Genomic DNA, 114,283 nt, shown 5'->3' with positions numbered 1-114,283 from the left:
CAGGCGGAAATCATCCGAGCCGCCGCCTTCGACCATGTAGCAGGCCAGGGTCCAGGGGCTGCCGGAGAAGCCGATCAGGGGCACGCGGCCATCGAGTTCGCGGCGGATCTGGGTGACGGCCTTGAAGACGTAGTCCAGCTTGCCCAGATCGGGGGCCTGCAGGGCCTGGATGGCCGCCTCGTCGCGCAAGGGGCGCTCGAACTTGGGACCTTCGCCATCCGCGAAATACAGGTCCAGGCCCATGGCGTCCGGCACGGTGAGGATGTCCGAAAAGAGAATGGCGGCGTCCAGCGGATAGCGTTCCAGCGGCTGCAGGGTGACTTCAGTGGCGTAGTCGGGATTGGTGGCCAGCCCCATGAAGGAACCGGCACGGGCGCGCGTGGCGCGGTATTCCGGCAGGTAGCGGCCGGCCTGGCGCATCAGCCACAGCGGCGTGTAGTCGGTGGGCTGGCGCAGCAGCGCACGCAGGAAGGTATCGTTTTTGAGCGGAGCGAAGGTGGACATGGAAGAAGAGGAGGACATGGTCGGCCTGCAATGCGGTCTGACGACAATCCGGCATTATCTCATCCTCCGCGCATGGCTTCCGGCTAATTGTCGCTATCAGCGTGCGCTGATATTGATGCAGGTCGTGGCGCGCGGTTTTGCTATGATCCGATGGCTGTCGCCAGCCGGTCCTTCCAATGAACAAGAAGCGGACCGAATTCAATGCCAACGTTCCTGTCCATCATCATCCACGAGGAGCTTCCATGAAGTCCATCATCCGCACCGCCCTGCTCGCAGGCCTGGCCACCCTGTCGCTTTGCCTGACGCTGTCGGCGGCCCGTGCCGACGACGCCCTCCCTGCCTCACGCCTGGACCAGGTCATCAAGGCCGGCAAGCTGCGCATCTGCATGACCGGGGACTACAAGCCCTTCACCTACTATCGCCCCGACCAGACCTTCGAAGGCATGGACGTGGAACTCGGCCAAGCGCTGGCCAAGTCGCTGGGCGTGGAGGCGCAGTTCGTCAAGACCACCTGGAGCACCTTGATGAATGACTTCATCGCCCAGTGCGACGTGGCCATGGGCGGTGTCTCGATCACCCTCGATCGCGCCCGCCGGGCGGCCTTCTCCGAGGCTGTCATGGTGGATGGAAAAGCGCCCATCATCCGCTGTGCCGACAAGGACAAGTTCCGCAACTTCGACATGATCGACCAGCCCGGCACGCGCGCCATCGTCAACCCGGGCGGCACCAACGAGCGCTTTGCCAAGGCCCGCTACAAGAATGCGACCCTGCTCCAGCATCCGGACAACGTCACCATCTTCCAGCAGATCATCGATGGCAAGGCCGACGTCATGGTCACCGATGCCAGCGAGACCCTGTGGCAATCCAAGCTGCATCCGGAACTGTGCCCGGTGCAGCCTGACCAGCCGCTGCAGTTCGCCGAGAAGGCTTACCTGCTGCCGCGCGGCGATGTCGCCTTCAAGGCCTATGTCGATACCTGGTTGCACCTGGCCAAGGCGACCGGCGAATACCAGCGCATCTTCGACAAGTGGCTGAAGTGATCAAGTAAGCGCCGGTTGACTCGTGCCCGGCCTCAGTCGAACTTGAGATCCTTGAGTTCGGGCTTGGGGTCGGGGAAGCGCAGCTTGAGCTTCTGCAGCGTCTCCAGGACCACATTGGCCACCAGCAGGTTGCGGTGGGTCTTGGAGTCGGCCGGCACCACATACCAGGGCGCATGCAGGGTGCTGGTCTGGCGCAGCACCTCCTGGTAGCGCTGCTGGTAGGCATCCCAGAACTTGCGTTCGGCCAGGTCTTGCGGATCGAATTTCCAGTGCTTGTTGGGATCATCGATGCGCGATTGCAGGCGTGATTTCTGCTCGGCCTTGGAAATGTGCAGGAAGAATTTCAACACCACCGTTCCGGTTTCCCACAGCATGCGTTCGAAGTCGTTGATCTGGCGATAGCGGCGCTTGCACTCCTTGTCGTCGATCCAGTCGTGCACGCGGGTGATGAGCACATCCTCGTAATGGCTGCGGTTGAAGACGGCAATCTCCCCCGCCACCGGTACCTGCGCATGCACGCGCCAAAGGTAGTCGTGCGCCAGTTCGATGGCCGTAGGCCCCTTGAAGTTGGCGATGCGGATGCCTTGCGGATTGACGGCCGCAAAGACGTCATTGACGGTGCCATCCTTGCCGCTGGTATCCATGCCCTGCAGGATCACCAGCACCTTGTGCTTGTGGCCGGCGTAGAGCATCTGCTGCTGCAGGCCGATCTCGGCTGCCAGGCGCTGCACGGTGGCGCGGTCGGTTTCCTTGTCGCCGCTGGAGAGCGGCTTGGTGGAGGCTTCACTTTCCTTCAGGACGAACTTGGGATGGACAATGAATTGCGGGCCGATTTTCTTTGCCATGCTGTCTCGCTTTTTTCGTTATAAATCATTTCAGGTTGGGACCGGTGACGTCTTACAACACGCCGTGGGATTGGCCCATGGCGTGCTCGATCTTGATGCACTTGTCCATGACTACCTTCAGCCCGGCGGCACGGGCGCGCGCCGCCGCTTCTTCGTGGACGATGTCGAGTTGCATCCAGACGCATTCCGCGCCGATCGCAATGGCCTCCTCCACCACCGGCGGGATGTCGGCCGACTTGCGGAAGCAATCGACGATGGAGATGCGCAAGCCATCACTGGCCAGGGCCGCGCTGGCGTCCTGCAGGCTGGCGTGGCAGTACTCACCGAGAATGGTCTGGCCAGCGTACATGGGATTGACGGCCACGATGCGATAGCCCGCGGACTGCATGTAGGCCGCCACGTCGAAACTGGCGCGCTCGGGGCGATTGGAGAGACCGACCACGGCAATGATGGGCTTGCCGTGCTGGTGCGGGCTGGCCGTGGAAGGGGATGCGGAAGATGCGGGTGCAGCTGGCGACATGAGGGCTCCTGTCCGGCTGGATTGAAAGGGGCGAATGGTATAAATGATTTGGATGGACGCAAATGGTTCTGTCCTTCACCATCCGGGCACTTTACCCGAGGATGGCAATGCCCGCAGTGCCATTGGACGCGGCATTGGGGAAGGTTTGAAGCAGATTGTTCCTAAGTGCCCGAAACCGGCAGGCTTGGTCAGCTCAGCAATGACTGTGAGCTCGTGAGGAGGGGACAAAGGAAAGCGGAAAGCGAAAAGCAGGTCTGAGCGTACCGAGCGCGCATGAAAAAAGGCAGCCGAAGCTGCCTTTTCACGTACTGAATTACTGCGGTAAACCTGTGCTGCTGTGCTGCCGGGCCGGGCGTGCTTCGCAAGGAAGAACGCCGCTGCCGATCAGCGCTTCTGACGCAACTTCTGGATCGCGGCCAGCTGTGCCACGGCGGCGGCCAGTTCGGCCTGGGCTGCGGCGTGGTCGATCTTGGAGTCACGGTTGACCAGCGCTTCCTCGGCCAGACGCTTGGCTTCGGCGGCCTTGGCTTCGTCCAGGTCGGCACCACGGATGGCGGTGTCGGCCAGCACGGTCACGGCGTCGGGCTGCACTTCCAGCAGACCGCCGGCCACGAACACGAATTCCTCGTGTGCCTGGCCCGCGACCTTGATACGGACAGCACCTGGCTTGATGCGCGTGATCAGCGGGGTGTGACGGGGATAGATACCCAGTTCACCCGCTTCGCCCGGCAACGCGACGAATTCTGCCTCGCCGGAGAAGATTTCCTCTTCCGCCGAGACCACGTCCACGTGAATAGTATGTGCCATGTCGTTTCCTAGTCGATGGACCGCTCCTGCGAACAGGAGCGGCGCCAATGAATCAATGTGTACTTACCTGCCGCCACCGGCCCGGGTTACGCACCCGCTGCCTGCGACGGCATGGCCAGTCTTAGTTGATCTTCTTGGCCTTTTCGATTGCTTCGTCGATGGTACCGACCATGTAGAACGCTTGTTCCGGCAGGTGGTCCAGTTCGCCGCTGGCGATCATCTTGAAGCCCTTGATCGTGTCCTTCAGCGAAACGTACTTGCCCGGGGAACCGGTGAACACTTCGGCGACGTGGAAGGGCTGCGACAGGAAACGTTGCATCTTGCGAGCACGGGCGACGATCAGCTTGTCTTCCGGTGCCAGTTCGTCCATGCCCAGAATCGCGATGATGTCGCGCAGTTCCTTGTAGCGCTGCAGGGTACCCTGGACCGCACGGGCGGTCTCGTAGTGTTCCTGGCCGACCACTTGCGGGTCCAGCTGGCGCGAGGTCGAGTCCAGCGGATCGACGGCGGGGTAGATACCCAGCGAGGCGATGTCACGCGACAGAACGACGGTCGAGTCCAAGTGGGCGAAGGTGGTTGCCGGCGACGGGTCGGTCAAGTCATCCGCAGGGACGTACACGGCCTGGATCGAGGTGATCGAGCCAGTCTTGGTCGAGGTGATACGCTCTTGCAGGCGGCCCATTTCTTCGGCCAGCGTCGGCTGGTAGCCCACGGCCGAAGGCATACGGCCCAGCAGCGCGGACACTTCGGTACCGGCCAGGGTGTAACGGTAGATGTTGTCGACGAAGAACAGCACGTCCTTGCCTTCATCACGGAAACCTTCCGCGATGGTCAGGCCGGTCAGCGCCACGCGCAGACGGTTGCCCGGCGGTTCGTTCATCTGGCCGTAGACCATGGCGACCTTGGAGTTGGTCGGGTTTTCCAGGTCCACCACCTTGGCTTCTGCCATTTCGTGGTAGAAGTCGTTACCTTCACGGGTACGCTCACCAACACCGGCGAACACGGACAGACCGCTGTGCGCCTTGGCGATGTTGTTGATCAGTTCCATCATGTTCACGGTCTTGCCCACACCGGCGCCACCGAACAGACCAACCTTGCCACCCTTGGCGAACGGGCAAACCAGGTCAATAACCTTGATGCCGGTTTCCAGCAGCTCTTGCGAGGGCGACAGTTCGTCGTACGCGGGAGCCTTGCGGTGGATCGAAGCGGTTTGCTCGTGCGAGACCGGACCGCATTCGTCGATCGGGTTCCCCAGCACGTCCATGATGCGACCCAGGGTCGCGGTACCGACGGGCACGGTGATCGGCTTGCCGGTGTTCGAGATGGTCAGGCCGCGGCGCAGACCGTCCGACGAACCGAGCGCAATGGTACGAACCACGCCGTCGCCCAGCTGCTGCTGGACTTCCAGGGTCAGATCCGAACCTTCCAATTTCAAGGCATCGTAAACCTTGGGCATCGCATCGCGCGGAAACTCCACGTCCACCACAGCGCCGATACACTGAACGATTTTGCCATCAGCCATTTTCGTTCCTTCAATAGATAAAATTTAAATTCTGTTTCGCTACGCTACGCCAGCTGATCAGCCGACCGCAGCCGCACCGGCGACGATTTCCGACAGCTCTTTGGTAATGGCGGCCTGGCGAGTCTTGTTGTAGACCAACTTCAACTCACCGATCACGCTACCTGCGTTGTCGCTGGCGGCCTTCATCGCGACCATGCGCGCCGATTGCTCGGAGGCCATGTTCTCGGCGACGGCTTGATAGATCAGCGCTTCGACGTAACGCACCAGCAGTTCGTCCACCACGGATTGCACATCGGGCTCATAGATGTAGTCCCAGGAGTGCGCACCCTCGTCAGCCTTGAGCTTGTCGCTGGTCAGCGGCAGCAGCTGCTGCAGGGTGGCTTCCTGCTTCATCGTGTTGATGAACTTGGTGTACACCAGGTACACCGCGTCCAGCTTGCCTTCCTGGTAAGCGTCGAGCAGCACCTTGACGGGGCCGATCAGCTTTTCCAGGTGCGGCGTATCACCCAGTTGCGTCACGTTGGCGGCCACACGGGCGCCGATGCGATTCAGAAAACCCAAACCCTTGTTGCCAATGGCGACGGTTTCGATGGCCTTGCCCTGGCCTTCCAGTTCACGGAACTTGTTGGTCAACAGACGCAGCGAGTTGGTGTTCATGCCGCCGCACAGACCCTTGTCGGTCGTGACGACGATGAAACCAACGCGCTTGGCCGTATCCTGCTGGACCATGAACGGGTGCACGTACTCCGGATTGGCCTGCGACAGGTTGGCCGCAATGTTGCGGATCTTGTCGCTGTACGGGCGGGCTGCGTGCATCCGGTCCTGCGCCTTGCGCATTTTGGATGCCGCGACCATTTCCATCGCCTTGGTGATCTTCTTCGTATTTTCTACGCTCTTGATCTTGCCACGTATCTCTTTACCTGTAGCCATGAGTAAGACTCCTTATAGCTTCAGTAAGAATTAGTACGCGCCGGATTTCTTGAAGTCAGCGATGGCGGCTGCCAGGGCTGCCTCAGCATCCTTATCCAGTTGCTTGGTGTCTTCGATCTTCTTCAGCAGGTCAGCGTGGCTGGTCTTCATGAAGTTGTGCAGACCCGACTCGAAGGCCAGGATCTTCTTCACTTCGACGTCGTCCATGTAGCCCTTGTTGACGGCGAACAGGGTGACAGCCATGATCGAGATCGATTGCGGGGTGTACTGAGCCTGCTTCAGCAGTTCGGTCACGCGCGCACCGCGGTCCAGCTGCTTGCGGGTGGCTTCGTCCAGGTCGGAAGCGAACTGCGCAAAGGCAGCCAGTTCACGGTACTGTGCCAGGTCGGTACGGATACCGCCGGACAGGCCCTTGATGACCTTGGTCTGGGCAGCGCCACCGACGCGCGACACCGAGATACCGGCGTTGATCGCAGGACGGATACCGGCGTTGAACAGCGAAGTTTCCAGGAAGATCTGGCCGTCGGTGATCGAGATCACGTTGGTCGGAACGAAGGCGGAAACGTCACCAGCCTGGGTTTCGATGATCGGCAGTGCGGTCAGGGAACCGGTCTGGCCCTTGACTTCGCCGTTGGTGAACTTCTCGACGTAGTCGGCGTTCACGCGGGCAGCACGTTCCAGCAGGCGGCTGTGCAGGTAGAACACGTCGCCAGGGTAAGCTTCACGGCCCGGCGGACGGCGCAGCAGCAGCGAGACCTGACGGTAAGCCACGGCTTGCTTGGACAGATCGTCATACACGATCAGGGCGTCCTGGCCGCGGTCGCGGAAGTATTCGCCCATGGCGCAACCCGAGTAGGCCGACACGTATTGCATCGCTGCCGATTCGGAGGCGGTTGCTGCCACGACGATGGTGTATTCCATCGCGCCGTGGGCTTCCAGTGCGCGCACCACGTTCTTGACCGACGAAGCCTTCTGGCCGATCGCAACGTAGATGCAGGTCATGTTCTGACCCTTTTGATTGATGATGGCGTCGATCGCAACAGCGGTCTTGCCGGTCTGGCGGTCACCAATGATCAGCTCGCGCTGGCCACGGCCGACAGGCACCATGGAGTCGATCGACTTCAGGCCGGTCTGCATCGGCTGCGACACGGACTGACGCGCGATCACGCCCGGGGCGATCTTTTCGATCGGGGCGGTCAGCTTGGCGTTGATCGGACCCTTGCCGTCGATCGGCTGGCCCAGTGCGTTGACCACACGGCCCTTCAGTTCAGGACCGATCGGCACTTCCAGGATGCGGCCGGTGCACTTGACCAGGTCGCCTTCAGAGATGTGTTCGTATTCGCCCAGGATAACGGCGCCCACCGAGTCACGCTCCAGGTTCAGCGCCAGGCCGAAGGTGTTGCCCGGGAATTCCAGCATCTCACCTTGCATCACGTCGGACAGACCATGGATACGGCAGATACCGTCGGACACGGAAATGACCGTGCCCTGATTGCGAATCTCAGCGGTATCGCCAAGGCCTTGGATCCGGCTCTTGATCAGCTCGCTGATTTCAGATGCGTTGAGTTGCATACTAACTCCTAAAAATTGTTCTTTCGCTTAGCCAGCCAGAGGCACTTACGCGGCCAGAGCAGCTTGCAGCTGCTGCAGCTTCGCGCGCACGGAGGTATCGAACACTTCGTCGCCGACCACGACGCGCACACCGCCAATCAGGCTGCTGTCGACCGTCACGGAGGGGTTCAGCTTGCGGCCGAACTTCTTCTCCAGTGCCGAGACCACATCCTTGACCTGGGCATCGCTGAGCTCAAAGGCGCTCACGATGTTGGCATCGGCCGAACCTTCCGCCGTGTTCTTGAGCACGTGGAATTGTTCGGCGATCTGCGGCAGCAGGACCAGGCGGCCGTTGTCGACCAGCGTCTTGACGAAATTCTGCGCCTCGACGGACAGCGGGGTCTTCAGGGCAGCGGCAAACACTTCTGCCAGCTTGTCATGCGATACGGAAGGGTTCTGCGCCAGGGCCTGCACCTCGGGATGCGCCGCCACCTGGGCCATCTCGTCGACGAGATCGGACCAGGCTGCCAGGCTGCCTGCCTTGGCCACACGGAACAAGGCTTCGGCGTAAGGACGAGCGATCGTTGCGAGTTCGGCCATATTACAGCTCTGTCTTCAGTTGATTCAGCAAGTCGGCGTGAGCAGCCGCATTCACTTCGCGCTTGAGGATCTGTTCCGCGCCCTTGACGGCGAGCGTTGCGACCTGGCCGCGCAGTTCTTCACGTGCCTGGTTCACTTGCTGTTGAGCGTCGGCACGGGCAGCGGCGATGATGCGGGCAGCTTCTTCAGCGGCCGTCTTCTTGGCTTCTTCAATGATCAGCTGAGCGCGCTTTTCGGCTTCGCCGATGCGCTTCTGGCTTTCATCACGTGCCGATGCCAGTTCGCCCTGGATACGCTTTTCGGCGGCGGCCAGATCGGCCTTACCGCGGTCAGCGGCTGCCAGCCCGTCCGCAATCTTCTTGGCGCGTTCATCGAGCGCCTTAATCAACGGCGGCCACACGAATTTCATCGTGAAGCCGGCGAGGATGAAGAAGACCACGAACTGTGCAATCAATGTTGCATTTAAGTTCACGGTAATTTCCTTCTCAGAATAACGAGTGCCGGAACCAATCGTCCGGCAGATGAGAATCGGCTATGAAGCGCGAATTACTTGGCGATGAACGGATTTGCGAATGCGAACAGCATGGCGATACCAACGCCGATCAGGAAGGCCGCGTCGATCAGGCCAGCCAGCAGGAACATCTTGGTTTGCAGGGTGTTCATCAGTTCAGGCTGACGTGCGGATGCTTCGAGGTACTTACCGCCCATGATCGCGATACCGATACAAGCGCCGATAGCACCCAGGCCAATGATCAAACCGCAAGCCAGAGCAACGAAAGAGACATCAGTCATGACAATTCCTTAAGAAAAGTTAAATTAAATACAAAACCAAAAAACAAACTGAAAAACAGGTACTGCAAGCCTTGTGTTAGTGCGCTTCGTGCGCCTGGCCCAGGTAAACCAGTGTCAACATCATGAAGATGAATGCTTGGAGCAACACGATCAGGATGTGGAAAATTGCCCAGATAGAACCGGCGATCACATGGCCGATGAAGCCGAATGCGGTCGCGGTCGATCCCAGCAATGCGATCAGCAGGAACAACAGTTCGCCTGCATACATGTTGCCGAACAGTCGCATGCCCAGGGACACGGTCTTGGCGGCGAATTCGATGATGTTCAGCAGCAGGTTGAACGGAGCCAGCCAGATGCCGAAGGGTGCTGCAAACAGTTCGTGGATGAAGCCGCCTGCGCCCTTGATCTTGACGCTGTAATACAGCATCAGCGCCAGCACGCCCAGGGCGATGCCCAGGGTGCCGTTGAGGTCGGCGGTCGGAACGATGCGGTGATGCATTTCACCCAGGCCGAACAGGCCCAGGATGCCGGAAGCCAGGTCCACCGGCAGGAAGTCCAGCGAGTTCATCAGGGCCACCCAGACGAACACGGTCAGCGCCACCGGGGCGATGAAGGTGCGGTCGCCGTGGACGATGGCCTTGGACTGGTCTTCCACCATTTCGACGACCATCTCGACGAAGGCCTGGAAGCGGCCCGGCACGCCCGAGGTTGCCTTGCGGGCAGCCAGGAACATGAAGAAGCAGGCGATCACGCCGCAGAACACGGACCAGAAGATGGTATCCACGTTCAGGATGGAGAAATCGACGATCTTGGTCTGGTGATGCGTGGAGAGGTGTCCGAGGTGGTGGACGATATATTCAGAGGCTGTCGGCGCGTGCTCTGCGGCTTCTACGGTCATGGTCGGTGTCTAAACAGTAAAATGAAATAACTCTTAAGCACCACGATGAAGCTCAGCAAAAATGCGAGCCAGTGAACACCGTGGTACAACCAAACGATCGCGCCCATGAGCGCAAAAGTCGTAGCAATCTTGATAAATTCCCCGAAGAAAAACGTCATCGGGTTGGTACCACCGGGTTTCTGCGCACTGACATGAAGTCGCAGTGCAAACAGGGCATTGGGAACGACACAGCAGACGCCTCCCAACAATGCGGACCAAAGCGCCGGAAGTCCGCCCAGCATCCCCGCCACCAGGGCAGCGATGACCGTGGTGAGGAGCTGCAATAGAATGATGCGCAGCATATCTATCCAATATCGTGCATGCGCCGCACCCTTTACGAGCAGACGGCAGCTTAAAAGCCCGGCGATTATAAAGGTTCGTTTTCCGGTAAGTCAAACCTTTTGCAGCCAGATCAAGGGCTTATCTGGGGCACTTCGCAGCGAGTTGTGGCAAATAGGCAGCCACTTCGATTTTTTGCAGTGCAACACAAAAACGCCATTGCGCGTATTTTGTCCACTGCCCGCTATTTGCTCCCGAGAGATCTCCCCTTCTTGTCCCTTTGTTCAGATTTGTGCATCTCGCAGTGAATTTGCGGAAATGCATGCACAAAAGCCGGAAAAACGCGCCGGTTTTTGAAACAGCGCTCAATTTAATCAAAAAAGCCCGTCGACGCCAGAGAAATATCCCGCAAATTCAATGATTTACGGAAATTTTGCGGGCGCTCGCAAACGTTTACGCAAGGCGCTGACATTTTGTCAGGAAATTGGAAGAGGTCGGACGACCGGGCTCGCTTTCAGGGTGGCATGTTGCAGCACAGCGTGAGCCCGGAAAAAAAGTGAGCCCGCTCACCAGACCGGTGCAGTGGTCGGACCGTTGATGCCGTAGAAATACGGCATTGGATGAAGATCAGATCAAACCCAGGTGCAAGCCCTTGAGGGTGGCGGCCGCCCGCGTGGAGCACTGCAGTTTGCGGAAGATGCTCTCGACGTGGGTGCGTACGGTGGAGGGACTGATCTGCATGGTACGGGCGGCTTCCTTGTTGCTCTCGCCCAGGCTGATGCGGCGCAGCACCTCGACCTCGCGCTCGGAGAGCAAGCCCTTGCGGACCGGGAGCGGAACACCCTCTCCTGCCGCTGCGGCCAGCACCCAGCGCACCGCCTCCGGATCAACGCGGCCAAGACGGGCCTGCTCCTGCAGCACCTCCCCGGCGGCCTGCGGCGCATACGCCTCGCGCCAGGGACGGCGGGCGCACAGCGCGGCCTGGACCGACGCGGCCGCCAGGAGTCGGGCTGGCAATCCCAGCATGTCGGCGTCCAGCCCCCGGAAATAACCGCTGCCATCCAGACGTTCATATAGTTGCGAGGCCAGCGCGGCCTCATGACGCAGGTCGGGGATCAGCGCGCCGGCACGGGCGGTCCAGTAGGGTGCGAGGCGAATGCGCTCCCAGTCAGCCTGACCCGGACGGCCCTCGCGCTCCCAGATCGTATTGGAAACCGAAGCACGCCCGATGCCATGGATCAAGGCGGCCCGTGCCAGCCGTTCCTGTTGCTCCACAGGCAGGCCCGCCAGCACGGCTGCCCGCTGCACCAGTTCGCTGACGCGCCTGGAGTAGCCGGTCAACCACGGCAGCTTCAGTTCGATCAGGTCGGCCACGATGCTCAGGGGAACGGCGTGCATGGGCAGGTCCACCGGTATCGCTGCCGCATCGGCCTCCTCGTCCAGCGCCGCCAGCCAGTCTGCCGCCTGCGGCAGGACGCGGCTGACCAGCTCGGCCGGATACTTGATGCCGCCGTTGCGCTGCACCGCCTCCAGGGCGAACGGGATATCGTGCGACCGTGCATGAATCTCCAGATCCCCTGCCAGGCTGGTGTAATAGACCACGGCGGGCACGGCCGCTCCCTGCAGCCGCTGCGGCACGCCGTTGCCATCGTAGTGTTCCCAGACATGGCGCAGTCCGGTCTCGACCCCGCCCGGCAAACCCAGCATGCCGGCCACGTCGCCCGCCACCTCACAGTGGATGCGGGCCAGCGGCTCGACCGTCGCAAAGTTCAGGGGATGCCCCTCGGGCAAGGCTTGCCTCAGCATGGCCTCGCGTCCGCCCACATCGTCACCCAGCAGGCTGGCAAAGCCCGCCGCATTGGCAGTGCAGCCGGACCAGCGCAGCCAGGCCACCAGCTGCGCCTGCTGGATCAGGTCGGCCGAGGCACCGTCCAGCGCGGCAATGCGGGCGGCCAGGACAGCGCACCGGCGGGACTGGTGCGGCGGCTGGCCCATGCTGAGGTCGCCGACCAGTGCCAGAACCTGCACGGCAGTGCCGGCGGCGACCAGGTGGGCGGCGGGTAGCGCGGACGTGCCGGCGTCGGGAAGGGGGGAAGCGTCGGGAGACATCCCGACACTGTAGAGGCAAGCATCCACCGGCCGCAATCAACTCTTCGGTTAATGGGCAGGCCGGTGGCAACCGGCCACAATCGCAGCGCCTTGCCGCACGCTGGCCGGGGTCGGTCAATTGACCGATACCGGCAGCGCAGCGGCATTTCTATACTGGCCTCACTGCAACACACCCCTAGCCCACGCACTCTTTGAACAGGAGAACACCATGAAATCCGCTTTCCCCCGCTTCAGCTTCAAGACCACTCTCGGCATGCTGGCTCTCGCCGCCGCCTTCACCGGCAGCAGCGCGATCGCCGCCGATGCCTCGGACAAGCCGTCGGTCGTGATCGTCCACGGTGCCTTTGCCGATGGCTCCGACTGGGCCAAGGTCATCCCGCTGCTGCAAGCCAAGGGCATCAAGGTCACCGCGGTGCAGAATCCGCTGACCTCGCTGGCCGACGACGTCGCCGCCGCCAAGCGCGCCATCGACAACCAGCCGGGCAAGGTGGTGCTGGTCGGCCACTCCTGGGGTGGCACCGTGATCACCGAGGCCGGCAATCATGAGAAGGTCGCCAGCCTGGTCTATGTCGCGGCCTTCGCACCGGACGCCGGCCAGGCCACGGGCGACCTCGGCAAGGACCTGCCGGTACCGCCGGGCATCGCCAAGCTGTCGGTGGACAAAGCCGGTTTCGCCAGCCTGCCGCCGGCCGCGCTGGCCGCTGATTTCGCCCAGGACGTGCCGGCCAGGCAGGCCGCCGTGATGGCCGCAACCCAAGGTCCGATCGCCATGAAGGCCTTCGGCGACAAGGTCGAGACCGCCGCCTGGAAGACTCGTCCCAGCTGGTACATCGTCAGCACCAAGGACCGCATGATCCAGCCCGCACTGGAGCGCAGCTTTGCCAAGCAGATCAACGCAAAGACGACCGAGCTGGCCGCCAGCCACGTGCCGCAGCAATCGCGTCCGGCCGAGGTGGCCAAGGTGATTCTGGAAGCTGTGGCAGCGACCCGGTAAGCCTCCCTCCTCAGCAAAGTTCGCCGCCGGCCCGCGCCGGCGGCGCATCTCTCATTCCCTTTCCTCCTCTTCCGCCGCTGCGCAACGGCGGGAATGAAAGAAGAAAGCCTGCCTGCTTCACCCTTGCCCGGCCGCCACGCCATGGTCTAATAGGAGCCTCGTCGACACCAACGCTGCTGCGCACATGCATTCGTCCGGGTGATCTCGGCGATATTCCTCTCCCGCATTCGAGGCTGCATGATGTCGAACTTCTGGCGTGACAAACGTGTTTTCATTACCGGGCACACCGGATTCAAGGGCGGTTGGCTCAGCCTGTGGCTGCACATGATGGGCGCGAAGGTCAGCGGCTATTCGTTGCCTGCACCGACCCATCCCAGCCTGTTTGAACTGGCCCGGCTGCACGACTGCGTGCAGACCACCACCGGCGATGTGCGCGACCCGGTGCACCTGGCGCAGACCATGGCAGCCGTGCAGCCTGACGTGGTGTTTCATCTTGCGGCCCAGGCGCTGGTGCGGGACTCCTATGCCAACCCGGTGGACAACTACGCGACCAATGTCATGGGCACCGTGCACGTGCTGGAAGCCGTACGGCACACCCCCAGCGTGCGATCCGTGGTGGTGGTCACCAGCGACAAATGCTATGAGAACCGTGAATGGCTGTGGGGCTACCGCGAAGACGATCCCATGGGCGGGCATGATCCCTACAGCAGCAGCAAGGGCATCGCCGAACTGGTGACCTCGGCCTATCGCCGCTCCTTCTTTGGCGAGCGCGATGCGGGCCGCGCCGCACTCGCCAGCGTGCGGGCCGGCAATGTGATCGGCGGCGGCGACTTCGCCGCAGATCGCCTGATCCCCGATGTCATCCGCGCCCTGCAAGCGCAGACGCCGCTGAACATTCGCCACCCTGGCGCAATCCGTCCCTGGCAATTCGTGCTGGAACCGCTGTCGGGCTATCTGCAGATTGCCAGGCTTCTTTACGAAGAAGGCCCGCGCCATGCGGAAGCCTGGAATTTCGGCCCGGCCGATGCCGATCCCCGCAACGTCGGCCAGCTCTGCGAGAGCTTCAACAAGGCGCTTCGGCAACACGACATCGCGCCGCTGGACATCCGTGTTGAATCCCAAGCCCATGCCCCGCATGAAGCCCATCTGCTGCGGCTGGATATCTCCAAGGCGCGCCAGCGCCTGAACTGGACGCCCAAACTGGAATTGACCGTCGCGCTGCAGATGACCGCGCGCTGGTACGCCGCCTACCTGAACAACGATGAGCTGCGCACCCTGACCGAAGAACAGATTGCGTTTTACCAGACTCTGACATAATCACGCTGTTGCCAACTTACCAAGAGAAGCTCACATGAACATCCTCGTCACCGGCGGTGCCGGCTACATTGGTTCCCATACCTGCGTGGAATTGCTCAAGGCAGGCCACGAAGTGATCGTCTTCGACAATTTCTGCAACAGCAGCCCGGAGTCGGTGGCGAGAGTGCAGCAGATCACCGGCCGTTCACTGGCGCTGGTCAAGGGGGACATTCGCAACCGCGATCAGCTGGAAAGCGTGCTGCGCGAGTTCAAATGCGACGCAGTCATCCATTTCGCCGGCCTGAAAGCCGTGGGCGAGTCGGTGGAAAAGCCGCTCATGTACTACGACAACAACGTGGTCGGCACCGTGCGCCTGCTGGAAGCCATGGAAGCCACGGGCGTGAAGACCATCGTCTTCTCCTCCTCGGCGACGGTCTACGGCGACCCGCAATACCTGCCGCTGACGGAATCCCATCCGCTGTCGGCCAGCAATCCGTATGGCCGCAGCAAGATCGTCATCGAAGACATGCTGCGCGATTACCATCGCGCCCATCCGGACTGGAAGATCGCCCTGCTGCGCTACTTCAACCCGGTCGGCGCGCATGAAAGCGGCATGATCGGCGAAGATCCGGGTGGCATCCCCAACAACCTGATGCCCTATGTCGCCCAGGTCGCCGTGGGCCGCCGTGAAAAACTGAGCATCTGGGGCGGCGATTATCCGACCCCGGATGGCACCGGCGTGCGCGACTTCATTCACGTGGTCGACCTGGCGACCGGCCACCTGGCCGCCCTGCAGGCACTGACCGAACCACAATGCTTCGCGGTCAATCTCGGCACCGGCAATGGCTACAGCGTGCTGGATGTGGTCAAGGCCTATGAAAAGGCCGCCGGCAAACCCATCCCCTACACCATCGCCGCGCGGCGTCCGGGCGATATCGCCTCCTGTTATGCCGATCCGGCGGAAGCGCGCCGCAAGCTGGGCTGGGAAGCCAAGCTGGGACTGGACGCCATGTGCGCCGACTCGTGGCGCTGGCAGCAGAACAATCCGAACGGCTTCAAGCCCTGAGCCATGAAATCCATGCGCATCCTGCTTACCGGCAGCAGCGGCCAGGTCGGCAGTGAATTCCTGCGCCGCCTGCGTGCGATGCCGGCCGGCCTTGATGTGATCGCGCCCGTGCGCGGGCAACTCGACCTCACCGACGCGGATGCGCTGCGCACGGCGGTACGCGAGGCCCGGCCCGATCTGATCATCCACCCGGCCGCCTATACGGCGGTGGTCAAGGCCGAGTCCGAACCGGAGCTGGCGCGTCGCATCAACACCGACGCGCCCGCCCTCCTGGCGCAGGAGGCCGCGCGGCTGGGGGCTGCCCTGATCCACTTCTCCACCGATTACGTGTTCGACGGACAGCACTCCGGTGCCTATACGGAAGACATGCCGACCCATCCGCTGAATGTCTACGGTGCCAGCAAGCGTGACGGCGAACTGGCCATCGCCGCCAGCGGCGCAGCCCACTGGATCTTGCGGACCAGCTGGGTCTACAACCGCACGGGCAACAATTTCATGAAGACGGCCATTCGCCTGGCCCAGCAGAAGGAAAGCTATACCATCGTGGGCGACCAGTTCGGGGCACCGACCTGGGCCTCCACCATTGCGGCGGTCTGCTGCCGCATGCTGGCCGGGACCGACGGCGGGCGCGAGAAAGTTGCGGCCACCAGCGGCACCTATCACCTCACCGCGCAGGGAGCCACGTCGTGGCATCGCTATGCGCAACTGGTGGCGCGCGAGCTGATGGCGCGTGGCGTCCCGGTCAGGCTCAAGGGACTGGACCAGATCACCCCGGTACCGACCTCTTCCTACCCCACGCCGCCCGAGCGTCCGCTCAATTCACGGCTGGATTGCAGCAAGCTGAAACAGCGCTTCGGCATCACCCTGCCCGCATGGGATGAGGACGCCACGGCCTGCCTGCAGCAGATCATCGACCACTACCAGCTCGATCAGGGCAAGCTGCTCCCTGACTGAAGACGCAGGCGGTATCGGCGGCCGGGCCGTGATGAACCTGGTCAGTGGCTGGGGACGTATTTGGTCTGGTCACCACGGGTGATGAGATTGAGCTGTCCAAAGAAACGCATGTAGCCCGGATCACCGTAGCGTGCGCGCAGTTCGCGCAGGAGCAGGTAGCTGCCCAGGCGTTCAGCGCAGAAGGCCCACGCGCGGGATTGATAGCCTTCGCGGCGGGTGTCGTAGTGCTGGACGCAATACCAAGTCACGGCTTCGATCTGCTCCACGGTGCGCAGCCAGAAATCGGCGGGAAACACGCCCATCTCGATGCCGCCCATGAAGAAGGTCTTCTCGTTGAAGAACAGCTCGGCTTCGCTGCGTGCGAAGACCCCCAGCTCGGTTGCGGCAGCCGCATAGCGCAACAGATCCTCGGCGTGATGCGAGACCGCGTAATGCGACAGATAGCCGGCATCCCGGCCGCTCACCTTGAACCCGCAGGTCTTGCCAACCAGGAATTCCTGCTCGCCCGGCTCCATCATCTGCTCCAGCGACAGCCGTGCGAATTCCTTGTCGGAGACCACGTCCATCATCCAGTTGTCTTCAGCAGGCACGCCGCTGATGCGCTCGCGCGAAATGAACTTGCGGTACAGGCAAACGCCCACGCGCTTGACGTGGGGATAGTCGCGCAGGATCAGGTTGCGCAAGGCAAAGTTGCCGAGCATGCCGGCCACGATGGGGTGATAAGGGACCCATTGGGGTGCCAGGTCGCGCAGGTTGAGCGCGCCCTCATGCTGGGCCTCGCCGAGGTAGATCGGCAGCACATGATCGGGGAATTTCACCGGCAACGGTACGTGGGTCATGCAGCCAAACACCAGCTCGCCACGCGCGGCCTGGGCCGCCGCGTTATCGGGCTGCGCCAGCGTGCGCGGTGCCAGCGTCAGCGATGGCGATGGAGATGACGCAGCGGCGAGCGGTGCCGACAGCGGCGCAGGCGGCCGGGCCGGCGCGCCACGCAACTGTCCGCTGCGCAAGCTGAAACGCTGCAGATCAGCGGCGTCACCGCTGGCCGCATAGGCGTTGCGCAAGGCTTCCAGTTCCGCCAGGTCGGCAGCTGCCACGGGCAGGGCAGCCGGCATCAGCGCCGGCGGGCAATGCCATACGCGCAGTTGCTGGTCCAGTCCCAGCACCAGGGAGCCCAGGCGTGCCGCCAGCAGCGACCGTCCGGACTCGCCGGATACTGCCTGGCGCTGCAGTGCCGCGCGCAACTCACCCGGCTCCTGCTCGGCCATCTGGAACAGGCGCTCGGCCAGATCAAACCAGGTTTGCCAGAACGCCGGCTTGGCCGCGATGAAACCGTGCGGCACATTGTTCTGCCACTGCGGCACGAAATGCAGCGGGTCCAGCTGCAAGCCCAGCGCCTGCAGGAAACGCTTGGCCAGCGCGGTGAAACCCTCCAGGTGCTGCTCCGCCTGCAGCAGCAGGTTGAGCTGGCCACAGGCCTCCAGCGGATGCGGCATGAAGGTCCAGGCGGCGGCTTGCGGATTCGCCTCGATCAGACTGCGCACGCCAGCCGCATCCAGACCGGTCTGGCCGAGAAATGCCGACGTGACGAAGGCATAGCAAGCCTCGCCATCGATAGCCTGTTCATGAAAAAAGCGGCGCATGGCCAACAGACCGCCCCAAGCGTCAGGCGCAGGGGTGAGCACGTGCTGGAAGCCTGGCGCTACCGGGACGGTCGACGGAGCGAGCTGCAACAGATGAATATGCATGTTGGCCTCCCTCACCACACCTGAAGCTGCGGCACCGCGATGGCGAAGCGGCCGCCCCACGCACGGATCTCGGCCAGCTGCTGCGCGACCTCGTCCTTGATGTTCCAGGGCAAGATCAGCACCACGTCCGGTTTTTCGTCGAGCAGGCGCTGCGGGGAAACGATGGGAATATGACTGCCTGGCATGTACTTGTCCTGCTTGGAAGGTGCAGCATCGGCGACCATGGCCAGCAGATCGGGATGCACGCCGGAATAATTGAGCAGCGTGTTGCCTTTGGCAGCGGCGCCATAGGCCAGCACCTTCTTGCCGGCGCGCTTCTGCTCCAGCAGGAAGGACAGCAACTGCAACTTGATCTCTTCGGCACGCGCCTGGAACCCTGCATAGCCCTCGATGCGCTCCAGCCCGGCCTCCCGCTCACGTGCCAGCATGGCCTGCACGGCCGGAGTGGCGGCGATAGCGGCATCGGCATGGCAGGCATAGATGCGCAGGCTGCCACCGTGGGTCGGCAGCTCCTCGACGTCGTAGACGCGCAGCCCCTGCGATTGCATCACGCGCTGTACCGCCACCAGCGAGAGATAGGAGAAATGCTCGTGGTAGACGGTATCGAACTGTGCCTGAGCGATCAGGTTCAACAGGTGGGGACACTCGACCGTCACCGTCCCTTGCGGTGCCAGCAGGGCACGCATGCCGCCAACGAAATCATTGATGTCCGGGACATGCGCCAGCACGTTGTTGGCGGCGATCAGGTCTGCCGCACCATGGCTCTCGCGCAGCCGCTGGCCAAGTGCCACGCCGAAAAATTCCTCGACGATCGCAATGCCCCTGGCACGCGCGGCGTCAGCCGTGCTGGTGGTGGGCTCCACGCCCAGGCAGGGGATGCCCTTCTGCTGCACGTACTGCAGGAGATACCCATCATTGGCGGCCAGCTCGACCACCAGAGATTGCGCGTTCAGGTTCAGGCGTGCCGCAATCATGTCCACATAGCGCGCGGCATGTACCAGCCAGGTGCTCGAGGTGGATGAGAAGTAGGCGTAATCGGTGGCAAAGAGCTGGTCGTAGTGCGTGTAATCCTCGGTCTGGACCAGCCAGCACTGGCGGCACACCATCACCTTGAGCGGATAGGTCGTTTCAGGACGACGCAGATCCTCGGCCCTCAGATAAGCGTTGGAGGGCGGTGAGAAACCCAGGTCGATGAACGTGTCATGCAGTTCGGTCTGGCAGTGGCGGCATTTCATAGCGGTATTCCATCGAAATCGGGAGCCAGCAGCGGATGCTGGAGGTCGCGTGGCGACAGGTTCTGCGGCGGCAGCGGCCAGGCAATGGCCACGCGTGGATCATCATGGCGCACACCGCCTTCGGCATGCGGGACATAGGGAGCAGTATGCAGGTAGAGCAGCGAGCTGCCCGCTTCCAGGACCTGGAAACCGTGCGCACAGCCTTCCGGCACCAGCAGCGCGCGGTCGTCACCGGCCGCCAGCTCGACGCCGCGCCACTGCAGGAAGGTGGGCGAGCCCTTGCGCAAGTCCAGCACCACATCGAAGACGCGGCCTGCCAGGCAGCGAATCAGTTTCTTTTCCGCGTGGGGCGCATGCTGGAAGTGCATGCCGCGTACGCTGCCGGGCTCGGCCGTGAACGAATTGTTGACCTGCACGATGCGGCTGCCCTGCAATACCGGTGCCAGTTCCTCGTCGCAGAACCAGCGCGCGAAGCTGCCGCGCGCGTCACCGCGCCGCACACTGGACACCACCGCCGCCCCCGCGATTCCGGTGGGCGTGATCTGCAGGTTCATGCGCACTCCCCGCGCCCGCAGGACGGGCTCAGCTCCAAGTCTTCCATCGTGCCTGGTCCTGGTCCCACATCTGGTTGAGCTGGATCTTGTCGCGCAGGGTGTCCATGCATTTCCAGAATCCGTGGTGCGGCCAGTTCAGCAGCCTTCCATCCCCTGCGATCTGCTCCAGCGGGGCGCGTTCGAAGATGGTGCCCTCGCCTTCCTTGAGGTAATCGAACACGCCCTGGCGACATACCATGAAGCCGCCGTTGATCCAGCCCAGGTCTCCCGGCGGCTTCTCGCGGAAATCGCGGATGAAGCCGGCCTCATCGGTCTGCACCATGCCGAAACGCGCCTCGGGCTGCACCGTGGTCATGGTCACCAGTGCCTGGGGATTGGCCTGGTGATGCGCCACCAGGGCGCTCACGTCGACATCGGAAACGCCATCGCCATAGGTGAGCATGAAATCGCCCTCCTTGAGATAGTCGCGGGCGGCCAGCAAACGGCCACCCGTCTGGGTCGACAGGCCGGTTTCCACCAGCGTCACTTTCCACGGCTCGGATTTGTTGCGATGGACTTCCACCCGGTTGTCGGCCAGATCGATGGTGACATCGCCCTGATGCAGAAAGTAGTTGGCGAAAAATTCCTTGATCAGGTAACCCTTGTAGCCCAGCAGGATCACGAACTCATTGAAGCCGTGCTGCGAATAACCCTTCATGATGTGCCACAGGATGGGCTTGCCACCGATCTCCACCATCGGTTTCGGACGCACATCGGTTTCTTCCCCAAGCCGCGTACCCAGACCGCCGGCGAGAATGACGACTTTCAATTTGTACCCCTAGATGAGTGATGATCCGTCAGCCATGAAAGTATTGCATCCAAAGCAACACTCTCACCAAAGATGCCTATGTTACCGGCTTTGCCAGCAGGAACAACCGTGGGTCTGGGCGGTTTATCGAGGCCAATTTGGCTTTTTGCAGTCCGCCGCAGCAGCCGGCCATGCGAGGATTTGTCGCCCTCTTTGCCGCCAATTCAGGCCATTCCCCGCAAAAGTGCACTGCTATACTGCGCCGATTGCATGAGGTCTGCCCTGCAGGGGGCGCAGCGCCTGGATGCCGCCGCCGGGGGCAGGAAGCCGGGGCGCTGTCCGTTGCGCAGATCATCGAGCCACCCAGAGACAGACCACCGAGTAGCATATGAGACCAGATTTGTTCGCCCGGCTGCACTCCCCCTACTACATCTTTGCGCCCGCCTTCGCCACCCAATCGGAAGAAGCCCTGCTGCTGCATCGCCTCTGCCACGCGCTGAATCTGTGGGGCGAAGAGGCCTATGTCACCGAAGAAGGCAGTACCTCCCTGCGCACGCCGCGGCTGACGCAGGAGCTGATCAACGCCCACCTGGCGGCCGGACGCAATCCCATCGTGATCTACGCCGGCAGCGTGGCCGGCAATCCCCTGTCCGCAGTGAACGTGGTGCGTTTCCTGCTCAAGCCTGGACAGGCCGCGCTGGCCGGCGAATTGCCATTGGCCTGGCAGCCCGGACTCGGTGGCGGCGTGCAACTGCTGGAATTGCCGCTGCTACCAGCGGCGGACCAGACAGCCCGCCGCGACCTGGTGGCGGGGCAGTTGGACGACTTCATCCTGGCCAGCCAGCGGCGCTTCAACGCGCCTCCTGCAGCGCCGGCCTTTGCGCCCGCACCGGCCCCGACGCGCCGCAAGAAACGGCTGGTGGTGTATTCGGTGGAATCGACCTGGAGCCCTTGCCCGCAGATCCGCCTGATCCGTCCCTTCGCCCATCTGCAGGACGAGTGGGAACTGGTCTGGGGTATCCAGAATGGCCAGCTGCAGAGCAATTACCTGGCCGATGCCGACCTGATACTGCTGCATCGCTACACCCCCGGCCTGATGTCGCTGGACGTGCTGCGCACCATCTTCAGTTCCAAGGTTCCCATCATCTACGAGTCCGACGACCTGCTCAACGAGATTCCGGCCGACCATCCTGAAGCCCAGCAAGGCGCGGCCTGGAAGACCGGCATCGAGTTCGCGGTGCGGCATGCGAAGGCCGTCGTGGTCTCCACCGAATTCCTCGCCGCCAAGTACCGCGAGCTCAATGCGGCGGTCCACGTCCTGCCCAACTACATCGATTTCGATCTGTTCTACCGTCCGGTTCCCCAGTCCACCGACCTCGATGGACGCATCAACATCGGGCTGCTGGGCTCTTCCATCCAGCCCTCCAATTTCGCGCTGGTCGACCAGGCCTTGCGCGCCCTGGTTGAGCGCTACGGTACGCGTCTGCACATCGACTTCGTCGGCTGGGAGTGCCCGCAGGGCTGGGCCGGCCATCCGCTGACGACCTTCCATACCTTCGTGCACCAGTACGTGGACTATGCGGCGCAATTGCGCCAGTGGAACTGGGATATCGCGCTGATCCCGCTGGCCAGCGACGAATACAATCAATGCAAGAGCTACATCAAGTGGCTCGATTACTCGGCGGCCGGTATCGCCTCCGTCTTCAGCGACGTCTCGGTGTACAGCCAGGTCGTCACGCATGAGGTCACCGGCCTGTTGATGCCCAATTCAAGCCAGGCATGGCTGGACGCCATCACGCAACTGATCGAATCGCCCGGGAAGCGCCACGCCCTGGCCGCGGCGGGGCAGAAGGAAGTGCGTGAGGGCTTCGACCTGGCTGCCAAGGCCGCCCACTATCACGATGTCTACAGCCGTTGCCTGGCCCCCTGATGACCATGAACAAGCACATCCTGCAGATCCACTACGACGAAGCCAGCCGCCGCATGCTGGATCCCGGCTTCACGCCGCTTGAGATCGTCGGCAATCCCCGGCCTGACTGGCGCGAGTACTGGGGCATCCGCAATTATTTCCTGAACACGGCGCTCAATGAGGACGATTACTACGGTTTCCTCTCTCCGCTGTTCTTCGACAAGACGCGCATGAACGCGCAGCAGGTGCACGCCTTCATGGACAGCCGCCCTGGCGCGGATGTGTACACGTTCTCGCCGTCGATGTCGGATGCCTCGGCCTACCTGAGCGTCTTCGAACAGGGCGCGCGGCGCCATCCCGGCATCGTTCCGGTCGCGCAGGCGCTGATGGCCGATATCGGGCTGGACGTGAACCTGCAATCGCTGATCAACAATTTCCGCTCCACCGCGTACTGCAATTACATCATTGCCAAGCCCGTGTTCTGGGACAAGTGGTTCGCCATCAACGAGCACATGTTCGCCCTGGCGGAGGCCAATGCCACGCCACTGGCGCGCAAGCTCAACGAAGTCACCGACTATGGCAAGAGTACGGTGCAGATGAAGGTTTTCATCATGGAGCGCATCGGTTCGCTGGTGATGGCGCTCATGCCCGAGCTGCAGGTGACGAATCTGAACATTGCCGCCATGCGCTTCGGTGACCCGCTGTTCTATCCCTGCCGCGACGAGATGGTGATGCTGGACGCGCTCAAGACTGCCTACCTGCATTCGGCCGACCAGGCTTACCTCGATCGTTTCCACGCCCTGCGCCACGACCTGCTGCGGCGCTGCGATCCCGAGTACCGGCAGGATCGCCCGGCCAGCTTCTTCTGACCCGGCACCGGACGCCGCCCCGGCGCGGCGTCCCTCTGCGGCCATCCGGCCATTCAAGTTTTACCCTTTCCTTCCGTAGATGAACGCATCGGTGCGGGCTTGCCTACCTGCGCGCGGGCGTTCCTGCAATGACGTCCATGCGATAAATAGGGGGCAAGTTTCCTCGCTTATGTGGCCGTCGCCCGCCTGCCCAAGCTGTCAAGATGCAAGCATGGGCAAGACTCTCTGTGATATTTCTCCAGGGAAATTTCCTGCATTGCAAGCGCACGGTACGGCCTCGGCCGAGGTACCCGCAGCCGCCGGCCTGATCCGCTTTGGCCAGCCATGGCGCGATCACCACTGACAGTTTTTACATTAGGGAATCACGCGTAGATATGAATATTCTGGTCACCGGCGGCTGCGGCTACAAAGGCAGCGTTCTCGTCCCCAAACTGCTGGCGCGCGGCTACAAGGTGCATGTGCTGGACATCATGTGGTTCGGCAATTATCTGGCCCCCCACCCCAACCTGACCGTGACCGAAGGTGACGTGCGCAACATCGACCAGATCAATCTGGACGGTGTGGACACGATCATTCACCTGTCGTCGGTCGCCAACGATCCCTGCGGTGATCTCGATCCCAAGCTGACCTGGGAGGTCAGCGCACTGGCCACCATGCAACTGGCCGACAAGGCCGTGCGCAAGGGTGTCAAACAATTCATTTACGCTTCTTCCGGCAGCGTCTACGGCGTCAAGGAAGAGCTGCAGGTCACCGAAGACCTCGAACTGAAGCCGATCTCCGAATACAACAAGACCAAGATGGTCTCCGAGCCGGTGCTGCTGAGCTACAAGGACCGCATGATCGTCCAGATCGTGCGTCCGGCCACCGTGTGCGGCTACTCGCCGCGCATGCGCCTGGACGTGTCGGTGAACCTGCTGACGATGCAGGCGCTGGCCAAGGGCAAGATCACCGTGTTCGGCGGCACCCAGGTGCGTCCGAACATCCATATCGATGACATCACCGATGTCTACCTGCACCTGATCGATCATCCGGAAATCACCGGCGTCTACAACGCCGGCTTCGAGAACATCTCCATCCTGGACATCGCGCGCATGGTGGCCAAGCACATCCCGGTGGACATCGTGGTGACCGAATCGAACGATCCGCGCTCTTACCGCGTGAATTCGGACAAGCTGCTGGCCACCGGCTTCAAGCCGTCCAAGTCGGTCGAGACCGCCATCACCGAGATCATCGAGAAGTACCGCAGCGGCGTGCTCAAGGATGAGGACCGCTATTACAACCTGAAGTGGATGGAGCAGACCGTACTGTCTCCCAAGGCGGCATGAGCCCGGCACCGGTTTCTCTGACGGCGTTCCAGGATTACGCCACCCGCCTGCAGGCGGTGCTGGCAGGTTCGGACTGGAATGGCGTGGGCCGCCTGGCGCAGGCCATGCAGGAATGCTGGCTCAAGGGCCGCCAGGTCTTCCTGTGCGGCAATGGCGGCAGCGCCGGCAATGCCATCCACCTGGCCAATGATTTCCTGTACGGCATCGCCAAGCGCACAGGCGGTGGCATGCGGGTCTCGGCGCTGTCGGCCAATGCCGCCGTGCTGACCTGCCTGGCCAACGACATCGGCTACGACCACATCTACTCCGAGCAGCTGGCCGTGCAGGCGCAACCGGGCGATCTGCTGATCGTGCTGTCGGGCAGCGGCAATTCGGGCAACATCCTGCGTGCGCTGGAACAGGCCAGGAAGATGGACGTGCTCTCCTGCGCCATCCTCGGCTACAGCGGCGGCAAGGCCAAGGACCTGTGCGACATCCCGGTCCACTTTGCGGTGGATGACATGCAGATCGCCGAGGACATGCAGGTGATCGTGGGACATATGGTCATGCAGTGGCTGTACGAAAACAAACCCGCAGTGGAATGAACATGTCGGCAAAATATCTCATCATCGGCAGCAACTCGTTTTCCGGTGCCAGCTTCGTGGATTACCTGCTGCGCAATGGCAACGACGTCATCGGCGTGAGCCGTTCACAGGAGCCGCATCGCGCGTTCCTGCCTTATCGCTGGTCCGAGCATCAGGCCGCATTCACGTTCTACCCGTATGACCTCAACAAGGACCTGGCCGCGCTGACCGAATTGATTCAGCGCGAGAAGCCCGCCATCGTGGTCAACTTCGCCGCGCAAAGCATGGTCGCCGAAAGCTGGAAGAATCCGGAACACTGGTTCGAGACCAACGTCATGGCGACCATCCGCCTGCACGAAGTGCTGCGCCAGTGCGACTTCCTGGACAAGTACGTGCACATCACCACACCCGAGGTGTATGGCAGTACCGATGGCTTCATCAAGGAAGACACGCCGTTCAACCCGAGCACGCCCTATGCGGTGTCCCGCGCGGCGGCCGACATGAGCCTGAAGACCTACTTCGATGCCTACGGTTTCCCGGTAGTGTTCACCCGCGCCGCCAACGTCTACGGTCCGGGCCAGCAGTTGTATCGCATCATTCCGCGCACCATCCTCTCGGTGCTGACCGGTAAGAAACTGCAGCTGCATGGCGGTGGACTCTCGCGCCGCTCCTTCATCCACATGCGCGACGTATCGAGCGCCACCCATGCCATCGCCACGCGCGGTATCAATGGCCAGACCTACCACATCTCCACCGACGAGATCGTCAGCGTGCGCGAACTGGTCGAGCGCATCTGCGCCAAGCTGGACGTGGATTTCGCGGCCAACGTCGAGATCGTCGGCGAGCGCCTGGGCAAGGATGCCGCCTACATGTTGGATAGCAGCAAGCTGCGCCAGAGCCTGGACTGGAACGTGAAAGTCTCGCTCGACGAAGGACTGGATGAATGCGTCAGCTGGGTCCGGCAGAACCTGGACGCCATGCAGACCATGGAATGGAACTACGTCCACAAGCCCTGAGCCGCACTGATGTGCAGCCTCGGCGAATGCCGCATCGTTTTGCTGCCCGTTTGAAAGAACGGGCATTGCTTTTGGATAGATCGTTATGGCCCAAGACATTACCGCGCTGAAGAAAACAGCCAGCCAGCTGCGTGGCCGCATCATCGAGAATGCGCACCGCACCCAGACACCGCACCTGGGCTCCTGCCTTTCCTGCGTGGACATCCTCACGGCGGCCTATTTCGGTACGCTGCGCATTGATCCTTCCAAGCCGGCCGACCCGCTGCGGGACCGCTTCATCCTCAGCAAGGGGCACGGCGCTGCCGCACTGTTCCAGGTGCTGGCCTTGCGCGGCTTCTACCCGATCTCGATGCTGGACGACTATGGCAAGGACGGCGGCATCTTCGCCGAACACCCCCCGACGCCTGATCACCTGCCCGGTATCGAGGCCGCCACCGGCTCGCTCGGCCATGGTCTGCCGATCGGCCTGGGCATGGCCCTGGCTGGTCGCATCCAGCAACAGCGCTATGACGTCACGGTGCTGCTGGGTGACGGCGAATGCAATGAAGGTTCGGTCTGGGAAGCCGCCATGATGGCCGCGGCCCAGCGTACCGGCAACCTGATGGTGCTGGTCGACTTCAACAAGTGGCAGGCCACCGGCCGCAGCGAGGAAGTGCTGGCCTTGAATCCGCTGGTGGACAAGTGGCGCGCCTTCGGCTGGGACGCGATGGAAATCGATGGCCACGACATGGCGACCCTGGTCGAGATCATGGGACGCCCGCGCGCACCCGAAGGAAAACCCATTGCCGTGGTGGCACACACCGTCAAGGGCAAAGGTGTCTCCTTCATGGAAGACGACAACAACTGGCACTACCGGATTCCCAATGCCGACGAAGTGGCCGCTGCCTATCAGGAACTGGGAGTACAGGCATGAGAAACGCGTTTGCAGACGAGATCACCAAACTGGGTAGCAGTGATCCGCGCGTGGTGCTGCTCTCGGGCGACATCGGCAACAAGCTGTTCGACAAGTTCAAGGCCGCCAACGGCACGCGCTTCCTCAACTGCGGCATCGCCGAAGCCAACATGATGGGCGTGGCCGCCGGCATGGCGCTGTCCGGCTTGCGGCCGGTGATCTACACCATCACGCCGTTCACCACCACGCGCTGCTTCGAGCAGATCCGCGTGGATGCCTGCTATCACAACGTCCCGGTGATCATCGTGGGGACCGGCTCCGGACTGTCCTATGCCGAACTGGGGCCGACCCATCATTCCTGCGAAGACCTGGCGATCATGCGGGTACTGCCCAACATGACGGTGCTCGCGCCGGCCGACGAAGTCGAGCTGCGCCAGTGCCTGCGTGCTGCGCTCAAGCTCGACGGCCCGGTCTACATTCGCATCGGAAAGAAAGGCGAGCAGATCGTTCCCAAGCAGGACGAGCACTTCGAGATCGGCCGCGCCATCAATGTGCGCAGCGGCAGCGATGTCTGCCTGATCGGTGCCGGTACCTTGCTGCCCACCGTGATGGCGGCAGCCGATTTGCTGCAGGCACGCGGCATCTCGGCGCGCGTGGAGAGCTTCCACACCATCAAGCCGCTCGATGAAGCCAGCCTGGAGCAGGCGTTCGCGGGATACGCCGTGGTAGGCGTGGTGGAAGAACACAGCCGCATCGGCGGCCTGGGCGGTGCCATTGCAGAATGGCTGGCGCGGCAGGAGCCCATGAAGGGGCGTCTGCTTGGCTTCGGCGTGGACGACAGCTTCATGCACGAGATCGGCTCGCAAGAATATGCCCGCGCCAAGTACGGACTGACCGCCGACAACATCGCCGCCAAGGTGGAGGCTGCGTTCCGGAAGACGGCGGGCTGAGATGCGCATCGGACTGGATTTCGACAACACCATCGTCACCTACGACTCGCTGTTCCACAAGGTGGCGACCGAGCAGGGACTGGTCCCGGCGAGCTTGCCGGTCTCCAAACTCGCCGTGCGCGACTACCTGCGCGAGGCAGGCCAGGATGCCGTCTTCACCGAACTGCAGGGCGATGTCTACGGCGCCCGCATGGGCGAGGCCGAAGCCTTTGCGGGCGTGTTCGACTTCATCCGTCAGGCTTCTGTGCGGGGTGCCGAACTGCTGATCATCAGCCACAAGACCCGCTATCCCTTCAAAGGTCCGCAACACGATCTGCATGCGGCGGCCACCGGCTGGATTGACGGCACGCTGCGCGCAGCCACCGGGAAGGACGCCGTGCAGGCCGTGTATTTCGAGCCGACCAAGGAGGCCAAGATCGCGCGCATCGCCGACTGCGGCTGCGATTACTTCATCGACGATCTGCCCGAGATCCTGCGCATGCCGGGGTTCCCGCCGCAGACGGTGCGCCTGCTGTTCGATCCCGAGGGCAATCATGCGGCCACATCGGAATTCACGCGACTCAGTGGATGGCCGGGGATCCGGGCCTTCTTCGAGGAACGATGGTGAACACCGGGCTGCAAGCCACCATCACGGCCTTGCTGACACAGTCGGGACTGGATGCTGGCGACCTGCGCCTCACTGCGCTCGACGGCGGCGGCAACAACCGCGTCTATGCCGTCGACACGGCAGGTGGCCGCTATCTGGCCAAGGCCTATTTCAGCGATGCTGCCGATACCCGCGACCGCCTGGGAGCGGAGTACCGTTTCCTGCGCTACGCCGGCAAGCTCGGCTTGCGCTGCGTTCCGCGCGCGCTCGCCTGCGACCTCCAACAGCGGGTCGGCCTTTACGAATACGTCCATGGCGAGAAGATCGCCGCAGCACGACTGACATCGGCCCATGTCATGGCCGCCGCACAATTTCTGCACGTCCTCAATGCGGCGCGGCACGACGGTCACGATCTGCCGCCGGCCTCCGAAGCCTGTTTCGATCTGACGCAACACCTGACCACCGTCGACCGCCGCATCGCGCGCCTGCAGGCCATGATCCCCGGCGATGCGCTGGACGCACAAGCGCAGGCACTGATCAGCGAGATGGCGGCAGTCTGGCAGCGCCACCGTGCACGGCTGCTTGCCGAGGGTCTACCAGTGCTGTTGGAGGCGGACCGTTGCATATCGCCTTCCGACTTCGGCTTTCACAACGTCCTGCTGCGACCTGATGGCCAGTTGTGCTTCATCGATTTTGAATACGCCGGGTGGGATGATCCGGCCAAGATGATCGGTGACTTCTTTTGCCAGCCCGCCGTCCCGGTACCCGTTGGCGACTTCGAGGATTTTGCCGGCCAGGCACTGGCCTGGTCCGAGCGGGCCAGCTGCCTGCGTGAGCGCTCCCGGCAGCTGCTGCCGGTGATGCAAGCCAAATGGTGCTGCATCATGCTCAACGAATTCCTGCCCGAAGCCGCGCGGCGACGGCAGTTTGCCGATGCCTCGATTTCAGTGGAGCAGCGCAAGCGCACCCAGCTCGACAAGGCGCGACAATTTTTCCAATCCAGACTGGTATAAGACATGGCCTACATCGATTTCCTCAGCTCCGTTCACAAAAGCACCCAGCGCGATTATCTGGCGCGCGTGAACGACCCTGAATTCCCCAAGCCCAAGGCGGCCGAGCTGGCCAAGCAATGGGGATTCGACTACTGGGACGGCGATCGCCGCATCTGCTACGGCGGCTATCGCTACATGCCGGGCCGCTGGGCACCGGTGGCGCAGGCGATGATCGACCACTATGGCCTGAAGGCGGGCGACAAGGTGCTCGACGTGGGATGCGGCAAGGGATTTCTGCTGTACGAGATGTCGCTGCTGGTCCCCGGCCTGGAAATCCATGGCCTCGACATTTCTCCGTATGCGCTGGAGCATGCCAAGGAAGAGATCCGCGATCGCCTGCTGTTGGGCAATGCCACCAGCCTGCCCTTCCCTGACCAATATTTCGATTTCGTCTTTTCCATCACCACGCTGCACAACCTGCACAACTACGATCTGGACAAGGCCTTGCGGGAGATGGAGCGGGTCGGCAAGCAGAAGTATGTTTGCGTAGAGTCATATCGCAACGAAACCGAAAAGGCTAACCTGCTGTATTGGCAGGTCACCTGCGAAGCCTTCTGCACCCCCGAAGAATGGGACTGGTGGTTCCGCCAGACTGGCTATACCGGCGACCATTCCCTCATCTATTTCGAGTGAACACCATGAGCATTCCCAAGACCATGCGTGCGGCCATCCTGGCCGAACTGCAACAGCCGCTGATCATCGATGAGGTCGAACTGCCGCCGCAGCTCGAGGTCGGACAAGTGCTCGTGAAGATCGGCGTCAGCGGCGTATGCGGCTCCCAGCTCGGTGAAATCGACGGCGCCAAGGGCGAGGACAAGTACCTGCCGCACCTGCTCGGCCACGAGGCCTCGGGCATCGTGGAGGAAGTCGGTCCGGGCGTGCGTTTCGTCAAGCCGGGCGATCGTGTGGTATTGCACTGGCGCAAGAGCCAGGGTATCGAATCGCTTCCGCCCAAGTACACCTGGCGCGGCAAGCCGCTCAACGCCGGCCTGATTGCGACCTTCAACGAATACGCCATCGTTTCGGAGAATCGTGTCACGCGTATCGATCCCTCCAGCGACATGGATGTTGCGGCACTGTTCGGGTGTGCGGTCACCACGGGCTTCGGTGTGGCCGAGAACAATGCGGACATCCGTTTGGGGGAATCGGTGGTGGTCTTCGGTGCCGGCGGCGTCGGCCTGAACATCATCCAGGCAGCCTCGCTGCGCTCGGCCTATCCCATCATTGCGGTCGATCTGCACGAAGGCCGGCTGGCGCTGGCCAAACAGGTCGGTGCCACGCACCTGATCAATGCCAGCCAGGTCGATGCCCGCACAGCGCTGCTGGAGCTGACGGGCAAGCAGGGCATCGACGTCTTCATCGACAACACCGGACAGCCGTCCATCATCGAGATGGGCTATGAGCTGACCAAGGCGCAGGGACGCGTGGTTCTGGTGGGGGTGCCGCGTGCCGGCCGCAACATCAGCATCTACTCGCTGCCGCTGCACTTCGAGAAGACCATCAGTGGCTCGCATGGCGGCGAGGCCGTGCCACATGTCGACATTCCCCGCTATACCAGGCTGCTTGATGCCGGCCTCATCCAGCTCAAGCCGCTCATCACCGAGCACTTCAAGCTGGACGACATCAACGTCGCCATCCAGCGCATGCGCAGCGGTGCCATGTCGGGCCGCTGCCTGATCCGCATGCACGACTGACCCAGCGCGAGCACGCCATGACTGCACTGAACCTGAAGCACAAGATTTTCGACACGCCCGGCTACTCCAGCGATCTCCGGCTCACGCCTGAGGAGCTGGAGGTGTTTCGCGCGGCCATCACCGAGCAGTGGCTCGACGTGATCGGTAGGGCGCATCCTGAACTGGCGGCGCAATTCGGGGAAGTGGGCATTGCGCGTTACCACGAGCTGTCCCATCTGCTGCAGCACGAATCACTCTGGCCCAAGCAGCATCGCTGCCTGCCGCTGCACAGCTGCCAGCAGATTCGCGGACTGCCGTTCCTGCAGACCATCCGTGCGGAGATGGGCGAGTTTGCCATCTCCGATGTCTTCTATGGGGATACCCACGAGGCCGGACGCGAAGAGATCTACTGGAGACTGGTACGCCCGAATGCGCCACGCGACATCGGCGGCATGCACGCCGACAAGTGGTTTCACGATGTCATGGGCATGGACGACCGCGCCTTCGCGGCACAGGCGGAGACCGTCAAGATCTGGATTCCGATCTATTCACAGCCAGGGCGCAACGGGCTCATGATCGTGCCCGATTCGCATCGCCGCCAGTATCGCTACCACGGCGAACCCGGTGCCGGCGGCATGAAGCCCATCATCGATGAAGATCCTGCGACACTGGGTGCGCAGCTGATGCTCACGGAGCCCGGCAACATGCTCATCTTCAACGAAGGCATTCTGCATGGGGGGGCGGTCAATCTGGGGGACCAGACCCGCGTGAGCGTCGAAATCACCATGGTGTTTCCGCCTTTGCGGCAAGAGCGCCGCTGAAGGCCATTCTGATCACCTTTCAAAATGGAATCTGATGCATGAAAACTCCCGTTCAAACCAAGGAACCTCAATACGCTGAAATTTTCGACATTGTTGAAAAGCATGGCGTGAGCCAGTTCGGCCTAATGGCTAACGCTTCGTGGAATGAAGATCCAAAGCGAACCCTCTTCACACTAGCTCGGTACAAATTCGTTGCCAAGATGCTGGCCGGCCGTCAGCAGGTTCTCGAAATAGGTTGCGCTGATGCTTTCGGGACGCGACTGGTGCAGCAAGAAGTGAGGCACGTCACGGCCGTCGATTTTGATCCGCTCTTCATCGAAGATGTGAAAGCAAGGATGAACCCGGCATGGCCGATGTCGAGCTTCGTCCATGACATGCTGGACGGCCCGGTACCCGGCCAGTTCGATGCGGTCTTCAGCCTGGATGTCCTGGAACACATCGAGCCGGAGAAAGAAGTTATTTTCCTCTCGAATGCAATGCAGTCCTTGACCGAACAGGGGGTGATGATCGTTGGCATGCCCTCACTCGAGTCGCAGGCATATGCCTCACCGCAAAGCAAAGCGGGACACGTCAATTGCAAGAGCGGAAAGGATCTCAAGGCATTGATGCAAAATCATTTCCACAATGTGTTTCTGTTCTCCATGAACGATGAAACAGTCCACACCGGGTTCTATCCCATGGCGCACTATCTGATCGCAGTGTGTTGCGGCAAAAAGGACGCCGCGTGACGGCAACTCCCCGCACGCTGCTGCTGGCCGCGGGATTTGGAACTAGGTTGCAGCCACTCACTTCGTTTCTTCCTAAGTGCCTGGTTCCGATCAATGGACGTCCACTGCTTGATTATTGGATACAGAGCCTGCTAGACCAGGGAGTGACCGATGTTCTCATCAATACGCATTACCTCGCCCCTCTGGTGGAGAGCTACATTGAGCACAGCAGCTGGTTTGGCCGGGTCAATTTGAGCCACGAACATGCGCTGCTGGGCACGGGAGGGACAGTGCTGGCGAATCGATCATTCTTCGGCAACGAACCGCTGCTCATTGCGCATGCTGATAACCTGACGCGCTTCGACTGCAGCGCATTCTTTGAAGCGCATCGGCGACGTCCGCACGGAGCGGCGATGACCATGATGCTGTTCGAGGCGGAGGAGCCGCGTTCCTGCGGGATCGTCGAGATCGATGGCCGCGGCATGGTTCAGGCATTCCATGAAAAGGTCGAGCATCCCCCGGGCAACCTTGCCAATGCCGCCGTCTATGTGATGGAGCCGGAGGTAGTGTCATTCATCGCATCATTGGGAATGCAAGAGGTCGATTTGAGTACACAGGTCATTCCGCATTTCGTGGGACGCATATTTACCTTCTTGAATAGCGATTATCATCGCGACATCGGCACAATCAGCAGCTGGCAGCTGGCTCAGAAAGACTTTGGCATGCCCTCAGCCAGGCCGGAGAACGCCGCAGCCTGGCATCAGCTGCTGGATGCCCTTGGGCCGGATGTCTCGCGTACTCTGGCCGATCTTGATCCTGGCTGATGGGAGTCGCATCGAAATGCCCGAGCGCACTCCGATGACTGCGTTGAGCAAATTCAGTGTTTGAAATCCCTTTGCAAGCTTGTTTTACGGATGGTCCGCGAGGGCAAGCGGGTATTCTCTGCAGGCATGGGGCATCCGGATGGCCTTGCGGATTCAATGCAACCTTCCTGGTGGATCACCGCACGCTTCTCAACAACACACGGTAATGGAGACGAGATTGGATAGTTCATCGCACCCTGACATGGCCGCACTTCAGGAGATCAAGGCTCGGGCTGGAGATGATGCGCGGATCGTTTTCGTCTCCGGCAACTTCAATACGGTCCATCCTGGCCACTTGCGCTTGCTGAAATTCGCCTCCGAATGCGGTGATTTTCTGGTGGTCGGCCTGGCTGGTGATCATGTGGTAGGAGCTGTCCTCCCGGCTCAGTTACGCTTCGAGGGCGTGACCGCAATCAGCTTCGTTGACTATGCCTTCGTCATGGAGTCCTCGCCTGAAGAAATCGTCAAGTTGCTCCAGCCTGCTGTCGTGGTCAAGGGAGGCGAATACGAATCCCGCTTTAACATCGAGCAGTCTGCTGTGGACGAATATGGCGGCAAGTTGATGTTCAGTTCAGGTGAAATGCGTTTTTCATCCATCGAGTTGCTCAAGCGCGAGTTTCTCGAGCCCAATATGTCTTCGATCGTTCGGCCGCTGGACTTTCCGATGCGTCATGGCTTCACGATGAAAGATCTGCGCGCAGTCTTGAACAAGTTTCGGGGTCTGCGGGTTGCTGTCATCGGCGATCTGATCGTGGACGAGTACGTCAGTTGCGATGCACTCGGGATGTCCCAGGAAGATCCCACCTTGGTCGTCACCCCGATCTTGCAGGAACGCTTCATCGGGGGAGCAGGAATTGTCGCTTCGCATGCGTGCAGGTTGGGGGCCGAGGTCAGCTATTTTTCCGTTTCTGGAATCGATGCAGCAGCCGACTTCGCGCGCGAGAAACTGCAGGAATACAAGGTCAATGCCACCATTTTTGAAGACGACAGTCGCCCCACTACGCTGAAGCAACGCTTTCGCGCTGCGGGAAAGACCTTGTTGCGCGTCAGTCATCTGCGCCAGCATGATATCGACTTGAAACTGGGACAGCGTTTTGTCGAGAAGGTCAAGAGCGTCCTGAACAATTGTGATCTGGTCATATTCTCTGACTTCAACTATGGGTGCCTGCCCCAGGTGGTGGTGGACCAGCTCGTGGAGGCCTGCACCAAGCGCAACATCCCTTTCGTCGCTGATAGCCAGTCTTCCTCGCAGATCGGCGACGTCTCAAGATTCAAGGGAGCTATCCTCCTCACTCCTACCGAACGCGAAGCGCGGCTTGCCGTGCGTGACAACAGTGCCGGCCTTGTCATGTTGTCGGAAAAACTGCGTCAGCGGTCGCAGTCATCCAATATCTTGCTCACGCTCGGGGCAGAGGGCATTCTGGCGCATGCTCAATCCGACGGCGAATTCGAGTGGCTGACCGATCGCCTCCCGGCGTTCAATACTACGCCCAAGGATACGGCAGGAGCAGGTGACAGTCTACTGACCTGCTCCTCGATGGCGATGACGGTCGGGGCTGACATCTGGCAGAGCATGTATCTGGGGTCGATTGCCGCAGCCTGCCAGGTCAGCCGCGTGGGGAACATTCCGCTCTCGGCCTCCGACCTGATGCAGGAGCTCCACGATATCGAATAAATGAAGGAAGGCCGCTTTACAGGATGGATGCCGGAATCCACTGCAGATAATGCTTCTGAGGAAAGACAAAAAACGCATCCAGAGGCGTCTTTGCGATGAGCCTGTAACCCAAGGAAGTCAGATACCGTACCACCTCGTTTGACGTGGTGTCGTACAGGGACATGTTCTTGGTTTCGATCACGATCACGCCCGGCTGCCATTGATCCAATCTGGCTCCCACCAGACAATTCAGATCTTCGCCTTCGATATCGACCGACAGCAGATGAATCTCGTCGTCCGGCAGGTAGGTCTTTTTCAGGTCGAACAAGGTCGTTGTGGTCCGTTTCTCCACGATGACGTCCTCCGGGCGATAGCGTGATGAGTAGCGTGCGATCGCTGCCGCATCCATGCTGGAGATGGTCTTTTCCGGATAGATCGCGAACTCAACGTCCTTGATCGCATCCGATATCAGCCCGGTGACAAAGATATCGTCAGCGCGAATTTGTCCCCAGAGCGCGCCGAACTCATCGTTGCCGTCGACCGCAAGACCACGCCAGCCGGATCGGTAGAAGTGGTAGGTATTGTTCTGAACGACCGGATGATTCGCGCCGATATCGATATAACACCCTTGCGAGACGTTTCTGAGGAGCGATCCGACGATCAGATCTGATCCTTCGAAGCTGTAGCTGGCCTTGGCCGATGCGTAGTCGGGTAAATGGGTCATCAGTGAGTTGTATTGTATATGCTGGATGGAGGGATCGGTTTCCGCGGAAATCAGCGCGAGCGCCGAGGGCTTGTCCTTGAAGATCTGGCGGGCAAACTGGGTGAACGAAAGTTCTTCCCTCCCGCCAAGCTGATGGATGCCACCGGCCCGCTGATGCATGAGTAGCGTGATCGCCTCGGCAACCTCGCTGACGGAGATCGGTGAGATGAGCTTGTTGGTAAAGGTTCTGATTTTCTCGCCGTTTCCAACTTTTGTGCGCCACTCGGACAGCAACGGCATATCGTCGGAAATGACCTTGGTCAGTCGTAACACGCAGGCCTGCCGGGGGAAATGGGAGATGATGTGCTGCTCCACTTCCTGCTTGAACCGACCGTAAAGGGTGGTGGGACAGGGTATATCGGCAGGTGTGCGAAACGGCAGACTTCCGTCAAACACGGCATTGGACGACAAGTACACCACAAAGCACTCCTGCCCGACCAGAAAGTCAATCAGCCTGAGCGTGTTGATAACGTTGATTTTCCTGCTTCTTACGGGATCTTGATCGCATTGCGCGATATTGGTCATGGCGGCACAAATGATTGCACAGTCAAAACCTTGCCCTAGCTGGTCCATCTGCAGGTCTTCCAGATCCAGATACCGCGTCGATTGGTCCACGTTCGTCAGCTTGCGGGTGGTTCCGATAACGCTCGCGCCCGACTGTTGCAAGCGGGTTTTCAGGACGCTTCCGATCTGGCTGTCGCTGCCGACAACGAGGGCGTTGAGTTGATCGCTCTGGTTCATGTTCCCTGATTGATGTACCGGTTTCCTCAGGATTTTAACGGGCAACAGGCTGGCCTGTGGCAGGAATTGGATAGCGAAACAAGCCGTAATCTGCCCTGATCACCCTCGCCCGGAGCAGTAAAATGGCTGTCGGAAAAATCCATAGGCATGCTCCAGGCTCGAAGGATTTATAAAAGGCGCGCTATGTTCTACGATGTAAGCTGAATCCCGGATAGACAAGTTTGTTTCGTTGAACCGATAAATCATCTCCCTTTATGCTGACCCTTCTTATCCCTACCAAGAATCACGGAATCTATCTGGACAACGTGCTGAACAATGTCGTGTTTGCGCCAGCCTCTCCAGTTACTCAGCTGTTCATTTTCAATGATGGATCAACGGACAATACTGCCGAAATCCTGGCACGGCATGCAGGGGATAAACGCATCCGCTTCTTTGAAAAATCGTCCAGCGTTGGCGTCATGCGAGCCTATCAGGAAATGTATCCGCAGATAGAGACACCTTACATGACCATGCTGGCCACGGACGACCTTTTCTTTCCCGAACAGATGGCAAGGTTGTTCGAGGAAACAGCACGCCGCAATGCGGATTTGGGATTTGGCAAGTACAAGATCCTGGAAAACGGCCAATACAGTGACCTGCAACATCCAGGTTGGCAAGGACGCCGTTTCAAAGCCGGTTGCGATTTTGAGGCGATGATGGGATTTGACCACTACGTGTTCCTGGGGATCTACAAGACGGCCTCACTTCCCAAGCACGGTGCGGACGAATTCTTTCTCGATCTTTCGCTCAACAAACTGGCCGCGGCGGATGGATTGGGTGAATTTCGTGGACAGGATTGGAACCTGGCCCTCGAAATGGCCCTGGCTCATCCCGATGGGATCTACTTCCTTGATGAGTATGTGGGGGCCTTCCGCAAGGTCGCCAACCAACTGTCATCGGACGTTACCTACGTCCACACCGGCAGGGCGGTCTACGAAATGGGCATATTGATTCTGAAATACTTCAGCGATTACGGCTTGCGACAGAAGATCAAGCATGAACCCTATTTCCACCAAGCTGTGAAGAACCTGTTCTACGCCAAATTCGGCGGCGTCACTGAACAGGCCAAGCAATCAAGCAATTTTCAGGAAATCTACAAGCCGATCATCCTGGCGGCGGACACCATTCTCAACAATATGTAAAAGTGCCGTTCGATTCACGGTGACACCGCGCGTGGGTTGGGGCGTGAAGTTGTCTGGGGCATCAAAATTGCCCGCCCGGCTGGAACGCTTCTCTCAAGGCACTCGGGCGTAGATAGAACAATACGGACATCTGGTCCAATTGATATTGCGCAAAGCACATCAACTGAAAGATCAGCATAATATTTCCCAGCGGAATACGTTGCAATTTAGATAATTGCGTTGGATTTCTGGTGTATGGGCGGGATTGGTGATGTGGTCGCCACGGCTCAGTTAAGGTGGAAGCATCGTTTGCCATTTAAAAGCAATGGCTTCTAAACGGCAAACTTATGATTCCCTTCTCAGTGTGAGGAAGGCGGAAAAGAAATGGCGCGGCTGGCGGGGATCGAACCCACGACCCTTGGCTTCGGAGGCCAATACTCTATCCACTGAGCTACAGCCGCGCTGAATCGGGGCGAACCCCGGAAAGGCCTGAAGGATACCGTCTTTCCGGCTGGACGTCCATGGCGCTGGCGGTTTTTCCGTGTCAAACGGAAAGCATTGTGACTATAATCAAGAGTTCGGCGAGAGAGCGCAATGAAAGCCCTGCCTGATCCCAGTTCCACGCAATGCCAGGCGATAAGGCAATACAAAGGGAACCGACGTTTTCCGCCCCAATTTCGAGGAAACATTACGGAGGGACGCCCATGAGCTCAGCTCAGCAGGAACACGAGTCGGCAATCAAGACTCCCAAGCAATTGATCGCAGCCGTCGTCGCAGGTTTTATGGTCCCCATCGTGTGCATCGTGCTGCTCGTGCAGTACGTCACCAATGGCCAGAAAACCGGTGCCGGCTCCGACAGCCAGACGCCCGAGATGATCGCGGCACGCATCAAACCCGTCTCCGACGATGGCTTCACCTTCCGTGATGCCAACGGCCCCAAGCAACTGCTCTCCGGTGAAGAAGTCTACAAGACCACCTGCGCCGCCTGCCACAGCGCCGGCGTAGCCGGTGCTCCCAAGGTCGGTGACGCTGCCTCCTGGCAGGCCCGCATCGCCGCAGGCTATGACACCCTGGTCTCGCACGCCATCAATGGCCTGCGCGCCATGCCCGCCAAGGGCGGGAACTCTGATCTGGACGACGTCGAAATCCAGCGCACCGTGGTCTACATGGCCAACCAGTCCGGCGCCAAGTTCAAGGAACCCGAAGTGAAGGCCCCGGCCGCCGCCGAAGGTGCCGCACCGGCTGCCGACGCACCCGCCAAGTAATCCTCGCAGTGGCCAGCGACCCGCTCGCTGGCCTCGCCTAAAAAAAATCCCCGAAGCGAAATTCGGGGATTTTTCAATTTCATTCACGTACAAGCGGAGCCAAAAGCCCCTGCGCCCTATTCCAGCCCCTCCGGATGCGCCCTCATGCCGGGCGCATCGGAGAAAGCTTCATATCGCCTCAATACCGCTGGGGTGGAGGCGGCGGCGGGTAGTTGCCCGGTGCATAACCCGCCGGTGCCTGCTGCTGTGCCGGTGCTGCAGCCTGCTGCTCGGCCACGAAGATTTCCACGCGGCGGTTCTTGGCGCGGTTGGCATCGCTGGTGTTGGGGACCAGCGGCTCATGCGAACCACGGCCCGAGATGTTGAAGCGGTTGGCGGCCACGCCGCGCGTCGTCAGGTAATCGCGGGTGCGCGCCGCGCGCTGCTGCGACAGCGGGTCGTTGATGGCATCGCTGCCGGTGTTGTCGGTGTGGCCGACGATGGTCACGGTGGTGGCCGGGTTCTCCACCAGGGTGGCGGCGAAACGATCCAGCACCGGGCGCATCTCCGGCTTGATGTCGGCACGGCCGGTATCGAAGGAGATGTCGCTGGGGATTTCCAGTTTCAGACGGTTGTCGGCAGTCTGCGTGACCTGCACGCCGGTGCCCTGGGTAGCCTGTTCCATGGCGCGCTTCTGGTTTTCCATGCGGTTGGACCAGATGTTGCCGGCCACCGCACCAATGGCGCCGCCGATGGCCGCACCACCCAGCGCACGTCCGCCACCGCCACCGCCGGTAGCTGCACCGATGATGCCGCCCAGGCCGGCACCGATACCCGCACCGGTGGCCGTGCCACGCTGGGTCGGGCTCATGTCGGCACAGCCGGAGAGCGCCAGCACGCCGGCGATCGCTGCGATTGAAATTTTCTTCATGTCATGTCCTTTCTTGCCTTGTCAGTCTTGTTGTCCAGGCCATGGGCCGGTGTCCTTCAGAGCGTATCGGGGCGGATATGTTCCTGCCGCGCTTGCCAAAACGCTATCCATGAATGACAAAGGCACCCGGAAAACCGGATGCCTTTGCAGGAACATCATGGATCACCCCGAAGCCCTCAATCCGGCTCCGGTGGCCCTTGCAATGCAGCCGTATCGGACGCATCCGATGGGTCCCGGCTGCCGCCGCGCTGGCTGAAGTAATACGCCAGCCCGCCCACGGCTGCAATCACGCCGCCCATCATCAGCGGCTTGCGCAGCCAGCGGCGTGACAGCAGCGAGGCACCGGTCATCAGCAGCGGCGTCACCGTCTGCAGATTCAGGTTGCCCAGTCCGCCGCTGAGCGACTTCAGGGATTTGATCGATTGCACCGTCCTGCCGCCGCCGAACAGCGAGGCGGCAAAATGGCCCACGCGGCTCAAGGCACCCTTGGCCAGCGACTCGGCGCTGAGATTCTCGCGCACGACTTCACGCGCTTCCATCACGCCCAGCCGGTACAACGCGCCTTGCGCCAGCACCTTGCGCTTGCGTTCCTCATGGGTCATGCCCTGGTCCTGATCGCTCATGCAGTCCTCATTGAACTAGGAAAATTGCCGCAGACTTCACGTGCAGACAGTCTCATCACAACAGCGCATCGCGGTCCTTGCGCAGCTCGGACATGGTCTGCGGCAGCGACAGCTTGCCCTGCATCAGCACCGACCTGGCGTAATACACCAGACCCACGGTTGCCACGCTGAACACGAAACCCAGCAGGGCCAGGATCTTCCAGCCCCAGGTATCCCAGGCCAGCATGACCACCAGCACCGACCAGAAGGCGATGGCGAACCACAACGCGACCGCGGCCAGCACGAAGATGACGGCGAAACGGACCAGATTGGCCCCGATCTCCGACATCTCCAGCGAAGCCAGTTCGATGCGGCTGATGATGAGGCCCAGCAGGTTCTTGGCCAGGCCCAGCAGGCCCGCCGTCAAGCCGGGGTTGGCGGCATGCGCGGCAGGTGCGGCCGGGCCTTCCTTGTGGGGCGTCGCCATCGGGGCGGCGCTTACTTGCTGCGGCCGATGACCAGGCCGACCAGCAGGCCCAGGCCTGCCGAGATGGCCACGGCACGCCACGGATTCTCGTGGACGTAGTCGTCGGTCTTGGCGGCGACTTCCTTGCCCTTCTCGATGGCGGCGGCTTGAGCGGTCTGGGCGGCTTCGGCAGCGGCTTCCAGCAGGGTCAGGCCACGCGCGCGCAGCTCGTCGGCCTTCTCGCCGGTGGCGGCGGCAGCTTCGGCGAACAATGCCTGGGCGTCCTTGACCAGCGTCTTCATGTCATTGCGAACGGTCTTCAGTGCGGGGGATTGAGGCATGTAAATTCTCCTTTTTTGCCGGTGATGGAAAAGACTAGCAAGTCGCCGCACCCTGAACGCCGCACCTGAAGAGGTGCTGCATTGCGACGACCGTTTGATTCTACAGAGTCCGCAACGAGGCGGGTAGCGCATTGCAGCCATGCTGCAGAGGCGATGCAATTGGCTTGCGCCAGCGCAAAGAGGGTTCGATGACGCTGGCGGGCTTAGGTTCCGGCCAATCGCGCGGGATCAGAAACGTGTTTCGCGCGCTGCCCGCAGGAAACTGTCCAGGATCGGCGTGCAGTCCAGCAGCTCCGGACCGCCCGCGCGGTGGAATTCCGGGTGCCACTGCAAGCCCATCACGAACGGCGCCTTGCGGTAGCGGATGGCTTCAACGATCTGGTCCGGCCCCGAGACGGCCTCCACCGACAGGTCGCGCCCGAGGTTGTGCACGGCCTGGTGGTGGATGGAATTGACGATGGCGTTCTCGGTCTTGACCATGCCGGCCAGCGACGAACCCTGCGGGAAATGCAGCGCGTGATAATTGCTGTCGTACTGCTCGTTGACGTGCGGGATGGCGGTCGGCACATCGGTAGCAATGTCCTGGTAGAGCGTGCCGCCGAAAGCCACGTTGATCAGCTGGCAGCCACGGCAGATGCCCAGCACGGGCTTGCCGGCCTCGATGAATTCATGCAGCAGTTCCAGCTCGTACATGTCGCGCACGCGGTCGCCGCTCCATTCGGGGCGGGTCGCCGCTTGCGCGTAGCTCTGCGGCGAGACGTCGGCCCCGCCCTGCAGCACCAGGCCATCCAGATGCTTGGCATAGTCGCGCAGGCGAATATTGCTCGGGTGGACCAGGCCATTGGTATTGACGGTGGGGATCATGAAGACCAGCACGTCGCGCGACATCACCCATTGCGCGATCGACTCTTCCAGATACTGCAGGGTCTTGCTGCGCAAGCCCTTGGCACCGCTCTCGGGATGGAAGATGCGGGCCGATACGCCGATCTTGAGCGTGCGCTGCATGACGCGCCGGCCGGCCTTGTCCGACAGCTGGCGCAGGCGCGCCGTCAGGAAGCGCCAGGTCTGCGCCCAGGGTGCATCGCCCGCGTGATGCGGAGGCGGCGGCAGCGAGGTATAGATGCGCTGCTGCGCCTGGTCCGCCGTCTGGCCGTGGGCGGCCTCGGTGGCGGGCTGCGCGCCCGGCTGGGCCGGCGGCGTCACGGCTTCAACGGCCGGCACCGCCGGAGAGGCTGCCGGAGCTGCTACCACGGTGGTAGCAGGTGCAGCGGCGGGCTGGGCAGGATTCTGTGATGCGGCCGGCGTACCGGACGCGTCGGCAGACACTGGCTTGGCCGGGACCGCGCCCGGGGAGCGGTCTGGCGGCAAATTGGCTTCGGAATCTTGGATGTCGGACATGGCTGCAATAAGTAATCAGATGAAATGAACTGCGGCGAGTACCAGCGGCGGCATGCAAGCCGTCAATGGCGCGACGGGCCCGGGGAGTGGCTGAGTATATTCGCATTGCCCGGCTTTGGACACCTGCGGACGGCGCCGCCTGCAAGCAGTTTCATCCAAGCCGGCCAGCGCCCTTTCGTGGCACACTCCTCTCCCTTGCAAGGGCAGACAGCGCCAAGGCCATGCATGTTCCGGCCATTTGCACCGGAGGCCATCGTTCCCTCTGCCCACCACCCACATTGCCCGCGCCGACACATGTCCAAGGTCCTGATCCTGTACGCCCATCCCGCTGCCGAGCTCTCGCGCACCAATCGCCTGATGCTGGAAGCCGCCGCCCGCCTGCCCGACGTGACCGTGCATGATCTCTACGAGCACTATCCCGATTTCCACATCGACGTCGAACACGAGCAGCAACTGCTGAGCCAGGCCGAGCTGGTCGTGATGCAGCATCCCATCCACTGGTACAGCATGCCGGCCCTGCAGAAGGAATGGCTGGACCGCGTGCTGGCGCGCGGCTGGGCCTTCGGCCACGATGGCCATGCGCTGGAAGGCAAGCGTTTCTGGCTGGTGGCCTCGACCGGCGGAGAGACGGCGTCCTACCAGAGCACGGGCCGCCACGGCCATCCCTTTGCCGATTTCCTGCCGCCATATCAACAGACCGCGCGCCTGTGCGGCATGCAGTGGGTGGAACCGCTGATCCTGCATGGTGCGCACCACGTACCGCCGGTCGAGTTCCAGCGCCATGTGGAACGCTACCTGGAAGGCTTGCAGGCATGAGCCACGCATCGGATTTCTCACTAATCCTCGCACATCACTGCGCCCTCCCCTTTCAACTGACCAACTGACCAACTGACCGGACCCCGCCATGGATGAACAACTGCTGATCGCCCTCGTCTACCTGCTGGCGGCAGTGGCCGCCGTGCCCATCGCCAAACGCCTGGGGCTGGGTGCCGTGCTGGGCTACCTGCTGGCCGGCATCGTCATCGGCCCGTGGGGACTGGGCCTCATCACCGAGGTCAAGCACATCCTCGAATTCTCCGAATTCGGCGTGGTGCTGCTGCTGTTCCTGATCGGCCTCGAACTCGATCCCAAGCGCTTGTGGGCACTGCGCCGCTCCATCTTCGGCTGGGGCAGCGTGCAGGTGGCGGCGGTGTCACTGGCGCTCTTCGCTGCGGCGCTGGCCGCGGGCGTGCCGTGGCGCATCGGGCTCATCGGTGCGCTGGGCATGTCGCTCTCCTCCACCGCCATCGCCCTGGCCACGCTGGGCGAGCGCAAGCTCACGGCCACACCGGCCGGTGCGGCGGGCTTTTCCATCCTGCTGTTCCAGGACATCGCCGCCATCCCCATGATGGCCGCCGTGCCCCTGCTGGGTGTGGCGGCCAGCCAGGGCAGCGGGCAGGGCTGGCTGCATGCGGGCCAGGTGGCGCTGGTGATCGCCCTGCTGATCTTCGGCGGACGGGTGCTGATCCGCCCCATCCTGCGCATCATCGCCAAGACCGACATGCGCGAGATCTTCATCGCCTTCGCCCTGCTGCTGGTGATCTCCACCTGCCTGCTGATGCAATCGGTAGGCATGTCGATGGCGCTGGGCACCTTCCTGGCCGGCGTGCTGCTGGCCGATTCCGAATACCGCCATGCGCTGGAAAGCGACCTGGAGCCCTTCAAGGGCTTGCTGCTGGGCCTGTTCTTCATTGCCGTGGGCATGTCGGTGGACTTCGGCGTCTTCCTCGCCCAGCCCTGGCGCATCCTCGGCATGGTGGCGGGCTTCCTGACCATCAAGACCGGCGTGATGTGGTTCCTCGGGCGCTGCTTCGGCATTCCGCGCGGGCAGCAATTGTTCTTCGCTTTCCTGCTCTCGCAGGGCGGGGAGTTCGCCTTCATCGTCTTCGGTGCCGCCGTCACCGCCAAAGTGTTGACGCCCGAGATCTCGTCCATGCTGGTCGTCGTGGTGGCGCTGTCGATGCTGATCACGCCCCTGCTCTTGCTGGTGCATGACCGCCTGCTGGTGCGCTGGCTGGAAGGCGGCAAGCGCCGCCCCGAAGACAAGATCGGACCACAGGACAACCAGGTCATCATCGCCGGCTTCGGCCGCTTCGGCCAGATCGTGGGCCGTCTGCTGGCGGCCAATGACATCGGTGCCACGGTGCTGGATCACGATCCGGACCAGATCGATTTCCTGCGCAAGTTCGGCTTCAAGGTGTTCTATGGCGACGCCACCCGCATCGACCTGCTGCGCACCGCCGGTGCCGACAAGGCCAAGGTCCTGGTGATCGCCATCGACGATGCGCAAGCCGCGCTGGACATGGTGGAAAAAGTGCGTGAGGAATTCCCGCACCTGCAGATCGCCGCCCGTGCGCGCAACGTCACGCACTACTACGACCTGATGGATCGCGGCGTCACGGTGCTGGAGCGCGAGACCTTCGAAAGCGCCCTGCACATGGGCCGGCAAGTGCTGCAGCAGCTGGACTTCGGCGCCTATCGTGCGCGTGAAGCCGCGATGAAATTCCGCTCTCACAATCTCAAAACTCTGGCAGCGCTCTACCCGCACTACAAGGACCAGGCGCAGATGGTGTCCATGGCAGTGCAGGCACGCGAAGAATTGCAGGCCATGTTCGCCGGGGATCGCGAAGCCATGCAGCGCGATCACTCGCACGACCAGTGGCGCGAAAAACCCGCGCCCGCCAAACCGGCAGCGGAAGAATAAAAAAAAGGCCGGACACGCTTGCGCACATCCGGCCAAATCCCTCACTGCTTACTGCTTACCACTTACTACTCACTGCTTGCTACTTACTGCTCACCGGTACTACTCACTGCAAAACCTCAAGACTTGAAGACGTCAGTACCGCAACTCATGCAAATCATCCAAATCATTTAAACGATTTAGTTCAATTCAAGGCCAGCGGCACGAAGATCTTTTCGTCACCGCGTTCCACCAGCAGCGCGACGTTCTTGCCTGCCTCGCTGGCCAGCTTGCGCAGTTGCGCCACACTGGAAACGGGCGTGCCGTTGAGCGCCAGGATCACGTCGCCGCTCTGGATGCCGGCCACTGCGGCCGGACCGCTGGCGTCTTCCACCAGCAAGCCTTTCTGGCCACCGATCTGGGCCTGCTCATCCTTGTCCAGCGGACGCACCGCCAGCCCCAGGCGACCCTGGTCATCGGACTTGCCGGGCTTGGCCTCATTCTTGGCCTGCTTCATCTCGCCCACGGTCACGTTCATGGTCACGACCTTGCCACCGCGCATGACCTGGATGGGCTTGCTGGACCCCGGCGCGGTATCGGCCACCAGCGTAGGCAAGTCGACCGAATGATCGATGGCGTGGCCATCGAAGCTCAGGATCACGTCACCCGCCTGCAAGCCGGCCTTGTCCGCCGGGCTGCCCTTTTCCACCGAACTGACCAGCGCGCCCTCAGCCTTCTTCAAGCCAAAGGATTCGGACAAGGCCTGGTTCAGGTCCTGCACCGAGACGCCCAGGCGGCCACGCGTCACCTTGCCGTGCGTGACCAGTTGCTGCTCGACCTTCATCGCCACATCGATGGGGATGGAGAACGACAGGCCCTGGAAGCCGCCGGTCTGGCTGTAGATCTGCGAGTTGATGCCGATCACCTGGCCATTCAGGTCGAACAGCGGGCCACCGGAGTTGCCCGGATTGACGGCCACGTCGGTCTGGATGAAGGGCACGTAGTTGTCATCCGGCAGGCTGCGCGACTTGGCGCTGATGATGCCGGCGGTGGCCGTGTTGTCGAAGCCGTAGGGCGAGCCGATGGCCAGCACCGGCTGGCCGACCTTCACGCGGGAAGGATCGCCGATCTGCACCGTGGGCAGGTTCTTGGCATCGATGCGGATGACGGCGATGTCACTCTGCTTGTCGATGCCCAGCACCTTGGCCTTGAACTCGCGGCGGTCGGTCAGCTTGACCACCACTTCCTGGGCGCCATCGACCACGTGGGCATTGGTCAGGATCAGGCCATCGGACGAGATGATGAAACCGGAGCCGAGGCCGTGCATGATGCGAGGCTGCTGCGGCATCTGCAGTTGCGGACCGAAGCGCTTGAAGAATTCGGAGAAGGGATCGTTCGGATCGAGGCCATTGTCGTCGTCATCGGCGACCTTGCGGGCCTTGCCGGTGACGCTGATGTTGACCACCGCCGGGCCGTAACGCTGGACGATGCCCGAGAAATCGGTCGCCGCCGCGACCACCGGTCCGGCCGGGGCAGCGGGCGCGGTATTGGACGCCACCAGCGGGGCGTTGAGCGCGGCCGCGTGCGCCGACGGCAGGTCGGCACCACGAAAATAGACGTAGCTGCCGCCAACCACCGCGGCAATCATCACAGCCAACGTGTTACGAACAAAAACGATGCGACGGCTCATCTTCTTCTCCTTGATCGAACGGGATATCGAGGGTCGGGGCCGTTGGGCCTCAACCGTTGGAGTGAAGATTAAGCAGTGAAAATTAAGACAAACTTAAGGCTGGAAAATTGAGCATTAATCCGCGCTTAATGCTCCGAAAACGCCATCCGGCAAGCGATTCAGGCCGGCAACAGCGTGAAGACCACGCGCGCCTGCAAGCCGCGCCCGGTATTGCGCAATTCCACCGGCACCCGGTGCAGGTCGGCGATCTGGCGCACGATGGCCAGCCCCAGGCCGCTGCCGAAGGCACCGCGTGAGGAGCCCTGTTCCTGCGCGCGCTGGGCCCGGTAGAAGCGATCGAAGACGCGCGGCAACTCGCTCTCGGCGATACCGGGGCCACTGTCCTGGATCACCACCGCACACCTTTCCGCAGCGGGAAATTCGAAGCCAACATCGACCACGCCGCCCGCCGGGGTATAGCGCAGGGCGTTGTCCACCAGATTGTTGAAGAGGATGCGCAAGGCATCGGCATTGCCCTGCACGCGCACCGGACGGCCATCATCGCCCTGGTCCGACAGCCCGAGATCGATGCCGCCATGATCGGCCACCGAGGACAAGTCGCCCACGACACTGCCCAGCAGCGCACGCAGGTCGACCTCCGCAAAGCCCATCGCATCGGGCTCCTGGCGCGCCAGCGTGAGCAGCTGGTGCACCAGATGGGTGGCGCGCTCCAGCCCGTTCTTGAGATCGGCAAAGGCGGCGCGCCGCTCCTGTTCGTCGGTGGCGCGCTCAGCCAGTTGCGCCTGCAGGCGCAAGGCCGTCAGCGGTGTGCGCAGTTCATGCGCCGCATCGGCGACGAAGGCACGCTGCGTTTCCGTGGCGTGTTTGAGCCGTGCCAGCAGGTCATTCAAGGCATGCGTGAGCGGCTGGATTTCCTGCGGCATGCCCACATCCGACAGCGGCTGCAACGAGTTCATGTCGCGTGCCGCCACTTCGGCGGCGGCCTTGCGCACCGGGGCCAGCCCCCGGCTGACCGCCACCCACGACAGCACACCGATCAGCGGAAACAGTAACAGCAAGGGCACCACCGTCTTGACCGCCATCTGCGCGGCGATCTCGTCGCGCGCGCTCTGGGGCTGCGCCACCTGCACCACGGTACTGCCGATCTGGGCGCTGTAGACGCGCCACATGCCATTGGGTCCGCGCACGTTGGCAAAGCCCAGTTCAGCCTGGCGCGGCATGGCCCCGCGTGCATGGGAGTGATAGATGACCGAGCCACGGCTGTCCCAGATCTGCATCATGATCTCGTCCTCCAGCTCGGGGAACTGCTGCCCCGGCGAAATCGGCGAGAAAGCCTGGCGCGGCAGCGAGGCCGCGATCTGGCGCATCTGGTAATCGAAGATCTGGTTGGCTTCGCCGCGCGCCTGGAAGTACAGCGCCACGCCGGCCAGCACGATGATGGAGAACAGCCCCAGTCCCAGCCACAGCAGCAGCTTGTTGCGGATCGATTTCATGCCGGCACCAGGTAGCCCACGCCGCGCACGTTCTTGATGAAGTCGCTGCCGACCTTCTTGCGCAGCGCGTGGATGTGCACTTCGACGGCATTGCTCTCGATGCTGTCATCCCAGCCGTAAAGTTTTTCTTCCAGCTGGGCGCGCGAGAGCACCACCCCCGGACGGTCCATGAAGGCGTGCAGCAGCGCGAATTCGCGCGCCGACAAATTGACCGGCTTGCCGCCCACGGTCACTTCATGCGTGGCCGGATTCAACACCACTTCGCGCACCTGCACCAGGCTTTCGGCGCGTCCGGCCTGGCGGCGCGAAAGGGCGCGCATGCGGGCCGACAGTTCTTCCAGGTCGAAGGGCTTGATGAGGTAATCGTCGGCACCGGCATCGAGCCCGGCCACGCGGTCGGCCACGGCATCGCGTGCCGTGGTGATGAGCACGGGAATGGCGCTGCCGCGTTCACGCAGGGTGCGCAGCACGGCCAGGCCATCCTTCTGCGGCAGGCCCAGGTCCAGCAGCAGCATGGCGTAGTCCTCGGTGCGCAGGGCCACGTCGGCCGACTTGCCATCCTGCACCCAGTCGATGGTGAAGCCATCCTGGCGCAAACCCTTGCGCACGGCCTCGCCCACCATGGGATCGTCTTCCACCAGCAATACGCGCATGTTGACTACTCCTGATCGGACTCAGAGGATCTTCGCCAGCAGGAACACCACCACCGAAATGAGGATGGTCGAGGCGAAGGGCAGCGAAAAGATGCGGCCGAACAAGCGGAAACGCAAGTCTCCCGGCAAGCGGCCGATGCCCAGTTTTTCCAGCCAGGGCAACAAGGTCGAGAACACGATGACCGAGAGGAAGATGACAACGATCCAGCGAATCATGCGCGGCTCCTCACAGGCGATGGGTGCGGTCGTGGCGCAGCATGCGGGCCGGCCATTCGACGTTCTTGCCAATGGCCAGCACCTTGAAGAGCTCGCCCATCTCGGCCGGGGAAATCAGTTTCTGCATGCCGTTGGCCAACGGCAGGTAGCGCAGGCTGTCCTCGGGCGAGGTGCGCAGCAGCAGCTCGCCGATACCGGCATTGAGCAGGAAGGCGCCCTGGCTGGTATAGGCCAGCACCTCCGCGCCCTCCTCTACTGCCGCCACCGCCATCGCCGTGAAATCCACGTGCGCGGTGATGTCCTGCAAACCCGGCCAGTAGAAAGGATCGGTGTGGGCATGATGGCGGTAGTGGCACATCAGCGTGCCCTGGTCGCGGTCGGGCAGGTAGTATTCCGCGGCGGGGAATCCGTAATCCGGAAGGATCGCCAAGGCACCGGGACCACTGGCCAGCATGCGGCCCAGGGTGCGCATGAAGCCGATGGCTACCGGCGACAGCTCGGTCAGGTAACCGGCCGGCAAGGGTTCGGCCTCGGGAATCTGCGCCACCGGCAGATCGCTCACGGTGCGGTCCGCAAACTGCAGGCGGCCCGTGGCATCGACCGTGACGCCGCGTTCCTGCCAGCCCTCTTCGGCCTTGATGGCCAGGCGCACCGGCATGGCATCGAGCACTTCATTGCCGACCACCACACCCGAGAAAGTTTCCGGCAGGGCATCGAGCCATTCCACCAGCGGCGCGAAAGCGGCCAGGGTTTCCTGCTGGCGGGCGCGCAGCTGGGCCGAGATTTCCACGATGAAATATTTCTCGGGCAGCGCCTCGCGCGACTGCAATTCGGTGAGGATGTCGCGCGCCAGCTTGCCGGTGCCGGCACCGAATTCCAGCAGCACATTGGCCACCTGCGGGCTGGCCGCGATCACTTCGGCGGCCAGGTGGGCCAGGGTCGCGCCGTACAGCGGCGAGATTTCCGGGGCGGTTGTAAAATCGCCCTCCTTGCCCAGTTTGGAAGAACCCCCGCTGTAATAGCCGACCTGCGGCGCATACAGGGCCAGTTCCATGTAACGTTCGAAGGAGATCCAGCCGCCGGATGCGGCGATCTCGCCGGCGATCAGGTGCTGGAGGGAATGCGAGGCGGACTGTGCGTCAGCGCCGGGTTCGGGTAGTTGCAGTTGCATGGGCCGTATTGTATCGACGAATGGAAACCGGGAACATGACATCACCCTCTTCTGCAGGTATAGCACTGGTTACGGGCGCCGCACGCCGCATCGGCCGTCACATCGCGCTGGCTCTGGCCCGCGCGGGCTGGGACGTGGCGGTCCACTACAACCGTTCGCGCGAGGAAGCCGACACGCTGGTGCGCGAGATCGAAGCCCTGGGCCGCCGCGCCCTGGCGGTGCAGGGCGAACTGGGCGACGAAGCCCAGGTCCGTTCCCTGCTGCCCCAGGCCGCGCCGCTGGGACGCATCACCTGCGTGGTCAACAACGCCTCGCTGTTCGATTACGATGACGCCGCCAGCTTCGGCAATGACCGCCTGCTGCGCCACATGAGCGCCAACGTCGGCGCGCCCGTGCTGCTGGCGCAGGCCTTGTTCGAGGCCACGCCGGAGGGCCAGCAGGCCGTGGTCATCAACCTGCTGGACCAGAAACTGTACAATCCCAATCCTGACTTCCTGTCCTACACCCTTTCCAAGGCCGCCCTGCACAGCGCTACCACGCTGCTGGCACAGGCACTGGCGCCCAAGGTGCGGGTAGTCGGCGTGGCACCCGGGCTGACCATGGTCTCGGGCGACCAGACCGAGGACCAGTTCGACAAGGCGCACACGGTCACCCCCCTGGGCCGTGGCAGCACGCCCGAGGACATTGCCGCTGCGGTCTGCTACGTCGCTTCGGCGCGGGCCGTCACGGGTACTACCCTGCTGGTCGATGGCGGCCAGCATTTGCTTCCCCTTTCGCGCGACGTCATGTTCGTGGCGAAATAACCTTAATTTTTTCTGATCATGCTCTTTCTCTCCCATCCTTCCCTGCAAGATTGCCGCCGCCTGTTCCTGCGCAACTACGAGGTGTTCATCAACATCGGCGTGCACGAGTTCGAAAAGAAGGGTGAGCAGCGCATCCTGATCAACGTCGACCTCTACGTCCCGCTGGCCGAGACCACCCCGACGGCCGACCACCTGGACGAAGTGGTGGACTACGACTTCATCCGCTCCACCATCGCCGAACGCATGGCGCGCGGCCACATCCACCTGCAGGAAACCCTGTGCGACGACGTCATGACCGCCATGCTGGCCCACCCCAAGGTGCGCGCGGTGCGGGTGTCCACCGAGAAGCCGGATGTGTATCCGGATTGTGATTCGGTGGGGGTGGAGACTTTCAGGATCAAGGCTTGATCCACATCGGCCAGACTGCTGTTTCCTGCAGACCCCGCTTGATGCGGGGTTTTGTTTTTTGGACCTTCATTTTTCCCAAAGCGACGATTGCCGGCTCGGATGCTTGCGCGTAAAACGCAACGCAAGATCGGTTCAATGTGGAAGCACTCGGAAGGAGCACGGCATGCAATTCAAACTGATACGCACCCGCAAGGATTACCACGCCGCGCTGGCCGAAGCGGAACGCCTGTGGGACGCGCCCGCCGAGTCGGAGCAAGCCGACCAGCTCGATGCGCTCACCCTCCTGATCGCCGATTACGAACGTGCGCACTTTGCCATCGATGATCCCGATCCAATCGACTTCCTGCTGCACGTGATGGAAGCGCGCGGTCTCTCGCGCAATGATCTGGAGCCTGATCCGGGATTGTTGCAAGTGTGAACTAACCCAGAACTAAAAAAAATGCCGTCCAGTCTGCACTGAACGGCATTCATTCCAGCCAGGCGATCCCGCCTGCCCTTCTTACATTCCCATATACCTGCCCGCCCGGTGATTAAAGGCAATCACCAGATTGGCCGTCACCGCCCCGAGGATGGACGCCAGCAGCACGCGCGGCGTCACCACGAACAGCGAACACAGCACGATCACCACATCCACGCCCATCTGCAGCTTGCCGGCGCGCAGGCCGTAGCGGTCTTGCAGGAACAGCGTCACCACATTGATGCCCCCCAGGCTGGCACCATGGCGAAACAGCATCACGAAACCCACCCCCATCAACAGTCCACCCAGCACCGCGCTGTAGAACAGGTCCAGCTTGGCATAACCGATGAAATGCGGATGCATCAGCGAGAAGCCCGACACCAGCGCCACCGCACAGAAGGTCTTGCCGGTGAAGCGCAAGCCCATGCGGCGAAACGCGAAATAGTAGAACGGGATGTTGATGGTGAAGAACACCACGCCAAACGGCAGGCCCGTCAGGTAATGCGTCAGGAAGGCCAGGCCGGCGGTGCTGCCGGTCAACAGGCCCACCTGGCTGTACATGTTCACCGCCAGCGAGACGAAGAGCGTACCGGCCACCAGGGCCAGCACGTCTTCATAGCTCTTGTGGCGCAGGTTGGCCGCCGACACGGCGGCCTTGCTTGCCACTTCAGCCACGCAGCACCTCGGCCATGGTCTCGGCCACGCGTGCAACGTTGCTGTCGTTCAGGCCCGCCACGCAGATGCGGCCAGTGCCCACGGCATAGACGCCGAACTCTTCACGCAGGCGATCGACCTGGGCCGAGGTCAGGCCGGTGTAGCCGAACATGCCGTTCTGGCGCAGCAGGAAGGAGAAGTCCTGGTCCGGCACGGCGCTCTTCAATTGCGAGGCCAGCTTGACGCGCATGTCACGCACGCGCACGCGCATCTCCTCGACTTCGGCACGCCATTGCGTGGCCAGCTTGTCGTCGTTCAGCACATGCGCCACCAGCAGCGCGCCGTTGCGGGCGGGGCTGGAGTAGTTGCGGCGCACGGTCAGCTTCAGCTGGCCCAGCACGTTGGCGGCCTGGCCTGCGTGCGGGCAGAACACCGACAAGGCACCGATGCGCTCGCTGTAGAGCGAAAAGATCTTGGAGAACGAGTTCGACAGGAAGAATGGAATCTGGCGACGCACCGCTTCGCGCACCGGCCAGATGTCGTCGTCCAGGCTTTCGGCAAAGCCCTGGTAGGCCAGGTCGAAGAAGGGCAGCAGGCCGCGCTGCTCGACCACGGCGATGATCTGCTCCCACTGCGCACGGGTCGGGTCGACGCCGGTCGGGTTGTGGCAGCACGGGTGCAGCAGCACCACGGCGCCCTTGGGCAGGCTTTGCAGCTTGTCCAGCATGCCGTTGAAATTGAGGCCCTTGGTCTGGGCATCGTAGTAGGGATAACGCTCGGTCTTGAAGCCCGCGCCTTCGAAGATGCCGACGTGGTTGTCCCAGGTCGGGTCCGGCAGCCAGATGGTGGGCTGCGGGAAGAAGCGCGCGATCAGGTCGGCACCGACCTTCAATGCGCCCGAACCGCCCAGGGTCTGGACGATGGCCAGGTGCTCGGCCGACGGCAGGTCGGCACCGAAGAGCAGCTTGGCCACGGCCTGGCGGTAGGCGGCATGGCCTTCCATGGGCAGGTAGACGTAGGGCGCGCCGGTCTCGGCCACCGCAGCGGAGGCAGTGCGTACGGAGGGCAGCACCGGCACCACGCCACGGCCATCGGTGTAGATGCCGATGCTCAGGTTGACCTTGTTGCTGCGCTCGTCGCGCTGGAATTGTTCCATCAGGCTCAGGATGGGATCGCCGGCATACGGCGGAAGATGCGAAAACATGAGGACCTCGTCAATGTGGGGAAACGCCGATGCCGGCACAGTCCAGCTTGTCCGGCAAGACCGCCATGGTAGCGCGGCACGGGAAAAAATTCCCGTCCCGTGTGCCCCCTGTGCGTTTTTTCACAGGTATTTTTTCAAGCGGAAGTGGTAGATGCTCACGCACAACAGGCTGATCGCGGCGCAAACCATCAGGTAATAGCTGGGCGACACCGGATTGCCGGTCTTGCCCACCAGCCAGGTCACCATGAAGGGCGTGAAGCCGCCGAAGATGGTTGCTCCCAGGCTATAGCTGATCCCCATGCCGCGCACCCGTGTGGCCGGCGGGAAGATCGACGACAGCACCACCCCCAGCGAACCGAAATAGACCGCCTTGAGGATGCCGGCCCAGATCATGATGGCCATCATCACCCACACGGTCGGCATGGCAATCACCCAGACGAAGGAGCCATAGATGGTGGCCAGCGTCAGCACGGTGGACACCACCATGATGCGGGCACGGCCCACGCGGTCGGCCAGCATGCCCATGAAAGGCGCGCCGATCATCAGAATGGCACCGGTCACGGCGGCCGCCGCAAACGCGGTCGACTGCGGCAGGTGCAGCTGCTTGATGGCATAGGTCGGCATGTACAGCAGCATCAGGTAAGTGGCGGCGGTAGAGACCGAGAGAATGCCCATGGCCACCAGCACCCGCGTGACCTGCAGGCCCCAGCTGGCATCGTCCTCGCCGGCCACTTGCGCCTTCTTGGCCATTGGTACTTCATCGATGTGACGGCGGATGTACAGACCCACCGGCGCGATCAGCAAGCCGAAGGCGAACGGCAGGCGCCAGCCCCAGGCGGTGATCTGCTCGGGCGTGAGCCACTGGTTCAGCAGGAAACCGGCCAGTGCCGCCATCAGGGCCGCTGCGCCCTGGCTGGAGAATTGCCAGCTGGCCATGAAAGCGCGGCGCTTGGAGCCGGTCTCGGTCAGCAAGGCCGTGGCCGAACCGAACTCGCCGCCGGCCGACAGCGCCAGCAGGATGCGCGCCACCAGGATACCGATGGGCGCGGCCACGCCGATAGTCTCGTACGTGGGGATCACGGTACAGATCAAGGTGCCGGCCACCGTCATCGACAGCGAGACCAGCAGCGCCGGCTTGCGGCCGACCTTGTCGCCATACCAGCCCAGCAGGATCGCCCCCAGCGGACGGAACAGATACGACAGCCCGAAGGTAGCAAACGTGACCAGTAGCGAGACCGTCTCGTCGCCTGTCGGGAAAAACAGTTTGGAGATGGTCACCGCAAAGAAACCATAGGCCACGAAGTCGAACCACTCCAGCGCATTGCCGATGGAGGAGGCGACGATCAATCGCCGCGTACGCGCGGCCGACATGGGCGCGGGGGCGGCTTCTGCTGCTGAAGAAATTTCCGGTGTTGCCGAGGGTGACGCTGCGTTCATGGTCGTGTTCCCGTTGGAAGATGGACTGCGCTGGCTTGCGTTCTTGAAAATGGAAAAGGCCTCAACTCAGGCCACTGCCGACTGCGCCCGCTGCTGGCGCACCTGCTGCCCCTGCTGGCCGATATCCCACAGCAGGCCCGCCATCAGTTGCAGGCCTTCGCGCGCTACCGGGGCGAGCAGGTGTTCGTCCGGCGCATGCTGCGAGCAGGAGGGATAGGAGTGCGGCATCCAGAGCGTGGGCAAACCCAGCGCTTCCGAGAAGCAGTGATTGGGGATGGTGCCGCCCAGGTTGGGCAGGATGGTCACGGGCTTGCCGCTGGTCTCCTGCAGGGAACCGGTGGCCAGGCGCACCCAGGCGTCATCGGGATCGAGGCGCGTGGCGGGCGCGGCGGCCTGGATCTCGATCTGCACATCGGCATAGCCGTGTTCATCGAGATGGCGGCGCAGGCTCTGCTGCACGTCTTCCCACACCGTGCCGACCACGAAGCGCAGCTGGAACACCGCCTGCGCCCGCGCCGGAATCGCCCCCACCGGACGCTGCGCATTGCCGGCCTCGAAGGCGATCAGTTCCAGCGTATTCCAGGCAAACAGGCGCTCGCCGGCGCTCAGGCCGGGCTCGCCCCACTGCGCATCGAGTACCGGATCACCGTCGTCGCTGCCCACCGCAAAGTCGCGCACCAGCGCCCGCACCCGCTCGCTCACGTTGCGCGGACGCATACCCGGCACGCGGATCACGCCGCGTCCATCCACCAGCGAAGCCGCCGCATTGGCCAACACCGTGGCCGGATTGCGCAGCACGCCGCCCCAGTTGCCGGCATGGTGTGCACCGTTGCCGGTGTCGAGCACCAGCTTGAACTGCAGCGCGCCGCGCGAGCCGAGGAAGAGCGTCGGGCTGGACGCCGCCAGGCGCGGGCCATCCGAGGCCAGGAACAGGTCCGCCTCCAGGTAATCGGCGTGATCGCGGCAGGCCTCGTAGAGACCGGGCGAGCCCACTTCCTCGCCCATTTCGAAAATCATTTTCAGGTTGCAGCCCAGCTTGCCCCCGGCCGCCTCGATGGCGGCGGCCAGCGCGCCCAGGTTGATGCTGTGCTGGCCCTTGTTGTCGGCGGTACCGCGCCCGTACCAGCGATCGCCATCGGGGCTCAGCTGCCAGGGCGAACGGTCCTGCTGCCAGCGGCCTTCCTGGCCGTTGACCACATCGCCGTGGCCATACATGAGCACCGTCACCGCGTCCGCCGATTCGATGCGACGCGCCAGCAGCAGCGGCGGTGCGCCTTCCACCGGATTGGCAATCTGCTGCGTCTCGAAGCCCAGCGCGGCCAGCGCCGGTGCGATCTCTTCGCGCAGGTAGGCGGCCAGTTCATCGGCACGTGCGGCGTTCTGGCTTTCGGTCGGCAGCGCGATGCGGCGTTGCAGGTCACGCTGGAAACGGCCCGAATCAAAATACTCGGCGGCCAGGCGAAGGGCGGTGCTGCGGGACATGGAGGACTCCGGGTGAACTGTCATTGGAGACGATTCTAGGAGCCGATGTGATTTCCAACAATGTCAATTTTTAAAACGCTGCTTTCGCAAATTGGCAAAATGATTTATCGTGTTTTTCAGCGCGTTCCAGCCCAAGAAACGTGCATGAATTGCGCCTCAACGCGGTGATTTCGTGCATCTTCATCCGCGCGCACCAGGATGGCCTTGCGCAGCTTTGCAAGGTTTCTCTTCATTGATTGCCGAATTCAGAAAGCCACTTCTGCCATGCAAAGTACCGCGCTCCGCTATTTCTACCAGGTCGGCCGCACCGGCTCCCTGACGGCTGCCGCCGAACGGCTGCACGTGGCCGTCTCGGCGGTGAGCCGCCAGATCGCCAAGATGGAAGAAGAAACCGGCGTGCCGCTCTTCGAGCGCCGCGCGCGCGGCATGGTGCTCACGCCCGCCGGCGAAGTGCTGATGGCTTTCGCGCGGCGCAACCTGCTGGAGGTGGAACAGGTGATGGCAGAGGTGAAAGGACTGCACGCGGTCGGCCAGAGCGTGGTCACGCTGGCCTGTTCGGAGGGTTTTGCCTGGGACCTGCTGCCCAATGTGATGGCGCACTTCCGCGAGCAATATCCGGGCATGCAGTTCAAGCTCAACGTGGTCGGCGCGGCCAAGGCTTCGCAGATGGTCATCGATGGCGAGGCCGATATCTCGGTCACCTACAGCCTGGGCCCGGTGGAAGGGCTCAATATCGCCTACCGCGAATCGGGACCCATCTTCGCATTGATGCGGCGCGACCACCCGCTGGCCGCGCGCAAGCTGCTGTCCTTGAACGATCTTTCACCTTACCCGCTGGCCCTGCCCGAACAGGGCTCCACGGTGCGCCAGCTGTTCGACATCGCCTGCGGCATGCGCGGCCTGCTGTTCGCGCCGGTCTTTACCAGCCATTCGCTGGGCGCGGTCTACCGTTTCACCGCCCGCTCGCCGGATACGGTGGCGCTGGGCGGCTTCCTGACCGTGCAGGAACGCGCCGAAGAAGATGCCATGGCCCTGGTGCCGATGGCCGAGAGCGAACTGCACCAGCGCACCCTGCAGGTCCAGACCATGGCCGGGCGCAAGCTGCCGCCGGCGGTAGCGGCCTTCATCGATTTCCTGGTGGCGGCGATCCGCCAGATCCGCACGCGGCACGAACTGGGCGCGCTGCAAGCCGACAAATGAGGCCGAGTAATGGCTGAATAAGGACCGAATTAGGGCCGTGATGAGGCATCCATGCGACGCTTGCCCCACGGCAAGCCACGCAGAAATGGCAGGATCCGGCGCTGCATGAGAAAATGCCGGTCCTCCGCCCGCACGCAGCCTTCCGCCCCTGTCCCCTCCGGATAAGGAGGAGCGGCAACATTGCTCGTCCGGCAGCAACAGCCTACCGATTGAAGGAATACCCCATGAACGACATTGCCGCTGCAGTGCAACTGTCCGACCTCGCCGACCTCGATGCCTCCGCCGCCCAGGCGCAGGAAGAACGCGGCCAGCCTGAAGTGACCGCGCGCGGTTCGCGCCGCTTCGAGCTGCTGGAAAAGAACATCCGCCGCCTGACCGGCCGCGCCATCGCCGACTTCGACATGATCCGCGACGGCGACGTCATCATGGCCTGCATGTCCGGCGGCGCCGACAGCTACACCATGCTGGACACGCTGCGCTACCTGCAGACGGTGGCCCCGGTGAAGTTCGAGATCATCGCCGTGAACCTGGACCAGAAGCAGCCGGGCTTCCCCGAGCACATCCTGCCGCAATACTTCGAGCGCATCGGCGTGCCCTATCGCATCGTCGAAGAAGACACCTACAGCATCGTCAAGGAAAAGATCGCCCCGGGCAAAACCACCTGCTCGCTGTGCTCGCGCCTGCGCCGCGGCATTCTGTATCGGGTGGCCAAGGAGCTGGGTGCGACCAAAATCGCGCTGGGCCATCACCGCGATGACATCCTGCACACCTTCATGCTCAACATGTTCTACGGCGGCAAGATCAAGACCATGCCGCCCAAGCTGATCGCCGACGATGGCGAGAACGTGGTGATCCGCCCGCTGGCCTACGTGCGCGAGCCGGACATCAAGAAGTATGCGGCCGCCATGGAATTCCCCATCATCCCCTGCAACCTGTGCGGCTCGCAGCCCAACCTGCAACGCCAGGCCATGCGCGAGATGCTCAACCAGTGGGAAAAGACCAATCCCTTGTGGATCAAGAGCATGTTCACCGCCATGGCCAACATCACGCCGTCCCACATGCTGGACCGCAGCCTGTTCGACTTCACGCATTTCACCGCCGGGGCCGGCAAGGAAGCGCAGGGCGATACCCTGTTCGACCGCGACGACAAACTGGACCAGGGCCAGTCCGTCATCAATCTGGTCTGAGCACACGAGACGCTGCGGCTCATTGTGGCGTCTCGCAAAACCTTAGTCCGGCGAGACACTGCGTTCCACCTCATCCGTAGGAAATGCCCTTGTGGCGCGGCTTTCGCGCCCATTGCCGATTCCCGCAGGCTGATGCAAAAGTAAATTTTTGTTGTCATATGGCTATAGTCGGGGATTGGGCATCAAATACCCTCCTCTTCCACGCTTGAAGGCGAAAACACGCATGTTCTAATCTGTCCCATCGCAATGGCGTGCCGCGAGGCCGCTTTGCCAGGGAAAGAAAATACATAACCATGCAGTCGTGGTTTCGCAGGGAAACGTGGTGTCGGCCAGTGTCACGGCCGGCCTGCGTGGTATCGCCATCCGCGTGATTGAACGGCTTGCCGCCGTCATGCCTCTGCACCCCGAACGACTCTCTGCCATACCGTGTATGAGGCTGCCTGATGGCTAACTTTTGGCGCGACAAGCGCGTTTTCATCACCGGTCACACCGGCTTCAAGGGAAGCTGGCTGACCCTGTGGCTGCACCTGATGGGGGCCAAGGTGAGCGGCTACGCGTTGCCGGCACCGACCAATCCCAGCCTGTTCCATCTGGCGCGCTTGCAGAACTGTGTGCAGACCACCATCGGCGACGTGCGCGATCCGCATCACCTGGCCGAGACGCTGGCTGCCGTGCAGCCCGATGTGGTGTTCCACCTGGCGGCCCAGCCGCTGGTGCGCGACTCCTATGCCACGCCGGTCGATACCTACGCCACCAATGTCATGGGCACCGTGCACCTGCTGGAAGCCGTACGCCATACGCCCAGCGTGCGTTCGGTAGTGGTGGTCACCAGCGACAAGTGCTACGAGAACCGCGAGTGGCTGTGGGGCTATCGCGAAGACGATCCCATGGGCGGCCACGATCCCTACAGCAGCAGCAAGGGCGCCGCTGAACTGGTGACTTCCGCCTATCGCCGCTCCTTCTTTGCCAGCAATCCCGACAACACCGTCGGCATCGCCAGCGTGCGCGCCGGCAACGTGATCGGTGGCGGCGACTTCGCGGCCGATCGCCTGATTCCCGATTTCGTGCGCGCCCTGGAAAAGGAAGAGCCGGTCGTGATCCGCAATCCGCACGCGGTACGCCCGTGGCAGTTCGTGCTGGAGCCGCTGTCGGGCTACCTGCAGATTGCCCAGCTGCTCTACGAGCAGGGCGGTGCGTTTGCCGAAGGATGGAATTTCGGGCCGGCCGATACCGACCTGCAGACCGTGAGCCAGCTGTGCGCCACCTTCAATCATTCGCTGCAGAAGAATGACGCGGGCCAGGTGGAAGTGCGCCTGGAAACCCAGGCCAACGGACCGCACGAGGCCGCCCTGCTGCGCCTGGATATTTCCAAGGTGCGCCAGCGCCTGGACTGGATTCCGAAGATGGAGCTCTACACCGCGCTGGAACTGACGGCGCAGTGGTACGCGGGTTACCTCAACAACGAGGACCTGCGCACGCTCTCGGAAAACCAGATTGCCTTCTATCAAAGCCTGAACTAAGTCCGCAAGGGACTAGCCCCCGCCGGATCTATACCGGCGAGGGCTTTGTTCAATATCCCATCTTTCTGATTTCAGCCATGGTCTGGGTACGCAGGATCAGGCGTTCGAATTCGTCCGACCATTCCCGCGTGAGATTCTTCAGCAGCAGGCTCTTGCCGGCACGCGTGACGCGGCGGCGCACATCCTCGTTGTGCAGCACCGTCTGCAGGTTGGAGCACAGCAGATCGATGTTGCCGACCGGATGCATCAGGGCGTTGACGCCATGCTTGAGACCGATGTGGCGATAGGTCTCCAGATCGGAGAGGCAGACCGGCACATCCAGTTCGAAGGATTCCCAGATGGTCAGCGGCTGTGATTCGCTGGAGCTGGCCAGCACGTAGGCATCCGCCGAGGCCAGGTAGCGCAGGGCTTCCTCGTTGGGCTGCTCGCCCAGGAAGCGATAGCGTTCCGGCAGCGCTTCGGAGAGCTTGCGCGCGCCCTCGCCCAGCTGCAGGTACTTGCCGATGAAGACCACCTCGATGCCCGCACGCTGGTCGCTGCTCATGGCATTGACGGCCATGATGGTGTCTTCCATGCGCTTGCGCGGCTCGATGGTGCCGATGCAGACGATGCGCTTCTTGTCCTTGGGCTTGGGTTGCAGGTCTTGCTGGCGGTAGATGGCGTCGTTCCAGAATGGCAGCACGTGCACCATGGCCGGGCTGTCGAACAGGAAGCTGCCATAGACCAGGCGCTGGAATTCGGTCTGGAAGACGATGTGCGAGGCGCTCTTGAAACCCTGCGCCATGTTGGGATAGCGCAGCAGCAGGTCGCGTCCGATCTCGGCTTCGTGGATCCACCAGATCACCGGGCAGCGTGGCGCCATCTCTCCCACCAGCGCCCCCGAGAGGATGCAGTTGGACACGATCACGTCGGGATCGCCTGCCAGGTCCTTGACGATGGGCACGCCCATCGCCTCGAACTGCTTGCGCACTTCACCCTGGCCATCGATACGCGGCAGGACCGACACCTCATGGTTCTGCACCAGCCGCTCGGCCAGACGCAGCATCGCGGTGCTGGCACCGGTGGTGTAGAACTCATCGTTCAACAGAAGAATCTTCATGCACTTTCCAGGAAGGGTCGGGCTGGGCCGGACCGGTTGTCATTATTGGTTCTATTGGTTCTATTGGTTCTGTCAGTTCATCAGTCGGCTGCCCGCTCGCATCGCTACAGCCTCCTGCAGACGTGGGCAGTCGCAATGCGCGGGCGAGACTGTGCAGCTTGACATGGTAAGGGGGAGCCGTGCGCATAAAGACCGGAGTAAACCGCCAAAGGCCCCTCAACTTCCTCTTTTGCGACGATGCGCAGCGATGGGGATGCTGGCGCGCAGGGGGCGCGTGCTAGACTTTTGGCTTTTCTTCGCTCCTCTTCGCTGCCACTCATGAACATCGTCATCCTCGCCGCCGGCATGGGCAAACGCATGCAATCCGCGCTGCCCAAGGTCTTGCATCCGCTCGCCGGCAAACCCCTGCTGGGCCATGTCATCGATACCGCACGCCAGCTGGCACCGACGCAACTGTGCGTGATCTACGGCCACGGCGGCGATGCCGTGCCCAAGGCCTTCGCCGGCCAGGGGCTCTCGTTTGCCCTGCAGGAACCGCAACTGGGCACCGGCCACGCCGTCATGCAGGCCGTGCCGCATCTCGATGATGGCGCGCCCACGCTGGTGCTGTATGGCGATGTACCGCTGACCACGGCCGCCTCGCTGCAGCGCCTGCTGGATGCGGCCGGCCAGGACAAGCTGGGCGTGCTGACCGTGACCCTGGACAACCCCACCGGCTATGGCCGCATCGTGCGCGAAGACGGCCAGATCAAGCGCATCGTCGAGCAGAAGGATGCCAGCGAGGCCGAACGCGCCATCCGCGAAGTCAACACCGGCATCATCGTCGCGCCCACGGCGCGCCTGCGCCAGTGGCTTGCGAAGCTCTCCAACAACAACGCGCAGGGCGAGTACTACCTGACCGACGTGATCGCGGCCGCCGTGGCCGATGGTGTGGAAGTCGTCTCGGCCCAGCCCGATGACGTGGCCGAAACCCTGGGCGTGAACAGCAAGGTGCAACTGGCCGAGCTGGAGCGCGTGCACCAGCGCAACATCGCTCATGGCCTGCTGGAGAAGGGCGTCACGCTGGCCGACCCGGCGCGCATCGATGTACGCGGCTCGCTGGAATGCGGGCGCGATGTGAGCATCGACGTCAATTGCGTTTTCGAAGGCCAGGTCAGCATTGGCGAAGGCAGCAGCATCGGAGCCCACTGCGTGATCCGCAATGCCCGCATCGGTGCCGGCGTGGCCATCAAGCCCTTCACCCACATCGAGGACGCCGTGGTCGGTTCGGGCGGCCAGATCGGTCCTTACGCACGCCTGCGACCCGGCACCGAACTGGCGCAGGATGTGCACATCGGCAACTTCGTCGAGGTCAAGAACAGCAACGTGGGCGTGGGCAGCAAGGCCAATCACCTGGCCTACGTGGGCGATGCGGATGTGGGCAGCGGCGTCAACGTCGGGGCCGGCGTGATCACCTGCAACTACGACGGTGCCAACAAATTCCGCACCATCATCGAAGACGGCGCCTTCATCGGCAGCGACACCCAGCTGGTCGCGCCGGTGCGCGTGGGCAAGGGGGCCACCATCGGTGCCGGTACCACGCTGACCAAGGATGCCCCGGCCGATCAGCTGACCTTGTCGCGCGCCAAGCAGCTGTCGCTGGCGGGATGGCAGCGGCCGGTCAAGATCAAGAAGTAAGGGTCTCGGGCCGCGCGCCCTGTGGACAACTCCAACTCGGGGGTGGTTAAGGGCGATATGAAGGAAAAAGCCCGTCAACACGCTACTTCCAGACTTATCCACAGGCCAATCCGGCCGAAACCTGAAGGTTTCGGCCGTTTTTCATGGGGCGTCGGCAGCCGCGCCGAGTGGGATGGCCGTCTCGAACTTGCTGCGGTGGATGGAGAAGTAGCTGCGCACATTGCGCACGTTGCGCTGGGAGGCGAACAGCCGGTGCGCCAGTGCGTGGTAAGCCGGCATGTCGCTCACCAGCACCACCAGCACGAAATCCGGCCCCGGCGAGACCCGATAGCACTGCTGCACCGCCGCCTCCCCCGCCACCAGGGCCTCGAAGGCCTGCTGCTCCTCCTCGCCCTGGCGATCCAGCGTGATCTCGACCAGTGCCGTGAGCGTGGACGCCAGTTGGGCCGGATCCAGCAAGGCGACCTGGCGCGCGATCACCCCGGCATCGACCAGCCGCTTGACGCGGCGCAGGCAGGTCGGCGGCGAGGCATGCACCTGCGCGGCCAGTTCCTGATTGGTCTGGCTGGCATCACTCTGCAGGGCCTGCAGGATGCGGCGGTCGAGATCGTCCAGATCGAGGGGGGTTTTCATGGATACCTGCGTCAGCTTGTGAAATTGCCGAAGATTGCGTGAGGTTGAGCGAGATTGAATGACATATAAATCCAAATTTCACTTCTGAATTTAATATTATTTCACCACCCAATAGCGAAGCAATATTAGTTCATTTCCTCGATATTTTAGAAATCTTATTTCACGATGCCTCGCCTAAGATGCATGCACATCTTTTCCAGCGAGGTAATCCATGTGCGGCATCGTCGGCGCGGTAGCGCAACAAAACGTCACTCCCATCCTGCTCGAAGGCCTGAAGCGCCTCGAATACCGTGGTTATGACTCCTGCGGCGTGGCGCTGCATGTGGATGGCAAGCTGCAGCGTTCGCGCAGCACCTCGCGCGTGGCCGAGCTGCAGCAGCAGGTGGCGCAGAGCGGCCTGTCCGGTTTCACCGGCATCGCGCACACCCGCTGGGCCACGCACGGCGCGCCTGCCACCCACAATGCGCACCCGCACTTCTCGCGTGACCGCATCGCGCTGGTCCACAACGGCATCATCGAGAACCATGACGAACTGCGCGCCGAATTGCAGGCTGCCGGTTATGTCTTCGAGAGCCAGACCGATACCGAAGTGATCGCCCACCTGGTCGACCACATGTATGACGGCGATCTCTTCCACACCGTGCAGCAGGCCGTGCGCCGACTGACCGGTGCCTACGCGATTGCCGTCTTCTGCGCCGACGAACCGCATCGCGTGGTGGCTGCGCGCCAGGGTTCGCCGCTGATCGTGGGCGTGGGCGAAGGACAGAATTTCGTGGCCTCTGATGCGATGGCGCTGGCCGGTACGACCGACCAGATCATTTATCTGGAAGAAGGCGACGTGGTCGATCTGCAATTGCAGAAGGTCTGGATCGTCGACGCGGCCGGCCGTCCGGCCGAGCGCGAAGTGCGCACCGTGCAGGCTTATACCAGCGCGGTGGAACTGGGTCCGTACCAGCATTACATGCAGAAGGAAATTTTCGAACAGCCGCGCGCCATTGCCGACACGCTCGAAGGCGTGGTCGGCATCATGCCCGAGCTGTTTGGCGACAAGGCTTACAAGGTCTTCAAGGAAGTGGATTCGATCCTGATCCTGGCCTGCGGCACCAGCTACTACGCGGGCCTGACTGCGAAGTACTGGCTGGAGTCGATTGCGAAGATCCCGGTCAACGTCGAGATCGCCAGCGAATATCGTTATCGCGACAGCGTGCCCAATCCGAAGTCATTGGTGGTGACCATTTCGCAGAGTGGCGAGACGGCCGATACGCTGGCTGCGTTGAAGCATGCGCGTGGTTTGGGCATGCAGCACACGCTGACCATCTGCAACGTGGCCACCAGTGCGATGGTGCGCGAATGCGAACTGGCCTACATCACGCGTGCCGGTGTGGAAGTGGGCGTGGCCTCGACCAAGGCCTTCACGACACAGCTGGCGGCGCTGTTCCTGCTGACGCTGGCGCTGGCGCAGACGCGCGGGCTGTTGACCGAAGAACAGGAAGCCGAACACCTGAAGGCCATGCGCCACCTGCCGGCCGCGCTGCAGAGCGTGCTGGCGCTGGAGCCCTCCATCGTGGCGTGGGCCGAGGCCTTTGCGCGTCGCGAGAATGCGCTGTTCCTGGGGCGTGGGCTGCATTACCCGATTGCGCTGGAAGGTGCGCTCAAGCTCAAGGAGATCACCTATATCCACGCTGAGGCTTATGCCGCAGGTGAACTGAAGCATGGTCCGCTGGCGCTGGTGACGGATCAGATGCCGGTGGTGACCATTGCACCCAATGATGCGCTGGTGGAAAAACTGAAGTCCAACATGCAGGAAGTGCGTGCGCGTGGGGGGCAGCTGTATGTGTTTGCGGATGGTGATTCGCGTATCACTTCGGCGGAAGGGCTGCATGTGATTCGCATGCCGGAACACTATGGGGTGCTGTCGCCGATTCTGCATGTGGTGCCGTTGCAGTTGCTGTCGTATCACACGGCGCTGGCAAGGGGGACGGATGTGGATAAGCCGCGGAATTTGGCTAAGTCGGTGACGGTGGAGTGAGGGGGCAGGGGCGACTGCCCCTGATTGGAACCAAACAATAGAAGCACTTTATTTTGAATAAAAATGGACGGATTTTCGGCCAACCTTCACCGGCCGGAAGTCCAGCCCCCGCCCGATAAACCAGTGCTTTTATTGTGACATTTTTCGCAATACCAACGCACCTTCAAAGTTGGTTATCGCTTTTCCGCATTTTTCCCGCGTTTTCCTGCCCCACCGGCTCCTTTCCCCCCTTCACAGCCCGCTGCTTGGCGACTGCTAAGAGAGCCCTCTCTACCGAAGGATTCGCCTCCTTGAGCTGCTCAAAGTCGACCGAATAGCCATACAGTGCATTCAGAGCTTTGACTAAAGCACAGGACCCACTGAAAACATCTGTTCAAAAAGGATTAGCCTCCAAAGAATCAGAAATTTCCGCGAGAGAGATTCCCGCCGAGGACACGCCCAGCATCGAGACGACCTTCGTCAAAAGTTTTTGGCAGAGCGGCCCGTCGACTAAAGGCAAGAAAATGCCACGTTGGCTGCCTCAATTTGTCGTTGACTACTGCTACGGGCGACGCGGGTGGATTGCCCAATGCATGGAGCAATTGGATATCGAGCTTGGCAGTTCCAATGGCACGCCAGTGGAAAAGTGGACCAAGGCGTACGTTGAAGGCGTAATGAAGTACCGCTTGAAAGCGATGAATCCTGTTCGGAAAGTGCTTGGTGAGCTGGAAAGGACTGACGTCATTAGCTCCAAGGCAAAATTCCTCAGCTACGTGGACTTTCTCCCGAACGAGGTGTTTGAACTTCCATTGCAAGGAACCTGGTACGAAATGCTCGTGACTCAAGGAGATAATAAAAATGACACTTTCGAGCCACCAATTATCAGTGGACCATGAGGCGTTGACGATGAACGGCTGGGGACCTCGCTACGCGGAGATTTGCGAGGCGGGAAGAACGAGTCCGTTACTTCCCAATCCGATGTTGACTCAGGATTAGCTAAGCAAGATTGCGGTGCCATTCGCTGATGCAATCGAGCGAGGCATTGGTGTGCTGTGCGTGCACCTTGCTGCAAACAATCGCACTGCCTTTTTGCTGACCAGGCATTCAGTGCAGAAGGATGTGGATAACCAGGTTATGTACAGGGGTAGAGAGGTGTATATCCCTGGGCATGGAAAACCTACACTCATGCTGGGGGCTGACCGTGGAAGCAACGCCATCGTTGGGTATCACGTTACGTTCACCCCAGAGAATTCGGCGTGCTACAGGGAATTGATGAAAAGCGTCTATAGCTCGAAGGAGCGAGACCTCCTTTTCCATGGAGTCGGAATCCTTGATGGTTTTGTACACGGCTACACTTCGAAGATTTTCATCGACCGCGGACCGGGCATTGCCAATGCATTTCAGGATGCGATAGAAACGCTTAGGGTGTCCTCCCTGTTTGCCGCTCCTGGAGACCCACAAGGCAAAGGACTCATCGAAGGCATCATGAAGCACATTCAGAAGGCCTTATCTGAGCTGCCCGGCTCAACGTACAAGAGTGGAGATGAGGAGCGCGACTATAAGCGCAAGCAAGCATCAGAGACCGAAGCTGTCAGCTACGACGATTTCATGGAGGCGCTTCTAATTGCCATCAGTCGCTGGAACATGGAGGTCGACAATAGGATACTGCTGACAGAGGACATGAAGGACAAGGGAATTTTGCCCTCGCCTAAAGAAGTCTATCTCTACTACAAGGCACGCTTGAGAGGCGATGCAGCATTCGTTTGGCCTCAAGAAGATGTGTTCAGAAGGCTTTACCACAATGAACCTCGGACTGTGGACGACGACGGCATCGTCGAATATGAAAAGGGAAAATTCACTTCGCCCGATTTGCTTGCCTACGCTAGCCACTACAAGCGTATTCATGGAACAACGATGGAGATTACGGTTTATGACCTCGGCCACAACGGTATGCATTTGCTGTGGGATATGCCAGATGGGAATCTCGGACTCCTTGAGGCGAATGGCGACACAGCGCTTGTTCGTGCACCTTCAGCGAGGTTAAAGGCCGTTTCCAACCATATTGGTAACGCGCTATATCGCGAAGCCACCAAGCGCTCGCGACGGAACCTGGACAACATCAATCGGCACATCAGGAATCGAAATGCGATGTCCAAGAAGCACGTCAATAAAATGGCGGCGGCGGACAAGATTGCAATCGCACAATCAAATGCGCAGCTTACTTCACCCGCTGAAGCCAAGCGAGCTGCTACTAAGCAGCTCAACGATGCGAAGCTGGCGCATAGTTTGGGGGGCATAAATGTACCGATGAAAGTGCCTACACCAGCGGTTGTACCCCCAAAGGATACGATGACATTCCAGAAGTCGGATGTCCTTATCGTCGCTGACGACGACTAGCGATGGGCGCGCTGAAACCAGGCTCTCTTTCCCTCAACCATGTCAGCGAGATGGCACGGATAGGGGGAACGATTGCCAGGCTTCGCCGCTCAAAAAGAATGAAGCAAGAGGTGGCTGCACTGCAAGCAGGTCTGTCTCGCGATACTGCCTACAGAATAGAAAAGGGCGAATCGAATGTGGCAATAGGCCAGATTCTTCGCTATCTGGATGCGATATCCCCAGGTTTGAGTCTGAAGGATGTCCTGGTGAACTGCTCGCCTGATGCTAGTGAAGATAGCCAACGCGTGAAGCGTAGGCGTGTCTATCGTGATGCTCCGGCCGTAGACCCTAGCAGCCAGGGAAAGTAGCGACGGACTTGTGGACGCTAGATGGGCCTCGTCTTCGCGAGGATGGAGTCCATACTAGTCTCCGCCGGTAGCGCATCAGGCGTCCGTATCGTAGCACCGGCGCCAATCAGGTCGCTGAGCAGATGCCTTATCCTTCCCAAATCCCCTATCCTTACGCCTTCCTTGGTACCCACCACCAGGTACTGCCCTGTTCTATCTGAATCCGACCATCCGCAGAAGGGCCATATAACCTCGGGTTCTCGGCACCGCGCTTCTTCAATATCCGAAGAAATTACTCTTTGTTCTCCTCAAGCCGCTGCGTCGGCTGCTCTCCGAAATAACCTTTCGCTGCGTCTGAAGCATCAACGGATGCCGACTTGACACACTTGGCCAGCCCCAACCGCTCCCGCCGGTGCAGCGTTGAAGCCACGGTTAAGAGATGTACCGCCCGGGCGTTGATAGAATCGGCAATCTTGCGGACCACGGTCCTCTCTGCGGCCGAGTAGACGTCAGACTTTGCCAAAGTTGGCGCATGCGTCATCATCGCGGATGCAATGGACTTGAGCTCCTCTACCAGAGTCTCTGATGGAATTGCGGCCTCGGCTGCAAATATCGCCAGGTCTTCATCAGTGACATCCTCTACCAAGAATGCATTCCCGAACGCCATCGCCATTTCGTTGGCCATGTCATAGACCCGCGTGCACACGAGGTCGTAGGCCGGCGCCGGCATGATTCCGAGCCGGCTCTGGAAGAATGACAGGTTCTTGGCATGCGCATCGCTGTTCCCAATCAGCATATTGAAGAGCGCCCATCTCACGATGGACATCTTCCCCTCCTGGGGAACCATGAAATTTCGCTCCAACTCGAACATCTCATGAAAGCTGATACCTGAGCGCTTTGGTCGATAGGCGCCACTGTGGCCTTCTGGGCATTCGTACTTGAAGAACGGATGCTCCCCCAACGCTTGGCATGCATCTATGGCGTGAACACGTTCAACCATTTCTGGGTGCCGGATGATACTTCTCGCCCGGTCAAAGCGTTCCACCAGTAGAACTGACTCAGGCACACGCCGAATCTCTACGTTTGCGACGGGGAGGCCAACGGCTTTGGCGAGCGTCATGCAGAAGTGCTCGTTGGCGACCATCCGTCGCTGCGTCCTCCCCTGCGGCTCCGGCTTCAGGATGTGAGTCGAGTTGAGGCTCCCGCCTACCAGCTGCATGTCATTTCCCTCCAGATGTACTTGGAGTTTATCTTGGACGCCGGCCAACGACTGGTAGAACTCGCCATCCCAGAATGAAAACGGGACGGAGCTCCTACTCCGGATGCGCTTTGACAGCTCGGTATCCGGCAACTCTCGGATGACAGGCTCTCGCTCATCAGGGACTGTGAGGCCATCAACGTCCAGGTCAAATCCTATGGCGCCGGCGGGCTCCCGGCATAATTGCATGACGAGGGCAAAGATATTACTGCGGTCGACTTGAAATCGACGCGATGCCTCCCAGCGCGCCTCTCCTTCAGGTAACAAATTGAGCAAGTGGTCCCTCACCACTCGGGAATGTGCTGTTGATTTGCTCGCAGATTTGACCCTCTCCATTTGACCCACCTTCCATTGCCTGCTGAAGGCAGCCACCCGGTCATACGACCCCTCGTATCCCAGTTCTCTTAAGTCCAGGAACATCTGTTTTAGGGTCCTTCTTTGCTTCCGAGATTTGACCGCGTCTGCGCTGAGCCAAGCGGAGAGCTTGGCGGTGAAGTCATCGAGCGAGCTTGGCGAACGCCTTGCTGGATAAGCAGGTTCGCTGACATCGGATCGGATGTAGCGGCGAACTGTGTTGCGGGAAATGTCGAGCCTGCGGGCGATTTCCCGAATTGAGATGCGGTCTCTGATGTACCAGCGTCGAATAATTCCAAGTAGGGCCACGTCTATCACTCCGTTCTCCCGCTCGCTGTCATGAGCAGGATTGTGGTCTAAACATGGGTCAACTTTGGATGCAAATTTCCGGGGAAAGTGGGTCAGTTTTCAATGCAAATCAACACGCATTCTTAAGAATGCGGCGGCGCTTAGCTTTTAAGACGAACACCCGCTATTGCTAAGCCTTGCTAGTCTTTCGACTAGACCTCCTTGCTGGCTGTTGGCTCTCACCGAAGCGGCAGGGAGGATTTTTTTCTCTTAAGATAAATGGAGCATGGTGGTATGTATCGCCGCTCAATCTCGGAGCACGAGACGAGCCACGGTGCAAATACCGAATCAATATGCAGAAGCCCCGACAAGCGGGGCCTCTGGTCCATCGGGTCCGATTCCTCTTACCTAGCGATTGCTAGGCCAAGCAGAACTTGGCGGGCGACCTCGCTAGTCGGCTCAAGAGGTCCTTTAGAACAGCATATCAAGCTGATGGTTACAACGCCAATTCAATGCAGCCCGGGAGCGATTCCGTCTACATGCTTCAACAGGTACCACAGTGCAACCTCATTGGCTTCGCTGAGGCTCAACCCGACATAGTTCTTTGCGAGACGGTAGGATGAGCCGACATGGAGGTCAACCAAGTAAGGGCCATTCAGTCGGCAGCCAGAGTGGAATGCCGGGTCTCTACGACTACAGACGTACACGAATTCCCCTAGATGGACGTCCGAGCGAACGGAAAATCCCTCAATGAACTCTAGGGCGGCTGACCAATTCAACACGGACATCAGCTTGTCTCCAGCCCTGCAGAGGGCATACTATCCCAGCCTTCGACACATGGTAGCCCTTGCGGCATATCTGCCATCAAGTCGACCAGCCTGTATCGTTTGGGGGCGACTCTTCTGTCCGGAACAGGACACTCTTCCCCGCTCGCAACAGAATGTCGACGAGCGAATCGATGGTGATATTCTCAGGATTCATCCTCGTTATTTCATACACCCGCGCAGGCTTCACCCCGAGTTTTTCTGCGGCACCGGCGTACGTGATTTGGTTCTCATCCATCCAGGCCGTGACCTCCTTCATCAGGCTCTCCACGAGGGTCAGTTTTGCCATAAGGGTGGTGTCCTCTTCCTCCCCATTGTCTGGCACCTCCGTGGAATAAAGCACTGCGGTGGGTATAGCACTCTCGACGTCCGCTACAGCAATACGAATTGCCTGCTCCAAAGAGGTAGCACTGCGCGTGAAATCGAGAACAATTTTCCCAGGTGCACCTACTCCAACGAGAGCATCCAAGCAGCCAGCCTCACCGAGCCGTTCGAGGATATCGTCAACGTCAGTCGTGGTGTCGGCAGGGTCCAGCCGGTATCGGAGGATGAAGTTGTGCTCCATAGGTTTAGTCCTCCCTGTGGGAAGCAGACCGCGCACGGAAACGTTCGGCGGCAATCTGCGCCTTGGTCTTGACGGTTAGCTCCGGCGCGGGGCCAGCAGGTCCCTCTTTCATTTTCTTCAACGCTATCTGCTCAAATATGTCGAGCTCAAGGCCGAACCGGTCCAGGACGACCATCAGCTCCAGGACCGAGTAGTCGCAGTCGGCATCCAGGATGCGCACAATGGTGCCCTCTGGCAGTCCCAATTCGGTGTCCAGAGCGTCGTAGTTGAATGCTTTCGCGCTCAGCTCATTCCGCAGAAAGCAGGAGATGTCGTCGAGGCTCTTCATGTCCGTGCTTGGTGAGTATCTGGTGGAATTCAAGCTTACGCGGAAGCTGCAATGCAAAATAGGGCAGAGTAGCGACATCGCTCGGACAACGCACGATTTGGCGGACGGTAAGGGCTAGCGCCCGAAATATCAGGCACGGTAGTTGGCGCAGGGAGCGCAATGCACGGCGTCGTGATGACTATCCAGAAAATCAGGTCATGCGGTCCGCGAGGGTGGAGGCCTGGCAGCGAGGCGTCCCGTCCAATGACATCAACTGGAGCAAAGTAGAATCCAACCGAAGTAGGCTGGAGAGCCGCACTGGCACTGGATTTGGTATGGTTTATTTGCTGAGAAGTCGCGAAAAGAAAATCCGGCATTTTGACTAACCACTTTAGAGGTCAGGATGACGATGGGGAAATGCCAATTTCTGATTTAAAATCAGTGAGATAGTTTGACCGAAGCACATTCGGATAAAGTGCTTCTATTGTTGGGTTCCACTGATCCTCAATCAAAAAATACCAATCGGCGATTTTTAACTATGATGAATAAAGCTGGTCGGAGTCTGATTCCATATTGGCAGGAAACAAAAACCAACGTTCTGTCTTGACCATATCAATGAAGCAGAATTCGCTAACAAAAAGTCGCTACATTTCCTCCTCTTGAATGTCAGGCGCTCTAAACCCCAATTTCAGCGCGCGGCAGTTGCAATTCATTCGCCAGCAGAAGTAGGCCGAGCAATGCAGATGGAACATCCTTAAGATGCACAATGGCTTTCGAAATTACCTCTGCTTGGTCACTCTGTTTTAGCTTCATTCGCTCAGTAGCCAAGGCCGCAGCGAATTCGGATGCGGCTTCACCGTATGCGTGTGAATGGCGATCAAATACTTTACCCAAGAACTCCTTCATCAATTTACTAAGATGAGGGCTAGCAGAGTAATCTAACTCAGACGGAAGACTGGCTCTGAGGAGGGCAGCTTGAAGGATGCTATCGTTAAATCGTAGGAAGCATTCTGGCGCAATCACGACTGACTCGTAACCCGTAGGTTTCAGCTGGTTCCCAGGAATCTTGCACTCTCTAGCTGCTTGCATAGCAGAACTCATTGCTAAAAATACCGCTGCGGCAGGAACCTGTTGAGGACGGTCCTTAAAAACATCACCCAAAAATAGAAATCCGTCGGAGAGTCCGAGGGCAGAACCGTCAAACTTTGCTAGATAGCCATTTCTCGCGATGTTTATTGCGCCTACGGCCGCGCGAATAGAAGCGGCCACGACCGAGGGATCCACTAAGGAATGTGCAACTTCCGCCATATCAGCCTGTTCAGCCAAACGATGCAGAGCTCGCCAAGAATCATCCGAACTCTCAGGCCCCGTAGGCAAAACAAAACGAACCGAAAAGCCATACCGGCGATGTGACGTATTCCTTTCCAGGAATTGCTTAAGTCGCTCCCAAGCTTCCTCGGACTGCGGCAGTCCTGTTCCAATAAGGAAATGACGTGGCAATAACGGATTAACGTACTCGCGTAGATCCCTGCTGATTTCACGAAGCTGTCCGCCGTCACCAGCAAGTGCCGTGACAACAAGTATCCCTCCAGCGGAGGCAAGACTATCTTTACAAATTACATCGCTCGAAAGCACACGAATCGAATCAATACCTTTAGCATCAGCCAATATCTCTGACGCACGATTCGCCAACGCCAACGAACTTTCATCGTTAGTATGCACAACAAGATCGATCGAAGAAGAAACGCTCCACCTAATTTCAGCATCCAACCAAAGATCAAAATCTCCCCCTGCCTCTATCAAAGGGGGCGTAAGCGTTATGACACGCGTTCCGTTCGGATGTCTCGCTGCATTGATATGAGTAAAACCGCTAACATCAAAGAATTTCAAAACAGCCGTCAGGTCCTTTGGAGTATGCGGTAGTCCTAGCGTCACCGCGCGTGGGGGCTTGGCTTTCGAAGAGAAATGCTCCCCCACCAACTCAATTTCGGTTTCCACTCCAGTATGAGTGAACCTCTTTAACTGACTATCAATTTGATCCAACTCAATCAACACGCTGCCGCTGCGGCCCTTCGCAGTCATATCAATAAGCGTAACCAACCTTTTAGGATCAAATCGTTGGTTCTTGTGAAGCTGCCGTACCATTCCACCAGACGTAGACGCAGAAATCACGACCAAGTAGGGCTCTGTTGGTAGTGCAATTTTTTTAACGTCATCATAGGAGTGAAAGCTATGAATTCGCGCTGAGCTGCCCATGAAACTGAGCGCCTCATGGACATAGTGATAGATACTCATCGTATCGATGAACACCGTGCAAAGGCCTTCTTTAACGAAGCCCTCTAACTGAGCAACAATCAATCTGCCAACATAGCAAAGCTGCGGCTCAGACTTTGCCAGCTCGCGTGCCTGAATGAATATCTTATTGACGGTACCCGAAGGATGTTTAAAAACATGGCCCGCTGGCGCCACCTGCACAACATCGTTGCGCTTCACCAAACTCACCAAGCCATTTTTCAATATCCCTTCCGCGTTCAAAGCGAATGGGATATTTGCTTGAGAGGTTGCGTGAATATAGTACTCCGCTACCCCGGCGGCTTCCCAAGAATAAAAGTGAAACGATTTAATGTACTGGACTTGATTCCGAATCCCGCGCGTGACGAAGATTTCTTGCTGCGACTGAGAGCTCCAGTATTCGCTTAAGTCACCAATGATGCGCCGACTTGCAACGAATATCATGCAATCTGGAAGAGTGTCGTTGCTTTTCAATGCTGCTTCAAGTTCAGAAAAAAACTCGACGCTAGAAATCTCTCGCCGCCCATCAAAAAATATGCAAGCGATATCGATTCCTAAATTTGTCCGCTTACAAACGCTCTTAGTGTTGAAGAAAAAGGACTTATCCATCAATTGACTCGCAATGGAATGATGATCGTGATTACTGCACCCGCGACCTCAGCAAGTTCATCGGTACTCCAATCATCGAAATCGAACAATTGATTTGACTCCCCAAATCCGAAACTGTTGAAGATAGAGTGTCGGCCGGACCGAATTCTAATCAACCCCCCAATATCCTTTAGTGCGCTGAGCACACCGGGAATCCCTTGCCCAGCACCTGTCTGTTGCTTCGTGGTGAAATTCTTCTGAAGACATTGAATCAGTACGTTTCTTTCCTCTTCCCTACTCAACTCCATGGTAGGTTTTCCTGCTGCGCGGCTAGCCAACCCGGGGCCCGAGTCGAAAAAACTTAACTGTAAGCACCGCATCGAACTCATCCGTGGCTCGTGCGAAGCCAGCGACTCTCGGGCCCAAAAATTCTTCAATTTGGGGTGTCCCTCAAAGTCCGACATAAACAGCCGCTCCTCCATCACGCCCCAACTCGCGATAAATCCCTCAACATGTGCGACGTATTTTTCGTAGGCGTGATTACTTGTAGCGTGCTCCTGCGTATTTTTAAATAGTTCAGAAGAAAAAATACTAACCGCATTCCAGAACGTTTCCGGCACTAACTCTTGATCTTGATGAGCAATCCGGGTGAATAGCTTTTTGAATAATCCAAGCATTCCAGAAGCATCCTTCGAAGCATCTGGGGATCGGAAATAAAATAACGGTGCCAGATACTGCAGTCTCATTCCGCTCACACACGTCATATCAATGCTTCGCCCTTTGATTATGCGCCCCAAATCCTCATCATCAGTTGCTTGCATTTTCTCCCTAGCCTGGCGCAAAGCCTCTCGCCGCCCGACGAACTGGCCTCCAACTTGAACCCCCTCTGCCATGCGAAGCGCGGCTATTCCTGGGGCATAATCACAAAGCTTCTCTATCAGAGCTTGGAGATTGTTCGAGGCGTGAAAATGGATAATATTTTCTCTTGCCGCTCTCGCCCAGGTTACAAATAATTGCAGCCGCGCCGCGTCGTGCAATGCGCCGCTACGCTTATTTATTGCATCGCGCGGCACCTGAATTGGCGCGCCTCGCGCCTCACTAATTGAACGAAGCCCCGCCTCGACCTCGGCGATGGTCTTTAAATCCGATAAAACGATAGGGTCCATGGCGATGCTTTGACTAACTTTTATACGCACTGGATTCGAGAAGCTCTCGAATCTTCGGTTCCGGCCGCCAGTAGTTTGGGCCCTTTAGAAACTTCCCATTCCCGTCGTAAATTGGCTTACCATCTGCTCCTAACTTACTCTCATTACTATCCATAATAATGTCTAAAACCTGCTCAAGAGGAATTCCATATTTCAAGGCCTCCGATCGGCAGTAGACGACGACATCACCCAACAAATCCGCAATAGCAACAGCAATTTCATTCTGACTAGCACCATCATTAGCAAGGTCTACGATGTCATCGATTTCGTTAACTTCGTCTATCAGTGTCGCTTTAAATTTTTTGAGTCGATCTTGGACATTCTCTGGAATTACCGGCGAGGAATTCGACGGTAGGCCATACATCGAATTCATCAAAGCTATACGCTCTGCAAAGGTTTTTTTCATACTTACTCTCCGAGTGTGAATGAATAATCGAGCGTCGGACCAACCGCACCAACACCTGTATCGGTTTGAGTATATCGCAACTCATTTCCGCACCCAATGAAGATCCAAATCGAATATTGGCTGCATCAGGCATAAAGAACAGCTGCTTCTTTGGACCACTAAAGATAGGTGCCCAAGTATATTAGTGTCACCGAATTTCCAACACGCCCTACGCTAATGGCGCCTCTCTTCCCGAATGAGAATCGCAACCACGTCTGAACATTCGCACTGGAAAAATTATTCCGGCTTTCGCATGCGAACCAGCGTGCAGTTGCCACGGTCGAACAAAAACCATCATCCACCTGGCGTCATCCCGATGAAAAAACTGAGCCGCCTGTGGCTATCGGCCATGAAAAAAGCCGGGAAAGTACAGCGCAAACAATTTCTCGATTTCCTTTCGCCCGCTTCACCCCGCAGCAAAACCTCATCCATACGCAAGCCCAAGACCGCTCCTCTTGCAGCCAGCGCATCCACATCCGAAGTCACGGTCACCTCCGCAGTCCATCACGTCCCCGCCACCACACATTCACTGCAGTATCGCCTCTGCCTGCCCAAGCCCACTTCCTCAGGGCTGCCCCTAATCGTGATGCTCCACGGCTGCCAGCAAAACGCCGCAGACTTTGCGCAAGGGACCAGGATGAATGCGCACGCAGCAAAGCACGGCTTCGCCGTCCTGTATCCAGAGCAATCCCTGCGGGTCCATCCCCACCGATGCTGGCGATGGTATGCACAGGACGCCCAGAAGGGCGACGGTGACGTCGCATTGGTGGCCTCCCTGATCCAGGAGATCCTGAAAACACATCCCATCGACCCGCAACGCATCTACGTCTGCGGAATCTCGGCCGGTGCAGCGATGGCACATCTCCTGGCATTGACGCACCCCGAACTCATCGCTGCTGTCGCGCTGCACGCCGCCCCGGTTTCCGGTGTCTGCAGCAATGCCGCCGGGGCGTACTCTGTGATGCAGCATGGATCGCTGCGCGCTTCAGCCGCCGCCAAGCGGGCGCTCACACGCTTTCCCCGAACGGGCGCACTACCTGCGATCCTCATCGGCGGGACTGACGACAAGATCGTGCGGCCCATCAATCAGCGCCAGCTACTGGAACAGTTTCATTTACTCAATCACACGCAGAGCTTGACCGAGCAGCCTCCCCGGGAAACGCCCTACGGCCGCACCTCCAAAAAGCATCCACGGCGCAGGATAGTTGCAACCCGTGACTATCTTCGTGGACGCAAGCTCATCATCCGATCCGTGCTGATCGAGGGACTGGGGCACGCCTGGAGCGGCGGGGACACCACCCTGTCCTACAATGCAGCGGGGCCGGACGCCAGTCGGCTGGTTGTCGATTTTTTCTCCCGGCATCGCTTGGAACCGGGGATGAAGTAAAACACCCTGGTCACCCGCACTATCGAAAAGAAAGGAGCGCGAAGCCGATCAGCCATGCATCAAAACACGACTGCATTTTGATGAGCGCTAGTTCCTTCTCTCGGGTTCTGCAGCATGAATGAACACGTTGTAAGTATCGGCAGGACGTGTCCCCACGGCCAGATCAAGCGCATGGCCAATCGCCCCGCGATGGTAAGTGCCGTGATTGATGAGGTGAAAGATGACTTCTTCGCGGCTGAGTCTTCCGCGCTTCCCATCCACGAACGTGAAAGAAATATCTTCCTTCAACTGGCTGGGACCGAGACTCCTGGCATAGGTCAGCAACCACTGGTTCGCCGCCATCAGCCTGACCTCCAGCTCAGCCAGTTCAGGCAGGTGCTCGGTATTGGTGGAGTCATGCGGATCGGCCACGCCACGCAATCTGGCTTGGAACAATTCCTCAACACGCACCATGTGGTTCAACTGTTGCCGCGCGAAATCGAACGCGCGCTGTTGTTTCTCTTGCGTGAGTTGCGCAACCGCATCAAGAATGCGGCGGTCCGACCAATGCTTGTATTCCAGGATTTTAATCAGGTCCATTTCCAATTTTCTCCTTGGCCCTGAACGATACCTCAATGGTGCGTATTGCGCCGGGAACGCCGATGGCGCCAAGGCCTTCCAATGTTGGAAGGAGGCTATGCGCCATCAGCAACGGAGCTTTGATATACGGAGATGCATGCATCATTCCTGCATGCTTGCCAGCAGTCACGCCTAAAGTACAACCCCGCCCTCATCATTCCACCTCCGCACAATCCGCTGAAAGAACATGCTGTTGGGCAGCTGCAAAGTTGTCTTCGCTTCCTGCTCCTGCCCTTCCTCCAGCAAGGTGGTATAGACCAGATTGATATCCAGCACGCGCCCCTTCACGCCGGGCTTGTCGCCGCCCTCCAGCACCTCGATCAGATCCCCCACGCGGAACGGGCTGGTGGTGAAGATCAGGATGGCGCAAAACAGATTGGACAACACGCTCCACACCGCAAAGAAAGCCACCGCACCCACAGCAGCAAACCCGGTGAACGCAGACCACAGTACCGCCCCGGAGACGCCCATGCGCTCCAGCGCCCACAGCATGGCACCGCCATAGATGAAAAATCCCAGTACCCGCTGCGTGAGCATGACGGCCGTGGCCGGCAGTCCATAAGTCCGCGCGATCCTGGCCATCACGCTTCGGGCCACCCGCATGATGGCCAGCGCCAGCAGGAAGATCAGGACCACCTCCGTCGCCGGCACGAGCACGTCGAACCAGTCGGCCATCCATTGCGGCAGGTTATCGTGGATGGACTGCAATACTCTGTTCATTCATTTCCTCTTGAAAATCACTTTGACGATGCGTTCCCGATCATGCACCGACACCCCACCTGCAGAAAAAGTGCCCTGAACATCCATAGTGATCCGGCAACAACGAAACGGCGCACAGAGTAAACCAGTTTCAACGGAAAATCTGACTTCGTCACATCAGCGGACAAAGTCCCTGATAAAAACAGGAGAGCCCCTGGCAGGCCCTCCTTCACGTCAGTGCGTCTCCTGCTGATGAAGAGTTGACGCCCTCATGCTGCCCCCCTCCTCTTCCGCCAAAATCCAACCCGGCGCACCACGCCCTCTTCATCCCCCGCATGCGCCAGCCGATACAGCAGCGGCAGCACCAGCAAGGTCAGCGCCGTCGAGGACAGGATGCCGCCAATGACCACGGTAGCCAGCGGACGCTGCACTTCGGCACCAGTCCCGGTCGCCAGCGCCATCGGCACGAAACCCAGCGAAGCCACCAGCGCCGTCATCAGCACCGGACGCAAGCGGGTCATGGCGCCCTCGTGAATGGCCACATCCAGCGACCGCCCCTCCTCGCGCAGACTGCGGATGAAGGAGATCATCACCAGCCCGTTGAGCACCGCCACCCCGGACAGCGCAATGAAGCCCACCGCCGCCGAGATCGACATCGGGATGTCGCGCAAGACCAGCGCGAGGATACCGCCGGTCAGTGCAAACGGAATGCCGGTAAACACCAGCAAGCCATCCTTGACGTTGCCAAACATGGCAAACAACAGCACGAACACCATCAGCAAAGCCACGGGAATGACGATCTGCAGACGCTGCGTGGCCGATTGCAGGTTCTCGAACTGGCCGCCCCAGGTGGTCCAGTAACCGGTCGGAATCCTGACCTCGGACTGCAACTGGCGCTCGGCATCGGCCACGAAACCACCCAGGTCCCGTCCGCGCACGTTGGCGCTGACCACGATGCGGCGCTTGCCATCTTCGCGGCTGATCTGGTTGGGACCCGGCGCGATGTTGAGCGTGGCGACCTCGCCCAACGGGACGTAACTGGTACGCTGCGCGCCCTCCTGCAGCGGCAAGGCCACCGGCAGGCGACGGATCGCCTCCAGATCGGTGCGGGCCTGATCAGGCAGGCGCACCACGATGGCGAAGCGGCGGTCGCCCTGGAACAGCGTCCCGGCTTCCTTGCCGCCGATGGCGGTGGCGATGGTGTCCTGGATGTCCGAGACATTGAGTCCATAGCGCGCCGTCTTCTGGCGATCGATGTCCACCGTCAGCATCGGCAGGCCGGTGGTCTGTTCGATCTTGACTTCGGTGGCACCGGGGATCTTCTCCAGCACGGCCGATATCCTGGTCGCGGTCTCGTTGAGCACCTTCATGTCATCACCAAAGACCTTCACCGCAACGTCACTGCGCACGCCCGAGATCAGCTCGTTGAAGCGCAGCTGGATGGGTTGCGAGAACTCGTAGCTGTTGCCCGGGATCTTTTCCACTTCAGCCTGGATCGCGGCCAGCAACTCTTCCTGTGTCTTTCTCGGCTGGGGCCACTGGTCCTGCGGCTTGAGCATGATGTAGCCATCCGAGATGTTCGGCGGCATCGGATCGGAGGCCACTTCGGCCGTGCCGGTGCGGGCGAACACGCGTTCTATCTCGGGGAATGTCTGCTTCAGCGTGCGCTCGATCTGCTTTTGCATCTCGAGCGACTGGCTCAGGCTGGTACCGGGAATGCGCAGCGCCTGCACCGCCATGTCACCTTCGTTCAAACTTGGTACAAACTCCGTTCCCAGGCGCGTAGCCACTGCACCGCACACCACGATCAGGGCTCCGGCCAAGGTCAGCACCACGGCCTTGTTGTCCATGATGCGCTTGAGCATCGGCTCATACAGGCGCTTGGCCCAGGCCATCATGACGTTCTCCTTTTCCGCGACGCGCTCGCCGATGAAGAGGGCGATGGCGGCGGGAATGAAGGTGACCGACAGGATCATCGCGCCGACCAGCGCCGCCACGACGGTAAAGGCCATTGGCGTGAACATCTTGCCCTCGACGCCGGTGAGCGCAAACATCGGCAGATACACGATCATGATGATCAGCTGGCCGAACAGCAGCGGGCGGCGCGCCTCCTTGGCCGCAGCGAAGACCTCATGGAAGCGCTCGCTGCGGGTGAGCGTGCGGCCATGATGCTGCTGCGCATGGGCCAGCCTGCGCACGCAGTTTTCCACGATCACCACCGCGCCATCGATGATGATGCCGAAGTCCAGTGCGCCCAGACTGAGCAGGTTGGCACTCACCTTGTTGGAGACCATCCCGGTGAAGGTGAACAGCATGGCCAGCGGAATCACGGTGGCCGTGATGATGGCCGCGCGGATGTTGCCGAGGAAGACGAACAGCACCGCCACCACCAGCAAGGCTCCTTCGACCAGGTTCTTCTTGACGGTGGCGATGGCCTTGTCGACCAGTACGGTGCGGTCATACACGGTCACCGCCTCCACGCCCGGAGGCAGGGTGCGATTGATCTCGCGCATCTTCTTGTCGACCGCCTGCGAGACCTTGCGGCTGTTCTCGCCGATCAGCATGAACACGGTGCCCAGCACCACTTCGCGGCCATTCTCGGTGGCGGCACCGGTGCGCAGTTCCTGACCAATCCCCACTTCGGCCACATCGCGCACGCGGATCGGCACGCCCTTGACGTTGGCCAGGACGATGTTGCCAATATCTTCGTTGGAGCCAACCTGGCCCGGTGCACGGATCAGGTATTGCTCGCCGCGCCGCTCGATGTAGCCGGCACCGACGTTGTTGTTGTTCTTCTCCAGCGCCTTGACGACCGTGTCCATGGTCATGCCGTAGGAGGCCAGCTTCTCCGGTGAGGGTGCCAGCAGATACTCCCTGGCGAAGCCGCCGATGGTGTTGATCTCGGTGACGCCCGGCACCAGGCGCAGTTGCGGCTTGATGACCCAGTCCTGGATCTCGCGCAGGTCGGTGGCGGTATAGGGCGTGCCATCGGCTTTGCGTGCGTCCTCCCTGGCCTCTACCGTCCACAGGTAGATCTCGCCCAGGCCGGTGGAGATCGGTCCCATGCCGGGATCGATGCCGGGGGGCAGCTGGCTTCTGGCCTGCTGGATGCGTTCATTGACCAGTTGCCGCGCAAAGTAAATGTCGGTGCCGTCCTTGAAAATCACCGTCACCTGGGACAGGCCATAGCGCGAGAGCGAGCGCACCTGTTCCAGATGCGGCAGTCCCGACATGACGGTCTCGATCGGATAACTGATGCGCTGTTCGGTCTCCAGCGGTGAATAGCCGGGCGCGGCGGTATTGATCTGTACCTGCACGTTGGTAATGTCGGGGACGGCGTCGATGGGCAGCTTATGGTAGCTGTAGATCCCGTACGCGCCCATGCCGAGCACCGCCAGCAGGACCAGCCATCGATGCTCGATGGCAAAGCGAATGATGCGTTCAAACATGATTGTCGTCTTTCCTGAAGTCGCGCTGGTCAGTGGCTGTGCTCGGCGGAACCCTTGCCCAGTTCAGCCTTGATGGCGAAGCTGCCGGTGGCGGCATAGCCGGTACCGGCATCGAGGCCGGAGATAATCTCGACGGACTTGCCATCGGAGCGTCCCACGCGTACTTCCCTGGCCACGAAGCCATCCGCATCACGGACGAACACCACGTTCTTGCCCTCGACCGTCTGGATGGCATCGGCTGCAACGGCCACCGGGACCTGTGTCTCGCCGGCGATCACCTCGACATTGACGAACAGGCCCGGACGCCAGAGGTCACCGGTATTGGGCAACACCACATGGGCCTTGGCCGTACGGCTCTGTTCGCCGATCAGGGAGCCGACGTAGGAGATCTTGCCTTCGGCACTGGCATCGAAGGCGGTGGCACGCACCACCACCTTCTCACCGACCCGGACCACCTGCATGTCCTTGGGCGAGACGATGATCTCGGCCCAGACACTGGCGAGATCGGAGATCAGGAAGGCATTGGCGTCCTCGCGCACGGCCTCGCCCAGGCCGAGATGTTTCTCGACCACGATGCCGTCGAAGGGCGCGCGGATTTCATAGCGGTTGAGGTTGCCGGACGATGTGCCCGTCGCACCGATGGCCCGCAGCTTCTGCTGCGCATTGCGCACCGCCACTTCGGCCTCGCGCAGCGCGGCTTGCGCTTGCAGATAATCCTGTTCGGCAGAAATCTTCTGTTCCCACAGGTGCTTCTCGCGCTGATACGCGCTGCGGGCCAGCGACAGGCGCTGTTCTGCATTGAGCAGATCGGAGCGCTGCTCGGAGACGGCACTGCTGCTGATGACCGCCAGCACCTGCCCTTTCTTGACCTTCTGGCCCAGATTGGCCGAGACCGATTCGACGATGCCGGCGACCTGCGGCACCACGTGCGCAGTGCGATCTTCATTGAAACGGATCTCGCCCGGCAGCTGCACGGTCGACCTGATCTGCAGGGGACCGGCCGTGTCGACCCGGATGCCGGCAGCGGCAATCTGTTCCTTGCTCAGGGCGATCTTTCCTTCTTCCTTGTGCTCACCTTCCTTGTGCTCGTCGTCCTTGTGCTCATCATGCGCACTCTTGTCCTTGTGACCGCCCTCTTCACGATGCTCGCCATCTTCCTGATGAGCGTCCGGCCTGGCGTTGCTGCCCTGAGCGGAGTTGTCCTTCATCAGGATGATTCCCGACACGAGCGCTGCAATGGCGATGATCGCCGCGATGGTGAATGTCTGCTTCTTTGTCATGGTTGTTCTCACTCTGCTGGAAGGGTCTCGACGCCGGCCAGACGATCAAGATCGGCGGCGGCCTGGAAGGCGGTGGACAGGGCTTTCCAGTACTGCGCCTTGGCCTGGAAATAGGTGCGCTGGGCGTCAAGGACGTCCAGATAAGCGAACTTGCCGGCTTCAAATCCGGTACGGGCGGCCTGGTAGGCCGATTGCGCGGCCGGGACGATGTCGTTGCGCAAGGCCGTGGCCTCTTCCCTGGCATTGCGCAGGCGCTCGAAGCCCTGCGCGGCCTCGCCCTGCATCTGCACCTCGGCCACCGCCAAGGCATCGCGTGCGATATCGACGCGCTTCAAGGCTTCCAGCTCATTGCCCTGGTTGCTGTCGAAGACCGGGATGGGCACGGAGACACCCACCACCCACATGTTGCGGGCACTGGATTCATCGCGCTTGTTGCCCAGGGTCAGGCTCACATCGGGTGTGCGCTTGCTGGTCTCGATCCGGGCCAGTGCACGGCGGCGCTCGACTTCAAGCCGGGCCAGGCGCACGGCCGGACCGTTGGCGACCTGTTCGGTCAGTTGTGCAATCGCCGGCAAAGGCGGCAGGGACTCGACGCCGCCTTCACTCAACTGAACGCGGTCATTGCCACCGCCCCACATCATCGCGAGGGTTCTCCGTGCGAGGAGCAGCTCGCTGTTGGCTTGACTCAGCTCCAGTTGCGCGCCGGACTGCGCCACCTGCGCCTTGGTCTGTTCGACGGGAGAAATCTTGCCTGCCATGACGCGCCGACCCGTCATCTCGGCCGAGGTCTTCGCCAATCCGAGCAATTCGCTGGCAAGACGCTGCCGCTCGGTGGCGACCATCACATCGACATACGCGGCCACCACGGCGGCGCGCAGTTCGCTGCGTTTGGCGGCGTATTCCAGCACGGCCATGTCGCGGGCACGCTGCGCAGCCTCGATGCGGGCACCGCGCTTGCCTCCGAGTTCGATGGCTTGATTGATCTGGTAGGTGGTGGTGCGGCTGGATTTGCGGACATCCTCGATCAGTGCCGAGAATTCCGGATTGGGCCGGGCACCCGCTTGCAGGATCGTGGCCTCGACGGCCTCGATCTCTTTACGGGCGGCGGCCAGCGTCTTGTTGTGGTCAAAGGCCAGGCTGATCGCGGCTTGCAGCGAGAGCGGGCCGGCTTCCCGGTCCAGGGCGGATGCCGTGGCGGGCAGAATGGATTGCGGGTTGGATTGCGCGGGTGATTGCGCATGGCTGGAACTGGCCGCAAGCAGCGCCAGCCCCAGCGTGAAGCTGTGACGAAACATCGAATTCTCCGGTGATGAAAAGGGGAATTCGGCGAGAGCAGATGATGGGAAAGAAGTGTCCTCGCCGACTCAGGCGGCGAGCAGCCAGTTGGGCTTGTCGGGCCCGTCGGCGATGTGGGAGGCAGGATGGGAACCATGCTTGAAATGGGCGGACACACACGTGGCCAGCGGCGCGATGAGGAGCCTGCTGCCGGCCTGTACCGACTTCATGGCGCAGAAGTGGCAGAGGGAACAATCCAGGTCGAGCTCCCCTGCTTTGGATTCCTTGGATTCCTTGGAGTCCAAGGATTTCGCCTGCGCGTGCGTCTCGGCGGCGGGGTGATCGTGATGTCCCAGGTGCGCGGACGTACTCTCCTTTTCCGCCTGGCAATACGATGCCACGGCCGCCCAGGAGAGCTGCATCGGCAACAGGAAAGCAAGCAGGAGAATCAGTGCGCGCATGGTGGAAATGAGAGATGGCGACCAGCCAGTCCGGTCGGCAGCCACGGGATGGGGAGGCGACGCTGGCAAGAAGCGGGGGCGATTATGCACCGTCGTACAGCGACGCGTCAAAGGACTTGCGCTGTGCGGGCCTGCATCGGCTGACCCGGACGCGTGGTTTCCGGGAATGAATTCTAAGAAGCGGGTGGAGACAGAAAGATTGCCGAGTCATTACAGCGCTGTAATGACTTCGGCCAGGCTGGCCTTGCATCAGCAAGGCTGATCGGCTGAATCGGCAGGACCGATTTGCACTACCGTGAGTCGACTCTCTAGTATCCGTGCATGGCCTCCTGCGAGGAGGAATGCGGCATCTTCACCAGCACTCCATGAAAGACACACGATGAATACGCAAGCCATCCGCTATCACCAGTATGGCCCGCCCGATGTCATGGCCCTGGAAGCCATTGCGCAGTTCCCGCTGGAACCGGGGCAGGCCCGCGTCAGCCTGCGAGCAGCGGGCGTGGCACCGCTGGATGCCAAGCTGCGCGCGGGCCTGCTGCAAGCTCAGCTGGCGTTGACGCTGCCCAAGGTACCGGGCCGCGACGGTGCCGGCGTGATCGTTGAATCGCGGGCGGAGGGTCTCCCTGTCGGTGAGTCCGTGTGCGTGATGGCCGACATGTTCGGCCAGGGCAGCTACGCCGACAGCATCGTTGTGCCTGCCGCGCGCGTGGTCAGGCAGCCGTCCACGCTCTCGACCAGGCAGGCAGCCGCCTTGTTGCAGCCCGGTGCCAGTGCCTGGATCCCCATCGTCAGGACGGCGCAGGTGCGCAGCGGGATGAAGGTACTGGTGCACGCCGGGTCGGGTGCAGTGGGAAGTCTGATGATCCAGCTGGCGCTGCATCTGGGGGCCGAGGTCTGGGCGACCTGCAGCAGCGCCAACCGGGACGACGTCCTGGCACTGGGCGCGACCGGCGTCATTGCCTATGACAAGGAGGATTTTTCGGCGCTGCGTGGAGTGGATGTCGTCTTCGACCTGGTGGGCGGGGACACCCACGACCGTTCCTATCCGGTGCTCAAGCCGGGCGGCCAGTTGGTCTGGCTGGTCGCGGCACCGATCCGGGAGCGCGGCGAGGAATTCAAGGTGCGCGTGGTCCGCGCGATGATTGATGATGCCCCGGAGTGCCTGCGCGCGGTGGCGAAGCTGGCAGAGGAACGCGTATGGGTGCCGACGGTCGGCCAGTGCTTCCCGCTGGCCGAAGCTGCCCGCGCGCATGCCTTGCTGGAGTCAGGCAAGGCAGCGCGCGGCCGGATCGTGCTGGATATCCCCTGATTCAAACATGGGGGCGGAATGTTTGAATTTCCGCCAGGGTCGCCCTCCGCTCAACGCGCAGCTTGACCGGTCTGTTCCGCAAAGGGCAGCGCGCCATCGCCGTGGCGCACATGGAAGACATTCAGGGTCATCGCCACCAGGGAGTAGTAACCCAACAGACCCACGAGATTGACCAGCACCTCGATGCCGAAACGCTGTTCGGCTTCCCGGTACAAGGGGTCGGAAATGCGTTTGGTCTCGTAGAGTTCCTCCACCAGTTCCCAGATCATCTGTTCATCACGCGCAGCGAAGTCAGGGCGCTCGCCGCGACGGATCCGTTCGACGTTGGCCGCGTCCAGTCCCGCTTCGATCCCGATCGGATAGTGGATCTGCCATTCGGCCTGGGCTTGCCACCTGGCGGCGGTGCACAGGATGGCCAGTTCCGACAGGGACAAGGGCAGCTGCGTGTGATAGCGGCAGAATGCGCCCAGCTTCTGCGCATGCTGGGCCAGTTCGGGACTGTGGATCCAGGACAGGAAGGGGCCGGCGAGGTTGCCGCGCGGGCCCTTCAGGATATCGTCCAGGACTTCCTTTTGGGCCGGCGTGGCGGTGGAGACGTCGACGGCGGGGAGACGGGGCTGGCTCGTGTCTTGCTGCATGGACTTCCTTGGCAAAGGCGGGAGTGACGGAAGCGAGCATGATAACGCCCGATCCGGCTGCGGGGCACCAGCCTAGTGTGCAGCTCATCTTGCCCGCCGCCTCTCCACGCCCGACTATGTTCTGCGAGGGCGCAATGGCCTACTGGCTGGACAGCACACCCAGGACGATGAATCCCGCCAGGGTGATCAGCTGCAGAACGAACAGGATCGACACCGGCTTGTTCTGCCAGGGCTTCTGAATGCAGGCGTAGATCGCCAACAGACAGCCGCCGGCAAATGCAGCGTACAGGACGAAGTTGAACAGTGCCCCGATCAGGTAGACGCCGGCCATCGGGCCCATCCCGGAAGCACCGAACCTGGCCGTGGATATCGTCAAGACCGCCAACCCCACTGGCCCCCAGAACAGCAGCCCCGAGAGGAACAGCACCAGACTGCCCCATGGGTTGCGCACGGCAGCGGCCGGGGATGGAGAATTTTCCGGCGACGGGATTTCCGGGGTTGGAGTTTGGGGTGAGCGGGATTCTGGCGATGAGTTTTCTTGTGGTTGCATGGCGCGCGGGATCTCAGGTAGAAACGGAAACTACCGGGAACCGACGCCAGCGGCGCAGTACCGGACAGTGCTGCTGTAGAGTCCTTTCCGATTCCGGAAGTTCTCGCTTGGCGAGAATTTTCTTTCATATTGCTGCAGCCATTTCCGAGCCACGGCGCCATACCCTCCTCGCGACGGCAGCGCCGAGACTGAGGCCCGGACCTCTTCAATCCAGACCGCGCTTTCCCGCTGCCCAATAGGCCTTGGCCTTGATGCTGCGGTTGCTGACCCCGGCATCGTTGAGACCGCGCTTGACTAACTGAATGGCCGCCGCGCGTCCGGCGAGAATGAAGTCCGTATCGGGAAAAGCCGCTCGCAGTATTGCTTCGCTGATCCGCGCCAGATGCATATCGGCCGATTGACGCTGCACGAGCATCGCATCGTGCAGGCCGAGCGCTTGCAAGACATCACGTGTCTGCGCGACATCGTCCACCTCGAAGACCATCACCGCCCCGGCATGCGGCCGCGCCTGTACCAGCGCAGCGGCCAGTCCGAGGCAGGTTTCATCACCGAACAGCAGAGGCTGCTGCAATCGGCTCACCTCCAGCGAAGCGCGCGGTCCCATGAATGACAAAGGTGTTCCGGGCCTGACCCTGTCAAAAAATGCACAGGTCGCTGTCCCGCCATGCAGGTAGACGATGAATTCTGCACAGCCTTGCGCCGCATCCCAGGAGACTGGCGTGTAGGTGCGATTCTCGAAACCCCTGCCCAGGCTGAGCTGTATCTTGTCGCCCGGCGTCCAGTTCTGATGCTTGAGCGCATCGCCCTGCAAGCGGATGCGCACATACTGCGCGCCCAGTTTTTCCACCGAGCCGATGGTCGCCTGTTTCAGCAGGACTCTCTTGAGCATGCGCGTGAAAGCGCCGTCGGCGGGCGCTTCCTGACTGATCTCATGACTCCGTTGCTGGTTCGCCGTGCTGCGCATGCTCATTCCTTTCGTCTTGGGGATGACAGCATGACGAAACAGCACAGCGATTTATTGTCACCAGGTGAGCGGCCAATGCGCCTCAGCGAATCGCCTGCTCCGGCATGGCCGAGGAGTGATGGTGGGCGATGAGCCACTTGCCGTCCTGCCACTCATAGACATAGGTGTAGCGCGCCTGCACCTTCTTGCCATCGGCGAACTTGAAGGTGTAGGTGCCGACGTCCTGGGCCACGTTGCAGCCGATCTTGACGATGCGGCTGTCGATCGTGCCTTGCGGACCGCTCTTGAGGAACTTCACGAAATAGTCGCGAATCTCGGCCGGGTTGGTGCGCGGCTGGTTGGAGACGGTCGGCAGCAGCACGCCGTCGGCAGCATAGTTGGCCACGACCTGGTCCGGATCACCCGTGCGCAGGGAGGCGTTCCAGCGATCGAACAAGGCTTCGATCTGCTTCGGGGTGGCGGCCGCGCAGGCGCTGGCAGGCTGTGCGGCCGCTGCGGTCTGAGCCGCAGCCGGCAGGGCGGTGGCGATGCCAAAACCGGCCAGGGTCAACAGGGGGATGGCGATACGATAGTTCATCAGGTTTCCTCTCAGGGGGACTGGTTCAGATGCCGTCTCCGGCACCGCGCCACGAAGACGGCGCAACACCATTCTGGAGAGGCGAGATGAACCTCAACCCGCGATTTCCATGAAGGCTCGCTGAGCGGAAGATGAACGCAAGATGAACGGCGGCCGCTGGCCGGCCCTTCACGCAGGCTGGTCGTCGAGGCGATAACCGAGTCCGCGCACGGTCTTGAGCAGGGGCAGATCGTGGCCCTCGTCGATCTTGCTGCGCAGGCGGCGAATGTAGACGTCGACGATGTTGGTCAGCGGATCCTCGTTGGCCCCCCAGACGTTGGAGAGGATGCGCTCGCGGCTGTAGAGCCGGCCCGGTGCGCTCATCAGCAATTCCAGGAAGGCCAGTTCCTTGGCCGTGAGCGTGATGGGCTTGCCGGCGCGCGTGACCTGCATGCGCTCGCGATCGAGCACCAGATCGGCCACTTCCAGCACGGTCGCCACGGTGCGCTGCTCGCGTCCGCGACGCAGCAATGCCTCGATGCGGGCCAGCAATTCCTCGAAGGCGAAGGGCTTGGTGAGATAGTCGTCCGCGCCCAGGCGCAGGCCGGCGACGCGGTCGTCGACATCGCTGAGCGCCGTCAGCATCAGGATGGGGACGTGATTGCACTCGGCGCGCAGTGTCTGGCACAGTTCCAGCCCGGTCATGCCGGGCAGCATCACGTCCAGCAACAGCAGCGCATGCTCGCCTTCGCGGGCCAGCTGCAGGCCGTCCGGCCCGGTGCGCGCATGCTGTACGCGGTAGCCTTCGGCACGCAGTCCACGCGAGAGGAAATCGGCCACGCGGGCGTCGTCTTCGATGATGAGGATGTTCATGGTGATGCAGGATCAGTGGTATCGGCTGCCGGATATCGGTGCGGGATGGCGCGGCAAGTCGATGGTGACGCAGGTCCCCTCTCCGGGTGTGCTCTGCAAACGGATCTCCCCCTGATGCGCATGCAGGATGGCGCGCGCGATCGACAGCCCGATGCCGGTCCCGTCGGCCCGATGCGCCCGCGCACGGCGGCCGCGCACGAAGCGCTCGAAGACCTGCGGCAATTCGTCGGCATCGATGCCGATGCCCTGGTCGGTGATCAAGATCTGCACCCGATCCGGCTGCTGCAGGCATTGCACGCTCACCACGGCCCCGCGCGGGGAATAGCGGATGGCATTGTCCAGCACGATCACGATGGCCTGGCGCAGGCGCTCGGCATCCGCCATCAGCCAGCAGGCATCGGCCTCGGGGAAAGGCAGGCGCTGCACGCTCACCTGATTGTCCGCGCCCAATGCTTCGGCAACGTCGGCCGCATCGGTGAGCAGTTCGTGCAGCTGGATGGGCTGCGGCTGCATCACGATCTGGTCGGCTTCGGCCTTGGCGATGAGCAGCAGGTCATTGATGCGGCCGGTGAGCTGCTTGCTGTCTTCGACGATGCGCTGCAGCGCCTGGCGATATTCCTGCGCCGGCTTGTCCGCGCCGCGCAGGGCGATCTCGGCTTCGCCACGGATGGCGGTGGTGGGCGTACGCAATTCGTGGCCGAGATCGGCGAACAACTGGCGTCGCCGCAGGTCGATGTGCTGCAGGGTTTCATGTGCATGGCGCAGTTCGCCGGTGCGCGCCTCCACGGCCTCTTCCAGCCGGCGCCGGGCGGCATCGGCATCGGCGCGGTGCTGCTGCAGTTCGGCGGCCATGGCATTGAAGCCCTCGGCGACGCGATCGAATTCATCGCCGGAACCGACCGGTACACGATGATCGAGCTGGCCCGCGCGCAAGGCGCGCACGCCATCCAGCAAGCGTTCCAGCGGCCGTTGCAGACGGCGTCCCAGGTGCAGCGCCAGCAGTGCCGCTCCCAGCAAGGTCATGATGACCATGAAGATGGCCTGGGTCCGAACCCGGTCCAGGCCGCGTTCTGTGGCCAGGCGCGCAATCGGCACCGCCTTGCGCTGGCGCTCGATGGCCCCGTTGAGCAGCTCGCGCAGATCGCGTCCGCGCGCCATGTCGAAGACTTGATTGATCTCGCGCCAGACGCCCGAGAATTCGGCATCGCCCCGCAAGGGGGCCAAGGCCAGCAGGCGGGTCTGCACGGCGGCGATGTTGTCGCTCAGCAGGTCAGCCACCGACGCCAGCTGTTCGACATCGGCGGGGATCGGCACCTGGTCGCGCGCGGCGATCTCGGTCCACAGCGTGATGTCGCGCCGTGCCAGTAGCTGCAGGCGCGCGGCACTCTCCTGCATGCTGGCCAACAGGCGGTCGCGTACCTCGGGCGAGGCATCGGCATCCATCAGCTGCTGCGAAGCCCACACGCGCAAGCGCTGCTTGTTGGCGGACAGTTCCAGCAGCTCGGACTGGATGTCGCTGGCCAGCCGGCTGTGCTGCGCATAGTCATTGACGCGGTTGGCACCCCAATAGACGAAACCGGCCTGCACGCAGACCAGCACGACCAGCAAACCAAAGGCGAGAGAAAGCCTGAGACGAAACATGAGCGATGCACGAGGAGGGGCAGGGAACGTGGAGTGTACACGGAACAGATCACCGCAAGATCACGGCTGACCGATGCCCGCGCCCCCGGTCCCGCAAGATGACCCGCTCTCCCCTGCTCCGCCTGGCCCCGCTGGCGCTGTTCCGGCAAACCCTCCCCTCGGATCTCGACCACCTGGTCGCCCTGCGCATCACCGCCATGCGTCCCAGCCTGGAGCAGATCGGGCGCTTCGATCCGCAACGGGCGCGCGAACGCTTCACCAGCGGCTTCGTGCCGGAAGCGACTTTCCACATCATGCAGGCGGGCCAGGCCGCCGGCTTCTTCGTGCTGGAGCGACAGACCGATACCCTGCGCCTGCGTCACCTGTATCTGCACCCGGACTTCCAGCACGGTGGCCTCGGTGCGCAGGTGCTCAGGCGCATCCTGGCCGATGCCCGCCGCCATGGCTGCAGCGTGCAGCTGGCCGCACTGCGCGACAGCCCCGCCAATGCCTTCTACCAGCGCCATGGCTTCGTGCAGGTCGGCGAGGAAGAATGGGACATCCATTACGAGCATCCCCGGTCTGCAGACGCCACCGCAGTGCATGCACCTGAAGCTGGCGTCATACGCTGGCTGGAGCAGGCCGACCTGCCCGCGCTCGATACGATCCTGCGCCAGCATGTCCGCGATCTGCACGATGGCAGCGTGGTTGAGGCCGAGATCGCCGCCATCCGGCAATGCATGAACGGCGAGCGGGATGCCGATGGGCGCTATCGCAGCTATCTGGTGGCGCGCGATGCGCAGGGCGTCGCGCTGGGCTGCATGGCGCTGTCGGGTCCGGACGCGCGCATCAGCCGCCATCTCGCACTGGATACGCAGGGACCAGGGAGCGCGCTCGAATTGCTCAACGTCTTCGTGCAGCGCGACGCCATGCGCGGACGGGGAATCGGTCGTGCGCTTTTGCAAGCCGCCTGCGATGAGGCCCGTGCGGCCGGGGCCACCACATTGGTGGTCAACAGCGGGCCGCGCTATCGCGCCAGCTGGGGTTTCTACGACCATCTTTTCGATGCCGGCCACGGCTGGATGATGGATTACTACGGTGCGGGCCGGCATGCCAGGGTATGGAGCATGGCGCTCTGATCATCACGATGCAGGAGATCAATCGCGGTCGATTCATCGATGCCAGAGATGAATCCCTCAGCGGATCGTCGCCCGCAACTGCGCAATGAGCCACATCAGCACCGGATTGTTTTCCTTGTAGCGATGCCACTGGATCATTTCCACCAGCGGCGGGATTTCCAATGGCAGCGGCACCATCTTCAAGGGTAGACAGCGCAGGTATTGCTCGGCCAGTCGCTTCTGCACGGTAGCGATACGCTGCGTACCGACTACGTAGCGCGGCACGCAGTTGAAGGTGATCGCGCTGACCTCGATGCGGCGCTCCACCTTCTTGCGAGCCAGCACCATGTCGCTGTGGGGCAGGCCGCGGAAGGCGCCGGCCTTGACCATCACATGTCCCAGGCTGAGGTACTGCTCCAGACTGATGTGCTCGCCAAAGGCGGCATGGTCGCGGTCGGCCAGGCAGACATAGCTGTCCTCGAACAGCACCACCGCCGGATGCTGCGACGAAATCAGGTTCTCCGGCATGATGAGCAGATCGATCTCGCCCCGGTCCAGCGCCTCGCCATGGGCGTCGCTCGGCGGCACCAGCTCGAAACTCAGACCGGGCGCGGCCTGCATGGCCTGCTTGAGCGCATCGGCCATGGCCACCGTGGACACATAGTCCGACATCATGATCGTGAAATGCTGGCGTACCGTGCCGGGATCGAAATCGAGCTTGATGTCGATGGTGGCCTGCACCTGCACCAGAATGTCGCTGACCGAGGCGGCAATGCGCTCACCCAGCGCGGTGGGCACCATGCGCCGCCCGACCAGGGTCAGCAGCTCGTCGTCGAAATACTCGCGCAGCCGTGCCAGCGCCCCGCTCACGCTCGACGGGCTCAGGTGCAGGTGCTGGCTGGCACGGGTCACGCTGCGCTCCTTGAGCAGCACGTCCAGTACCAGCAGCAGGTTCAGGTCCAGTCCCTTGTAATGCATGTGTGGTCTCCTCGGCGGGATGGGAAGGCGCCTTGCGGGCGCTCTGAGCTTTCGATGATACCGAATGCAAGTTTCGAAACAAACGATTTTTCAGAAACATCCCTGTCCTTTATAGTCAGTGCCACAACAAGCAAACCGCCGCCGTGCAGGCCCGCGTTGCCGGTGGCGACAACCATGGACGAGACATGAGACTGGTCAGTTTTATCGATGACACCGGCGTGGAAATCGGCGCCCTGGCCGAAGGCGACAGCGTACTGGTGCGCCTGCAGGCCGCCCAACAGTTGCGCAACGGCAAGAATCATCCCCATCTGGCCAGCATGCTGGCCTTCCTCGTTGGTGCCGGGGCGGCGCGCGAGGCCGCCAGCCGGGCGCTGGACTTCGCCCTCAGCGAGCGCCCGGACAACTGCCTGCGCGATCCGGGCAGGGTGGCACTGCTCTCGCCGGTGCCGCGCCCGGAATCGATCCGCGAATTCATGAACTTCGAGCAGCACGTCATCAACGCCACCCGCAAGTACGGCATGTCCCCCTGGCGCGCCCGACTGGACCGCTGGGTGGAACGCCGCTTCGGACGCGATGCGAGCCAGGCCAAGAAACAGAACCGGACCTGGTACGAACGCCCGGTGTATTACAAGGGCAACCGCTTCTCGGTGGTCGGCCACGGTGCCGATGTGGTCGTGCCGGGCTACACCCGGGTGTTCGACTACGAACTGGAATTCGGCATCTACCTCTGCGAGGGCGGTCGTGACATCCCTGCTGCGCAGGCGCGCCAGCATATCGGCGGCTATACCGTATTCAATGATTTCTCGGCACGTGACATCCAGGGCAAGGAAATGGGAGGCCGCCTGGGACCTGCCAAGGGCAAGGACTTCGACACCGGCAACAGCATCGGCCCGGTGCTGGTGACGCCCGATGAGATCCCCGATCCCTATGGCCTCTGCATGACGGCCCGCATCAATGGTGAGGAAGTCTCGCGCGGCAGTTCACGTGACATGTATTTCAGCTTCGAGGAGGTGATCGAATACGTCTCCCGCAGCGAGACCCTGTATCCCGGCGAATTCTTCGGTTCCGGCACCTGCTCGGGCCCGCAAGGCATGGGCTGCGGGCTGGAACACGGTCGCTTCCTCAAGGCCGGTGACGTCATCGAACTGGAAGTGGAGCGTATCGGCGTGCTGCGCAATCGCATCGTGGCCGCACAATGACGCCGCACGGCCGCGCAAGCCGTGCAGACACTATGCGAATCTGGCAAATCATTTATATAAAAAACAAGCAGGAGACCGTCGTGCGACAACTCAACAAAGTGCTGTTCCTGGCTGGCCTGGTGATGCTGATGTCGTGGGTGCAAGTGGCCCGCGCCGAGGACAAGATCATCGTCGGCTACACCGCCATTTCCGATTTCGCTGCCGCCTATGTGGCCAAGGAAGAAGGCATCTTCAAGAAACACGGGCTGGATGTGGACCTGCAGCTCATCACGCTGACCTCCAACATCCCGCCCTCGCTGCAATCGGATTCGATCCAGATCGGTGGCGTGGCGCCCAGCGTGCTGCTGCAGGCCGCCAGCAGCGGCCTGGATCTGGTGGCCGTGGCCGGGGCCAGCCTGAGCGACAGCCAGAGCGACAATCCCGGCATCGTGATCAAGGCCGGCAGCACCCTGCACAGCGCGCAGGACCTAGTCGGCCGCAAGGTCGGCGTGCCCGGCCTGGGTGGCGCGCTGCACGTGCTGGTGCGCCGCTGGCTGGCGTTGAAGGGCGTGGATTACCGCAAGGTCAGTTTCGTCGAGGTCGCTTTCCCGCAGATGAATGACGTGCTCAAGGGCGGCACCATCGATGCGGCGGTGGTGGCTGATCCCTTCATGGGCCGCATCGTGCAGTCCGGTACCGGCACGGTCATGGCCCATCTCTCGCGTGATCTTCCGGATGGCTTCTCGGTGCTGCTGTACGCCGCCACGCGCCAATGGGCCGGCAAGAATCCGGCCGCACTGGCCAGCTTCCGCAAGGCCATCGCCGAAGCCTGCGTGCTGGCCCAGCAGAATCCGCAACTCATGCGCAAGGACATCGGCAAGTACGTACGCGTGCCATCGGCGGTACTCGAACAGCTGCCGGTGCCGCGCCTGTCGGCCGAGATCTCGCAGGAACGCCTGAGCTTCTGGACCAACGCCATGCAGCAGCAGGAAATGTTCAAGACCCTGCCGAACTTCTCCACCGTGGTCATCAAGTAGGAGCTGCCATGCAAGCCTCCGTCATCACCCTCGACAAGAATCTCGCCCCCGGTCCGCTGGCCGCACGCGCCCCGCAGGAGGTGCTGCGCCTGGACCAGGTCTGCCTGGACCTGGGCGGCCGACGCGTCATCAATGACCTCGATCTCTCCATTGCCCGTGGCCAGTTCGTCTGCGTGATCGGCCCCTCGGGCTGTGGCAAGACCAGCCTGCTGCGGCTGCTGGCGGGGCTGCAAAGCCCGGCCGGCGGCAGCATCAGACGCAACGGCCAGCAGGTCCGCGGCCCGGCGCGGGACGTGGCCATCGTCTTCCAGGATTACGCCAAGGCCCTGCTGCCCTGGCGCAGCGTGGCCGGCAATGTCAGCCTGGCACTGGAAGCGGCGGCCATTCCGGCCGCCCGGCGCCGACTCCGCATAGAGGAACTGCTGGCCAAGGTCGGGCTGGCCCGGCATGCGGATCACTACCCGACGCAACTCTCCGGCGGCATGCAACAGCGCCTGCAGATCGCGCGCTGCCTGGCGCAGGAACCGGCCATCCTGCTCATGGACGAGCCCTTCGGTGCGCTCGATGCGATGACCCGCCAGAGCCTGCAGGACGAACTGGGCCACATCGTGGCCGAGACAGGTACCACGGTGGTGTTCATTACCCACGATCTGGAAGAGGCGATCTATCTCGGCGACCGGGTCATCGCCCTGCGCGCCAATCCGGGCGCGGCCCGCAGCAGCGTGGCCGATGACATCGCGGTGAACATCGCGCGCCCGCGCGACCAGTTGACCACGCGCGAACTGCCGGAATTCCTGCGCCTGCGCCGCTACCTGTTCGACTTCATCCAGGAGCACAGCCAATGAAGATCTCCGCCCTCAAAGGCCTGGCCGTGCCGCTGGCACTGGCGCTGCTGGCCGAACTGGCCATGCGGCTGTCACCCACGCAAAGCGAGGCGCTGGCCATGCCCAGCGAAGTGCTGACCGCGCTGGCCGGATCGGCAGCCAGCGGCAGCCTGTGGCAAGGCAGCCTGCAAACCCTGGGGGCCGCCTTTGGTGGCGTCGCCCTCGGTGGCGTGGTGGGCTTGCTCATCGGGATCTGGTTCGGGCTGTCGCGCCTGAGCGCCCGGCTGGCCGGCATGACGGTGCAGCTGCTCATGCCGATTCCCTCGGTGGCGTTGATTCCCTTGTCGATGATGATCTTCGGTTTCGGCTACCGCATGGAGATCGCGGTGGTGGCCTTCAGCTGCTTCTTCCCCATGCTGCTGCTCACGCGGGCGGCCGTCTCGCAGGTCGAGCCGCGCTTGCTGGAAGTGGCCAAGGTGATGGGTCTGGGCGCGCGCCAGACCTGCCTGAAGATCATCCTGCCCGCCGCCGCCCCGCGTATTTTCAACGCCTTGCGGCTGGTGACGGGCATTGCGCTGGTGGTCTCGATCACGGTGGAAATCGCCGCCAATCCGCACGGCCTGGGCTACGCCATGATGATGGCGCAACAGAACCTGCAGCCGGCCGACATGCTGGCCATGCTGCTCTGGATCGGCTGCCTGGGCTGGGCGCTCAATGGCGCCATGCTGCGTCTGCAAGGCCGCGTCTTCCGCATGAACCTGAGTCCTTCCAAGGAGCCGGCATGAAACCTTCCTCCACGACATGGACCTGGGCCGGCAGTGCTGCCGTGACACTGTTGCTGGTACTGGCCTGGGGTCTGGCGGCGCAGATGAAATGGATTTCGCCGGTGTTCCTCCCCAGTCCGCTGGCCACCCTGGCCAGCCTGCTGGAGGGCTGGCGCAGCGGTGAGCTGGCGCGCCTGACGGCAGGCACCATCGAGCGCATGATCCTGGGCTGGCTGCTGGCCTCGCTGCTGGGCATTGCCCTGGGGGTGGCCATCGGCGTGTCGCCGGCGCTGCGCGCCTGGCTGCAACCCTCGCTGGAATTCATCCGCCCCCTGCCGGCTTCGGCGCTGGTTCCGGTGGCCATCGCGCTGTTCGGTCTGTCGCCGGCGATGGTGCTGTTCGTCATTGCCTTCGGCGCGATCTGGCCGGTACTGCTGGCCACGGTGCACGGCTTTGCCAGCATCGAGCCGCGCCTGCAGGAAGTGGCACGCATGCTGGGTCTGTCACGCAGTGCCTTCATCCTCAAGATCGGCTTGCCCAACGCCCTCATCGATGCGCTCTCCGGCATCCGCCTGTCGCTGACCATCTCGCTGATCCTGGCGGTGGTAGGCGAGATGCTGACCTCGCAGGATGGCCTGGGCAGTACCATCCTGCAGGCGGCCCGCTCCTTCCGTGCGGCCGACCTGTTTGCCGGAGTGGTGCTGCTGGGGCTGATCGGATTTGCCAGCAGCCTGTTGCTGGATGCCCTTGAACGCAGCCTGTTGCGCTGGCGCCGCTGACGCGGCCCGACTGATCTCACCCGACTCAATCCGCGTTTTCCCGCCTGGCCGGTCACGTCCCGTGTGTCCGGCAGGGCCGCTGTACGCCAATTTTTCCAGGAGCCTGCCATGACCCGACGTTTCGTCGATATCTCCATCCATCTCGAAAACGATGTGATGTCCGACCCGCCCGGTCTCAATCCGCGCATCGACTACACGCACCACCAGATGAGCTATGCCCAGCTTGCGCCCTTCTTCCCCGGTCTGCGCCAGGAAGACCTGCCCGCCGGCGAGGCCTGGGCGGTCGAAGACGTCAGGCTCAACACCCACAACGGCACCCATCTGGATGCGCCCTATCACTTCGCCTCCACCATGAACCATGGCGAGCGTGCCATCACCATCGATGAAGTGGACCTGAACTGGTGCTTCCAGCCGGGCGTGAAGCTGGATTTCCGCCACCTGCCCGATGGCTACGTGGTGCAGGCCGCCGATGTCGAGGCCGAGCTGGCCCGCATCGGCCACACTCTGCAGCCGCTGGAGATCGTGCTGGTCAATACCCGCGCCGGCAGTTGCTATGGTTCGCCGGAGTACGTGCGTGCCGGCTGCGGCATGGGTTACGCCGCCACGATGTACCTGCTCGAACGCGGCGTGCGCCTGACCGGCACCGATGCCTGGAGCTGGGATGCGCCCTTCGTCCATACCGCGCAGAAATTCAAGGAGACCGGCGATGCCAGCCTGATCTGGGAAGGCCACAAGGCCGGACGCGACATCGGTTACTGCCACCTCGAAAAGCTGGGCGGACTGGAGCAATTGCCGGCCAAGGGCTTCCACGTGGCCTGTTTCCCGGTCAAGATCCGCGGCGCCTCCGCCGGCTGGACGCGCGCCGTCGCCATCTTCGATCCCCTGCTGCAACAGGGATAGCGATTTCCTGCTCCGCAAGGAGAAGACCTGTCCGACCACCCCGACAACAATCAGAGGAGACACTTCATGGGGAAGACAACACCAAGGCAACTGATACTGGCCGCCACCGCCACCGCCCTCCTGCTCAGCGCAGCCAGCCCGGGCTGCCGGGCGCAATCCACGGTGACGGTCTACGGCACCATCGATTCCTATCTCGGCAGCACGCAGCTGGCCGGACGGGATCGCACCAGCGTCGTCAACGAGGGCGGCATGAGTTCGTCCAACATCGGCTTTCGCGGCGCCGAAGATCTGGGCGGCAATCTCAAGGCCGTGTTCGATCTGAACGGCTTCTTCAGCAGCGATACCGGTGCCTCGGGACGCTTCCCCGGCGATACCGGCGGTGGCGTTCTGTTCGGGCGGGCCGCGCGTGTCGGTCTGTCGGGTGACTTCGGCAAGCTGGAAGCCGGCAGCGGGTCCACGCCCTACTTCATCTCGCTGATCGCCTTCAATCCCTTCGGGGATTCGTCGGCATTCTCGCCCATTTTCCTGCATACCTTCACCGGCGGCCAGTTCCCCATCAGCAGTCCGCCGATGAGCGGTGGCTCGGCAGCCGGCGGGGCCGACACGCGCATGAACAACATGATCCAGTACCAGTCACCGGACATGGGCGGCCTGCGCGCCAGCCTCCAGTACGGCATGGGCGAGGTGGCCGGCGACAGCAGCAAGAACCGCATCAGCAGCGCGCTGTTCTATGCCAATGGCCCGTTTGGAGCCACCCTGTCCTATGAGCGCGATACCACCTCGCTGCTGGTCAACCAGGCCCCGGGGGTGGCTCCGAACGAAACCCGCCAGAGCTCCTGGATGGGTGGCCTGAGCTACGACCTGGGCCTGGCCAAACTGTTTGCGCAATATGAGCAGACGCGGCAGGTCTTCGATGTCGCCAACGGCGACCGCGTCTTCAAGACCTGGCAACTGGGCAGCAGCGTACCGCTGGGTCAGGGCAAGGTATTGCTGTCCTGGGCGCACTCCAACATCTCGCTGCCGGCGGGCGTGTCGCCCTACACCATCGTGACCGGCTTCGCACGGCCACCGGCCAGTGCCGCCACCACCGGCGTGAACCCGGTGCGCAATACGGTCTCGCTGGGCTACGACTACCAGATCTCGCGTCGTACCGATCTCTACGGCATCGTCATGCGCGACCAGTACACCGGTCTCGACAATGGCAACAGCCTGGCGCTGGGGATCCGGCATCGCTTCTGAGGCCGCTTTCCGCTCATGCGCCAGATCGATCATCGACAGCTCATTGATCTCTGGCACAGATAAATGGCAAACGGCAACAAGTCCGTTCCGCCTTGCGCATTCCTGAGTCATCTCTTTGCACCAGCACGGTGAATTCCGCCGCGTTGGTGCTTTTTTTTGCATTGGCACATTTCCTGCATGACGGGAAGTGTTGCAGCGGCGCCGCGCCGTCTCATCCGGCTATCGCCGCACTGCAACAAATCCTTTACCATGCGCCCCAGCGGCGGCTGCCGACGACAGAAGGCAGCCGCACACCGATGGCCGATCCGGCTTACCCGCCGGCTGAGCCATTGACGTGACGCGTTCGTTATCCACGATTGATGATTGGTATTGCCATGACGACTTCCACTGCGGATTCCTCGCCCTCCTCGCCGATTGCCTCCGCGCCTCCTGCGCGCGCAACGCCTCCTGCCACCCCGGCCGTGCGCCACAGCTGGATCGACAACCTGCAGGGCCAGCTCTTCGGGGTGGTGATGATCGCCTTCGGCATGTCCATGCTGCACAGCCTGGGCCTGATCATCGGCCAGATCGCCGGCGTGGCCTTCCTGGTGACCTATGCCACCGGGATCAGCTTCGGCATGGCCTTTACCCTCATCAACCTGCCCTTCTACCTGCTGGCCGCCCTGCGCATGGGTGCGGCCTTCACCTGGCGCACGCTGGCGGCCGTCACCGCCGTGTCGGTCCTGACCAACGTGGCTGGCAACTACATCAGCTACAGCCATCTCGATCCCGCCGTCGGTGCCGTGCTGGCCGGTCTGTGCGTGGGCATTGGCCTGATCGGCCTGTTCCGCCACCAGGCCAGCTGCGGCGGCATGAGCATCCTGGCCACCTATGTGCAGGAACGCACCGGCTTCAAGGCCGGCTGGCTGCTCATGGGTTTCGACCTGGCGCTGTTTGCGACGGCGGCGCTGTTCCTGCCGATGGATCGCGTGTTCTATTCGCTGGTGGGCGCCATCACGATGAACCTGTTCGTGGCGTGGAATCATCGCTACGAGTGGTATATCGCCCGCTAGCGCTGGCAGGGGAAGCGCCGGGCGGGGCGATTCCATTACAATCCGGGACATCCATGCATCGCACGAATCTTGCTCGCGATGCGGCCAGCCATTGTGATTCTTAGCCCTGCCCGCCATGAGCCAAGTCCTGAACTACCTGATCACCGCCCGCCGCTGCGAAGCGGAAGAACTGCAACGCTTGGCACACACCTGCCAGCTGGTACTGACCGTGGGCAAGCTCATCCATTGCCTGCAGCAGGAACGCGGCCTGTCCAACATCTATCTCGGTTCGCGCGGCGAGCGGGATGCGCAGGCCTGGCAGGAGCGCGTGGCCGCCAGCCAGGCGGCCCAGTGCGAGTTCGACACCTGGCTCGGCTCCACCGTCCCCGACAACGCCCTCTCCAACGGCGCTCGCCTCTACACCCGCATCGCCTTCGCCCTGCATGCGCTGGACGGGCTGCCCAAGCTGCGCGCCGATGTCGCCGCACTGGCCTGCACCCCGGCGGCCAGCTACGAGCGTTTCAAGACCGTGGTGGGTGCCTTGCTGGCGCTGGTATTCGAAGCCGCTGACGTGGCGGTGGATCCGCAGATTTCGCGGTTGCTGGTGGCGCTGTTCAACCTGATGCAAGGCAAGGAATTTGCCGGCCGCGAACGGGCCGCCGGAGCTGCCGCCTTCGTCACGGGCAAGATCACGCGCGAACAGGAACAGACCATCGAGACCCAGATCGAGATGCAGGAACAGGCCCTGCGCCGTTTCGAATCCTTCGCCGAAGGCTTCCGCAATGAATGGAGCGCCATGCAGGCCACGCTGCCGCTGGCCGATCTGGAACGCCTGCGCCGCAAGCTGCTCACCGCCCACGGCCGGCCGCTGGATCCCGAGCTGGCCGATGCCTGGTATCAGTGCTGCTCCACCCGCATGGACGGCCTGCATCGGGTCGAGATCCATCTCGCGCAATACGTGCAGTCGCAATGCCAGGACAAGATCCGCCAATTGCAGAAGGACCTGGACCATCAGGGCCAGTTCTTCACGCAGGCCGATGACCGTGATCCGCTGGCCTCGCTGACGGCCTTCGCCTCCGGCCTGGATGGCCAGCCGTTGCCGGACGGCTCGCTGAGCGCGGGCGTGGGCCCGCACCTGACCCAATCCATCGTCGACATCCTGCGCACCCAGTCCGAACGCCTGCAGAACCTGACCCAGGAACTGGCCACCGTGCGCGAGAGCCTGGAAGAACGCAAGCTCATCGAACGCGCCAAGGGCGTGCTGATGATGAAGCAGGGCCTCAACGAAGAGGCCGCCTATCGCCTGCTGCGCAAGCATGCGATGAACCAGAACCGGCGCATTGCCGAAGTGGCGCAGGCGATCCTGTCGCTGACCGAGATCCTGCCGGACGCCTGATCCGGCCTCCCTGCCCTCGCTCTTTCAAGCAGCCAGCAGCCGGCTTTCGATGTGACGCTGCCCGGCCAGCGGCCGCCCATGGGCGCGCTGCAGGGCATCGGCCACACCCAGCAGCCTCTGGTCGCTGAAGGCCGGACCGAATACCGTGATGCCCCAGGGCAGGCCGTTCTTCATGAAATTCATGGGCGTGGCCACGGCAGCGTAATCCAGCATGTTCATGAAGTTGGTGTACCAGCCCAGGTCCGAATTGCGCTGCACCGGCTGCTCGCGCAATTCTTCCAGCGTCACCGGGCGCGGATAGGCCGGCGTCACCACGCAATCGACGGTGGCCAGGATGCGGTCGCATTCGGCCTTCAGTTGCTGCAGGCGATATTGCGCGCGGAAGGTATCGACGGCACTGAACTGCGGCGCCTTGCGCAGCACGTCGCGAATCACCGGCAGGATTTCCTGAGGCTGTTCCTGCAGCAGTGCCTCGATGGTGCTGTAGCGTTCTGCTACCCACGGCCCTTCGTAGAGCAGACGCGCTGCCTCCAGGAAGGGAGTGAAATCGATAGTCACGGGCACGCCGCCGATGGCCTCCATCTGCTCCAGCGCCTCCACGAACAGGACCGGACTCTCGCTGCAGCCGAGGAATTCCAGCTGGCGCGGCACCCCCACGCGCAAGCCTTTGCGCGGTGGCTGGAAGGCCGCTGCATCGTTCTGCGGCAGGTTGGCGCGGCTGTATTCATCGCGCTCATCGGGCTGCATGGCCTGCGTGCAAAGCGCCAGCAGGTGGCTGGCCTCGGCCGCCGTGGCAGTGAAGAAGGTCACGCAATCCAGCGTGCGGCAGGCGGGGACCACGCCGGCAGTGGAGAGCAAACCCTTGGTCGCCTTCAACCCGACCAGATTGTTCAGGGCGGCGGGAACGCGGCCACTGCCGGCGGTATCGGTGCCCAATGCAAAACTGCTCAAGCCCAATGCCACCGCCAGCGACGAGCCGGAGGATGAACCGCCGGAAGGATAATCCGGATGCACGCTGTTGCGGCAAGCGCCATAGGGCGAACGCGTGCCGTTGAGGCCGGTGGCGAACTGATCCAGATTGCATTTGCCCACGGGGATCGCGCCCAGTGCGATGAGCTGCGCCACCAGCGTGGCGCTCTCGCGCGGCACGTAGCTGAAGGCCGGACAGGCGGCCGTAGTGGGGATGCCGGCCAAGTCGATGTTGTCCTTGATCGAGAACGGCACGCCATACAGGGGCAGGCTGTGCGGGGATTGCCCTTCCAGTGCCTGCAGGTAGGGCTCGGTTTCCTCCTCGCTCAACAGGTGGATGTAGAGCCGGTATTGCGGGTTGAGCGCGATGGCACTCTCACGCAGGCGGCCGATCACGGCGCGCGGCGACAGGCTGCCATCACGATAGGCCGCCGTGAGCGCATCGATGCGCAGGTCAAAGGAATGGATCATGCGGCCTCCTCTTCAGTGTTTTCCATGACCAGCACGCACTGTCCCGCGCGCACCGGACTACCCGGCTGCACCCGCACTTCGGCGACGATGCCCGCTTCAGGCGCGGTGATGTTGATTTCCATCTTCATCGACTCCAGGATCATCAGCAGCTCACCCTGCGCCACACGCTGGCCGGGGCTGACCTTGACCTGCCACAGGTTGCCGGCAATCGGCGCATCCACCGCCAGCTGGCCCGCCTGCAGCGGCTGGTGCTCCTGCACGATGGCGCTGCTCTCCTCGCTCTCGTAGTTGGCCTGGCCGCTGGCGATCCAGCGCTGGCGTTCGGCATCGAAGGCAGCCTGCTGGTGCTGGCGGAAGGCAGCAATCCCCTCGGCTTCGCGCTGCAGGAACTCCTGGTAGTCCGCCAAGTTCAGCTGCGTCTCTTCGATGCCGACCTCGAAGCGGCCCAGCGGGAAATCGCGGCGGATGGTCTGCAATTCGTCGGCCGTGACCGGATAGAAACGAATCTGGTCAAAGAAGCGCAGCAACCACGGCTTGCCCCGGAAGGCCGCGACCTCGCGATAGCGGTTCCACATCTGCAGCGTGCGGCCCACGAACTGGTAGCCGCCCGGCCCTTCCATGCCATAGATGCACAGGTAAGCGCCGCCGATGCCCACCGAATTCTCGGCAGTCCAGGTGCGCGCTGGGTTGTACTTGGTGGTGACCAGGCGATGGCGCGGGTCCAGCGGTGTGGCCACCGGTGCGCCCAGGTAGACGTCACCCAGTCCCATGACCAGGTAGCTGGCATCGAAGACCGTCTCGCGCACTGCACCGATATCCTTGAGGTCGTTGATGCGGCGGATGAATTCCAGGTTGCTCGGGCACCAGGGTGCATCCTTGCGCACCGTGGTCATGTATTTCTCGATGGCGAGCTGGCAGGCCGGATCGTCCCAGGACAAAGGCAGGTGCACGATACGCGACGAAACCGTCAGGTTTTGGCGGGCACAGACGGCGTCCCATAATCCGGCGATGGTCTCCAGCAGCCTTGGCAAGGGCAGCGCTTCCGGCTGGTAATGCACCTGCAGCGAACGGATGCCGGGGGTCAGGTCGATCACGCCGGGCAGGGCCTGTTCTTCCAGCGCCGCGATCAGGGCGTGCACGCGGAAGCGCAGCACCAGGTCCAGTTGCGGGCTGCCGACTTCCAGCAGCAGGTTGGCATCGCCCGACAGGCGTGCCACCAGGCGCTGTTCATCCTGGCCCAGGTCCAGCACGATGGGCGAGGCCAGCGGTGCAGGCGACCATTCCACCGGCTGCGCTTGCAGGCTGGCGATACCGGCGTGCGCGGCCAGGGCAATGCGGCGTGCCGTGCTCACGTCCACCGCAATGAAGCGGACCTTGTCGCCCGCCTTGAGCTGGCCGATCTGCCAGAGATCGGCCTCGATCACCGTGACCGGGCAGACGAAGCCGCCCAGGCTGGGGCCATCCGGTCCGAGGATCACCGGCATGTCGCCGGTGAAATCGACGGCACCCACGGCATAGGGATTGTCATGGATGTTGGAAGGATGCAGCCCGGCTTCGCCGCCGCTGTCGCGCACCCATTCCGGTTTGGGACCGATGAGACGCACGCCGGTGCGGCTGGAATTGAAATGGACTTCCCAGTCGGTGGCGAAGAAGGTCTCCATGTACGCCGGCGTGAAATACTCCGGTGCTCCGTGCGGACCATAGATCACGCGGACCTGCCGCACCGTCTCCAGCGCGGGATACAGATCGGCCGGCACGACCTGGCCGGCAGCGGGCATCTCATCGCCGGCCAGCGGCAGCAGATGCAGGATGTCGCCACTGGCCAGCGCGCGGCCCGCGTGGCCGCCGAACTGGCCCAGCGTGAAGGTGCTGCGGCTGCCAAGATAGGCCGGGACCTGCACGCCACCGCGCACGGCCAGGTAGCTGCGCGCACCGGCCCCGCTGATGGTGCCGAGCTTCAATGTACTGCCGGCCGCAATATGCAGAACGGTGGCCATGGGCTGGGCCACGCCATCGAGCAGCACCGGGATCACGGCACCGGTCACCACCACGCAGGCGGCGGTATTGAAGCGCAATACCGGGCCCATCATGGTCACTTCCAGTGCGGCCGCATCCTCGGCATTGCCCAGCAGGCGATTGCCCAGCCGCAGGGCGCGCTCATCCATCGGCCCCGAGGGCGGCACGCCGACCGCCCAGTAACCGACGCGGCCGGGATGGTCCTGCACCGTGGTCTGGGTGCCGGGTGACAGCACCTCCACGGTATCGGCGCGATAGACCAGTTGTTCCAGGCAGCGCGTCCATGGCTGGCCGCTGGCGAAGGGGACATCGTCGAGGATCTGGCGCAGGTAGTGCTGGTTGGTCTCCACGCCGTACAGCGCGGTCTCGCGCAGCGCAGTATTGAGCGCCACACGGGCTGCTTCGCGGGTGGGCTGCCAGCTGATGAGTTTGGCGATCATGGGATCGAAATACGGCGGGATCTCGCATCCGGCCTCGACCCAGGTATCGATGCGCAACGCCTTTCCATCGGCGTCCGGGAAATCGACAGCGGTCAGCAGGCCCGGGCAAGGCTGGAACTGGCGGCCCGGGTCTTCCGCATACAGGCGCGCCTGGATCGCATGGCCACGCGGCTGCAGATCGGCTGCCAGTTGCGCCAGCGGCGGCAGGTCGCCGGCGGCCAGCTCGATCATCCAGCGCACCAGGTCCACGCCCCAGACCTGTTCGGTCACGCCATGTTCCACCTGCAGGCGGGTATTGACTTCGAGGAAGTAGAACTGCCCGGCCAGGCTGTCATAGACGAACTCCACCGTGCCGGCGCTGCGGTAGTTCACCGCCTTGGCCAGCTTGATGGCTGCCGCACACAGGGCGTCGGCCATGCCCTCGGGCAGGTTGGGGGCGGGGGTTTCTTCCAGCACCTTTTGATTGCGCCGCTGCACCGAGCAGTCACGCACACCCAATGCGATCACCTCGCCTTGGCCATCGCCGAAGACCTGCACTTCCAGATGGCGGGCGCGTTCGATGTATTTCTCGATGAAGACGCCAGCATCGCTGAAATTGTTCTGGCCCAGGCGCCGCACCGAATCGAAGGCATCGCCCAGTTCGGCATCGCTGCGGCAGACGCGCATGCCGATGCCGCCGCCACCGGCCGTGCTCTTCAACATCACCGGATAGCCGACGCGGGATGCAGCGGCCAGCGCATCATCGATGCTCTCCAGCAGGTCGGTGCCTTCCAGCATCGGCACGCCCTGCTCACGTGCCAGTGCGCGCGCGGTGTGCTTGAGCCCGAAGATGCGCAACTGCGCGGGCGTGGGGCCGACGAAGGCAATGCCGGCCGCTTCGCAGGCTTCGGCGAAGGCGGCATTTTCGGAGAGGAAGCCATAGCCCGGGTGGATGGCCTGCGCGCCGCTGTCGCGGGCGGCGGCCAGGATCTTGTCCACGGCCAGATAGGTCTGGGCGGCCGGCCCTTCTCCCAGCGAGATGGCGCGGTCGGCCTGCAAGACGTGCAGGCTGCCGAGGTCGGCTTCGGAATAGACGCACACGCCGGTCACGTCCAGCGTGCGCAAGGTGCGCAGGATGCGGCAGGCAATGGCGCCGCGATTGGCGATGAGCAGATGGTCAAACATGGAATGGGCCTGGAAATCCGGGTCGTCCCGTGATTCGAAAAACCGGCTCGCGGTCGTCCGCGAGGGGTGCAGGGCAGCGTAAGATCAAGCGGCGCGGATCAGTCCCACACCAGCACTTCGGCCGCCGTCGGGTTCCAGCCGTTGCAGGGATTGTTGAGCTGCGGGCAGTTGGAGATCAGCACGATGAGATCCTGCTCGGCGCGCAGCTCCACGTACTTGCCGGCGGCCGAGATGCCATCTTCGAAAGTGAGACCGCCCTCGGGGGTGACCGGCACGTTCATGAAGAAGTTGATGTTGGCACCGATGTCGCGCTTGTTGAGGCGGCCATCGTGCAGACAGGCACACAGGAAATTGTCGCGGCAGCTGTGCATGTAGCGTTTGTCCAGCGCATAGCGCACGGTATTGCTCTCCTGCGCGCAGGCCCCGCCCAGCGTGTCATGGCGGCCGCAGGTATCGGCCACGATGGTGGCCAGTGGGCGGCCCAGGTTGGAATACAGCACGCTGCCCGCGCCCAGATAGGCGCGGTTCTGGCGGCGCAGGGTGCGCTGGGGATCGTAGCGTTCACGCGGATGGGCGGCGCTGTAGAACAGCGTATCGATGGCCTGGTTGCCTTCCAGGTCCAGCAGGCGCACGGTCTGCCCGGCGCCGAGGTTGAAGAGATAGGGTTCGCCGGCCGGGATCACGTGACGGAACACGGCTTGTTCGGGGGCGCGCTGGCTTTCGATGATGTGCATGTGAGTCTCCCTGCTTCACAGATGGAAGCGTTCGGTGTTGTGGAAGGCGCGCTCGTTCTCGGGGCGAGAATGGCGGCAGGCATGGGTGCTGTCGTCGCTGTGCGTCTGCAGCCACGCCAGCCGGACCGGGCGCGGTGCGTAGTGCGGATGCGGGTCCATGGGATGCTGCAGGGCGGTCAGGATGATGAGCGTGTCTATCGGCGCGGCCAGCTCGATGAAATCCCCCGCCTTGGAATTGCCGGGCACGAAGTGGAAGACGCCCTCGGCATCCACGTTCACGCGCGAGAACAGGTTCACCACCATCAGCAGGTCCTGCAGGTCGAGGTTCCACTTGCCCATTTCCACCAGCAGGTTGTCGGCACCGTTGCGATGGAATCCGTTGCGCAATTCCTGGTAGCGGCCCTGGCCGTATTTCTCGCGCACCTCTTCGGCATTGAGCACGCCGCCGAAGCTGTCATGCCAGCCGCAGGTGTCTTCGGTGATGGCCGCCAGCACGCGGCCCATGTCGGAGTACAGGCAGTGGCCGGCCTGCAGGCGCGCGGTGTGCTGGCCCTTGAGGGTGTCGGGCAGGTTCAGGCGTTCGCTGGGCTGCCGGGCGTTCAGCATCATCATGCTGACGTTGGCGCCGCCTTCGATGTCGGTGATGCGCAGCGATTGCCCGCGCTTGAGGATGAAGGATGTATGGCCGCCGCCGGGCAGCAGTTCTTCGTAGAGTCTGGCCTGCAGGGCCAGGGGATCCTTGCTCATGTCAGCTTTCCTTTGCAGTGAGGAGGGAGGCCAGCTTGTCCGCCTGTTCGCGGGCACGGGCCTCGTTGAGGGCGATGTCGTAAGTGATGTGGGCGCCATAGGCCTGCGGGTATTGCGGATCGACGCGCACCTTGTCGAACACCAGCAGCCGCGTGCCCAGGGTGAAGCCTTCGGAGAGGTCATGGGTGACCATGAAGACGGTCAGGCCGCTGTCCTTCCACAGGTCCAGCAACAGCGCATGCATCTCCTTGCGGATGCCCGGATCGAGGGCACCGAAGGGTTCATCCAGCAACAGCACGCGCGGACGCACGATGAGCGCCTGGGCAATCGCCAGCCGTTGCTGCATGCCGCCCGACAGGCTGCTGGGATACAGGTCCAGCGCGTGGCCCAGACCGACACGATGCAGCAGCTGCGCCGCCTCTTCACGGGCGCGCCGCTTGGCACCGCCGAAGAGGCGACCCAGCAAGGGCGAGCGCGGCAGCTCCAGGCCGATGGCCACGTTGTCCAGCACGTTCAGGTGCGGGAACACGGAGTAACGCTGGAACACCACGCCGCGCGTGGCATCGGGCTCGGCCGGGAAGGGCTGGCCCTGCAGCAGCAGCTGGCCCTTGCTCGGACGCTCCTGCCCCAGCAGCAGGCGCAGGAAGGTCGACTTGCCACAACCGGAAGCACCGACCAGGGTACAGAACTGGCCTTCTTCCACGCGCAGGTTGAGGCGCTCCAGGACCACGTTCTGGCCGTATTGCTGCCACACGTTGCGGATCTCGATGTAGCTCATGCGCGGCCTCCTTCAGCCCAGGGGAAGAAGCGGCGGTGGACGGCACGCAGCAGCCAGTCCATCAGCCACGCCAGCAGCGTGATCCAGACCACGTAAGGCAGGATCACGTCCATGGCCAGATAGCGGCGCACGAGGAAGATGCGATAGCCCAGACCGGCCGTCGCCGAAATCGCTTCAGCGGAAATGAGGAACAGCCACGCCGCCCCCAGCGACAGGCGCAGCGAAACCAGCAGGCGCGCCAGCATCTGCGGCAGGGCCACGCGCAGCACCAGGGTCCAGCTGTTGGCCCCCAGCGTCTGCGCCTTGATCAGCAGTTCGGCGGGGATGGCACGGCCGGTGTGTTCGAGATCCCGCGCCAGCAAGGGCGTGACGCCGATGACGATCAACATCACCTTGGACAATTCATCCAGCCCCATGACGATGAAGAGAATCGGCAGGATCGCCAGCGGCGGCACCATCGAGATCACGGTCAGCAGCGGCGAAAATCCTGCGCGCAGCACCGGGAAGATGCCGTTGGCGATGCCCAGCACCAGCCCGGCCACGGCCGCGATGCCCAGGCCCAGCAGCACGCGCTGCAGGCTGGCCAGGGTGTCGCTCCAGAACAGGTAGTCGCCGGTGCGCGGGTCTTCCATGAAGGCCATGTGACGGACCGCATCGACCATCTGCGCGAGGCTGGGCAGGAGCTTGTCATTGGGATTGTCGGCCAGGCGCGTGGCCGAGCCGAAGGCGTACAGCAGCGCCAGGATGAGGAAGGGCAGGAGCGTCAGCAGCCACTGCCCTGAGCGGCCGGGATGGCGATTCAGGAAACGCATGGCGCGCCTCCCTGGGACAAGGACCGAGGCAGGGACGGACGCAGCGCGCGGGCTGCGGGATGGAACCTGGGGTGGCGAACAGCGATCACGGGAAACTCCGGTCGGGGTTGAACAAAAGCAGGAGCAGCGCGGCACCTGTGGTGCAACTCTCTCCCGGGCTTTTGTCCCGCCGTGTAACCTCGACCGAGGTCGCCGGCTCTCGGACCAGTCATCTGCCTGCGGCAGACCGGAACCCTAGCCAGCTATTTGAACGTCTTGTGCAGCCGTCGGATGATCAATTCATCGTCAGATCATCGGTGCGGGCTGCCCTGCATGTCATTGGATTTCAGCAAGTTCCATACCATCAGCGCGCGCGGCGCAGCCAGCGCAGCGCATGTGTGAGCACCTCGATCAACAGCAGCGAAGTGCGCATGCGGCCACACAGCGGCAGGGCCTGTGCGGCCTCGCTGGAAAAAGCGAAGGGAAAAACGGTAGTGTCGTGAGATCGGGTCATGGGCATGGTCTGCTCCTGCGAACATGGCCTGGCCGTCCAGGGATGGTTGCCGGCGCCGCGTGTGATGCATGCGCTTCATTTGCTTCGGCCCAAGTCGTCTTGGCTCGCCCACGGCGAGAACGACAATCTTGCATGCAAGATCCAGACCAGCCCTGTACGCCCTTGCCCACCCGGCGCAAACCCGCACCTGCACTGGCGTACAGCCAATCGTGTGGCGCATCGCGGATCGCCGGAGCGCAAGCATGGTGCAAACCGGCACCGATTTGGCGCGCGCACGATGCGCCAGCATCGCTCACATATGGCGCATCCAATGGCGCATTGCGCCGTTCGCTATTAATAGCGAAAACCGACATCGCGCATCATCGACATCGCATCCGGGCATTGGCATGAACCTTGCTGAAAAGCGAGCGGGAGCCGGCGAGTCCGGTCTTGAGTAAGCACAATTTGCAATGGACAGCTAGGGTTCCGGTTCGCTGTTGCGGATGTCTGGTCCGAGAGCAGTCGACCTCGCAAGGGGTTACACGGCGGGAGAAAAGCCCGGGAGATGACGCGTTCGCAACGACCGCGCCGCTCCCGGGCT

107 protein-coding genes, 1 tRNA gene and 2 riboswitches (1 of these 110 only partly in view) are annotated in these 114,283 nt (G+C 61.8%); of the genes, 47 read left to right on the top strand and 61 right to left on the bottom strand.

The window, feature by feature from the left end; all coding sequences use genetic code 11:
- Positions 1-522: the beginning of a uroporphyrinogen decarboxylase gene (hemE, locus tag ACWHXP_RS23095; protein WP_489634960.1), read on the bottom strand. 576 nt of this gene lie to the left of the window's left edge; only the first 522 of its 1,098 coding nucleotides appear in the window; its start codon is at positions 520-522; the stop codon falls past the left edge of the window.
- Between the two features lie 224 nt (positions 523-746).
- Here hemE and ACWHXP_RS23090 point away from each other — a divergent pair, with 224 nt between their 5' ends.
- On the top strand, positions 747-1,544 hold the full coding sequence (locus ACWHXP_RS23090) for a transporter substrate-binding domain-containing protein (RefSeq protein ID WP_489634961.1): 798 nt from the start codon (positions 747-749) through the stop codon (positions 1,542-1,544).
- A 32-nt stretch (positions 1,545-1,576) separates the two neighbouring features.
- Here the strand turns inward: ACWHXP_RS23090 and ACWHXP_RS23085 are convergent, their stop codons facing one another.
- The 12 genes from ACWHXP_RS23085 to ACWHXP_RS23030 all read right to left on the bottom strand — a co-directional run bounded on the left by ACWHXP_RS23085 (position 1,577) and on the right by ACWHXP_RS23030 (position 12,436).
- Positions 1,577-2,389, bottom strand: coding sequence for a polyphosphate kinase 2 family protein (locus tag ACWHXP_RS23085; RefSeq protein ID WP_034330975.1), 813 nt, complete (start codon positions 2,387-2,389; stop codon positions 1,577-1,579).
- A 52-nt stretch (positions 2,390-2,441) separates the two neighbouring features.
- Positions 2,442-2,909: a CoA-binding protein gene (locus ACWHXP_RS23080; protein ID WP_489634962.1), complete on the bottom strand. Its 468-nt coding sequence runs from the start codon at positions 2,907-2,909 to the stop codon at positions 2,442-2,444.
- A gap of 384 nt (positions 2,910-3,293) precedes the next feature.
- The gene (locus tag ACWHXP_RS23075) at positions 3,294-3,716 is read right to left on the bottom strand and encodes a F0F1 ATP synthase subunit epsilon (RefSeq protein ID WP_008332978.1); all 423 of its coding nucleotides are present in this window, start codon (positions 3,714-3,716) and stop codon (positions 3,294-3,296) included.
- Positions 3,717-3,837: 121 nt separating this feature from the next.
- Positions 3,838-5,238: a F0F1 ATP synthase subunit beta gene (atpD, locus tag ACWHXP_RS23070; protein ID WP_008332979.1), complete on the bottom strand. Its 1,401-nt coding sequence runs from the start codon at positions 5,236-5,238 to the stop codon at positions 3,838-3,840.
- Between the two features lie 57 nt (positions 5,239-5,295).
- A complete protein-coding gene (gene atpG / locus ACWHXP_RS23065; protein WP_034330979.1) occupies positions 5,296-6,168 on the bottom strand; it encodes a F0F1 ATP synthase subunit gamma in 873 nt (290 codons plus the stop codon).
- A gap of 30 nt (positions 6,169-6,198) precedes the next feature.
- On the bottom strand, positions 6,199-7,740 hold the full coding sequence (atpA, locus tag ACWHXP_RS23060) for a F0F1 ATP synthase subunit alpha (protein ID WP_034330981.1): 1,542 nt from the start codon (positions 7,738-7,740) through the stop codon (positions 6,199-6,201).
- A 45-nt stretch (positions 7,741-7,785) separates the two neighbouring features.
- On the bottom strand, positions 7,786-8,319 hold the full coding sequence (locus ACWHXP_RS23055) for a F0F1 ATP synthase subunit delta (RefSeq protein ID WP_034330982.1): 534 nt from the start codon (positions 8,317-8,319) through the stop codon (positions 7,786-7,788).
- A 1-nt stretch (position 8,320) separates the two neighbouring features.
- The gene (locus tag ACWHXP_RS23050) at positions 8,321-8,791 is read right to left on the bottom strand and encodes a F0F1 ATP synthase subunit B (protein ID WP_489634963.1); all 471 of its coding nucleotides are present in this window, start codon (positions 8,789-8,791) and stop codon (positions 8,321-8,323) included.
- Positions 8,792-8,865: 74 nt separating this feature from the next.
- On the bottom strand, positions 8,866-9,111 hold the full coding sequence (gene atpE, locus ACWHXP_RS23045) for a F0F1 ATP synthase subunit C (protein ID WP_006461334.1): 246 nt from the start codon (positions 9,109-9,111) through the stop codon (positions 8,866-8,868).
- Positions 9,112-9,187: 76 nt separating this feature from the next.
- Entirely contained in the window at positions 9,188-10,009 is an 822-nt protein-coding gene (gene atpB / locus ACWHXP_RS23040) for a F0F1 ATP synthase subunit A (protein ID WP_034330986.1), read from the bottom strand.
- Positions 10,006-10,350, bottom strand: coding sequence for an ATP synthase subunit I (locus ACWHXP_RS23035; RefSeq protein ID WP_039783514.1), 345 nt, complete (start codon positions 10,348-10,350; stop codon positions 10,006-10,008). The genes atpB and ACWHXP_RS23035 overlap by 4 nt, the downstream gene beginning before the upstream one ends.
- A 604-nt stretch (positions 10,351-10,954) precedes the next feature.
- Entirely contained in the window at positions 10,955-12,436 is a 1,482-nt protein-coding gene (locus ACWHXP_RS23030) for an HD domain-containing phosphohydrolase (RefSeq protein ID WP_489634964.1), read from the bottom strand.
- 208 nt (positions 12,437-12,644) lie between these two features.
- Between ACWHXP_RS23030 and ACWHXP_RS23025 the strand changes: the two genes are divergently transcribed.
- The 4 genes from ACWHXP_RS23025 (at position 12,645) to rfbD (ending at position 16,746) form a co-directional block, all read left to right on the top strand.
- Positions 12,645-13,430 carry an alpha/beta fold hydrolase gene (locus tag ACWHXP_RS23025; RefSeq protein ID WP_121040752.1) on the top strand — a complete coding sequence of 262 codons (786 nt, stop codon included), beginning with the start codon at positions 12,645-12,647 and terminating at the stop codon, positions 13,428-13,430.
- A 240-nt stretch (positions 13,431-13,670) separates the two neighbouring features.
- Positions 13,671-14,747: a CDP-glucose 4,6-dehydratase gene (rfbG, locus tag ACWHXP_RS23020; protein WP_489635828.1), complete on the top strand. Its 1,077-nt coding sequence runs from the start codon at positions 13,671-13,673 to the stop codon at positions 14,745-14,747.
- Positions 14,748-14,781: 34 nt separating this feature from the next.
- Entirely contained in the window at positions 14,782-15,792 is a 1,011-nt protein-coding gene (gene galE, locus ACWHXP_RS23015) for a UDP-glucose 4-epimerase GalE (RefSeq protein ID WP_134223625.1), read from the top strand.
- 3 nt (positions 15,793-15,795) lie between these two features.
- Complete coding sequence (gene rfbD / locus ACWHXP_RS23010; RefSeq protein ID WP_489634965.1) at positions 15,796-16,746, top strand: dTDP-4-dehydrorhamnose reductase; 951 nt, start codon at positions 15,796-15,798, stop codon at positions 16,744-16,746.
- 41 nt (positions 16,747-16,787) lie between these two features.
- On the opposite strand, the gene ACWHXP_RS23005 is transcribed toward rfbD, so the two are convergent.
- Genes ACWHXP_RS23005 through rfbF form a run of 4 tightly spaced genes read right to left on the bottom strand, consistent with a single transcriptional unit; the run spans position 16,788 to position 21,091 of the window.
- Entirely contained in the window at positions 16,788-18,494 is a 1,707-nt protein-coding gene (locus ACWHXP_RS23005) for a hypothetical protein (protein ID WP_489634966.1), read from the bottom strand.
- An 11-nt stretch (positions 18,495-18,505) separates the two neighbouring features.
- Positions 18,506-19,729 (bottom strand): methyltransferase domain-containing protein, encoded by a 1,224-nt coding sequence (locus ACWHXP_RS23000; RefSeq protein ID WP_489634967.1) that lies wholly within the window; start codon positions 19,727-19,729, stop codon positions 18,506-18,508.
- Entirely contained in the window at positions 19,726-20,283 is a 558-nt protein-coding gene (locus ACWHXP_RS22995) for a dTDP-4-dehydrorhamnose 3,5-epimerase family protein (protein ID WP_121040763.1), read from the bottom strand. The genes ACWHXP_RS23000 and ACWHXP_RS22995 overlap by 4 nt, the downstream gene beginning before the upstream one ends.
- 28 nt (positions 20,284-20,311) lie before the next feature.
- Positions 20,312-21,091, bottom strand: coding sequence for a glucose-1-phosphate cytidylyltransferase (gene rfbF, locus ACWHXP_RS22990; RefSeq protein WP_034331002.1), 780 nt, complete (start codon positions 21,089-21,091; stop codon positions 20,312-20,314).
- A 367-nt stretch (positions 21,092-21,458) separates the two neighbouring features.
- Between rfbF and ACWHXP_RS22985 the strand changes: the two genes are divergently transcribed.
- The 15 genes from ACWHXP_RS22985 (at position 21,459) to ACWHXP_RS22915 (ending at position 35,971) form a co-directional block, all read left to right on the top strand.
- A complete protein-coding gene (locus tag ACWHXP_RS22985) occupies positions 21,459-23,000 on the top strand; it encodes a glycosyltransferase family 4 protein (RefSeq protein ID WP_489634968.1) in 1,542 nt (513 codons plus the stop codon).
- A gap of 5 nt (positions 23,001-23,005) precedes the next feature.
- Entirely contained in the window at positions 23,006-23,848 is an 843-nt protein-coding gene (locus ACWHXP_RS22980) for a hypothetical protein (RefSeq protein ID WP_034331036.1), read from the top strand.
- 374 nt (positions 23,849-24,222) lie between these two features.
- Complete coding sequence (locus tag ACWHXP_RS22975) at positions 24,223-25,173, top strand: NAD-dependent epimerase/dehydratase family protein (RefSeq protein WP_034331005.1); 951 nt, start codon at positions 24,223-24,225, stop codon at positions 25,171-25,173.
- Complete coding sequence (locus ACWHXP_RS22970) at positions 25,170-25,757, top strand: SIS domain-containing protein (RefSeq protein WP_034331006.1); 588 nt, start codon at positions 25,170-25,172, stop codon at positions 25,755-25,757. The genes ACWHXP_RS22975 and ACWHXP_RS22970 overlap by 4 nt, the downstream gene beginning before the upstream one ends.
- Before the next feature lie 2 nt (positions 25,758-25,759).
- Positions 25,760-26,752 carry a GDP-mannose 4,6-dehydratase gene (locus tag ACWHXP_RS22965; RefSeq protein WP_252696573.1) on the top strand — a complete coding sequence of 331 codons (993 nt, stop codon included), beginning with the start codon at positions 25,760-25,762 and terminating at the stop codon, positions 26,750-26,752.
- Between the two features lie 85 nt (positions 26,753-26,837).
- A complete protein-coding gene (locus ACWHXP_RS22960) occupies positions 26,838-27,665 on the top strand; it encodes a transketolase (RefSeq protein ID WP_034331010.1) in 828 nt (275 codons plus the stop codon).
- On the top strand, positions 27,662-28,594 hold the full coding sequence (locus tag ACWHXP_RS22955; RefSeq protein WP_134223631.1) for a transketolase family protein: 933 nt from the start codon (positions 27,662-27,664) through the stop codon (positions 28,592-28,594). The genes ACWHXP_RS22960 and ACWHXP_RS22955 overlap by 4 nt, the downstream gene beginning before the upstream one ends.
- A gap of 1 nt (position 28,595) precedes the next feature.
- Entirely contained in the window at positions 28,596-29,201 is a 606-nt protein-coding gene (locus ACWHXP_RS22950; protein WP_039783494.1) for a hypothetical protein, read from the top strand.
- Entirely contained in the window at positions 29,195-30,193 is a 999-nt protein-coding gene (locus tag ACWHXP_RS22945; protein WP_489634969.1) for an aminoglycoside phosphotransferase family protein, read from the top strand. The genes ACWHXP_RS22950 and ACWHXP_RS22945 overlap by 7 nt, the downstream gene beginning before the upstream one ends.
- Before the next feature lie 3 nt (positions 30,194-30,196).
- A complete protein-coding gene (locus ACWHXP_RS22940) occupies positions 30,197-30,865 on the top strand; it encodes a class I SAM-dependent methyltransferase (RefSeq protein ID WP_134223633.1) in 669 nt (222 codons plus the stop codon).
- 5 nt (positions 30,866-30,870) lie between these two features.
- Positions 30,871-31,926 carry a zinc-binding dehydrogenase gene (locus ACWHXP_RS22935; protein ID WP_039783576.1) on the top strand — a complete coding sequence of 352 codons (1,056 nt, stop codon included), beginning with the start codon at positions 30,871-30,873 and terminating at the stop codon, positions 31,924-31,926.
- Positions 31,927-31,943: 17 nt separating this feature from the next.
- A complete protein-coding gene (locus tag ACWHXP_RS22930; RefSeq protein WP_489634970.1) occupies positions 31,944-32,726 on the top strand; it encodes a phytanoyl-CoA dioxygenase family protein in 783 nt (260 codons plus the stop codon).
- 38 nt (positions 32,727-32,764) lie between these two features.
- Positions 32,765-33,454, top strand: coding sequence for a class I SAM-dependent methyltransferase (locus ACWHXP_RS22925; RefSeq protein ID WP_134223636.1), 690 nt, complete (start codon positions 32,765-32,767; stop codon positions 33,452-33,454).
- Complete coding sequence (locus ACWHXP_RS22920; RefSeq protein WP_240733796.1) at positions 33,451-34,257, top strand: nucleotidyltransferase family protein; 807 nt, start codon at positions 33,451-33,453, stop codon at positions 34,255-34,257. Before ACWHXP_RS22925 ends, ACWHXP_RS22920 begins: the two co-directional genes overlap by 4 nt.
- A 241-nt stretch (positions 34,258-34,498) precedes the next feature.
- On the top strand, positions 34,499-35,971 hold the full coding sequence (locus tag ACWHXP_RS22915; protein WP_240733797.1) for a PfkB family carbohydrate kinase: 1,473 nt from the start codon (positions 34,499-34,501) through the stop codon (positions 35,969-35,971).
- 16 nt (positions 35,972-35,987) lie between these two features.
- Here ACWHXP_RS22915 and ACWHXP_RS22910 read toward each other — a convergent pair whose 3' ends face one another.
- A complete protein-coding gene (locus ACWHXP_RS22910; protein WP_489623995.1) occupies positions 35,988-37,454 on the bottom strand; it encodes a sugar nucleotide-binding protein in 1,467 nt (488 codons plus the stop codon).
- A 254-nt stretch (positions 37,455-37,708) separates the two neighbouring features.
- On the opposite strand from ACWHXP_RS22910, the gene ACWHXP_RS22905 reads away from it, so the two are divergent.
- The gene (locus tag ACWHXP_RS22905; RefSeq protein WP_489623996.1) at positions 37,709-38,635 is read left to right on the top strand and encodes a glycosyltransferase family 2 protein; all 927 of its coding nucleotides are present in this window, start codon (positions 37,709-37,711) and stop codon (positions 38,633-38,635) included.
- 364 nt (positions 38,636-38,999) lie between these two features.
- Here ACWHXP_RS22905 and ACWHXP_RS22900 read toward each other — a convergent pair.
- Positions 39,000-39,075, bottom strand: a tRNA-Arg gene (locus ACWHXP_RS22900).
- A 243-nt stretch (positions 39,076-39,318) separates the two neighbouring features.
- Between ACWHXP_RS22900 and ACWHXP_RS22895 the strand changes: the two genes are divergently transcribed.
- Positions 39,319-39,879, top strand: coding sequence for a c-type cytochrome (locus ACWHXP_RS22895; protein ID WP_489634971.1), 561 nt, complete (start codon positions 39,319-39,321; stop codon positions 39,877-39,879).
- A 178-nt stretch (positions 39,880-40,057) separates the two neighbouring features.
- On the opposite strand, the gene ACWHXP_RS22890 is transcribed toward ACWHXP_RS22895, so the two are convergent.
- From ACWHXP_RS22890 to ACWHXP_RS22870, 5 genes are all read right to left on the bottom strand, one after another.
- On the bottom strand, positions 40,058-40,789 hold the full coding sequence (locus ACWHXP_RS22890) for a YiaD family glycine zipper/OmpA-like lipoprotein (protein WP_121040799.1): 732 nt from the start codon (positions 40,787-40,789) through the stop codon (positions 40,058-40,060).
- A 176-nt stretch (positions 40,790-40,965) separates the two neighbouring features.
- Positions 40,966-41,412, bottom strand: coding sequence for a hypothetical protein (locus ACWHXP_RS22885; protein WP_489623997.1), 447 nt, complete (start codon positions 41,410-41,412; stop codon positions 40,966-40,968).
- A 55-nt stretch (positions 41,413-41,467) separates the two neighbouring features.
- A complete protein-coding gene (locus tag ACWHXP_RS22880; protein ID WP_039783474.1) occupies positions 41,468-41,878 on the bottom strand; it encodes a phage holin family protein in 411 nt (136 codons plus the stop codon).
- Between the two features lie 11 nt (positions 41,879-41,889).
- Positions 41,890-42,198, bottom strand: a complete 309-nt coding sequence (locus tag ACWHXP_RS22875; protein ID WP_039783473.1) for an ElaB/YgaM/YqjD family protein — start codon at positions 42,196-42,198, stop codon at positions 41,890-41,892.
- Between the two features lie 228 nt (positions 42,199-42,426).
- The gene (locus ACWHXP_RS22870) at positions 42,427-43,596 is read right to left on the bottom strand and encodes a gamma-glutamyl-gamma-aminobutyrate hydrolase family protein (protein ID WP_039783471.1); all 1,170 of its coding nucleotides are present in this window, start codon (positions 43,594-43,596) and stop codon (positions 42,427-42,429) included.
- A 294-nt stretch (positions 43,597-43,890) separates the two neighbouring features.
- On the opposite strand from ACWHXP_RS22870, the gene kefF reads away from it, so the two are divergent.
- Together kefF and kefC are read left to right on the top strand one after the other, a co-directional pair.
- Positions 43,891-44,412, top strand: coding sequence for a glutathione-regulated potassium-efflux system oxidoreductase KefF (kefF, locus tag ACWHXP_RS22865; RefSeq protein WP_134223675.1), 522 nt, complete (start codon positions 43,891-43,893; stop codon positions 44,410-44,412).
- A gap of 88 nt (positions 44,413-44,500) precedes the next feature.
- Entirely contained in the window at positions 44,501-46,339 is a 1,839-nt protein-coding gene (gene kefC / locus ACWHXP_RS22860; protein ID WP_489634972.1) for a glutathione-regulated potassium-efflux system protein KefC, read from the top strand.
- A 181-nt stretch (positions 46,340-46,520) separates the two neighbouring features.
- Here the strand turns inward: kefC and ACWHXP_RS22855 are convergent, their stop codons facing one another.
- The 5 genes from ACWHXP_RS22855 to ACWHXP_RS22835 form a co-directional block, all read right to left on the bottom strand.
- The gene (locus ACWHXP_RS22855) at positions 46,521-48,005 is read right to left on the bottom strand and encodes a DegQ family serine endoprotease (RefSeq protein ID WP_489634973.1); all 1,485 of its coding nucleotides are present in this window, start codon (positions 48,003-48,005) and stop codon (positions 46,521-46,523) included.
- A gap of 158 nt (positions 48,006-48,163) precedes the next feature.
- The gene (locus tag ACWHXP_RS22850) at positions 48,164-49,498 is read right to left on the bottom strand and encodes an ATP-binding protein (RefSeq protein ID WP_489634974.1); all 1,335 of its coding nucleotides are present in this window, start codon (positions 49,496-49,498) and stop codon (positions 48,164-48,166) included.
- Positions 49,495-50,151, bottom strand: coding sequence for a response regulator (locus tag ACWHXP_RS22845; protein ID WP_034332266.1), 657 nt, complete (start codon positions 50,149-50,151; stop codon positions 49,495-49,497). Before ACWHXP_RS22845 ends, ACWHXP_RS22850 begins: the two co-directional genes overlap by 4 nt.
- A 21-nt stretch (positions 50,152-50,172) precedes the next feature.
- Positions 50,173-50,367 (bottom strand): DUF2905 domain-containing protein, encoded by a 195-nt coding sequence (locus tag ACWHXP_RS22840; protein WP_034332265.1) that lies wholly within the window; start codon positions 50,365-50,367, stop codon positions 50,173-50,175.
- 10 nt (positions 50,368-50,377) lie between these two features.
- On the bottom strand, positions 50,378-51,538 hold the full coding sequence (locus ACWHXP_RS22835) for a class I SAM-dependent methyltransferase (RefSeq protein ID WP_343725638.1): 1,161 nt from the start codon (positions 51,536-51,538) through the stop codon (positions 50,378-50,380).
- A 35-nt stretch (positions 51,539-51,573) separates the two neighbouring features.
- Between ACWHXP_RS22835 and ACWHXP_RS22830 the strand changes: the two genes are divergently transcribed.
- The 3 genes from ACWHXP_RS22830 (at position 51,574) to ACWHXP_RS22820 (ending at position 53,167) form a co-directional block, all read left to right on the top strand.
- Positions 51,574-52,341, top strand: a complete 768-nt coding sequence (locus tag ACWHXP_RS22830) for an SDR family oxidoreductase (RefSeq protein WP_034332262.1) — start codon at positions 51,574-51,576, stop codon at positions 52,339-52,341.
- Positions 52,342-52,359: 18 nt separating this feature from the next.
- Positions 52,360-52,749, top strand: a complete 390-nt coding sequence (locus ACWHXP_RS22825; protein WP_008333021.1) for a dihydroneopterin aldolase — start codon at positions 52,360-52,362, stop codon at positions 52,747-52,749.
- 163 nt (positions 52,750-52,912) lie between these two features.
- On the top strand, positions 52,913-53,167 hold the full coding sequence (locus tag ACWHXP_RS22820) for a helix-turn-helix domain-containing protein (protein ID WP_243442982.1): 255 nt from the start codon (positions 52,913-52,915) through the stop codon (positions 53,165-53,167).
- Between the two features lie 81 nt (positions 53,168-53,248).
- On the opposite strand, the gene ACWHXP_RS22815 is transcribed toward ACWHXP_RS22820, so the two are convergent.
- The 4 genes from ACWHXP_RS22815 to ACWHXP_RS22800 form a co-directional block, all read right to left on the bottom strand.
- Complete coding sequence (locus ACWHXP_RS22815) at positions 53,249-53,881, bottom strand: YitT family protein (RefSeq protein ID WP_489634975.1); 633 nt, start codon at positions 53,879-53,881, stop codon at positions 53,249-53,251.
- The gene (locus ACWHXP_RS22810; RefSeq protein ID WP_489634976.1) at positions 53,874-55,064 is read right to left on the bottom strand and encodes an amino acid aminotransferase; all 1,191 of its coding nucleotides are present in this window, start codon (positions 55,062-55,064) and stop codon (positions 53,874-53,876) included. The genes ACWHXP_RS22815 and ACWHXP_RS22810 overlap by 8 nt, the downstream gene beginning before the upstream one ends.
- 120 nt (positions 55,065-55,184) lie before the next feature.
- On the bottom strand, positions 55,185-56,501 hold the full coding sequence (locus ACWHXP_RS22805; RefSeq protein ID WP_489634977.1) for an MFS transporter: 1,317 nt from the start codon (positions 56,499-56,501) through the stop codon (positions 55,185-55,187).
- A gap of 66 nt (positions 56,502-56,567) precedes the next feature.
- Positions 56,568-57,983 (bottom strand): M20 family metallopeptidase, encoded by a 1,416-nt coding sequence (locus ACWHXP_RS22800; protein WP_276842108.1) that lies wholly within the window; start codon positions 57,981-57,983, stop codon positions 56,568-56,570.
- A 264-nt stretch (positions 57,984-58,247) separates the two neighbouring features.
- On the opposite strand from ACWHXP_RS22800, the gene ACWHXP_RS22795 reads away from it, so the two are divergent.
- From ACWHXP_RS22795 to rfbG (ACWHXP_RS22785), 3 genes are all read left to right on the top strand, one after another.
- On the top strand, positions 58,248-59,183 hold the full coding sequence (locus ACWHXP_RS22795; protein ID WP_034332256.1) for a LysR family transcriptional regulator: 936 nt from the start codon (positions 58,248-58,250) through the stop codon (positions 59,181-59,183).
- A gap of 224 nt (positions 59,184-59,407) precedes the next feature.
- Entirely contained in the window at positions 59,408-60,370 is a 963-nt protein-coding gene (ttcA, locus tag ACWHXP_RS22790; RefSeq protein WP_209570032.1) for a tRNA 2-thiocytidine(32) synthetase TtcA, read from the top strand.
- Positions 60,371-60,813: 443 nt separating this feature from the next.
- The gene (rfbG, locus tag ACWHXP_RS22785; protein ID WP_489624005.1) at positions 60,814-61,890 is read left to right on the top strand and encodes a CDP-glucose 4,6-dehydratase; all 1,077 of its coding nucleotides are present in this window, start codon (positions 60,814-60,816) and stop codon (positions 61,888-61,890) included.
- A gap of 49 nt (positions 61,891-61,939) precedes the next feature.
- On the opposite strand, the gene ACWHXP_RS22780 is transcribed toward rfbG (ACWHXP_RS22785), so the two are convergent.
- On the bottom strand, positions 61,940-62,989 hold the full coding sequence (locus tag ACWHXP_RS22780; protein WP_034332253.1) for a glycosyltransferase family 4 protein: 1,050 nt from the start codon (positions 62,987-62,989) through the stop codon (positions 61,940-61,942).
- Positions 62,990-63,307: 318 nt separating this feature from the next.
- Here ACWHXP_RS22780 and glmU point away from each other — a divergent pair, with 318 nt between their 5' ends.
- A complete protein-coding gene (glmU, locus tag ACWHXP_RS22775; RefSeq protein ID WP_286865194.1) occupies positions 63,308-64,666 on the top strand; it encodes a bifunctional UDP-N-acetylglucosamine diphosphorylase/glucosamine-1-phosphate N-acetyltransferase GlmU in 1,359 nt (452 codons plus the stop codon).
- A gap of 141 nt (positions 64,667-64,807) precedes the next feature.
- On the opposite strand, the gene ACWHXP_RS22770 is transcribed toward glmU, so the two are convergent.
- Positions 64,808-65,299: an Lrp/AsnC family transcriptional regulator gene (locus tag ACWHXP_RS22770; protein WP_489634978.1), complete on the bottom strand. Its 492-nt coding sequence runs from the start codon at positions 65,297-65,299 to the stop codon at positions 64,808-64,810.
- Positions 65,300-65,510: 211 nt separating this feature from the next.
- Here ACWHXP_RS22770 and glmS point away from each other — a divergent pair, with 211 nt between their 5' ends.
- From glmS to ACWHXP_RS22750, 4 genes are all read left to right on the top strand, one after another.
- Positions 65,511-67,328: a glutamine--fructose-6-phosphate transaminase (isomerizing) gene (gene glmS / locus ACWHXP_RS22765; protein WP_034332249.1), complete on the top strand. Its 1,818-nt coding sequence runs from the start codon at positions 65,511-65,513 to the stop codon at positions 67,326-67,328.
- A 338-nt stretch (positions 67,329-67,666) separates the two neighbouring features.
- The gene (locus ACWHXP_RS22760) at positions 67,667-68,203 is read left to right on the top strand and encodes a hypothetical protein (RefSeq protein ID WP_489634979.1); all 537 of its coding nucleotides are present in this window, start codon (positions 67,667-67,669) and stop codon (positions 68,201-68,203) included.
- Between the two features lie 238 nt (positions 68,204-68,441).
- The gene (locus ACWHXP_RS22755; RefSeq protein WP_489635829.1) at positions 68,442-69,704 is read left to right on the top strand and encodes a hypothetical protein; all 1,263 of its coding nucleotides are present in this window, start codon (positions 68,442-68,444) and stop codon (positions 69,702-69,704) included.
- Positions 69,705-69,706: 2 nt separating this feature from the next.
- Positions 69,707-70,051: a helix-turn-helix domain-containing protein gene (locus tag ACWHXP_RS22750; RefSeq protein WP_489637752.1), complete on the top strand. Its 345-nt coding sequence runs from the start codon at positions 69,707-69,709 to the stop codon at positions 70,049-70,051.
- A 271-nt stretch (positions 70,052-70,322) separates the two neighbouring features.
- On the opposite strand, the gene ACWHXP_RS22745 is transcribed toward ACWHXP_RS22750, so the two are convergent.
- The 6 genes from ACWHXP_RS22745 to ACWHXP_RS22720 all read right to left on the bottom strand — a co-directional run bounded on the left by ACWHXP_RS22745 (position 70,323) and on the right by ACWHXP_RS22720 (position 78,117).
- Positions 70,323-71,960 carry a HipA domain-containing protein gene (locus ACWHXP_RS22745; RefSeq protein WP_489634980.1) on the bottom strand — a complete coding sequence of 546 codons (1,638 nt, stop codon included), beginning with the start codon at positions 71,958-71,960 and terminating at the stop codon, positions 70,323-70,325.
- A gap of 834 nt (positions 71,961-72,794) precedes the next feature.
- Entirely contained in the window at positions 72,795-73,319 is a 525-nt protein-coding gene (locus tag ACWHXP_RS22740) for an XRE family transcriptional regulator (RefSeq protein ID WP_489634981.1), read from the bottom strand.
- Between the two features lie 4 nt (positions 73,320-73,323).
- Positions 73,324-73,647, bottom strand: a complete 324-nt coding sequence (locus tag ACWHXP_RS22735) for a hypothetical protein (RefSeq protein ID WP_489634982.1) — start codon at positions 73,645-73,647, stop codon at positions 73,324-73,326.
- 654 nt (positions 73,648-74,301) lie between these two features.
- On the bottom strand, positions 74,302-76,527 hold the full coding sequence (locus ACWHXP_RS22730; RefSeq protein ID WP_489634983.1) for a hypothetical protein: 2,226 nt from the start codon (positions 76,525-76,527) through the stop codon (positions 74,302-74,304).
- Positions 76,527-77,672: a hypothetical protein gene (locus tag ACWHXP_RS22725; RefSeq protein ID WP_489634984.1), complete on the bottom strand. Its 1,146-nt coding sequence runs from the start codon at positions 77,670-77,672 to the stop codon at positions 76,527-76,529. The genes ACWHXP_RS22730 and ACWHXP_RS22725 overlap by 1 nt, the downstream gene beginning before the upstream one ends.
- Before the next feature lie 13 nt (positions 77,673-77,685).
- Positions 77,686-78,117, bottom strand: coding sequence for a pyrophosphatase (locus ACWHXP_RS22720; protein ID WP_489634985.1), 432 nt, complete (start codon positions 78,115-78,117; stop codon positions 77,686-77,688).
- A gap of 235 nt (positions 78,118-78,352) precedes the next feature.
- Between ACWHXP_RS22720 and ACWHXP_RS22715 the strand changes: the two genes are divergently transcribed.
- The gene (locus ACWHXP_RS22715) at positions 78,353-79,543 is read left to right on the top strand and encodes an extracellular catalytic domain type 1 short-chain-length polyhydroxyalkanoate depolymerase (RefSeq protein ID WP_489634986.1); all 1,191 of its coding nucleotides are present in this window, start codon (positions 78,353-78,355) and stop codon (positions 79,541-79,543) included.
- Between the two features lie 87 nt (positions 79,544-79,630).
- On the opposite strand, the gene ACWHXP_RS22710 is transcribed toward ACWHXP_RS22715, so the two are convergent.
- The 6 genes from ACWHXP_RS22710 to ACWHXP_RS22685 form a co-directional block, all read right to left on the bottom strand.
- On the bottom strand, positions 79,631-80,122 hold the full coding sequence (locus ACWHXP_RS22710) for a DinB family protein (RefSeq protein ID WP_489634987.1): 492 nt from the start codon (positions 80,120-80,122) through the stop codon (positions 79,631-79,633).
- A gap of 171 nt (positions 80,123-80,293) precedes the next feature.
- Positions 80,294-80,881 (bottom strand): mechanosensitive ion channel family protein, encoded by a 588-nt coding sequence (locus ACWHXP_RS22705; protein WP_199900288.1) that lies wholly within the window; start codon positions 80,879-80,881, stop codon positions 80,294-80,296.
- 248 nt (positions 80,882-81,129) lie between these two features.
- On the bottom strand, positions 81,130-84,309 hold the full coding sequence (locus tag ACWHXP_RS22700) for a CusA/CzcA family heavy metal efflux RND transporter (RefSeq protein WP_489634988.1): 3,180 nt from the start codon (positions 84,307-84,309) through the stop codon (positions 81,130-81,132).
- Positions 84,310-84,338: 29 nt separating this feature from the next.
- A complete protein-coding gene (locus ACWHXP_RS22695; protein WP_489634989.1) occupies positions 84,339-85,589 on the bottom strand; it encodes an efflux RND transporter periplasmic adaptor subunit in 1,251 nt (416 codons plus the stop codon).
- Positions 85,590-85,597: 8 nt separating this feature from the next.
- Positions 85,598-86,884, bottom strand: a complete 1,287-nt coding sequence (locus tag ACWHXP_RS22690; protein WP_489634990.1) for a TolC family protein — start codon at positions 86,882-86,884, stop codon at positions 85,598-85,600.
- Positions 86,885-86,953: 69 nt separating this feature from the next.
- Positions 86,954-87,325 carry a cobalt transporter gene (locus ACWHXP_RS22685; RefSeq protein ID WP_489634991.1) on the bottom strand — a complete coding sequence of 124 codons (372 nt, stop codon included), beginning with the start codon at positions 87,323-87,325 and terminating at the stop codon, positions 86,954-86,956.
- 379 nt (positions 87,326-87,704) lie between these two features.
- Here ACWHXP_RS22685 and ACWHXP_RS22680 point away from each other — a divergent pair, with 379 nt between their 5' ends.
- Positions 87,705-88,634 (top strand): NADP-dependent oxidoreductase, encoded by a 930-nt coding sequence (locus tag ACWHXP_RS22680; RefSeq protein WP_489634992.1) that lies wholly within the window; start codon positions 87,705-87,707, stop codon positions 88,632-88,634.
- Positions 88,635-88,684: 50 nt separating this feature from the next.
- Here ACWHXP_RS22680 and ACWHXP_RS22675 read toward each other — a convergent pair whose 3' ends face one another.
- The 6 genes from ACWHXP_RS22675 to ACWHXP_RS22650 form a co-directional block, all read right to left on the bottom strand.
- A complete protein-coding gene (locus tag ACWHXP_RS22675; protein ID WP_209533893.1) occupies positions 88,685-89,272 on the bottom strand; it encodes a carboxymuconolactone decarboxylase family protein in 588 nt (195 codons plus the stop codon).
- A gap of 139 nt (positions 89,273-89,411) precedes the next feature.
- Positions 89,412-89,822 carry a hypothetical protein gene (locus ACWHXP_RS22670; RefSeq protein ID WP_134040196.1) on the bottom strand — a complete coding sequence of 137 codons (411 nt, stop codon included), beginning with the start codon at positions 89,820-89,822 and terminating at the stop codon, positions 89,412-89,414.
- A 205-nt stretch (positions 89,823-90,027) separates the two neighbouring features.
- Positions 90,028-90,792 carry a siderophore-interacting protein gene (locus ACWHXP_RS22665; RefSeq protein WP_489634993.1) on the bottom strand — a complete coding sequence of 255 codons (765 nt, stop codon included), beginning with the start codon at positions 90,790-90,792 and terminating at the stop codon, positions 90,028-90,030.
- A gap of 76 nt (positions 90,793-90,868) precedes the next feature.
- Entirely contained in the window at positions 90,869-91,330 is a 462-nt protein-coding gene (locus ACWHXP_RS22660; protein ID WP_489635830.1) for an SgcJ/EcaC family oxidoreductase, read from the bottom strand.
- A gap of 201 nt (positions 91,331-91,531) precedes the next feature.
- The gene (locus ACWHXP_RS22655; RefSeq protein ID WP_134134346.1) at positions 91,532-92,215 is read right to left on the bottom strand and encodes a response regulator transcription factor; all 684 of its coding nucleotides are present in this window, start codon (positions 92,213-92,215) and stop codon (positions 91,532-91,534) included.
- A gap of 12 nt (positions 92,216-92,227) precedes the next feature.
- Positions 92,228-93,856, bottom strand: coding sequence for a sensor histidine kinase (locus ACWHXP_RS22650; RefSeq protein WP_489634994.1), 1,629 nt, complete (start codon positions 93,854-93,856; stop codon positions 92,228-92,230).
- A 98-nt stretch (positions 93,857-93,954) separates the two neighbouring features.
- Here ACWHXP_RS22650 and ACWHXP_RS22645 point away from each other — a divergent pair, with 98 nt between their 5' ends.
- On the top strand, positions 93,955-94,974 hold the full coding sequence (locus ACWHXP_RS22645) for a GNAT family N-acetyltransferase (protein WP_489634995.1): 1,020 nt from the start codon (positions 93,955-93,957) through the stop codon (positions 94,972-94,974).
- Positions 94,975-95,031: 57 nt separating this feature from the next.
- Here ACWHXP_RS22645 and ACWHXP_RS22640 read toward each other — a convergent pair whose 3' ends face one another.
- Entirely contained in the window at positions 95,032-95,931 is a 900-nt protein-coding gene (locus ACWHXP_RS22640) for a LysR family transcriptional regulator (RefSeq protein ID WP_489624038.1), read from the bottom strand.
- Between the two features lie 185 nt (positions 95,932-96,116).
- On the opposite strand from ACWHXP_RS22640, the gene ACWHXP_RS22635 reads away from it, so the two are divergent.
- From ACWHXP_RS22635 to ACWHXP_RS22595, 9 genes are all read left to right on the top strand, one after another.
- Entirely contained in the window at positions 96,117-97,130 is a 1,014-nt protein-coding gene (locus ACWHXP_RS22635; protein ID WP_489634996.1) for a fumarylacetoacetate hydrolase family protein, read from the top strand.
- 80 nt (positions 97,131-97,210) lie between these two features.
- Complete coding sequence (locus tag ACWHXP_RS22630) at positions 97,211-98,146, top strand: ABC transporter substrate-binding protein (RefSeq protein WP_489624040.1); 936 nt, start codon at positions 97,211-97,213, stop codon at positions 98,144-98,146.
- 8 nt (positions 98,147-98,154) lie between these two features.
- Positions 98,155-98,991, top strand: a complete 837-nt coding sequence (locus ACWHXP_RS22625; protein ID WP_489624041.1) for an ABC transporter ATP-binding protein — start codon at positions 98,155-98,157, stop codon at positions 98,989-98,991.
- Positions 98,988-99,755, top strand: coding sequence for an ABC transporter permease (locus ACWHXP_RS22620; RefSeq protein ID WP_489624042.1), 768 nt, complete (start codon positions 98,988-98,990; stop codon positions 99,753-99,755). The genes ACWHXP_RS22625 and ACWHXP_RS22620 overlap by 4 nt, the downstream gene beginning before the upstream one ends.
- A complete protein-coding gene (locus ACWHXP_RS22615; RefSeq protein ID WP_489624043.1) occupies positions 99,752-100,513 on the top strand; it encodes an ABC transporter permease in 762 nt (253 codons plus the stop codon). Before ACWHXP_RS22620 ends, ACWHXP_RS22615 begins: the two co-directional genes overlap by 4 nt.
- Positions 100,514-100,621: 108 nt before the next feature.
- Complete coding sequence (locus ACWHXP_RS22610) at positions 100,622-101,413, top strand: cyclase family protein (RefSeq protein WP_489624044.1); 792 nt, start codon at positions 100,622-100,624, stop codon at positions 101,411-101,413.
- A 66-nt stretch (positions 101,414-101,479) separates the two neighbouring features.
- Entirely contained in the window at positions 101,480-102,652 is a 1,173-nt protein-coding gene (locus tag ACWHXP_RS22605; RefSeq protein ID WP_489634997.1) for a porin, read from the top strand.
- A 374-nt stretch (positions 102,653-103,026) separates the two neighbouring features.
- Positions 103,027-103,704 (top strand): YitT family protein, encoded by a 678-nt coding sequence (locus tag ACWHXP_RS22600; RefSeq protein WP_232729514.1) that lies wholly within the window; start codon positions 103,027-103,029, stop codon positions 103,702-103,704.
- Between the two features lie 115 nt (positions 103,705-103,819).
- Positions 103,820-105,079 carry a nitrate- and nitrite sensing domain-containing protein gene (locus ACWHXP_RS22595; protein WP_489634998.1) on the top strand — a complete coding sequence of 420 codons (1,260 nt, stop codon included), beginning with the start codon at positions 103,820-103,822 and terminating at the stop codon, positions 105,077-105,079.
- 24 nt (positions 105,080-105,103) lie between these two features.
- Here ACWHXP_RS22595 and atzF read toward each other — a convergent pair whose 3' ends face one another.
- The 7 genes from atzF to ACWHXP_RS22560 form a co-directional block, all read right to left on the bottom strand.
- The gene (gene atzF / locus ACWHXP_RS22590; RefSeq protein ID WP_134134339.1) at positions 105,104-106,519 is read right to left on the bottom strand and encodes an allophanate hydrolase; all 1,416 of its coding nucleotides are present in this window, start codon (positions 106,517-106,519) and stop codon (positions 105,104-105,106) included.
- Positions 106,516-110,139: an urea carboxylase gene (uca, locus tag ACWHXP_RS22585; RefSeq protein WP_489634999.1), complete on the bottom strand. Its 3,624-nt coding sequence runs from the start codon at positions 110,137-110,139 to the stop codon at positions 106,516-106,518. The genes atzF and uca overlap by 4 nt, the downstream gene beginning before the upstream one ends.
- A 98-nt stretch (positions 110,140-110,237) precedes the next feature.
- Positions 110,238-110,873 carry an urea amidolyase associated protein UAAP2 gene (locus tag ACWHXP_RS22580; RefSeq protein WP_489635000.1) on the bottom strand — a complete coding sequence of 212 codons (636 nt, stop codon included), beginning with the start codon at positions 110,871-110,873 and terminating at the stop codon, positions 110,238-110,240.
- Between the two features lie 15 nt (positions 110,874-110,888).
- Positions 110,889-111,620, bottom strand: a complete 732-nt coding sequence (locus ACWHXP_RS22575; protein WP_489635001.1) for an urea amidolyase associated protein UAAP1 — start codon at positions 111,618-111,620, stop codon at positions 110,889-110,891.
- Position 111,621: 1 nt separating this feature from the next.
- On the bottom strand, positions 111,622-112,398 hold the full coding sequence (locus tag ACWHXP_RS22570; RefSeq protein ID WP_034333837.1) for an ABC transporter ATP-binding protein: 777 nt from the start codon (positions 112,396-112,398) through the stop codon (positions 111,622-111,624).
- A complete protein-coding gene (locus ACWHXP_RS22565; protein WP_088756566.1) occupies positions 112,395-113,210 on the bottom strand; it encodes an ABC transporter permease in 816 nt (271 codons plus the stop codon). The genes ACWHXP_RS22570 and ACWHXP_RS22565 overlap by 4 nt, the downstream gene beginning before the upstream one ends.
- A gap of 148 nt (positions 113,211-113,358) precedes the next feature.
- Positions 113,359-113,459: riboswitch (guanidine-I (ykkC/yxkD leader) on the bottom strand.
- 94 nt (positions 113,460-113,553) lie between these two features.
- Entirely contained in the window at positions 113,554-113,709 is a 156-nt protein-coding gene (locus ACWHXP_RS22560) for a hypothetical protein (protein ID WP_287019582.1), read from the bottom strand.
- A gap of 440 nt (positions 113,710-114,149) precedes the next feature.
- A riboswitch (guanidine-I (ykkC/yxkD leader) is annotated at positions 114,150-114,249 on the top strand.
- The last annotated feature ends 34 nt before the right edge of the window (positions 114,250-114,283 follow it).

The sequence above is a fragment of the Herbaspirillum sp. Her2 genome, from assembly GCF_057961375.1.
This window is presented reverse-complemented; position numbering and strand designations above follow the sequence as displayed.

Bases quoted from the DNA above. Each gene is read 5' to 3' on its own strand.
- ACWHXP_RS23090 (WP_489634961.1), top strand. From the start codon at position 747: ATGAAGTCCATCATCCGCACCGCCCTGCTCGCAGGCCTGGCCACCCTG.
- ACWHXP_RS23085 (WP_034330975.1), bottom strand. From the start codon at position 2,389: ATGGCAAAGAAAATCGGCCCGCAATTCATTGTCCATCCCAAGTTCGTC.
- ACWHXP_RS23080 (WP_489634962.1), bottom strand. From the start codon at position 2,909: ATGTCGCCAGCTGCACCCGCATCTTCCGCATCCCCTTCCACGGCCAGC.
- ACWHXP_RS23075 (WP_008332978.1), bottom strand. From the start codon at position 3,716: ATGGCACATACTATTCACGTGGACGTGGTCTCGGCGGAAGAGGAAATC.
- atpD (WP_008332979.1), bottom strand. From the start codon at position 5,238: ATGGCTGATGGCAAAATCGTTCAGTGTATCGGCGCTGTGGTGGACGTG.
- atpG (WP_034330979.1), bottom strand. From the start codon at position 6,168: ATGGCTACAGGTAAAGAGATACGTGGCAAGATCAAGAGCGTAGAAAAT.
- atpA (WP_034330981.1), bottom strand. From the start codon at position 7,740: ATGCAACTCAACGCATCTGAAATCAGCGAGCTGATCAAGAGCCGGATC.
- ACWHXP_RS23055 (WP_034330982.1), bottom strand. From the start codon at position 8,319: ATGGCCGAACTCGCAACGATCGCTCGTCCTTACGCCGAAGCCTTGTTC.
- atpE (WP_006461334.1), bottom strand. From the start codon at position 9,111: ATGACTGATGTCTCTTTCGTTGCTCTGGCTTGCGGTTTGATCATTGGC.
- atpB (WP_034330986.1), bottom strand. From the start codon at position 10,009: ATGACCGTAGAAGCCGCAGAGCACGCGCCGACAGCCTCTGAATATATC.
- ACWHXP_RS23035 (WP_039783514.1), bottom strand. From the start codon at position 10,350: ATGCTGCGCATCATTCTATTGCAGCTCCTCACCACGGTCATCGCTGCC.
- ACWHXP_RS23030 (WP_489634964.1), bottom strand. From the start codon at position 12,436: ATGTCTCCCGACGCTTCCCCCCTTCCCGACGCCGGCACGTCCGCGCTA.
- ACWHXP_RS23025 (WP_121040752.1), top strand. From the start codon at position 12,645: ATGAAATCCGCTTTCCCCCGCTTCAGCTTCAAGACCACTCTCGGCATG.
- rfbG (WP_489635828.1), top strand. From the start codon at position 13,671: ATGTCGAACTTCTGGCGTGACAAACGTGTTTTCATTACCGGGCACACC.
- galE (WP_134223625.1), top strand. From the start codon at position 14,782: ATGAACATCCTCGTCACCGGCGGTGCCGGCTACATTGGTTCCCATACC.
- rfbD (WP_489634965.1), top strand. From the start codon at position 15,796: ATGAAATCCATGCGCATCCTGCTTACCGGCAGCAGCGGCCAGGTCGGC.
- ACWHXP_RS23005 (WP_489634966.1), bottom strand. From the start codon at position 18,494: ATGCATATTCATCTGTTGCAGCTCGCTCCGTCGACCGTCCCGGTAGCG.
- ACWHXP_RS23000 (WP_489634967.1), bottom strand. From the start codon at position 19,729: ATGAAATGCCGCCACTGCCAGACCGAACTGCATGACACGTTCATCGAC.
- ACWHXP_RS22995 (WP_121040763.1), bottom strand. From the start codon at position 20,283: ATGAACCTGCAGATCACGCCCACCGGAATCGCGGGGGCGGCGGTGGTG.
- ACWHXP_RS22985 (WP_489634968.1), top strand. From the start codon at position 21,459: ATGAGACCAGATTTGTTCGCCCGGCTGCACTCCCCCTACTACATCTTT.
- ACWHXP_RS22980 (WP_034331036.1), top strand. From the start codon at position 23,006: ATGAACAAGCACATCCTGCAGATCCACTACGACGAAGCCAGCCGCCGC.
- ACWHXP_RS22975 (WP_034331005.1), top strand. From the start codon at position 24,223: ATGAATATTCTGGTCACCGGCGGCTGCGGCTACAAAGGCAGCGTTCTC.
- ACWHXP_RS22970 (WP_034331006.1), top strand. From the start codon at position 25,170: ATGAGCCCGGCACCGGTTTCTCTGACGGCGTTCCAGGATTACGCCACC.
- ACWHXP_RS22965 (WP_252696573.1), top strand. From the start codon at position 25,760: ATGTCGGCAAAATATCTCATCATCGGCAGCAACTCGTTTTCCGGTGCC.
- ACWHXP_RS22960 (WP_034331010.1), top strand. From the start codon at position 26,838: ATGGCCCAAGACATTACCGCGCTGAAGAAAACAGCCAGCCAGCTGCGT.
- ACWHXP_RS22955 (WP_134223631.1), top strand. From the start codon at position 27,662: ATGAGAAACGCGTTTGCAGACGAGATCACCAAACTGGGTAGCAGTGAT.
- ACWHXP_RS22950 (WP_039783494.1), top strand. From the start codon at position 28,596: ATGCGCATCGGACTGGATTTCGACAACACCATCGTCACCTACGACTCG.
- ACWHXP_RS22945 (WP_489634969.1), top strand. From the start codon at position 29,195: ATGGTGAACACCGGGCTGCAAGCCACCATCACGGCCTTGCTGACACAG.
- ACWHXP_RS22940 (WP_134223633.1), top strand. From the start codon at position 30,197: ATGGCCTACATCGATTTCCTCAGCTCCGTTCACAAAAGCACCCAGCGC.
- ACWHXP_RS22935 (WP_039783576.1), top strand. From the start codon at position 30,871: ATGAGCATTCCCAAGACCATGCGTGCGGCCATCCTGGCCGAACTGCAA.
- ACWHXP_RS22930 (WP_489634970.1), top strand. From the start codon at position 31,944: ATGACTGCACTGAACCTGAAGCACAAGATTTTCGACACGCCCGGCTAC.
- ACWHXP_RS22925 (WP_134223636.1), top strand. From the start codon at position 32,765: ATGAAAACTCCCGTTCAAACCAAGGAACCTCAATACGCTGAAATTTTC.
- ACWHXP_RS22915 (WP_240733797.1), top strand. From the start codon at position 34,499: ATGGCCGCACTTCAGGAGATCAAGGCTCGGGCTGGAGATGATGCGCGG.
- ACWHXP_RS22910 (WP_489623995.1), bottom strand. From the start codon at position 37,454: ATGAACCAGAGCGATCAACTCAACGCCCTCGTTGTCGGCAGCGACAGC.
- ACWHXP_RS22905 (WP_489623996.1), top strand. From the start codon at position 37,709: ATGCTGACCCTTCTTATCCCTACCAAGAATCACGGAATCTATCTGGAC.
- ACWHXP_RS22895 (WP_489634971.1), top strand. From the start codon at position 39,319: ATGAGCTCAGCTCAGCAGGAACACGAGTCGGCAATCAAGACTCCCAAG.
- ACWHXP_RS22890 (WP_121040799.1), bottom strand. From the start codon at position 40,789: ATGAAGAAAATTTCAATCGCAGCGATCGCCGGCGTGCTGGCGCTCTCC.
- ACWHXP_RS22885 (WP_489623997.1), bottom strand. From the start codon at position 41,412: ATGAGCGATCAGGACCAGGGCATGACCCATGAGGAACGCAAGCGCAAG.
- ACWHXP_RS22880 (WP_039783474.1), bottom strand. From the start codon at position 41,878: ATGGCGACGCCCCACAAGGAAGGCCCGGCCGCACCTGCCGCGCATGCC.
- ACWHXP_RS22875 (WP_039783473.1), bottom strand. From the start codon at position 42,198: ATGCCTCAATCCCCCGCACTGAAGACCGTTCGCAATGACATGAAGACG.
- ACWHXP_RS22870 (WP_039783471.1), bottom strand. From the start codon at position 43,596: ATGTCCGACATCCAAGATTCCGAAGCCAATTTGCCGCCAGACCGCTCC.
- kefF (WP_134223675.1), top strand. From the start codon at position 43,891: ATGTCCAAGGTCCTGATCCTGTACGCCCATCCCGCTGCCGAGCTCTCG.
- kefC (WP_489634972.1), top strand. From the start codon at position 44,501: ATGGATGAACAACTGCTGATCGCCCTCGTCTACCTGCTGGCGGCAGTG.
- ACWHXP_RS22855 (WP_489634973.1), bottom strand. From the start codon at position 48,005: ATGAGCCGTCGCATCGTTTTTGTTCGTAACACGTTGGCTGTGATGATT.
- ACWHXP_RS22850 (WP_489634974.1), bottom strand. From the start codon at position 49,498: ATGAAATCGATCCGCAACAAGCTGCTGCTGTGGCTGGGACTGGGGCTG.
- ACWHXP_RS22845 (WP_034332266.1), bottom strand. From the start codon at position 50,151: ATGCGCGTATTGCTGGTGGAAGACGATCCCATGGTGGGCGAGGCCGTG.
- ACWHXP_RS22840 (WP_034332265.1), bottom strand. From the start codon at position 50,367: ATGATTCGCTGGATCGTTGTCATCTTCCTCTCGGTCATCGTGTTCTCG.
- ACWHXP_RS22835 (WP_343725638.1), bottom strand. From the start codon at position 51,538: ATGCAACTGCAACTACCCGAACCCGGCGCTGACGCACAGTCCGCCTCG.
- ACWHXP_RS22830 (WP_034332262.1), top strand. From the start codon at position 51,574: ATGACATCACCCTCTTCTGCAGGTATAGCACTGGTTACGGGCGCCGCA.
- ACWHXP_RS22825 (WP_008333021.1), top strand. From the start codon at position 52,360: ATGCTCTTTCTCTCCCATCCTTCCCTGCAAGATTGCCGCCGCCTGTTC.
- ACWHXP_RS22820 (WP_243442982.1), top strand. From the start codon at position 52,913: ATGCAATTCAAACTGATACGCACCCGCAAGGATTACCACGCCGCGCTG.
- ACWHXP_RS22810 (WP_489634976.1), bottom strand. From the start codon at position 55,064: ATGTTTTCGCATCTTCCGCCGTATGCCGGCGATCCCATCCTGAGCCTG.
- ACWHXP_RS22805 (WP_489634977.1), bottom strand. From the start codon at position 56,501: ATGAACGCAGCGTCACCCTCGGCAACACCGGAAATTTCTTCAGCAGCA.
- ACWHXP_RS22800 (WP_276842108.1), bottom strand. From the start codon at position 57,983: ATGTCCCGCAGCACCGCCCTTCGCCTGGCCGCCGAGTATTTTGATTCG.
- ACWHXP_RS22795 (WP_034332256.1), top strand. From the start codon at position 58,248: ATGCAAAGTACCGCGCTCCGCTATTTCTACCAGGTCGGCCGCACCGGC.
- ttcA (WP_209570032.1), top strand. From the start codon at position 59,408: ATGAACGACATTGCCGCTGCAGTGCAACTGTCCGACCTCGCCGACCTC.
- rfbG (WP_489624005.1), top strand. From the start codon at position 60,814: ATGGCTAACTTTTGGCGCGACAAGCGCGTTTTCATCACCGGTCACACC.
- ACWHXP_RS22780 (WP_034332253.1), bottom strand. From the start codon at position 62,989: ATGAAGATTCTTCTGTTGAACGATGAGTTCTACACCACCGGTGCCAGC.
- glmU (WP_286865194.1), top strand. From the start codon at position 63,308: ATGAACATCGTCATCCTCGCCGCCGGCATGGGCAAACGCATGCAATCC.
- ACWHXP_RS22770 (WP_489634978.1), bottom strand. From the start codon at position 65,299: ATGAAAACCCCCCTCGATCTGGACGATCTCGACCGCCGCATCCTGCAG.
- glmS (WP_034332249.1), top strand. From the start codon at position 65,511: ATGTGCGGCATCGTCGGCGCGGTAGCGCAACAAAACGTCACTCCCATC.
- ACWHXP_RS22755 (WP_489635829.1), top strand. From the start codon at position 68,442: ATGTACAGGGGTAGAGAGGTGTATATCCCTGGGCATGGAAAACCTACA.
- ACWHXP_RS22750 (WP_489637752.1), top strand. From the start codon at position 69,707: ATGGGCGCGCTGAAACCAGGCTCTCTTTCCCTCAACCATGTCAGCGAG.
- ACWHXP_RS22740 (WP_489634981.1), bottom strand. From the start codon at position 73,319: ATGGAGCACAACTTCATCCTCCGATACCGGCTGGACCCTGCCGACACC.
- ACWHXP_RS22735 (WP_489634982.1), bottom strand. From the start codon at position 73,647: ATGAAGAGCCTCGACGACATCTCCTGCTTTCTGCGGAATGAGCTGAGC.
- ACWHXP_RS22730 (WP_489634983.1), bottom strand. From the start codon at position 76,527: ATGGATAAGTCCTTTTTCTTCAACACTAAGAGCGTTTGTAAGCGGACA.
- ACWHXP_RS22725 (WP_489634984.1), bottom strand. From the start codon at position 77,672: ATGGACCCTATCGTTTTATCGGATTTAAAGACCATCGCCGAGGTCGAG.
- ACWHXP_RS22720 (WP_489634985.1), bottom strand. From the start codon at position 78,117: ATGAAAAAAACCTTTGCAGAGCGTATAGCTTTGATGAATTCGATGTAT.
- ACWHXP_RS22715 (WP_489634986.1), top strand. From the start codon at position 78,353: ATGAGAATCGCAACCACGTCTGAACATTCGCACTGGAAAAATTATTCC.
- ACWHXP_RS22710 (WP_489634987.1), bottom strand. From the start codon at position 80,122: ATGGACCTGATTAAAATCCTGGAATACAAGCATTGGTCGGACCGCCGC.
- ACWHXP_RS22705 (WP_199900288.1), bottom strand. From the start codon at position 80,881: ATGAACAGAGTATTGCAGTCCATCCACGATAACCTGCCGCAATGGATG.
- ACWHXP_RS22700 (WP_489634988.1), bottom strand. From the start codon at position 84,309: ATGTTTGAACGCATCATTCGCTTTGCCATCGAGCATCGATGGCTGGTC.
- ACWHXP_RS22695 (WP_489634989.1), bottom strand. From the start codon at position 85,589: ATGACAAAGAAGCAGACATTCACCATCGCGGCGATCATCGCCATTGCA.
- ACWHXP_RS22690 (WP_489634990.1), bottom strand. From the start codon at position 86,884: ATGTTTCGTCACAGCTTCACGCTGGGGCTGGCGCTGCTTGCGGCCAGT.
- ACWHXP_RS22685 (WP_489634991.1), bottom strand. From the start codon at position 87,325: ATGCGCGCACTGATTCTCCTGCTTGCTTTCCTGTTGCCGATGCAGCTC.
- ACWHXP_RS22680 (WP_489634992.1), top strand. From the start codon at position 87,705: ATGAATACGCAAGCCATCCGCTATCACCAGTATGGCCCGCCCGATGTC.
- ACWHXP_RS22675 (WP_209533893.1), bottom strand. From the start codon at position 89,272: ATGCAGCAAGACACGAGCCAGCCCCGTCTCCCCGCCGTCGACGTCTCC.
- ACWHXP_RS22670 (WP_134040196.1), bottom strand. From the start codon at position 89,822: ATGCAACCACAAGAAAACTCATCGCCAGAATCCCGCTCACCCCAAACT.
- ACWHXP_RS22665 (WP_489634993.1), bottom strand. From the start codon at position 90,792: ATGAGCATGCGCAGCACGGCGAACCAGCAACGGAGTCATGAGATCAGT.
- ACWHXP_RS22655 (WP_134134346.1), bottom strand. From the start codon at position 92,215: ATGAACATCCTCATCATCGAAGACGACGCCCGCGTGGCCGATTTCCTC.
- ACWHXP_RS22650 (WP_489634994.1), bottom strand. From the start codon at position 93,856: ATGTTTCGTCTCAGGCTTTCTCTCGCCTTTGGTTTGCTGGTCGTGCTG.
- ACWHXP_RS22645 (WP_489634995.1), top strand. From the start codon at position 93,955: ATGACCCGCTCTCCCCTGCTCCGCCTGGCCCCGCTGGCGCTGTTCCGG.
- ACWHXP_RS22640 (WP_489624038.1), bottom strand. From the start codon at position 95,931: ATGCATTACAAGGGACTGGACCTGAACCTGCTGCTGGTACTGGACGTG.
- ACWHXP_RS22635 (WP_489634996.1), top strand. From the start codon at position 96,117: ATGAGACTGGTCAGTTTTATCGATGACACCGGCGTGGAAATCGGCGCC.
- ACWHXP_RS22625 (WP_489624041.1), top strand. From the start codon at position 98,155: ATGCAAGCCTCCGTCATCACCCTCGACAAGAATCTCGCCCCCGGTCCG.
- ACWHXP_RS22620 (WP_489624042.1), top strand. From the start codon at position 98,988: ATGAAGATCTCCGCCCTCAAAGGCCTGGCCGTGCCGCTGGCACTGGCG.
- ACWHXP_RS22615 (WP_489624043.1), top strand. From the start codon at position 99,752: ATGAAACCTTCCTCCACGACATGGACCTGGGCCGGCAGTGCTGCCGTG.
- ACWHXP_RS22610 (WP_489624044.1), top strand. From the start codon at position 100,622: ATGACCCGACGTTTCGTCGATATCTCCATCCATCTCGAAAACGATGTG.
- ACWHXP_RS22605 (WP_489634997.1), top strand. From the start codon at position 101,480: ATGGGGAAGACAACACCAAGGCAACTGATACTGGCCGCCACCGCCACC.
- ACWHXP_RS22600 (WP_232729514.1), top strand. From the start codon at position 103,027: ATGACGACTTCCACTGCGGATTCCTCGCCCTCCTCGCCGATTGCCTCC.
- ACWHXP_RS22595 (WP_489634998.1), top strand. From the start codon at position 103,820: ATGAGCCAAGTCCTGAACTACCTGATCACCGCCCGCCGCTGCGAAGCG.
- atzF (WP_134134339.1), bottom strand. From the start codon at position 106,519: ATGATCCATTCCTTTGACCTGCGCATCGATGCGCTCACGGCGGCCTAT.
- uca (WP_489634999.1), bottom strand. From the start codon at position 110,139: ATGTTTGACCATCTGCTCATCGCCAATCGCGGCGCCATTGCCTGCCGC.
- ACWHXP_RS22580 (WP_489635000.1), bottom strand. From the start codon at position 110,873: ATGCACATCATCGAAAGCCAGCGCGCCCCCGAACAAGCCGTGTTCCGT.
- ACWHXP_RS22575 (WP_489635001.1), bottom strand. From the start codon at position 111,620: ATGAGCAAGGATCCCCTGGCCCTGCAGGCCAGACTCTACGAAGAACTG.
- ACWHXP_RS22570 (WP_034333837.1), bottom strand. From the start codon at position 112,398: ATGAGCTACATCGAGATCCGCAACGTGTGGCAGCAATACGGCCAGAAC.
- ACWHXP_RS22565 (WP_088756566.1), bottom strand. From the start codon at position 113,210: ATGCGTTTCCTGAATCGCCATCCCGGCCGCTCAGGGCAGTGGCTGCTG.
- ACWHXP_RS22560 (WP_287019582.1), bottom strand. From the start codon at position 113,709: ATGCCCATGACCCGATCTCACGACACTACCGTTTTTCCCTTCGCTTTT.